Consider the following 109,019-nt stretch of genomic DNA (forward strand, 5'->3'; position numbering starts at 1 on the left):
GAGCGTCGAAAACAGTACACCCACGTACGCGAAGTAGAGCCCGAAGTTGACCAGCCCGACGGTGACCGCCGGGAGCGTCAACTCGAGGTCTAACGGCGAAACCGATCTATCGGAGGATTCGACGTGCGTTTCCGGGACGATGAAGTAGGCGATGACGCTCGCCAGTCCCGCGAACGCCGCGGCCATCACGAACGCCGTCGCGTTGCTGTACAGTTCACTGACGAGCCCGCCAAGTACCATCCCCGCCGGGAATCCGAACGTGATACCGGCCCGGACGATACCCATGCTGGTGCCGCGCGAAGCGGTTTCGCTGACGTCCGCCGTAATCGTATATGCCGTCGCGAACACGAGCGCGCTCCCGATCCCCCACATGACCCGCGCGAGAACGAACCAGAACTCGGGAACGTCGGGAACGAACGGGAGCTCCGGGGCGAGGATCGCGACGACGTATCCGAACGTGGCGACGCCTTCGACGGCCAGTCCGGCGATAAAGGGCGTTCGCGTCCCGATCCGGTCGACGAGGATGCCCGCCGGTGCGTTCGCGACCAACCGCGTCCACCGATTGGCGGAGAGAATAACGCCGACCATCACCGCCGAGATGCCGAGTACTTCGCCGAGATTCGGCAGGATAGGGAAGATCACGCCGCCCCCGAACCCGACGAAGAAGGTGCTCGCGACGACGGCGAGCACGACCGCTCGAGGGTTCGGAGTCGAATCGGACACTACCGGGCCACCACGGTATTTCGGTTCGTAACACCGGATTCGGCGGGCGGAATAATGATTATTCCGACTGCCACGTCTCCGCGATACCGCGGCTCAAAAGCGAGTTGAACGGGGAGGACTCGAGCGCTTAGAACGTCGATAGCTCGCCGTCGATGACGCTGCGGGTGATTTCGGTGACGTTGGCAAGTCGATCGTCGACGATCGCTTCGATCTCGTCTTCGACGTCCGAGAGGACGACACCGTCGGCGGTGACGACGTGGACGTCCGCGACGTGCGGTTGGTCGATCGGCCGACCGATCTGACTGAGCAGTCGCACGCGTAGGTCGCGGATCCCGTCGACGTCCTCGACGACCCGCTCTGCGATGTCCGTCGAGAGCAGGTTGTAGATCTTGCCGATATGATTGACGGGGTTCTTCCCGCTGGTCGCCTCCATCGACATCGAGCGGTTCGGCGAGATGAGGCCGTTGGCGCGGTTACCCCGGCCGACGGAGCCGTCGTCTCCCTGTTCGGCGGAGGTTCCCGTCACGGTCAGATAGATCGCACCCTCGTCGTAATCGTCGGCGGTGTTGACGTAGACGTTCACGTCGCGGTCCGTGTACTCCGTCGCGATTTCCGCGACGAACTCGCGGACTGAGTCGACGGCGTCGACGTACGCGTCCATGTTCGGAAGGTACTCGTCGATCATCGCCGCGGCGACGGTCACGTCGATCTGATCGCCCTCGCGTTTGCCCATGATCTTCACGTCGGGACCCAGATACGGGTTGTCGTCGGCGAACTCCCCGTTGAGTCGACGCTCCGCGTTGTAGACGATCTGTTCGGTCTCCGAAAGCGGCGCGTGGCCGACGCCGAAGCTGGTGTCGTTGGCCATCGGAACGGTCACCTCGTCCTCGCCGAAGACCTCCTGCAGATCACCGCTTCCCTCGCCCAGTTTCACGTCGACGACGATGTCCTCGCCGTATGTGAGCTGTGGGATTTCGGACTCTACGTACTCGCGCGCGGCCTTGAGCGCGATCGTCTCGGTCGGAATCGTCTGTCCCTCGTAGCGTTTGGTGGCTCGACCAACGATGAGCACGTAGATCGGATCGACGACTTCGCCGCCGCCGAATGCCGGCGCGGCCTCGCCGGCCACGAGTTGGGTCTCGTCGGTGTTGAAGTGCAAGACCGTTCCCACGCGCTCGAGATATTCGCGGGCCAACGCTCCGGCGACGTGTTCGGCGATGCCGTCGCAGATCGAATCGGGGTGACCGATCCCCTTTCGCTCGACGATTTCGACTTCCTGATCCTCGACTGCTCGACGGTCGATCGGTTCGACCCTGATGTTCCGCTCGCTCATTGGATGGTCTTGTCCGAGCGTGGTTCTATAACTTGCGGAAACAGTTCCAGCTAATAATATGCTTCTCGGTAATCTCCTACGGATCACCCCTTCGAGAACACTGCTCGAGCTCCCGAAACCCGTCAGTCCTCGAGGAGCAGTCCCAGATACGACGTGCGAACCGTCTCCGCCGCTTCGAGGCCGAGTCGCTCGAGCACCTCGAACGCGCCCTCGCGTGCGAACTCGAGATCGTCGTCGGTGGCGTCGGTCTCGACTTCGACGTACTCACCGACGCCGTCGACGGCGTCGCAGGTGATCGTATAGCCCTCGAAGTCGTCGAGTTCGAAGCGCTCGCGTCGCTTGCGAACGGTCGCAGCGGGATCGAACCCGAGGTTTCGAAGCACCGCGTCGAACGCCTCTCCGTCCTCGAGGCCCGTTTCTATCTCCTCGCGCGTCTTGGACTCGTCGTCCACGAGCGGGCCTTTGTACGTCACCACGGCTTCGGAATCCTGTTCGTCGACGGGGCGCTCTCGACGAATCCGGAGCGCTTCGTCGGTCTCGGGGAACGACCGGTGTGGCGCGTCGTAGTACGTGTCCGTCTGGACGACGGCCCCGAGCGGAGTCGCCTCGAGTTCGGCGAGTCGCTGGCGGACGCGCTCGAGATCGGCGGGGACTTTCACTTCGACCTCGTACATGGTCACCTCGAGGCGAAGCGGCGGTAAGTATCGGTCGTTTTGATCCACGCGTCGGTCCGCTCTCCCGAGCCAGCGCCGCCGGCGACGCGCCGGCGCGAAAACGTCGTCCTTAAATGTAGACAGGGGGACGTACAACGTATGACCGAGGATCAAGAGGCCGAGCTCGATGAGCAGGCCGATGACGTCGACGAAGAAAGCGAAGAAGAGACCGCCGAGGGACTCCAGAACGGAGACTTCGTCGAGATCGCTTACACCGCACGCACCGTCGAAGAGGGACAGCTCGTCGATACGACCGACCCGGAGGTCGCCGAGGAGGAAGGCGTCGACGACCAGGACCAGGAGTTCGAGCCGCGAACGATCGTCCTCGGTGAAGGGCACATCTTCGAAGGCGTCGAAGAAGCGATCACCGGCGGCGAAGCCGGTGACGAGGGATCCGTGACGATTTCCGCCGAAGCGGCCTTCGGCGAGTACGATCCCGACGACGTCCAGACCGTCAGCGCCGACAAGATCGACGAGGACGACCGCTATCCCGGCGCGCACGTCCACATCGACGGCGAACACGGTTACATCAGCACGATCATCGGCGGCCGCGCTCGCGTCGACTTCAACCACCCGCTGGCCGGCGAGGACGTCGAGTACGAGTACGAAATCCTCGAAGAGGTCGACGACCGCGAACAGCAGGCCCAGGGCCTCATCGAGATGTACCTCGACCAGAAACTCGAACTCTGGATCGAGACGGACGAGGTCGAAGAGGAAGTCCCCGTCGAGCCCGACGAAGATGAAGACGAGGACGCCGAACCGGAGTTCGAGACCGAGACGGTCGAGAAGGAGACGCTCTACGTCGAAGCGACGCCACAGCTGTCGATGAACCAGCAGTGGATGTTCTCGAAACAGCAGATCGCACAGGACGTCATGGACAAGATCGGCGTCGACCGCGTCATCGTCCAGGAAACCATCGACGGCATGGGCGGCATGGGCATGCCCGGCATGATGGGCGGCGGCATGGGCGGTATGGGCGGCGGCGACATCGAGGACGCGCTCGAGGACGCCGACGTGGACGCTGACGAGATCGTCGACGAACTCGAAGGCGCAGTCGACGAAGAGTAGCAACGGACTCGAGCAGCGATTTTGAACTGATTTTTCGGCACCTACCGTCCGATCCAGCAGTTCGTGCGCCTAGGCGATGTCTCTGCTAGTATCGACCGCGACCCCGTCGGCGAGCTCGAGGCTGATCGCCGTCGCCGGTTGGGGCCCGCGCCGACGCTTCGGAACCGCCAGTGTGTGGTTGGGGTCGGGACTCGAACGATCGGTGGCGAGGTCGAGAACGACGTCGGCGGCGTGTTCGGTTCGCGTGCGATTTTCCGGCTCTGCGAGCCCCTTCAAACAGTGAAGGTAGCCGACGCTTCCGGTCGTTTCCAGCCGGTCGGCGAGCTCGCCGAGGAACTCGACGTAGGCTGTCGTCTCTGCGCGCTCGAGGACGTCCATCGTGTCGACGATCAGATTCGCTCCGTTCGGGAGATCCGCCAGGAGGCGACCGGCGTCTTCGAGCGGCGTCTCGTCGCCGATCGATTTCACGGTCGGGTCGCCGACTGTCGCACACGTCGACTCGAGCGCGCGAGCGACGGCGTCGACGGATCGCTCGGTCGTGAGGTACACCGTCGGCCGGGCCGACGTGAGTTCGTACAACAGCAGTTCGGACTGGCTCGCCGCGGCGGCGCTGAACGCGACGAGCGAGCCGGGGGCGATTCCACCCTCGAGCGTTCTGTCGAGGCTTTCGATGCCGGTCGCGAGCCGACCGGTCGGCCGCTCCCGTTCCGTGGAATCCTCCGAGAGATGTCCCTCCGATACCAGCGCGTCGGCCAGCGTGTCGTAGGCGTCGCGAGCGGAACTCGAATCGAGGGGGTCGTCCACTGGTGGGACGGTCGCGAGGACCGGCACGTCGATCCGCTCGTCGTACCGATCCGGCACCGTCTCAGCTCCCGAAAGCACCGTTCCGGCGACGGGCGTCTCGAGTCGACGCGCGATGGCGATCGTCTTGGCCGCGGCGGTCAGGCTCTCGTCCGTCGGGGTAGTGACGACGACGGCGACGCGGGCTGCCCCGAGCGGATCTGCGAGGTCGGGTCCCGCGCCCGACGGACAGTCGAGGACGATATCGGCCGCTTCGGTGCTCAGTTCTCGGAGTTGTGCTTGCATCGTCGCGGAACCGGACTCGAGCGGTGCCGGGAGGACGCGCGCGTTCGAGTCCTCGGGTATGGGCTGGGCGACATCGGTGAGGGGTTCGTTTGCCCCTGACCGACCGACGGCCGGCTCCCGGTCGACGCCAGCAACGGTGTGGAGGTTCGGTAACTGCCGGTCCGTATCGACGGCGATCGTGCGAGTTCCGGCGCGCTCGAGTGCCTTTGCGAGTGCGAGTGCCGTCGTCGTCTTGCCACAGCCACCTTTCGACCCGGCGATTGCGATCATACGCGAGACTGGCCTCGGTTTAGTACTTGAACCCTCGCCGAGTGCGATCGAAGAATGGAGGGATTCAAGGTGGACGCAACTGCGTACACGAACGGATGCGACACGATCACCTCATCACGAGCAAACAACTGTCGCGGGCGGATATCGAGACCGTCCTCGATCACGCAGCCGAGATCGACGCCGACAGGTCGGCCGTCGCCGACAAATATTCCGATCGGCTCCTCGGCTTGCTCTTTTTCGAACCGAGCACGCGGACGAAACTCAGCTTCGAGACCGCCATGAAACGTCTCGGCGGGGACGTCATCGACATGGGTTCGGTCGACTCCTCGAGCGTGACCAAAGGCGAGAGCCTCGCGGACACGATCCGCGTTATCGAAGGCTACGCCGACGCGCTCGTCTTGCGCCACCCGAAACAGGGCGCGGCGACGATGGCGAGCGAGTTCGTCGACGTGCCGCTGGTAAACGCCGGGGACGGGGCGGGTCACCACCCCACCCAGACGATGCTCGATCTGTACACGATCAGGGAGAACGCGGGGCTCGACGACCTGACGATCGGCATCATGGGCGACCTGAAATACGGTCGGACCGTCCACTCGCTGGCGTACGCGCTCACGAAATTCGACGCACAGCAACACTTCATCAGTCCCGACAGCCTCGCGCTCCCGCGAGAGGTCGTCTACGACCTCCACCAGGAGGGGGCGTCGATCCGCGAGCACGACGGCCTCGAGGAGGTCCTGCCCTCGCTCGACGTCCTCTACGTGACGCGGATCCAGCGCGAACGATTCCCGGACGAAAACGAGTACCAGAAGGTCGCCGGCGAGTACCAGATCGGTCCCGACTCGCTCTCGAGCGCATCGGACGACCTGACGATTATGCATCCGCTACCTCGGGTCGACGAAATTGCACCCGAAGTCGACGATACCGAGTACGCGGCCTATTTCGAGCAAGCGCACAACGGCGTCCCCGTTCGAATGGCACTGCTCGATCTCCTGCTTGGTGATTCAGATGACTAACGACGAACGCAAAAACGGCGCCCACCACGACTCCAACGAGTCCGGTGAAACCGACGATTACGGAACCGGTCACGCACACGACCACGAACTACGAGTCAGCAAAATTCATAATGGAACCGTCATCGATCACGTTCGGAGCGGACAGGCGCTAAACGTCCTCGCCGTGCTCGGCATCGACGGGAGCGAGGGCGAGGAGATCTCAATCGGGATGAACGTCCCGTCCGACCGGTTCGCCAGAAAAGACATCATCAAGGTGGAGGATCGTGAACTGAGTCAGGACGAGGTGGACGTGCTGACGCTCATCGCGCCGGACGCGACGATTAACATCGTTCGCGAGTACGAAGTCGTCGAGAAGTCCCGCGTCGATCGGCCCGACGTGGTCGAGGGCGTACTCTCGTGTTCGAATTCGGGGTGTATCACGACAGGCGACGAACCGGTCACCTCGAAGTTCGACGTGCTCGAGGACGCCGTTCGCTGTGCGTACTGCGAGACGATTTTTCGGGAGGACATTCCGGCGTTGATCGACACCTGATCGGTCGGCCACCGCCTCGTGGCGATCCGCCCTCGTTCTCGAGCGAGTGGGCTTCCGTTCGGAGTCGAACCTCGAGGCCGTCGCCTGGAGGGGCCGTAAAACCGGTTCGGCGATGGATCAGCCCCCGTGAACTAACAGAAATCATAAATACGTTGTGGCCGTAGTATTGACTGGATATGTCGCGCACACTCAAAATCCTAGTCGCCCTGTTCGCAATCGCCGTCCTCTGGAAGGTCTTCTCCGGGAGCGGGTCTTCGGAGGTCGAGTACGATTTCGAACCGGCCGAGAAGGCCGAGCAGACGGAATAACACGCCAACCAACTCGATCGAATAGGCCGGACTGGTGGTAGTTCGGACACCGGTCGAACGGCCCGCCGCCAGCAGACGGGAAACCCGAACCGCTTACCCGTGCGGCGTCGTACGGACGACTATGTACGGCGTCGTCACGCGCAACGAAGACGAACTTGACTGGCCGGAGTTCGATCGCGCCTTTTACGAAGTCAAAGACGTGACCGGCAGGTCCGCAGCGCCCGCCGAGAACGCGGTGAACATGGTCTCGTGTTTCGGTGACAACGCGGCGGCCGACGCCGAACCGTCGCTGGTCCCGATCGATGACGAGGGAAACGCCGCCACTCGAGACCGGCCCTACTTCGACTGGGCGTACATCTGCCCGACCCGCGAGGAGTACCGCGAGGGGCTGTTCGAGATCATCGACGACTGCGTCGCGGCAAACGGGGACGTTCGACTCGACGACATCGGCTTCCCGCGGGCCGAGTACTGTCACTGTGATACCTGTACAGAGCGCTTCGCCGAGAGCGAGTACGACGACCGTCTCGAGTGGCGCGCGAGCGTCATCACGGAGTTCGTCGTCGAGGCTGCGGATCGAATCCCCGGACGCGTCTACATGACGCTGTATCCCGACCCCTACCCCGGACACCTCTACGAGCGCGCGGGGATCGATCTCGAAGCGATCGAGCCCGTCGTCGACGAGTTCGTCGTTCCGCTGTACGACATGGCCTACTCGACGACCTACTGGCTCGAGACGATCGCGAAGGGGTTCGAAAGCGCGCTCGAGACCCCCTTCAGTATCGAGTTGTACGCCATCGATATCGAGATCGACGATCTCATCGGCGCCGCGAACGTCGCCGACGCCTACGCCGAGTCGGTGCTCTTCGGGTACGAGGCGAGCAACGGTCGGGCGACGCTGCGACGCATGCGGGCTGATCAGCGATCGGGCGTCTCCCACGGGGAACCGAACGGTTAGTCGGGCCGTCTAGAGACGGTCGTCATCGTCGTCGGTACGGCTTCTGTTATCGTCCGTCCGTGTTCTGTCGTCTCGCGAATCGTCGTCCATCAGGCCGTCGTCGTCATCGTCCATCAAACCCCCATCATCATCGTCGAGGATGCCGTCGTCGTCAGTCTGCCTCGAGTCGTCTCCCGCCGTTGAACCGGCGCCCGCGGTGGTGCCGGTGCCGGCGTCGCCCGTGTCACCGAGATCGCCCTCGAGTCGTACTTCGTCGTCGGAGACGCGAGCGACGGCCTCTTCCTGGAGCGGGAACATCTCCTCGTCGGTGTCCTGCCACCCGAGTTTCGCCTTTATCGTGTCGGTGATACCCGCATCAGGTTTGACGTGTGCGGTCCCGTGTTCGACGTCAGCAACGATTCCGACCTCGTCGCCGTTCTCGTTGACGACGCTCTTTCCCACGTCGTCGTCGGTGAATTGTGCGCACATTGCACTGTCCACCACGGGAGAGATCGGTATGCCGGTAATGCTTGCAAGTGACAGTGACACGGCGACCGCTCGTCGCTTCCGACCGCTTCGATCAGACCGGCGACGTGAACCCCGCGTTTCCCCGACCAGCAGATGTCTCGAACTCGGCGGTCACGAGCGCGCGGTACGCGCGTCGAAGCCGTTCGGATAGCGCCTGATGTGATACGCCCAGCTCGTCGGATAACTCTTGCATCGTGATCTTGCGTGGGATCTCGAAATAGCCTCGCTCGACCGCCGCGAGAAGGGTGTGGTACTGCTGTGTCGTCAATCCGTACCGCGTGTGCATCTCGGTCGTCGGATCGAACAGCCGAACGATCGTCGGCTCGAGACCGGCCGAACGAAGGTGCTCGTAGAACGTTTCGATAGTCTCACGCTCGCGGAATCGAACGCTGAACCGCCACACTCCTTCAGCGGCACTCGCCGAGAGGACGGTCCCACCCTCCGCATCGACTATTTCGAAGACGTCGGCGCTTCGCGGATGGAACTCGATGTCGTACAGCCATCGATCGTCACCGCCGCCGATCTGCGTAACCGTTCGGATCGCGCTCGCATCCTCGAGCGCCGACTCGATTTCTGCGGCCGTCGATCCCGACAACCACAGCGTTCGATTGCTCGAGGCGATCACCTGCTCCATCTCACAGGAGAGCGTGGGAATCTCCTCGAAGACGTCTCCGAGGCTCGTTTCGGACGCGGCCAATTCGATGTCCGCTATTGAAGCCATACCTCCGATAGCGCTGAACGCGCAATAACCGCACTTCCAAACATATTAGCGCCGTTCGTTCGGACAGTAACTCCGACAGACTAGTCGGGCGCGCGGTCACCGATGTCGTTTCGGACGACAAAACCGTAGTCAGTCAGTCACTTCGGGTTCCGCCCGCGTTTTCTGAGTCAGAAACTTCCCTCCGCGAGTTATGTACCGTATGTGTGAATACCAGCTTACATGACTTTATGGCCATTTAACAGGCTTTCACGAGGACAGCAAGTTGCCGTGGTCGCGTTGCTCGCAATCGCCGCCGGCGCACTCGTAGCCCCGCAGGTGTACGCCTTCGGAAGTGGCGGGGAGGGGACGGTAAAGGTCGTCGAAGTAAGTGGTATGATCGACTCGGACACGTCCCAACAGTTCGAAGACGAACTCCGCGAGGCGCGGCACAACGACTCCGTCGAGGCGGTCGTTCTCGAGGTAGACAGCGGTGGCGGCCAACCCGCCTCGAGCGAGCGGATGTACACCGCAGTCGAACGGACCACCGATGAGATGCCGGTAACCGCGTACGTCGACTCGATGGGTGCTTCGGGTGCTTACTACGCGATGGTACCCGCCGACAGGATCTACGTTTCTCCCTCCTCCGCTGTGGGTAGCGTCGGCGTGACCGGACCGGCACCGACCCCGACCGGCCCGAGCGCGGGACAGAGCGGCCCCGACAAAGGATCGCTCCACCCCGAGGACGACCGCGCCGGGAGCGAATTGATCCAAGAAACGTTCATCGACAGCGTCATGGAACAACGCGGCGACAAAATCTCGCTGGATCGCGAAGAAGTCGCACACGCCCGGACCTACTACGGTGTCGAAGCGGTCGGCAACGGATACGCCGACGAGATCGGCACGCTCGACGACGCGATCCACGACGCGGCCGACTCTGCAGGACTTGACTCCTATAACCTCGAGTTTAACCGAAGCGAGTCGAGCGACGTCGGTCTTCTCGGACTCGAGACGACTGCAGGGGGCGAGGCGACCATCGAGGCGTCGGACGACTCGAGCATCAATCCCTACCAACCGCAACTGATCGCACCGGAGGTCTGGCACCACGAGGTCGCACCGCAACTGCCGGATTCCACCGTCGCTGTGGAGTCCGGAGGTGACCAGCAATGAGCGCGAGCGCTCGGACGCTTCTCGCCACGTTCGTCTTCGGATTCGTGGTGACGATCGGTCTCGTCGCCGCCGGAACGGTCGTCGTCGAGGACGGCACGCCAGACCTGCCCGATACCGAACAGGATCACTTCCAACCGGACGAAGCACTCCCCGCTGAAACGTCGGACGGTGGCGAGATCACGATGGACAGTCAAGCGCAGACGAACACTGTCGTGATTCACACCGGCGGAGCGGCCGGCGGGCAGACCTCGCTCGGACAACTGCCGATTCAGGACACCGGAGACGGTCCCGAACTCTCGACCGGGTCCCTCGGCGGTACCGAACGGGGCGTTACCCCGCTCGTCACGACCCTCATCGAGAACGGCCACGAGGTCGAATTCTACGCCGGAGCGGCGACCGACGGACAACTCTCGCAGGCGCTCAGTGACGCCGACGCGTTCATCGCGCCAGGCTCCGTCTCGTTCACCGAACAGGATCGCGAAACCATCTCGACCTTCACCGATGCCGGTGGTCGATTCGTGATGACCGCCAATCCGGGTAGCTCGGCTACCGTCGCCGAACTCGGCGCTTCGAACGGGCTGTATACCGAAGCAGGCTACCTCTACAACCTCACCGAAAACGACAATAACTACCTCAGCATCTTCGCCGAACCGACCGGCAGTTCCGACCTGACCGACGGCGTCGAGGAAGTCGTCTTCCGGAGTAGTTCCGCCGTCGGCTCGAGTGACGGCGATGCCGTCCTCGAGACGGAAGCAACGATGTCGACGACGCGTGAAGACGGCTCCTACGGCGTTGCCGCGGTCGATGGAGATGTCGCGGTGATCGGCGACTCGAGTTTCCTCGAGCCCGAAAACGCACACCGCGCGGACAACAACGTCCTCGTCGGCAACGTCGCCGACTTCCTCGTGACGGGCTCGGTCGACGAGGCGAGCCTTCCGGGTGCAGGTAACCAAACACCTGCGGGACAACCGTCGACGGGCGGCCAATCGCAGATTCCGGTGGGCGGTGCTGAAGACATTCCGGAGATGAACAACGAGTCGGCGTAACGGTAAACAGTACGCTCTCCGTCTCGAAATTTTGGCGTTTCGATACCGGTTCCTAGGAATACCTTCGAATGTGCTCCGCTAGCTCGGTGTACTCACTGTCGAGATCCTCGAGTAGCTTTCTGTCGGCGGTGTACACTTTCGTATCGAGCTTCTGAGCGAGTGCGACGTACGAAGCGTCGTAGATCGTACTGTCGAGGTCGTCTGCAATCGCTGCGACGGAGCCACTTTCTGTGAACGGCACGAGATCGATACCGTACTCGGGAAGCGATTCAGCGGCTGCTTCGAGGCGGTCGCCATCGTAGTGGCCGCTATATCTGAGCGCGTTGATCGCCTCGAACGGCATGAGTGCTGGAGCGACGAGGTCGAATTTCCCCTCGAGATACGCATCGCGTAACGCTCGAGCCTGCTCGTGGTGCTGTTCGGGAATGTACCACTTGACGACGACACTCGTGTCGACGACGATCGCGGACATCAGTTACCGTCCGCCCCGTATCGCTTCTCTCGCCACTCGCGGACGATCTCAGCCGTGTTTTCGTTTTGTACGTCGTCCTCGTCAATTTCGTTGCTTAACCGTTCGCTCGTCGCTACCGCGTGACCGGTGTTGCGCGCTTCTAACTGCTCGATCTCCTCTTCGATGTTGGACCTGATGACGGCGCTCCAGTTGATTTCGCCGTGTTCGTCCATCTCTTTCTTTAAGTCGTCCGGAACTCGAAGACTGTCATATTACCCTCGTCTCTCATCGTCTCCAAAATCATTTCGTCCGTCCGCGTCATCCAATCAGCGCGCTTTCTAGCCACGCCCACCGATTCAACTGTGGAACTCATAGCTGTGTTGGTGTAAATCAATTCTCTGTAGGTAAAACAGTACCGACAGTTACTAGCCTACTGCCAACTGTATTATCCACAGAAAGGACTATATAACCCGAGTCTCAATAGGTATAATGACCCGGTCCCTTTCGGGCTGAAAGGTCCGACGTGTCATCAGCACGTCGGGGTCGGGTCGAACCTCGTGGCGAGGTTTCCGACCATGATCAACGAGTACACCGGGGTAAAAAGAGATTGCCCCACAGAACGCAGTACTGCCGGCCATCCACATGGCCGAGATGACTCTCCAGACACCGATCATCAGTCCGAAAAACCGCCGCGCGAAGACGCGGCAGCACAGACGGGAGGTTATTCAGGCCAGCAGCCCCGTCTAGGTAACTCGCACACACGCGATGGGGATAACGCTACCCCATCGACGTACCTAGCCCGAGTTCTCGAGCGCGCCGACCGCCACGACTCAAAGTTCTTCTACGGGGTGCGCCTATGAGCGTCGTCGGAACGGTCGTCGACAGCCTGTTCGGCAGCGGCACCGACGCCGACCACACCCTCGAGACACCACTCGAGATTGACGATGTCTCGCTGATCGTCGACAACGAGCGACGACGGCTGGCCCTACACGCCCTCGAGCGGGCCGACGAGCCGATCCCACTCAGGAATCTCGCCGAGATCGTCGCGATGGGCCAGTTCGAGAAACCGCCCGCCCAGCTCACCAGCGACGAACGCAAAGCCGTCTACGTCGCCCTCTACCAGACCCACCTTCCGCGCCTCGAGGACATCGACGTCGTTACGTACGATCGGATGGCCGATGGCGTCGAGAAAGGCGCGGCGTTCGCACATGCTCACCGAATCCTCGAGGCCGTCTACGACGAGGTCGACGGCACCAAACAGATCGATAGAGGTGAGCGGTGATGGCTTCCTATAACTGCCTCTACCCCGAACCAGTCGTGATGGATGGCGACGGCCTCGAGTGGGGACCGATCCAGTGGGCCGACGCAGGCACGTTCGCGGACGCCGACTATCCAGAACCCACCGAGAACGAGCGCCGATTCTACACGATCGCCATCCGACGCGGGTGGGGAGAGAACACCAACGCCGCGTCGATCGCCGTCCTTGGCGTGACGCGCGACCTCGAGATCGGCCTCGAGACCCGTTACCGCGCAACCAGTGAGGACTGGACGCTGTGTGATCGCGACGGAGTTCCGCCATCGGTGTGCAAACGCCCACCCGCGGATTCCGCGATCCCAACGGCGCGGAAAGACAAGTTCCGACAAGTCCTCAAGCGCGCCCACAACTTCGAGGACAGCGCCGTTGACGCACGTCACGAGAGTGCAAACGAAGTCCGAGCCGATGGTGGGATTCGGGAATCCGAGCAGGTTGATCGCGCCGTTCGCGAAGCCGCGACGTTGATCGACGCCGGCGACAGTACAACCGTTGCGATCAACTACGTCGTCGACGAGTACGAACTCGAGCATCGTCGCGCCGACATCCATCAGCACGTCCGCGATCGACTCGAGCAGGCCGTGGTGACCGACGGTGGCCACAACCCCGATGATCTCGTTGTCTTAATGTGTGACCCTTGTAACTACCAGACGATCGTTGCTCGCGGGACGATGTCGATCACGAGCTGCCCCGACTGTCAGGGCGACCTCGAGATCGATCATACTCGAGTCGCTCACCAGTGCCCGGATTCGACCGTGAATCATGTTATCGTCGAGGCGAACGAACGATGCCCGTTCTGTCAGACAGTTCAGAAGGCGATCGCCGCCGACGGCGGTCGCGATGCCTTCCTCGCAGGTGACGCCCACTACTGTGACCTCTGTGAGAACACGTTTGAGACGCTCGGCGAGTTGATCCGTCACGACTGTCAGGACCAACAGGCGATCGCCGACGGTGGACGTCCACAACATCGAGCGGACTGTGAGGACTGTTCGTGGTCCTACCGCGACACCGACCTCGTGGATGTCTCCGACGAAATGGAGCGCCACGCGCGCAAGGAGATGCACGATGTCGATCTCGAGCGGGCAGTCGCGACCGATGGCGGTCAGTGTGTGGATGAAACGGAACGGTGTGAACAGTGCGGCGGTCCGCTCGGAAACAACCCACGACGCCGTGCAGGACACACACACAGCTGTTTTGCTCCGAGAAGTGCAGTACGGTTTACTGGTCAAGGGGTACGGCCACTGAACAACAGTCTGAGAACTCCACCCGAAGCAAGGGGGTGACCGTCGGTGAGCAGTGAACTCGTCCCCGACGATTTTGACCTCAAGCACGCTCGCCAGGCACCGTCGACGACGCCACACAACGAGCGTCCGCGCTGTCCGGAATGCAACCAACTCGCGGTTCGGAAGAAGACTGGGAAACCATCTAGTAATCCAGGCGGACCATCGCACTACTGTAACCGCTGTGGGGCGAAGTTCGACGAACCCGTCTACGGTGATTCCGATGAGTGATACCGCCGACGGACTTCGTCGATTCGCCGACGTCGTCGATGTCTTCCAGGACACATCGATCGACATCGACGACGCTCGGTTGCTCGAGGCCGACGACGAAACGCTCCACGGCCAACTCACCGTCACTGTTCACGACGACGATCTCGAGGGCTTCGGTGATCCAACCGAAGCCGCTGACCGACGTGACGATGAGGGCGATGCCACCGAAGCGACGCTGGATCACACTGACACCGAGGATCTCGAGCGAGCATACAACGCAGCGGACGGCAATATCAGCGCTGCCGCCGAGCGCTTCGAGGTCGGCTACAGTGCTGTCTACAACCGGATGGTCGAGAACGGAATTCACGAGAGACAAAGCGGCACCTCCACCGAGGACGACACTACCGAACCCAAGTCAGAGTTAGAGGCACCAGTTAACCTCGAGGAGGACGCCACGGACGATTCGCCGGCGGGCACCGGCGATGACGAATCCGACTCTCTCCCATCACCAGATGGTCAGGAAAACGAAACATATATCGAAGATAACACGAATGAACGAGTGTCAGAGGTACCAAATGCCGATCTCGAAGCGGACGATTCGTCGGCGGGCACCGGCGATGACGTCCAGAAGGACACCGACGAAATCACCGTCGACGCTGTCGATGGCGAGAAGGACGAACCCGATGTTGCGCTCCCCGATGGCGTAACCGAAGCCGACGTTCTTGCTATTGTTGACGAGTTCGACGCACTCGGTACCGTAGCTGATAAACTCGGTGTCACTCGAGGCCGCGCTCGGACGATCACGGTTGCACTCGGATGCTATGGAGATGTTCGGGAAGTATCGGGAGGGAACCAATGAGCCATCGCGAGTGCTCCGTCTGTGGCGAGGACCTCGCAAGCCCACTTGCCGGGCCCGCCCACGCGCGCAAACACAAGAACCGATTCGAGAAGCTGGTTGGACGTCGACCGGACGACTACAGCGAGGTCCAAGATTTATTCAACGAAGGCGAGGTTCCCGAGGACGTCGACCTCGAGACTGGGTCATGGACGACACTCGAGCAGTTTCACAGCCCCGTTTCATCAAAGCTGGTGAAATAATTCTTCTCTCGACGATAACGGCGGACGGAACTGCGAGACGAATCAGCAAGACGAAGCAGCGAGACGAACCAGCAAGACGAAGCAGCGAGACGAACCAGCAAGACGAATCAGCGACGGAGTCGCCGCTCGAGCGGATTCCCGAACTGACGGTTAGCTACCCGAACGCCGAGTCGACCGCTACTCGTCGACAACGACAGACTGGACGTGACCGACGACACCGCTTTTCAGCTTCACGCGGGGGCCGTCCGGATCGTCGCCGTAGACCGTGCCGATCTCGCCGTGGATCGGCTCTTCGTCGGTCGACTGAACGTCCGCGTCTTCCTGGACGATCTCGACTGTCATCCCCTGTCGGAGTTCCTCGGCGGTCGGTCGTTCGGTAGACATCGTGCTAGCGACTCCGCGCAAACGATCCGAAAATGTGATGCCTGCATATTCGGTGTCGTTTTTCAGAGGCGGGGACCATCGCATCGTCACTCGCCGAAGTCGTGTCGCTACTCGTCGGCAAGGTCACGCGGTTACTCGTCGTCGAACTCGAGGGCCGCGGAGTTGATACAGAAGCGCTTGCCGGTCGGTTCGGGGCCGTCCTCGAAGACGTGGCCGAGGTGGCCGCCACAGTTCCCACAGCGAACCTCCGTTCGGCGCATTCCGTGGCTGGTGTCGACGTGTGTGGTCACCCGTCCGTCGTCGACGTCGTAGAAACTCGGCCAGCCGCAGCCGGACTCGAACTTGGTGTCGGAGTCGAAAAGCGTCGCGCCACAGCCCGCACAGGCGTAGCTTCCGTCGGCTTTGTGGTCGACGTACTCGCCGCTGAACGCCGGCTCGGTTCCCGCCTCGCGGAGGATCTGATACTGCTCGTCGGTCAGTTCCTCGCGCCACTCCGCGTCGCTCTTGTCGGCCGGGTCGGCTCCGCGCTCGGTCGTCGACTCGCCGCTCGAGGGCGTGTCAGTCTCTGGGTCCATGCGTACCACTACGGGCGAGAGCCCTAAGAGTCTGTCCGGACGGCTCGATCGTCTCGGGTCGTGGACCGCCCGAAGAATTCCGAGCGAACCGATCCGACCGACGGGAGAGCGGCTACCGGCCGGTGATGACGTTCGTGCTCTCACAGTCGGGACACTGGGTCATCCGCCCGAGCTTTGGCACCTCGAGGCGTCGCCACTCCGAGGAGCCGCCTTCGGCTTCGAAACCGCAGTTCAAACACCGCGAGCGAGTGGCCGTTCCTGAGTCCGAGGACATACCTACACGTACGGTATCGTCCCCCATAGGAATTTTCACGTCATCGACTGAGAGTCACGCGCTGTTATCGGTTCCCGGGTTGGTCGTCGGTTCTCGAGGAGTGCCACGTTCGGTAGTCGTGGGAGACACCCGGCGGCTGCCGTCGCGACACGCACTTTGACGGGGGTCGACCGCGAAGGAACTCGCATGACGAATACGCGAACCGTCGAGCTCGAGGGTCACATCATCGACTCGGGAGCGATGGGGCGGTGTTTCGGCGCCGTGATGGATCTCGGCGGCGAGTTCGAGGTCGAGGAGTTCGACGTGGGTCGACACAAACACGCCGAGACGTACTGTCGCATGCGCGTCTCCGCGGCGTCCGCGGACGACCTCCGGGCGATCCTGCACGAACTGAATCAAAACGGTGCGACGGTCGCGGACCCGCGGGACGCAACGGTAGAGGCCGCGCCGGACGAGGAGGTCGTCCCCGTGGACTTCTACTCGACGACGAACCACCCGACGTTCGTCCGCGTCGACGGCTCGTGGGTCGAAGTCGAGAACCCCGAGATGGACTGCGCGCTCGTCGTCGAGCGGACCGACGACGGCCCCCTCGTCCGCACGAAGGTGCTCAACGCCGTCGAGAAAGGCGACCTCGTGGTCACCGGCGAAACCGGGATCAGGGTCGAACCGCCCGAACGACCGCGAAACGGGGGCAGTTCGTTCGGCTTCATGCAAGGCGGCGTCTCGAGCGAGCGCCCCTCCGCCTCGCTGATCGAAGAGATCGCAGACGAGATGCGCGAGGTTCGAGCCGAGGACGGCACCGTGCTCGTCGTCTGCGGCCCGGCGATTGTCCACTCCGGCGGCCGAGACGCGCTCGCGGACCTTGTTCGGGCGGGATACATCGACGCCCTGAGTGCGGGCAACGGCTTCGCCGTCCACGACTTGGAGCGCAACCGCTATGGAACCTCCCTCGGGGTCGATACGGAGTCGCTCGAGCACCCCCGAAAGGGCCACAAACACCACATCTACACGATCAGCGAGATCAGCCGTGTCGGCGGGATCGAGGCGGCCGTCGAGGCGGACCTGGTCGACGGCGGCGTGATGTACCAGTGTGTTAGAAACGATATCCCCTACGTGCTCGCCGGGTCGATCCGCGACGACGGGCCGCTCCCGGACACGATCACCGACGCGATCGAAGCCCAAGACGCGATCCGTGAGCAGGCCCGCGAGGCCGATCTCGTATTGATGCTCTCGACGTTGCTTCACTCCGTTGCGGTTGGGAACTGCCTCCCGTCGACGACCAAAACCGTCTGCGTCGACATCAACCCCGCGACGGTCACGCAACTGCTCGACCGCGGGAGCGCCCAGGCGATCGGCATGGTCACCGACATCGGGACGTTCGTTCCCATGCTCGCCGCCGAACTGCTCGAGGACTGACCCCAACGAACTGCCCGAGGACTGACCGGCCGCCCGACACGAACGGGACGGCTCGTCTCGAATAGCACGCACGAACGGAACAGCCCGTCCCGTCAGGACGGTTCTCAGTCTGTCTCGAGGAAAATTCGGCGAAACCCAACTAGTGAGGGGTGTCTATTTTATATGCACCTGTCGTACGGAAGACATCCTCCAGGGGTAGCGAGCGGAAGGCTACTGGTCAGGAACGAAAGAATGCAACGGGAACACATCCAGACGGGCAAGGCGATTCAGAAACGAACCGGAAAGACGTTTTACCTCGCGACGCGGTTCCTTCCGGAACGGGTTCGCCACGCCACACACGTCCTCTACGCGTTCTTTCGAATCGCGGACGAGGTCGTCGACGACGCGAACGGAACGCCCCCGGACGAACAGGCCGCTCGGCTCGAGTCGCTCCGAGCGCAGGCCCTCGGCGAACAACCCCCGGAAGACGACGTGCTCATGGCGTTCGATCAGCTTCGTGAGCGCTACGGCATCGCCGACCGAGAGATAGACGTCTTCATCGACGCGATGAAGACCGACATCGAAACGAACCGCTACGAGACCTACGCCGATCTCGAGGCATACATGCGCGGTTCGGCGGCCGCCGTCGGCGTGATGATGACGGCGATCATGGAAGCCGACGAAGCGGAACTCGCGCAGCCACACGCGGTGAAACTCGGCGAGGCGTTCCAGATGACGAACTTCCTGCGCGACGTTCGAGAGGACGTCGTCGACCGGGATCGGATCTACCTCCCGCTCGAGAGCCTGCGCGAACACGGCGTCGATGAGGCGGCGGTGGAGAACCTCGAGTTTTCCGACTCGTTCGCGGCGGTGATGCAGTCGGAACTCAAACGAACGGAACGTCTCTATCGCGAGGGCGTCGCGGGGATCAGGTACCTGCCGAACGACTGTCAGTTGCCGGTCTTGCTCGCGGCGGTGCTGTACGCCGAACACCACCGCGTGATCCGGTCACAGGACTACGACGTGCTGAGCGAGGAGCCGTCGCTTTCGACGACGCGAAAGCTGTGGTGTCTCGCGAAGACGCGCTGGCACTGGCACTGGAATCGCGATCCGGAAGCCGTCTTCAAACGCGTCTCGGCCGTGCCGCCGAGCGAACCTGGCCACCGCGGGCCCGGCCACGGAGAGGGTGTGCCGACGCGGTGAACCCGCTCAGAACGATTTTTCCCACCGTCGGGAAAGCGCCGACGTGATCGTCCCCAGGTCGTACCGATCCGTCCGAAACAGTCCGGCACAGAACAGGAGCGCGACGCCCGCGGCGAGCCAGTTTCCGTAGATGACGTTGATCGAACCCCACAGCACCGTGAAACTGACGAGGTCGTCGAGGACGAACTCGCAGTCGGCGACTCGAGCCCGCAGCGCCGACCGATCGAACGCGAGGTCGACGAGGACGACCGCGACGGTGCCCGAGAAGAGCCAGCCGAGGTAATTCGAGACGGGGACGCCGTAGTAAGCGCCCGCGGGATCGTAGGTCCAAAAGCCGATCGACACCGCACCGGGATCGAGCACGAGGTCGACGGCGACGACGGCGAGAACCGCGACGGGCAGGCGAATCAGCGCGACGTTCGAGGCCTTCTCGAGCACCGACAACGTCAACAGGTACGCGTTGAGCACGAGCGGCACGAAAAAAAGCGGCAGGGCCATCGGGACCTCGCCGAAGAGCATCGGGCCGAGCTGGATCGAGTACTCGAAGGCCCCGTAGGGCCAGTCGGTTCGGACGCCGACGACCTCGATGGCGTACGTGTAGAGCGTCAACGCTGCGAGCAGGGAAAGCGCCCGCCGATCGACCGCCGGGAGCAAGCCGACCACGAGCGGCGAGCGCATGACCGCCGTCCCGAAGAGCAAAAACAGCGGGTTGTACGCGAGCGGCCCCGGGAGTACGCCAGCATCGCTCGCGAGCAACGTCACCGCGCCGACGAGCGGAAAGACGACCGCGATCGTGAATCGGTGCTCCCGAACGAGCGCCTCGAGCCGTCGCTGGATGGTCGCTCGCCTTCCCCGAGCGCTCGAGGTATCGTCGGAGTGTCGCGGCTCGGATGGAGCGTCCGGGCCGTCGCTCTCACTTTCGCGCTCAGGCATACACCAGCCTCCAGAGGCCGCCCACGGTCAGGATCGCGCCGACAGCGGTGTTGATCGCGGGAAACCACCAGTACGCTCGATCGACGTCGACGCTCGCGGTCGCGACGGCCGCGAGAAACGCCGGATAAACGAGCATGAGCGCGCCGAGTCGGTACTCGAGCGCGCCGAAGGCGACAGCGGCGAGCAGCCAGCAGACGCCGCAGTACGCGTAGGTTCGTCTCTCGCCGAGCACCGTCGCGGTCGTTCGGATGCCGGTCGTTCTGTCGGGTTCGATGTCGGGAATCGCCGAAAACGTGTGCATACCCATCGCCCAGAGCCAGCCGCCGAGGACGGCGATCGCGGGAGGGTGCGCCCCGGTGACGGCCGCGTATGCCGCTCCCGCGGGGGCGATGTAGAGCCCGTTCGAGAGCGAGTCGAGAAACGGCGTGGTCTTGAACCGAAGCGGCGGCGCGCTGTAGGCGGCCCCGAGGAAGAGAAACACCGCGAGCCACGGCCACGCCGCCGACGGCACCAGCGCGACGAAAAAGAGCGGGACGAGCGCGCACGCGACGACCGCCGGCGCGACGATCCGCTGGCCCTCGTAGCGCGTTTCTCGGCCCGATTTTTTCGGGTTCGCCGCGTCGATTTCTCGGTCGTAAATGTCGTTGATCCCGTACAGAAAGACGTTCGCGGGAATCAGAAAGTACGCGAACAGCGCGAGGACCGGCAGCGAGAGGAGGCTGTCGACAGACGCTACGGCGTAGGCTGCGCCGACGAGTACCGGCCCCGCGAGATACAGCCAGAACCGCGGCCGCGAGAGCACCAGCAGGTATCGAAGCGCTCCCTCGAGCGTGCTCGCACCGTCAGCTCCCTCGGTCCGGACCGTTCCGTCGTGGTCGCTCAGTTCGTCGTCGGTCATCGGTCGAGACTCACCCGGCGTAGTCCTCGAGCACCGCGTCGGCCGTGAGTTCGCCGCTGATGAGACACATCGGGACGCCGATGCCGGGCGTGGTGTACGAGCCGGTGAAGTAGAGCCCGTCGACCGCCTTCGAGCGGTGGGGCGGTCGGAACAGCGCCGTCTGGCGAAGCGTGTGGGCCATCCCGAGTGCCGTTCCCTGGAAGCTGTTGTACCTGTCGGCGAAATCATCGACGCTGAATCGCTCCTCGAGGACGATGCGGTCGCGCAGTTCCTCGCCGGTGTTCGCGGCGATGTCCTCGAGGACGACATCTCGGTACCGATCGCGGCGCTCGGGCGTGTCCTCGAGGCCGGGTGCGATTGGAACAAGGACGAATAGGGCACTGTGGCCGTCCGGCGCGACGTCATCGTCGGTTTTCGAGGGCACGCAGCAGTAGTAGGCCGGGTTCTCGGGCCACGCTGGCTCTTCGAATATCTGCTCGAAGTGTTGCTCCCAGTTCGTCGGCAGGACGAGCGTGTGGTGGGCGAGTTCCTCGACCTCTCCCTCGACGCCGAGATAGAGCAGGAACGCGGAGGGCGCGTACGTCCGCGACTCCCAGTAGTCCGCGTCGTACCCGCGCTGGTCGGGCGCGAGCAGTTCCTGCTCGGTGTGTGCGTAATCCGCGTTGCTCACGACGATGTCGGCCTCGAACGCGCCGGGACGTGCCGACGAGTCCGCCTCACCCTGCGGATCGGTTTCGACCAGAAACGCACCCTCTCTGCCCTTGATCGCCGTGACCGGCTGATTCGTTTCGTAGGTGACCCCGAGCTCTCGACCGAGTTCGACGAACGCGTCCATAACGCCCCCGAGTCCGTCCTCGGGGTACCAGACACCGAGGTTGAAATCGACGTGGCTCATGAGGTTGTACAGCGCCGGCGTGTTGTTCGGCGACCCGCCGAGAAAGACCAGCGTGTACTGCATGATCTGCTGGAGCTTCGGGTGATCAAAGTACTTCTCGACGTGGCCCTGCATCGTCCCGAGCAAGGAGAGCCCGCGCGCCTGCCGGGCGACATCGAGGTCGAGGTAGTCCCGCAGGCGCGGTCGATCCTCGTAGACGAAGTGTTCCATGCCGACCTCGTAGTTCTCTCGAGATTTCTCGAGATACCGTTCTAGCGCCTCGCCGGCCCCGTCCTCGTAGGACTCAAAGAGGGCTTTCGTCTCCGCGAGGTCGGCGGTGATGTCAACCTCGTCGCCGTCTTTGAAGAAGATTCGATAGTGTGGATCGAGGTGGGTGAGGTCGTAGTAGTCCGTCGGCTCGCGATCAAACTCGGCGAAAAAGCGTTCGAAGACATCGGGCATCAGGTACCACGACGGTCCCATGTCGAACCGAAAGCCGTCCGCCTCGAGGACCGACGCCCGGCCGCCGAGCTGTTCGTTCTTCTCTACGACGCGAACGTCCGCCCCTGCATCCGCGAGATAGCAGGCCGTCGAGAGTCCGCCGACGCCGGCCCCGACCACGACCACCGACTCACCCGCCAACGAGTTCATTGTGTCCCGATAGTAGGGACTGGGTGATAAGCGTGGGTCACACATAGGTAGGGTTTCGTGACGGAACGGGGCGCACTGTCCGAGCTACGTCCCCGTGGAGCGACGGCGCTCGAGCGACCGGCCGTCAGAGCGAGTCGCAGTTCGTACGACTAACCATCCGAACGAGCAGTCGCTCGAGGTGATCGGCGAAGAAATCGGAAAACAGATCGCGCGAATATGAGACTCAGGTCCTCGCCGCGTCGTTCTCCCACACGAGGATGCGCGATCCGTACGGTTCGTTCGGGTGCGGTACGCGCGCACAGTCTGACACCGGACTTGCTATCGACCGGCGGTACCTGTGGCTTGTCGTCGGAGCCCGATAAAAGTATGGGAGAGTATGTCAAGCAAGGTGGGTTGAAACGACGAAGCGCCACTACCCGTCCGAACGGATCCTGTGGTGCACTCAACGCTGCCTGTTGCAGCCGGAAGTCGACTCCGCGTTTACTCGCGGCGACAAAAGTCGATCAGTCGATGTGTCCTTCGCGTCGCAGTTGGTCTGCGTCCTGCCCGGAGTAGCGCCATTCGATGGTCGCCTTCTCGTCTTGCCAGTCCCACGGCTCCGCGACGACGATATCGTCCTCGTTGATCCAGGTGCGATACTTCATGCGGCCGGGGATCCGACCGAGGCGCTCTTCACCGTCCTGACAGCGAAGCCGGACGTGGTTTCCACCGAGATGTTCGGTAACGACTGCGAACACCTCATCGTTGTTGGGCATGCGAAGGTTCCGCCGCCCTGTGTCTTCAGTCACAACGGTAATTGTATCGCCCGACGGTTAAATCATTTGAGTCGCACGGTATCGTGACACTCACCGGAGAGTCGGCGAGAGACCCCGTCCGAAACGCCATCGCGACGAGAGGCGAAACCGGATTCTCAGGGTTCACTAACCCTGAGAACGGGCTTGATCGTCCGCCCGTTCTCCGAATCTTCGACCGCCTGCTCGATCTCGTCGAAGTCGTAATAGGTGACGAGTTCGTCGAACGGGAACTTCCCCTGCCGGTGGAGTTCGACGAGAACCGGAATGAACTCCTTCGGGTTAGAATCGCCCTCGACGATCCCGGTGACCGTTCTGCCGTTCAGAATCAGATCGTTGACGTCGAAACTCGCCTCGGTGCCGAGCGCGGGCGCGCCGACGATTCCGGCAGTGCCGCGCTGGGTGAGCGAGTCGATCGATTGTTCTGCCACCTCGGGGACGCCCGTCGTCTCGAGTGCGTAGTCGACCCCGCCGTCGGTCAGGTCCCGGACGTGCTCTACGGCGTCGTCGACGGCCCCCGGATCGACGGTTTCGGTCGCGCCGAGATCCGCAGCTAACTCGCGGCGGTTGTCCTTCAACTCGACAGAGATGATGTCCGTACAGCCCTCGATGTCGGCGGCCATCACCGCCGAGAGACCGACCGATCCAGCGCCGAAGATCGCGATCGAGGAACCGGTCTTCGGGGCCAGCGAATTGATGACCGCGCCGGCGCCCGTCTGGATGCCACAGCCGAGCGGTCCGAGCAGTTCCAGCGGAACGTCGTCCTCGACGGGGACGACGTTGCGTTCGGTCGCGATGGCGTGGGTCGCGAACGACGACTGGCCGAAGAATCGGCCGCTAACCGTCTCGCCGTCTCGAGAGAGCGGTGACGTACCGTCCTCCGGACGCTCGCCGCCGAAGTTGTGTGCGAAGAAGTTCGCGCAGTAGGCCGGCTGGCCGGCGTGACAGCTCGGACACGACTCGTCGTAGTCGAAGCTCAGGACGACTCGATCACCCGGCTCGACCGACGAGACTGCGTCGCCGACCGACTCGACGACGCCCGATCCCTCGTGTCCGAGCACCGCCGGCAGCGGCGTCGGGTACAGCTGATCACGAACGATCAGATCCGTGTGACAGACGCCGGCTCCGACGATGCGTACCCGCACTTCGTTGTCCTGTGGCTCCTCGAGTTCGACGCTCTCGATCTCGAACGCTCCCCCTTCCTGTTCGACCACGGCTGCATCGATTTGCATGACAGGCCAACCCACTACGGGCGGTGACAAGTATATTGTGACCGTGTCGGCCAGCGCCGCCGGCGCCCGCCGCTCACAGGACCCGTTCGGAATCGGGATTCTCGAGGTCCCACAACAGTTCCGGGAGAAACGCACCGAGGTTCTCGATGACGCGGCGGTCGCTGACGTTCAGGCCCTCGCAGTGGTCGTGTGCCGAGTCCCGGATGTCGACGTGCAGGTCGCCGTCCTCGAGCCAGACGCCGAGCGGGAACACCGAACACCGGGTCGGTTTCCAGTCCTCCTCGAGGTGCAACGAGCAGAGGCCGTCGTCCCGCAGGAACGCGCAGGCGTTACCGTCCTCGTCGACGTGTGCCTCGCGGTCTTTGGGCTCTCGAGTGACGAACTTCTCGCCGCGAAAGTCGGTGGTCGTCTCCGCGAGGTTCGCGCGGGCGGCGAGTTCGATCAGATCCCGATCGTAGAGCAAGACGCCGTGATGGCAACACCAGGTGCAGTCGTCGACGCACTCGAACGTGAGGTCGGGATCGAACTCGACGACGACCTCACACCCCTCGTAAACCTCGATGCGGCGTGGCCCGGCTCCGCGGTCGTTCGGCGTGTCGGTGCTCACGCTCGAGCGGACGGGGTGCGTTCGGAAGTGCCTTTCTCCACGGCGTGTCGAATCCCCCCTATCACGGGGACAGATTCACTCCTCGAGAAGGAGGTAGGTGTGCGAGCCGCGGTGCTCGAGCGAGACGCGGTCCGTACCGACGTTCGTCCGGACGAACTCCTCGACGCCTTTGGCCTGCAAATCGCTGATGTCGATCCGCGGGCGATCGGCGTCGGGTTCTCGATCGGTTCGGTCGTCTTCGAGGCGCTCTACGAGTTGACTCATACCTCTCAGTTGGAGCGATAGTACGTGAAACCGATCCGTCCGCGGTGAAAGTGAAAGTGAGAGACTGAATCGGGGTCTCGCGCTCGCCTTCGTTCGGCCGTCGCAGACCGAGTGCGGGGCCAGTGCGCTCGAGCACGGTCGTCCGATAGCCCGCGACCCCCCGCTCGGAGCTGCGGCGGTCGAGATCAACCGAGGCGTTTCACGTCGACGCGGTGGCCGCTGTCGATACCGTCGACCCGTCCGAGCACCACGGTGTCGAGAATCGCGTCCGCCGCGCGCTCGCGCCAGGTCTCGAGCGCCCGCTCCCGTCGTTTCCTGATGCGGTCCGGGTCCTCGCCTGGGTCGTCCTCGGAGCGGTCGTCGAAGGAAAGGGCGTCGAAGGAGGGGTAGTCCTCGAGCACCGCCTCCGCGAGGAGGTCGTCCGGCTCGAGGTGGATCGCCCCGCTCACGCGGCCGCCCTCGTCGTGGAAGACGTGGAGCCGAGCGCGCATCCGGCCGTGAAACGGCGGCGTCACCCGGAGGACGGCGGTACCGGGATTCTCGCGGGTGTAGATCGCCGCGTCGACGACGTCCTCCGTGGCGACGGCGAGCGAGCGGATCGACGACGGGTCTGGATCAGACATGGTGGTCGAACCCTCAGTATCAACGTTCGAATTGCTCAATATCGGATCTCGAACCCGTCTTCGTCCTCGGGAGCTTCGAACTCGGCCTGTACGTCGCTGACGTCCGCGGCCGGGCTCCCCTCGTGACACCACTCGACCATCGACTCGACCGCGTCCTCGGGGCCCTCGAACACCGCCTCGACGCGCCCGTCCTCTAAGTTCTTCACCCAGCCGTCGACGCCCGCGTCGCGGGCCGTGTCCCGCGTCGTCGCCCGATAGTAGACGCCCTGTACCGTGCCGGAGACGAAGACGTGCGCTCGCGTTCGCTCGGTCATGTGAGACGGCAGGCGGGCGAAGGGTAAAAATCCGGCCCACCCGCACCGGACGAACGCGCGTCGGTAGGTGCGCGGCGCGATATCTCGAGTCGGGAGAGCCGTTTCTCGAGTCTGACGGCGACACGGACACGGCGACACGGACGATGGACTCTCGAGGAAAAGCCAGACAGACGGCGCTCGATGGACGCCGACGCGTACTCTCCGACCGCCTACTGGCCGGTACGGAGGTAATGAAAAACGTAGGTCTGTGCGTAGCCGGCGTACTCCCCGCCGAAGCGCTCGCGGATGGCTCGAGAGGTCTCGGCGTAGTTCCCCCGGTCGCAGTCGGGGTAGTAGTCGGCGATGGCGGTCTTGATCCAGGTGTCGAGCGGGACGGCCTCGTCGAAACCGAGCGCGAACAGGAGGATACAGTCTGCGACCTTGTCGCCGACGCCGACGAATCGGGTGAGATACTCGCGAGCGTCCTCGTACTCGAGGTCGCGGGCCGCCTCCGGACGGGCCTCGCCGCTCGCGACCATCTCCGCCGTTCGAACGACGTAGGGCGCGCGATAGCCGAGCCCGAGGTCCCGAAGCTCTGATTCGGTCGCCGCCGCGAGTTGGTCGGGTCGGGGAAACGCGTGGTAGGTCTCGCCGTCGAACGCGACCGCATCGCCGTAGGTCCGAGCGAGCGTCGATACCATATCGTGGATCCGACCGACGCGCATCTGGGCCGAGCAGATGAACGAGATCAGGGTTCCGAAGGGCGGGTCCTCGACCAGCCGAAGGCCGCGATAGGCGTCGTAGGCTTTCTCGAGCAGCGGGTCGTCCGGCGTCGAGTCGACGATCGCCTCGAGGTCGTCCTCGAGTCTGAGCAGGCGACGTATCGTCGCCTCGCGATCGCTCGTCGCCTCCCACTCGAGGACGCCGTCGGTCGCTCCGGCCGTGCTCGCGCGGCGGCGTCGAACGCGGATGACGTCGCCGTCGACGACGGTCGAGTACCAGCGTCCGTGATCGTCACTCGACGCGGTGTCAGTTCCGTCGCCGGCGTACATCTGGCCGTCCTCGCGCCGCCAGAGATAGCTCTGTCCGCTCTCGAGCGTCAGGTAGAGATCGAAGCCGCCCGGACAGTTCTCGATCGGGATCGTGCCCGTTTCCATTGCCCTGCAATTCGCCAGCGACGGCTTGGGGCTTTCGAAGGTGCGACGCGCAGTCGACGGGAGACCGCCGAGGGCGACTCGAGCCGGGCGGGCGGTGTCAAACCGACCACATCGCGTTTTCAGCCCACTCACGCGGGGCGAAGGTTCATACTGTTGGCTATACAATACCACGATATGAACTGCAGGGTTGTCGTCGAGGCCGCCGTGCCCGTATACGACGTCGAGACGGAGAACGAGGCAATTCGTATCGGGATCTCCAAGACCGGCGAGATGTTGAACCCTGACCTGAACTACGTCGAAATCAACATGGGGTCGCGAACCTCACCGTCCGGCGAGGAACTCGAGCCAGCCTTCATCGCCGCCGACGAGGCGCTCGTCGCCCTCGAACTCGAGATGACCGTGTTCAACGTCGAGCGCGAGGAACACGCCTCGCGAATCGCCCGCAAGGAGATCGGCCAGCGCCTCGAGAACATCCCCCTCGAGGTGCTCCGCGTCGAGGTCATCGAGGACGAAGACGACGACGCCGAAGCCGTCGAGGACGACGAAGCCGACGGAGACGTGGAATCCGACGTCGACGCGGACGAGCGCGGCGACGGCTCCGAACCGAACGAGCAGGGCACCGACGAGACCGATAGCGACGAGGGCGACGACACACCGACGAACGACTCGCGTAAATCCGGAGCAACCACGGACGACGACGTGTTACCCGAATTCGAAGAGCTACTCGAGTAGGCCGTCGGCGCGAAACGCTTCGGACGACTTCCGGCGAATTTTCTCCGTCCACAAGGTAGAGGGTCCGAAACCGCTCGAGCCATCGGCCTGTCGAGAGCGAGTTCGGTGATCGCCGCCGGTGCGACCGACAGACTCCGCCGTCGCGACAGGCCAGTCTAAACGATCGACGGAGATTGAACGGCTCGAATAACGAGCGGTTGTGAGAAGAAACGTCGGATAGCCCCGACGGCGACGGGGTGAAACGGTTCGCCGAGACGATAGTAGGGGATACCACTCTATTAGGGCGTTCGTCCGCGAAAAGCCGTTTGATCGTCGGGAAAACAGGAACTCGGGGAGACGGCGTTGTCACTTCACGGGTTACGTTCCAGAGGAGTCGACGTGTCTTCAGTCGGCGGTAGCGGCGACTGCTTCCTGTTCTTCTTCGTCACGCATGTTGTACGTGATTCCCCCGGCAATCGCAAAAACAGCGGCTTTGTGATCTGTTTTCGATTTGTGAATCGATGTCGGCCGAATGCCGAGCGACTCGTACTCTTCGAGGTTAATCTGACAGTCATCCCACGCGGCACACTGGTTCGATGATCCGATAACATCTTGTATCCGATGCTCAGACGAAATTGTTCGGATCTGACTACACACCGCGACGGAGTCCGCTTGTAATGCACATTCGTCGGCTAACACAGCAACCTCGAACGGATAGAGTTGCTCGCCGAACGATGTCGTAAATGGGACGACAATTGTCGTCGGTGCGTTTTCGTTTCCGATATCATTTTGCACGACCAGACACGGCCGCGTTCCGCGTTGTTCAGATCCTCGCGTCGGATCTAACTCGACGATGACGATGTCACCACGACGTACGTGCATCTACTCCCACTCCGGCGCATCGCCGAGATACGCGTTCGCTTCGTGTGACGTGCCTTCCATCTCGTTGGTCAACTCGCGAGCCTGTTCGGCCCGACGACGATACCCTTCGGCAAGTTCGTCCCGGGAGACTGGTTTCTCGATTACAATCTTTCCGGATTCTTCCCGGATCTCGACTTCATCGCCACCGTCGATTCCAAACGATTCTCGAAGATCCTTTGGGAGCGTAACCTGCCCTCGTTCTCCGACACGCCGCGTGTCCGTGTCACTCATACCTATTCATACCATATCCATATCTATAACTGTGTCGGGAAGGAGTTTTGTCTTCGAATTTTCACTCTGTCCCGTCTACTGCTCATTCCAATTGTTGCTCGAGCCCGGCCCAAATGGATGACTTCTAAGGTAGTTCCCACGACACTACTGGTATGGGACTGCTGGATGGACTTCGGTCCGTACTCGGACTGCGCGCCGAGTCCGACGCCAAGCGAGACGCCGACCCCGACGACCTCTTCGGGATGAGCACGGCCTACCTCACCATGGAGGCCGAACTGGGCTACGACTCGGCGGGCGTCGGCGCGCTCTGTTTTTCCGGCGTCGACTCGAGCACCTTCCGCGAGGCCGTCTCGGAGGTCGAGGCGATCCTCGAGGCGGGCCGCGAGGAGACAGGAACCGAGTTCGAGATCGCCGAAGACGACCACGGCTACAGGTGGGTGATCCTCGAGGAGGACGACCCCGAGGACCTCATCACGAGCATGCACTTCGCAGCGGACACGTTCATCGAGCACGGCTACGGGTCGCGACTGCTCGCCGCCGTCTTCGCCTACGAGGGAACCGCCGCGAGCGACGGCAACGGTCCCGTCTACTGGATCTACTCGTTCCGCCGCGGGCGATTCTACCCGTTCGCACCACGACCCGGCCGCGAACGCGACTCGAGCGCCGAGTTCAAACTCGAGTCGGTACTCGACGGGGAACTCGAGATCGAGACCGAGAAGGATCACTGGTATCCTCTCTGGCCGAGTTCGTCCGGAACGCACCCCTGGGAGTAGGCGGCTGCGGGTTGCTCGTCCGCCGAACCGATCGGTTCGCTCGAGACGTGTCGCACCTATTATGCCCCGCGAGCGGCTACGCTGGCCCAGTGAGCGATTGGAACCAGTTCAGGCACGATCACGAGAACTCGGCTCACCTGACGGACTCGATCGTCGAGGAACCCGAGCGTCCCGAGCCGATCTGGGACGTCGGGGTCGACGGGTCGATCGACGCGCCACCGGTGCTCGACCGTGACACCGTCTACGTCGGCTCGAGCGCGGGGACGGTGTACGCGTTCGACAGGTACGGCGGCCGGCGGCGCTGGCGGTTCGAAACCGAACTGACGCTCGCGTCGTCGCTCGCGGTCACCGACGACTCCCTGTTCGCCGTCGCGACCGACGGCACCGTGTTCGCACTCGAGCCCGAAACCGGCACGCTCCGGTGGCAAGGGACGGTTTCCGGTCGCGTCGAATCCGCGCCGACGCTCTCGCGCGGCGTCCTCTTCGTCGGCCACGGCGAGGGCGTTTCGGCGCTCGAGACGACAACCGGGGAACCGCTGTGGGTTCACGAAACGGAGGCCGGTGTCGTCGGCACACCCGCCACGCTGGCCGGGACCGACTTCGAGTACGTCTACGTGGGCACGTCCCAGAACCGAGTCGGCGCGCTCGAGGCGGAGACGGGCGAGGAGGTTTGGGCGACCCCGACCAAGGGTTCGGTCGTCGGCGGGCCCACGGCCGTTCCCGGCACCGAGGCCCCGAGAGACGCTGGGACGGCGGGGACCGGCAACGACCGAATCAGCGTCGCCGATCGCGATCCGTCCGCTCTCGGTTCGAACGACGACCCGAAGAGTGACGGCCCAGAGATCGATTCGCAACCCGAATCAGGCCTCGAACTCGGCGGGTCCGATATCGAACCGGACGAACGGACGGAACCGCTCGCAGTCGAGGGGGACATCGACGCGGGCGAGGGCGACCGCGTCTACGTCGCCGACGACGGCGGCCTCCTGCTGGCGTTGAACGCCCGAACCGGGCAGTCGTGGTTCACCTACCAGATCGACGATCCGTTCACGACCGCACCGACTGTCACCGACGACAGCGTCTTCGTCGGAGCCGAAGACGGCTACCTCCACGTCACCGACACGATGTTCGGCAAGCGGAAACTCAGCGGCTGGCTCTTCTCGAAGAAAGGCGTCAATCTCGACGGCATCGCCCGCGCAGAGCCGGCTCTCGTCGGCGATACGCTCTGTCTCGGCGACTCGAGCGGCTCCGTCTACGGAATCGACACCGACGAACCGGACTTCGGATGGCACTACCCGCTCGAGGGGGGCGTCTCGAGCGGGCCCGCAGTTTCGGATGGCTCGCTCTACGTCGTGACCGACGACACCCGACTCCACTGTCTCTCCTGGCGGGACGAAACGAGCGGGTGGGATTGAGACGCCGTCCGCGGCAGTCGACTCGCCCGTCGTGACTTCCTCTTTACGGATATACTCTCCGGTGCGATCATATCGGCCGCCGTTCCGTCCTGCACTTTCACTTTCACTCTCCTGTTAACGAGGGTTTATACCGGTGCCGGAGCAACGACCGTGTATGGCAGACGTAGATCTCGAAACGCTCCCCGGCGTTGGACCGGCAACCGCAGACAAACTCTACGATGCGGGCTTTGACTCCTTCCAGAGTCTGGCCGTCGCCTCTCCCTCCGAGCTCTCGAACACGGCCGACGTGGGCGAATCCACCGCGAGCGATATCGTTCGTGCGGCCCGCGACGAAGCCGACATCGGCGGCTTCGAAACCGGCTCGACCGTCCTCGAGCGCCGAAACGAGATCGGCAAGCTCAGCTGGCACATCGACGAGGTCGACGACTTGCTCGGCGGCGGAATCGAGACCCAGTCGATCACCGAAGTGTACGGCGAGTTCGGTGCCGGCAAGTCCCAGGTCACCCACCAGATGGCCGTCAACGTGCAACTGCCGAAGGAAGTCGGCGGTCTCCACGGTAGCGTCATCTTCGTGGACTCCGAAGACACGTTCCGCCCGGAACGAATCGACGACATGGTTCGTGGCCTCCCGGACGAGGCGATCGAGGCGGCCCTCGAGGACCGCGAGATCGACGGCTCGGCCGACGACGAAGCGGCGCTCGACGCTCTCGTCGAGGACGTCCTCGAGAAGATCCACGTCGCGAAGGCGTTCAACTCGAACCACCAGATGCTGCTGGCCGAGAAGGCAAAGGAACTCGCGAGCGAGCAGGAAGACTCCGAGTACCCAGTTCGACTGCTCTGTGTCGACTCACTGACCGCCCACTTCCGCGCGGAGTACGTCGGCCGTGGCAATCTCGCCGACCGACAGCAGAAACTCAACAAGCACCTCCACGACATCGATAAGGTCGGCAACCTCTACAACGCCGCCGTCATCGTCACCAACCAGGTCGCATCGAACCCCGATTCGTTCTTCGGCGATCCGACCCAGCCGATCGGGGGCAACATCCTCGGTCACAAGTCCACCTTCCGCATCTACCTCCGCAAGTCCAAGGCCGACAAGCGGATCGTCCGGTTGGTCGACGCGCCGAACCTCGCCGACGGCGAAGGCGTCATGCGCGTTCAGGACGAGGGACTGAAGCCGGAATAAGATTCAAGACTCCTCGAGCGTCTCGAGGGCCGCCCGCCGTTTTTCGACCACTGATTCGATCTGTTCTTTCTTGTCTTCGGGATCCTCGAGTCCGCGCAGCCAGTACAACGAACTGTAGAAGGCTACCAGTTTGCCGATCTCGGCTTCGGTCAGAAGGCCGAGATCACCCGCGGCGGACTCGTAGATGACGGGCGCTTCGACGCTGGTTGTCACCCGCTCGTAGCCCCCGTCACCGACGATTTCGTCGACGTGTTCGTACGCCCGAAGCTCCTCTCTGAACGCCTGCCGAAGCCGTCTCGTCGCGTCGCGCTCGCGTTTCCAGTAGAGCAGATACGAGCCGGCTGCTGTGGCTATCGCTCCGATGAGTGCGCCGAGGACGAACCCGACGGCCGTTTCGACCATAGCGGACGAACGGGCGTCTCGAGGGTAAGTGGCCGGGTTGCACCTCGAGAAAGCACCCGATCGGATTCCACATTCGGCGATCGACCCGGCGACGCGCGGGCGAGTAACGAGTCGCCGTCGCTCGAGCGCGAGTCGAACCGAGAGCCGCCAATAGAATCAGCGCCAATCCAGAGAACCGCTACGGCAAATCAGTCTTCGGTCGAGGTCTTCGATTTGTCCAGTTCGCCGCGGTGGATCTTCGCCCCGTCCTGTGCCACCTTTTCGGCGAGGACGGCACACTTGACCCGCATCGGCGAGATGTCGACGCCGAGCATGTCGATGATATCGTTGCGATCCATCTCGAGCAGTTCGTCGACCGTTTTCCCAGTGAGCTTTCCCGAGAGCATGCTCGCGGAGGCCTGACTGATCGCACAGCCGTCGCCCGAGAAGGCGACGCGCTCGATCGTCCCCTCGTCGTCGAGTTTGACGTCCATGCGAATTTCGTCGCCGCACATCGGGTTCTCCCCGACGTGCGTGAAGGTCGGATCCTCGAGTTCCCCGTAGTTTCGGGGACTCTTGTAGTGATCGAGGATCTGCTGTCGATACATATCCGAGCCCATTCCCATAATTGGATTCGAATACGGCTGTGCGCTGTAAAAGGATTCCGGGGCCGCACTCGACGCTGTCGGTTCGATTGGCTTCGATTCGACGCGTCGACGCTCTCCTCGCACACCGTTGTCCTCACGCGAACGACTGGTCTTGTGCGAACAGCTTGCCGGTCTGGCGAGACGCGGTGCGTCTCGCTGAGTGTCACTCGTTCGCTTCGCTCACTCGCGACACCGCCGTCGATCGCCGCTCTCCTCGCACGCCGCTGTTCGCTTACGCGAACAACTGGCGTGCGTCGTCGATCGCCGCGACCAACTTGTCGACTTCCTCGCGCGTGTTGTAGACGTAGAACGACGCTCGAGCCGAGGCCGCAACGCCCAGTTTGTCGTGTAACGGCTGCGTACAGTGGTCGCCGGCCCGGATCGCGACCGCGTGGTCGTTCATGATCGAGGCGAGGTCGTGGGCGTGGACCGACTCGAGGTTGAACCCGACGAGGCCGCTTCGATCCGGTCCCGGCTCTGGACCGTAGATTTCGACGTCCCCTTCGGCCTCGAGCCGTTCGTAGGCGTACTCGGCCAACTCTTCCTCGTGGGCCTGTACGCGCTCGATCCCGATCTCCTCGAGGTAGTCGATCGCGGCATCGAGGCCGACGGCCTCGGCGATCTGTGGCGTGCCGGGTTCGAACTTCCAGGGGAGGTCCGCCCACGTCGAATCCTCGAAGGTGACCTTGCGGATCATCCCACCGCCGTAGAGGTACGGGTCCATCTCCTCGAGCAGGTGCTGCTTTCCGTAGAGGACTCCGATGCCGGTGGGCCCGGCCATCTTGTGCCCGGAGAACGCGTAGAAGTCGGCGTCGATGGCTTTCACGTCGACGGGACGGTTCGGAACGGCCTGCGCGCCGTCGATAAAGGAGAGCGCGTCGTGTTCGTGGGCGAGTTCGGTCAGTTCGGTGACCGGGTTGACGGTTCCGAGCGTGTTCGAGACGTGGACCGCGCTGAGGATCGCGGTGTCGTCGGTGATGCACTCGCGCGCGTGATCCATATCGAGGCGACCGTCCTCGTCGATGCGGATGTACTTCACGTCCGCGCCCGTCCGGTTGGCGATCTGTTGCCAGGTCACCAGCGAGGCGTGGTGTTCCATCTCGGTGAGCACGACTTCGTCGCTGGGGCCGAGTTCGCTCAGGCCCCACGAGTAGGCCACGAGGTTCTCGCTTTCGGTCGTGTTTTTCGTAAAGATGACCTCCTCGCGGCCGCTCGCGCCGATGAAGTCGGCGACGCGATCGTGGGCTCGTTCGTAGGCCTCGGAGGCCTCCTGACTGAGGTGGTGGATGCCGCGATGGACGTTCGAGTTCGTGTACCGATAGTAGTCGCTCATCGCGTCGATAACCGGATCCGGCGTCTGGGTCGTCGCCGCGTTGTCGAGGTAGACCACCTGCTGGTCGTCGAACTCCCGCTCGAGGATCGGAAAGTCCGACCGAATACGCTCGATATCGAGCGTGCCGACGTTTTGTTGGCTCATTAGTGAATGGGACGGACCGAAGACAAAACACTCCTTCGGTCCCATCCGTTTCTGCAGGCACTCGTGACGGAATGGTGCGTGACCGAGCTGTGCTCGAGACGCGATTCCTGCGAACGGTTCGTCTCCGTGACCGTGCGAATCGGCCCACTGTCTCTCCAACTGAAACCCCGGCCGTCGAACTATAAAAGATACTATGGTAGACGGTCCACGATGGCTGCGATACGTACGTCCGGTTTGACGAAGCAGTATGGTGATTTGACCGCAGTCGACGACCTCGATCTCGAGGTCCGCGAGGGGGAGGTGTTCGGATTTCTGGGACCGAACGGCGCGGGCAAGTCGACGACGATCAACACCCTGTTGGATTTCACGCGACCGACTGCGGGGTCGGCGACTGTGCTCGGCTACGATTCCCACGAGGACGCCGACGAGATCAGTCCCCGCGTCGGCGTCCTTCCGGAGGGATTCGATTGCTACCCGCGACTGACCGGCAGACGGCACATAGAGTTCGCGATCGAGACGAAAGACGCCGACGACGACCCCGACGAACTCTTAGAACGCGTCGGACTGGCTCCCGACGACCGAAGTCGACGAGCGGGCGAGTATTCGACGGGAATGCGCCAGCGGCTCGCGACGGCGATGGCGCTCGTCGGCGATCCTGATCTGTTGATCATGGACGAACCCTCCTCGGGGCTCGATCCACACGGTATCCGCGAAATGCAGAACCTCGTCCGGCGTGAAGCCGATTCCGGGACGACCGTCTTCTTCTCGAGTCACATCTTGGAACACGTCGAGGCGGTCTGTGATCGAATTGGGGTGTTGAACGACGGCACCCTCGTCGCCGTCGACACGATCGAGGGACTGCGCGAGTCGATCGGCGGCGACGCGACGATGCGATTGGCGCTCGACACACCTACCGAGCGCGCACGGAAGGTCGCCGCGTCGATCGAGGGAGTGACTTCGGCGGCCGTCTCCGGGCAGACGCTCGAGTGTTCCGTCGTCGATCCGGCGGCGAAGGCGACCGTCATCGTCGAACTCGAACGAGCGGGCGCGACGATTCGCGACGTTCGGATCGAGGAAGTCTCGCTCGAGTCGCTGTTTACGACATTAACAAACGGCGAGGACGAACGAGCACACCACTCCGGACAGAACCCGGAAACCGCCGCCGATTCCGTGTTGAAGAACCCTGACAGCGAGGTGGCAGAATGACCGCTCACATCGGGACCGTCGCGCGGAAGGACTTCTCCGACGCCGGTCGGTCGAAGCTGCTCTGGGTCCTGGTCGGCCTGCTCGTCGTCATCGTCGCCGTCGGTTACGTGGCGATCTGGTCGACAATCGACGACGTTTCCGGCGCTGAAGTACTGGGATTTCTCGGCTTTCCGCTACAGGTTGTTCTTCCAGTTGCTGCGCTCATCGTCGGTTACATGGCCGTTGTCGGTGAACGACGGTCCGGAAGCATCAAGCTCCTCCTCGGCTTGCCACCGAACCGGACCGACGTCGTCTTCGGCAAGTTGCTCGGCCGAACCGCTGTCGTGGTCGTCGCGGTCGCACTCGCGTTCGTCCTCAGTCTGGTACTTTTTGGCTCGGTCCCGTTCGTCGACTGGCTCGCTTTCGGCGCACTCACGATCCTGTTCGGAGTTACCTTCGTGGGGATCGCAGTCGGCGTCTCCGCGAGCGTCTCGTCTCGAGGGCGTTCGATGGCTCTCGTCGTCGGGGTCTACATGGTGCTCGTCGCCCTCTGGGAACTCCTCACCGCGGGCTCGTACTACCTCCTCTACGACGAGGGACCGCCCCTCGAGCCGGAAACCTGGTATCTGCTCCTCGATCAGTTCAATCCGATCTTCGCGTACACGAACCTGGCGAGCTCCGTCGTCGAAGGCGACATCTTCCCCTTCCAGTTCCAGTACGGCCTCGAGTCGATCGAGGCCTACCAACTGACGCCGGCCGAACGCTACGCCGGCTCGGGCGACGCTCCGTTCTTTCTCCAGGAGTGGTTTGGGCTCGTCGTCCTCGTCGTCTGGCTCGTCGTGCCCGTCGCTATCGGGTACTATCGCTTCCAGCGGGCGGAGCTGTGACCCCGCGATACTCCTACAGACCCGGCTTACATTCGCAACAACTGCGCGTGGACCGTCTCGCCGACCTCGAGCACGTTCGCCTCGTCGACGATCCCCTCGTCGACCGCGAGGTCGACCGCCCTTTCGCCGACAATGTTGGCGACGGTCGCTCGAGCGAGGCTGTTTGTGACCTCCTGCTCGTCGGCGTCGTTACCGCCGTAAAACTCCTCGGTGACCGTCAGCGAGAATTCGCCGCTCTCAAACGTCTCCCCGAGCACTGCCCGGTCGCAGACGGCGACGAGCAACCCCTCCGGCGTTTCGCGTTCTGCGACGATCATGTCTCTCTCAGATCCCATCGGTGCTCACGCTACTCCTGTAGCTGCTGGCGCTCTTCGACGAGTCGCTCTTCGGCGTTCTCGCGCATCTCGTTTGCCTCCTCGGCGATCTTCTCGGCTTCGTCGTACTCGCCGAGTTCCTCGAGAATCCGCGCTTTCTCCTCGAGGACCTGCGCGTTTCGCAGTCCGAGTCGGATCGCGTTGTCGATGCAGTTGTGCGCCTCCTCGGCGAGGCCGCGTTCCGCGAGGAAAAAACGCCCGATTGAACCATGCCTGGGCGAATCGCTCGTCGATCTCGACGGCGCGTTCGGCGTGCTCGAGCGCCTGTGCGGTCTCGCCGAACTCCCAGAGCGCGTAGGCCAGGTTCGTCTCCGCGCTCGCGGCGTGTTCGCTCGAGTCGTCGATCCGAAGCGCCTCCTGATGTGCGCCGATCGCCTGATCGTACTCCTCGAGTTCGGCGTGGGCCACGCCCTTGTTGACCCAAGCCTCCTGCTCGACGAGGTCGTCCTCGGCGAAGTTAGCCGCCCGCTCGAACGCCTCCGTCGCCTGCTCGTGGCGGTTGATCCGCATGTAGCTCAGACCGACCTCGAGCAGTTCTTCTGCGTCGACATCGTCGCTCCCGATGTTTCGCTCGTCGAGCAGGTCCGTAACAGCCCGGGAGTCGACCGGATCGACCTTCGTCGGATCGACCCCGAGTTCCGGGGGATCGAGATCGAACTCCTCGTACGACTGATCGAGCCCCTCACCCTCGGAGAACTGGTGTTCGGGATCGCGTTCGTTCTCTCGTTCGGTCATTGGCATTTTTTGGCGGCGAGGACTGTTAAGGCCTGCGACCCGAGCCAGTCGACTGTCTACAGCCGTTCTCGAGTAGCTCGGTCGGAGTACATTCTCGAGCGTCTCAACTCCCCCGTCCGTTGAATACCGACGCGCTCGAATCACCGCCCATGCGACTGTTCGTCAGCGTCGACCTCCCCGACGAACTCGCGGAACCGATCGCAGACATCCAGACGACGCTCGAGGACGCGAGCGGACTGAACTTCGTCGACCCCGCGCAGGCCCACCTGACACTCAAATTCCTCGGCGAGGTTACCGAGGATCGAGTGCCGGCACTCGAGTCCGAACTCGAGGCTGCCGTCTCGGACACGGATCTTGACCCGTTTGCCGTTCGGTTCGGCGGCCTCGGCGTCTTTCCGGATCTCGAGTACATCAGCGTCGTCTGGCTCGGCGTCGAAACGGGCGGCGAGCAACTCCGACAGTTACACGAAGTGATCGAGGCCAGAACGACGGCGATGGGGTTCGATCCGGAGACACACGACTTCACCCCACACGTCACGCTCGCGCGGATGGAACACGCCGGTGGAAAGGACCTCGTTCAGCGCGTCGTCCGCGAGCGAGCGCAGACCGTCGGCGAGACGCGCGTCGAATCGGTTTGCTTGACCGAGAGCACGCTCGAGGCGGACGGCCCCGTGTATTCCACGGTGCGACGAATCTCGCTGCGATAATCTCCCTGCTCGCGGCCGTCTCTCATTGCTGCGACCGCTTTCGCTCCGAACGTGCGCGGTAGCGCAAGCGCGTCTTTGATTACCGTCGCCGATTTAGGTCGCGTATGGATCCGGCGGTCTTACGAGAGGACATGGTCGACGGACTCGAGTCCCCGGCCAAAGGCGTCCTCACCGACGGCGACGTCGCGATGCGTGACGTCGATCGCCACGAGTTCTTCGACGACGAGCGACTGGCCTACGCCGATCGAGACAGCGACTGCCTCGGAACGCGCGTCCTCGCGCCCAGCGTCGTCGCCCGCCTGCTGCAGTTTCTCTCGCCGAACCCCGACGACGACGTTTTGATCGTCGGTGCCGGCGTCGGCTACACGGCAGCCGTCGCCGCCGAACTCGTCGGCGAGGCGAACGTCCACGCCATCGACATTGCCAGATCGATCGTCTACGAGGCGCGAGCGAACCTCGAGAACGCCGGCTACGGCGGCATCCTCGTCGACTGCGCCGACGGCGCGGCCGGGCTTCCGGCGTACGCGCCGTTCGATCGCATCCTCCTCGAGGCGGCCGCACAGTCCCCGCCGAAGGCGCTCGTCCGCCAGCTAACCGACGACGGCCGGCTGGTGTACCCACAGGGCGCCAACCCGCAGCGACTGACGGCGGTTGCACCGGACGGCACCCCGACCGCGGTCGACCGCGCGGTCGTCTCGTTCGACCCGCTGTTGGTCGAGGGCGAGCAGTCGGGTGCCGTCGAACGGAACCGGACCGCTCGAGAGGACCGCGAGCATGCGATCCGACACGCGCAGTCGCGGCGGGGCTGGGAACAGGAGTGGATCGAGTGGGAGGGGACGATCAGTTCTCGGTCACGATGATCTCGCTGTTGGCCTGCTCGTCCACGTAATCGGTGCTCGTCGGCGGATGGACATCGATCTCGAGCGTTCCCGTTCCCTGTCCCTGTCTGATTTCGGGCTCGAGATCGACCGTGACGGTTCCGTCGCTATCTGTTTTCTCGTCGACAGTTTCGGGTATCGATGCGCTGCCGCTCGAGACGATCACGGTCGCGTCCTCGACCTCGTTTCCGTCGTCGCCGATCACAGTGATGTCGACGCCAGTTTCGGCGTCGGCGGAAACCGTTGTCGGCTCGATTTCGACGTCGACTTCGGTCTGTGAGAGGGTTCCGATGCCGCTGAGCATGTTCATCATAATCCCGAGACAGGCGACGCCGACGACGAGCGCGATGACGAGCCGGATCGGGAGCCCTTCGATCGCTCGTTCGTCCTCGTGAAAGCGTTGGTGAGATCGCATACCCGGTTTGGTCGCGTTTCTGTATATAAACTCTCGTCCGAAGTCCGTGCTCAGGGAGGTCCGTTGTTCCGACACTCGCTCAGTTGTCCCGGTTCGTTTGCGTCTCAGAATACGACTACTTGAGTGAACGATTAGCTCCCCACTTGTAATTTAGCGTCAGCAGAAAACGCCCGAGGCGGGATGCGTGTCAGTCTGTGTCCTTGGCCGCTTAATTGTTTGTGAGAAGAAATGTCCTTGGAGCGTATGGTATCTCCATAACTTACGAGTTATTTATAGAGTGGATTGGTATTTAGAACTGATCCAGTATCAAGCGATTATGGGAAACACTTATATTACCATCCCACATAGGATACTATACATTATGACTGGATATTACGACATTGTTCTGGCCCTCATCCCAGTCGCACTGCTCGGCATTACCGTCGCGCTCACCGTCGTCGGCGTTTCGATAACGGCAGCGATTCCGGTCGGATCGATGGTCGCCATGACGCTCATCGGTCACGCGATGTTCGTCAACGCTCCCATCGATTCGGGCGACGAAACTGGCACGACCCGACCACCGATCAACGCCGACTGATCTCGAGGCGCTCTCACTGTCTTTTTCTCGTTCGATCCCGATTTGCCTGATATGACCGAGACGCTGTTTCTCTCGAGCGACGCTATCGAAGACCTCGCCTCGCCAGCCGAATACGTGGAGGCGGTCCGAGAGGGGTATCGCCAGCGCGGTCACGGCGCACCCGCCGATCCGCGTTCGGCGTACTTCCGAACGGATCCCGACGGTATGTTCACCGACTACGCCGCGTTGTTGCCCGAAACGGGCGCGATGGGCGGTTACATGTACAGCGCCGGGTTCGACGCCGGCGACGCGTGGTTCGTGACGCCGCTTTTCGACGCGCAGTCGGGCGAACCGCTCGCGATTCTCGATGGCGCGAGCATGAACCCGTTCAAGACCGGCGCTGCCGGAGCCGTCGCCGTCGATTCACTCGCGCGCGAGGACGCGACGACTCTCGCCGTCATCGGAACCGGTCCGCAGGCCCGCGGACAGGTCCACACGGCTGTCACGGTCCGGGACTTCGAGGAGGTCCGCGTCTACTCGCCGACCGCGGAAAACCGGACGGCGTTCGCCGACGAGTTCGCCGCCCAGCTCGAGGCGTCCGTTCGGGCCGTCTCCTCGAGCGAGGCCGCAGTGGCGGGCGCGGACGTCGTCATCACGGCGACGACGTCGACCGAACCGGTTTTCGACGGCGAGCACTTAGAGCCCGGCGCACACGTGACGGCGATGGGGCAGTACCACCCCGACAAACGGGAACTCGACGCGACGACGATCGAACGATCGACGTACGTTCCGGACCTCCGAGAGCGGGTCTCACAGGATGCGGGGTCGTTTATCGCGGCGCTCGAGACGGGTCGCATCTCGGACGATCACGTGCACGCCGAACTCGGTGACGTGGTTGCCGGCACCGAACCGGGCCGAATCGACGCCGACGAGATAACCGTCTTCGACAGCGGCGGCACCGGAATCGAGACGGTCGCCGCGGCGTCGTTGCTCTACGAACGCGCACTCGAGAACGACCGGGGCACGCCGATTCCGTTCGCGCCGGCCAGCGAGGCGTTGACGGGCCGGCGACGCGACCGCTAGGGGCCACGGATCCGCCACGGATCCGGCGTGGTGTCGATTGACTCCATCGCGCGGACGGACGATCTGTATCCGAACCGTCTTCCGTGCTCGAGCGGAGATTGACCCGAAATATATGCTATTCATCAATAATATCTTCGTCCGAATACGGAGAATTCGACGACAGCATACCGACGTATCATCTGGTTACGGTAGTTAATACGGTATTTCCAGTCATCGCGTCCGACATCTTGGCACGACTTACAAACTGCTCGTGTCCGTAGGATTAGATATGTCTCGAGCGGAAGATCTGGGAGAAACGCTCGCGGAGATGGATTCGCTCACCATCGTCTGTCACGACAACCCGGATCCCGACTGCCTCGCCAGCGCGCTCGCGCTCGAACGGATCGCGAAACACAACGGCGTAAACGAGACCCGGACCGTCTACGGGGGGGAGATCTCACACCAGCAAAACCGGGCGTTCGTCAACATGCTCAACATCGAGATCACGCCGATCCGAAACGCGTCGATTACTGAGGACGATTCCCTCGCATTCGTCGATCACGCGGTGCCCGGCCGGAACACGCAGGTACCGTCGTCGATCGAACCGACGATCGTCGTCGACCATCATCCAGACAGCGACGTCGAGACGGCGTTCGTCGACGTTCGAACGGATTACGGCGCGACCGCGACGATCTTCGTCGAGTACCTCTTCGACCTCGAGATGGCCGTCGCGACGCGATTGGCGTCTGCCCTGCTCTTTGCGCTGCACCGGGAACGGCTCGATTTCGTCCGCGACCCGACCGAACGCGAGTACGAGGCGGCACTGGCTGTGTACCCGGAGGCGAACCTCGAGATGTTAGAGCAACTGTACGGGAGCGCGTTCTCTCCGGCCACGCTCGACGCGATCGGACACGCTATCACGTCGCGGACGCGTCGGGGTTCGTCGCTGGCCTCGAGCGTGGGCCGGACCACCGAGACCGACGCGCTCCCCCAGGCCGCGGACTATCTGCTCAACCTCGAGGGCGTCGATACGGTCCTCATCTACGGGATCGTTAACGGTTCGATCCGACTGAGTGCTCGATCGATCGACCCGCGGGTTCAGGCCGGCGAAACGTTACAAAAGGCGTTCGGCGAACTCGGAGCGGTCGGCGGCCACCACGACATGGCCGGTGGACGTATCGATCTCGGACTGTTCGCGGACGTCGCGGGGGACGAAAATCAGTTACTCGAGTTCGCCAGCACCCGCCTCGAGAAGCGGTTTTTTGATGTCTTGAACCTCAACAACGAGGACGAATAATCGGTCTGTGGTACAGTTGCTCCGGTCGATCATCCGTCTGCGGACTCACTCGATATCGATCGAGTGCGCTGCGTCGTCGTAATCACGCTTTGGCAGCCTGATCGTCACGACGCCGTTATTGAGGTGTGCTTCGACACCGTCTGCGTCGACGGGACCAGGGAGGGTTATCTGCCGGCTGAACGAGTGCGTGCGACGCTCGCGTCGAAGGTAGGTGTCGTCGGCGTCGTCGACGGTCTGTTCGCGCTCACCGTCGATCTTCAGCCGCCGGTTCGTCAACGTGAGTTCGATGTCGTCACGTTCGAATCCGGGCGCGTCGACCACGACGACGAACTCTCCGTTTGCGTCCGTTACGTCGACGCCGGTTCCGCGCGATCCGACGCTCATACCGAGGTCCTCGCCGTCAGCGTCACCGCCCTCGTCGCCGGATCGCCGCGGTGACCGCAGTTGCCGGCTCAGTCGATCGATCAGTTTCTCGAGTTCCTCGAAGGGATTCGGTCGCTGTGCCATGGACTGAGGTACGTCGCCAGCAGCGAAAAAGACCACCCTCGTCGCTCGTGACCGTCCGCTCTCGAAACAGGTCGGCGGCTGCGATTGCGGCAGAACCGAGGGGTTGGACCGGCGTTAATGTGCTAGCCCCCGAACGAACGCGCGTGACTCGAGCACTGTTCGTCGTCAGCGAGGAGGGGTATTGGGGAGAAGAATGCATCGAGCCGCTCGAGACGCTCACCGACGCCGGGGTCGACGTGACGGTCGCGACGCCGACGGGCGGACCGCCGCGAATCGACGAACGGTCGGCCGATCCCGAGCAGGTCGGCGAGGAAACGGCTGAACACGTCATGGAAGTCCATGAAACAGATGAGCGACTCAACGATCCCATCCCGCTCGCGAAGGCACAGGCCGGCGAGTACGACGCCGTCGTCTTCCCGGGCGGCCACGGCACCGAGTGGGACATTAATCAGGACAGACACGCGCGCACGATCCTCCGCGAGACGATCGAGGGCGACGGAAAGGCACTCGTCGTCTGCCACGCCATCGCTATCCTCGCGTTCACGCGTGACAGCCACGGCGCGTTCCTCGTCCACGACCGCGATGTCACCGGCTTCCCGAACGAGTGGGAGGAGGGAATCGTCGACGACGAGGACCTGATGCCCGACGGCAGAAAACTCCCCTACTGGGTCGAAGACGAAGTGATCGCCGCGGGCGGAAACTGGGACGCCGAACTCGATTCGGAGACCAGCGTTACCGTCGACGGCGACCTGATCACCGCACGCGGGCCCGGTTCCTCGAGCGCTGCGGGCCAGACGCTCCTCGAGGAACTCGGAATCGAAGCCTAACCCGGTTGCAGTCGGGCTCGAGGTCCCTGTCGACCGTCGAAATCGAATCAGTCCCTTTTTACGCAATGGCAGGGAAGAGCGACCTATGAGCTTCGAGGAAGACGACCACGTCGTGCTCCACGACAAACACAGCGAATTCGACGGCGAAGTCGGGACGGTCACCCAGACGATGGAATCTATGTTCGGCGACGTCACCTACACGATCAGTTTCGAGGACGGCCAGGAGTCGGGCGTTCCAGAAGACGCCCTCGAGGCCGCTCCCGATGACGCCGACACGGACGACGACGCCGACGAGTAACTGCCACCAGCGAACACGCCCGTTCTCTCAGGACCGATGCCACAAATCCCGCTTCACTACGTCGATCTGCGGACGTTTTGTTACGCCACCGAGGACGAAAAACGCGTCGAGGAAGCGCTGCGAACGTTCCTCCCCGAAGAGTTCGAAATAGGGCGCGTCGAGAGCGAGGGTCACTACGGTGATCGGATCCTCGTCCTCTCGGCGCGCGCCGAAAACGCAGACGACGTGCGCCACGTCCTCTCGAGACTCGCGGATCTCGAGGATTTCGACGGCCTGATCGCCGAACTCGACCAGCGGGTCACCGAGAACACCGAACTCTATCTCACGCTCGACAAACAGGCCGCGTTCAACGGCGAGAGCCGACTCGGCGACGGCATCACGTTCCGCGCGAAAGTCGAGGCCTACCCCGCGAAAAAAGAAGCCGCCGTCGAGAACGCCAGAGAGGTCCTCGAGCGCCTCGAGGACGAGGACGTCAACTGATCCGATTGGGGGTAACAAATAGCGTTGGCGGCGCTCTACTCCTCGCGTGATTCGACGTTCGTCTCGAGCGTTCGATCCTCGGTAACGACACCGGCCACGCGCACAGACTCGACCCCCCAGCCGGTGTCCTCGAGTTGGTCGATGATCTCCTCGTTCGAGAGTGTAACCGATTCTCCTAGAGCGGTAATTTCGAGCGAGTACGGCCCGTGTAGCTTGATCCACGGACCGGTAAGATGTTGTTCGTCCCTGTGTTCGTCGTCGCCTGCTGGCTCGAGTTCGGCTGTCTCCTCGTAGACTGGGTCTCCATCTTCCAGAATCGTCACCGCAATGTCAGCCGACTCGTCCGATCGATTCTTGCCGAGAAGTCGCAGGTCAAGGTGATTTCTCGTTTTGTACTGTCGTTACTCGAGGAAATCGTTCAGGGGACGGGAGAATGAGGATGCGCTGATCCTGTTGGGTACACCACTGAAACTTTTCCAACGCGTATCGAAATCCTGCAGACTAACATTCTCGAGAGCGCGCTCAATCGAGAAACTCGAGCCCGTCGCCTAGCTCGAGCGGCACCGATCCCTTCCGATAGCCCTCGACGTGGCCGTCCGGTCGGGCGCGGTAGACGACCGCGGGGCGGTGGCGAACGTCGGGTTGCTCGCCGCGAACCGCGTTCCAGCTATCGTCGCGAAAGCTCGAGCAGTCGACGAACAACACCGCGCCGCCGCCGTGTTCGGCGAGTTGGCCGCTCGTCTTGGTCTCGGCGGTATCTCGAACCGCGGCGACCGGTCCCGAGGCGGCCCTGTTTCCGGGCGGCTGGGGGCGGGTGACTTCCACGAGGACGTTCGTCGACCCGTCTTTCGCGCGGTAGTCGAGTGAGTGTCCCGTCGTCACCTCGATCTCGGGGACTACGTCGTAGTCCGCGTCGACGAGAATTTTCGCGGCGATGAACTCGCCCATCGAGGCGCTCATACGAACGCGGTCGACGTGATCGCTGGTGCCGAGTTTCCCCGCCATGACGTGTCGGTACTCGTCGAGCGTGCCGGTGGTGAAGAACTCCTCGAAAAAGCCCATCGCGTCCCGTCGGCCGGCATCGGGAAAGCCGCCAGCGTGCTCGCGGAAGAACGCCCGCGTGGACTCCCGTCCGTCCTTGGACATGAATACGGGGAGGAAAAACCACGAGAGGTGCGGGTACGCCTCGAGCCACGGGTCCGCCTCGTACAGCGTCTCGAGGAGTTCCCGCTGTGTCCACCGCGAGACGTGATGGGGGACCTCGCCCCAGCCGAACTTGTCGGTTCGCCACAGCGCCGACGGCGTCTCGGTGTTGCCCATCCAGTAGGCCTCCTCGTCGTTCCGGGCGAACAGAGCGATATCGCCGTTCGTCATCTCGAAGCGGTGGGTATCCCACCCGCCGTTGATGTCGAATTGGGGGCTGACGGCTCGAGCGCCGATGTTGTTCCGAAGCGGTTGCAAAATCTTCTGACGGACCCGTTGCTCGCTCCAGTGAGCGGGCGAATAACGGAAGCGAAGCGGCCGTGCCACGCCTCACAGTAGGTGCTGGTCTCGCATACGTCTTCCCTTCTGGCTTTCCTCCCACTTCCCGTGAAATACTGCGTTTCCGACGCGTCTCTGCCCGATTTAACCGTTACCTTGATAAGAGAGAACTACCTACATGTGTATAGTTACCATGTCAATGGGTGCCTATGACGAAGACGAGCACGAGCGACGTGAAAAACAAGCTTCCAAAGTCGATACCGACTTCGACGACGAGCGGACGATCCACCACGGAACCGTCGAGTACGATTCCGGCGATTCCGCCGAGGAACTCCTGAACAAGTTCGAGGAGATCAAGTCGGACTAGTGGCGACGAACTCCTTTTCCGCCGCACTCTACTCACGTACCGGCAGGTGTCTCGAATCGCGACGGGCAACCGATTCCGGCTACCCGAAAACGACTCCTCGGGGGAACGACTTTGCCCGTTCCGTCCTGAGTGTTCGCTATGAGCGCTGATCGCTATGGGAACTGATTCGTGTGACGGCTGCGGCCGTCCGGTCTCCGTCGCAGGCGGCGTCGCCAACATCTGGACGTTCGGCGAAAATGACGGCAGCGACGGGACGGCGATGACCCTCGAGCTCGCGGACGGCTCGAGCCACCTGCTTTGCTACCCGTGTCTCGAGGCGTTGCCTGATGAGCCGACGGTCGAGGACGTGGAGAACCTGGAGCCGAGCGATGATGGCTCTGTCGTTCGCTCAGTCCGGTCGGATCGCTGACCGTCGATTCTATCGGGTTCGTCGCCTCGAGCAGTCTCGAGGCGACGACAGCTGCGAGAACGGAAGCGATTCGTCGAGAACGGAAGGGGTGGGATTCGAACGCCACGAGGCCAGAGGGCCTCCGCGGGCCAGGGGCCCACGGGTGCTCTTCCGCTGAGCGACCCTTCCACGTTCAGGATCGATGGGACGTTTCGTATTTGTAATCGAGCGCCTACCGGGCGGTAGGCGTCGATTTCGGCAGCCGATCGAGGATCGTCGACCGTCTGTCGCCGGTCTCGAGATTCACCGACGGCGACGGTCCGGTGCTTTTAGGATCGAGCCCCGCCGTGGTTCGAACGGTGAACACCGAGCGGATCTTCGAGGAGTTTCCCGCGCCGAGCTATCGCGGCGCGCAGGAGTCGGCCCTCCGTGACGTTCGCGACGCGTTCGAGGCCGGCAACGACGTTGTACTCGTGCGCGCGCCCACGGGCAGTGGGAAGTCTCTGCTGGCTCGAGCGATCGCCGGCTGTGCCCAGACGATAGAGGAGGCGGATCCGAGCGAGCCCTCGGGGGCCTACTACACGACGCCGCAGGTGTCGCAGCTCGACGACGTCGCTGCGGACGACCTGCTTTCAGATCTGAACGTGATCCGCGGGAAGTCGAACTACAACTGTATTCTCCCCCACGAGCGCGACACGCCGGTGAATCAGGCCCCGTGCGTTCGCGAGCGCGGGTACGACTGCTCGGTCAAACATCGCTGTCCGTACTTCTCGGACCGAGCGATCGCGTCGAACCGCGAAATCGCGGCGATGACGCTCGCGTACTTCATGCAAACCGCGGGGAGCGAGGTTTTTCGGACCCGCGACGTGGTCGTCGTTGACGAAGCCCACGGACTGGCCGAGTGGGCCGAGATGTACGCGACGATCCGACTCGGCCCCCGTTCGGTCCCCATCTGGGAGGACCTTCGCGTTCCCGACATCGGCGGGGTCGACCGCGCCGCCCGCTACGCCGAAAACCTCGCTCAGACGTGCACTCGACGCAAAGACGAACTGCTCGCTCAGGAGTCGCTCACGCCCGCGGACGTTCGCGAGCGGGACCGGCTTCAGGAACTCATCGGCGAACTCGAGTGGTTCGTTTCGGACTACCGCGACCCGGAGAGTCCGACGACCTGGCTGATCGATCAGGAGCCGCCGGCCGACGCCGACCGAGCCAGCGGCGCCAATGGGAGCGACGGCGAGGACGCCGAACTCGGCGGCCCGCTGACGATCAAACCGATGAACCCCGAGCGCTACCTCAGACACACTGTCTGGGATCGGGGCAACAAGTTCGCGCTCCTCTCGGCGACGATCCTCAACAAGGACGCGTTCTGCAGGCAGGTCGGACTCCGTCCGGAGAACGTCGCCCTCGTCGACGTCGAGCACACCTTCCCGGTCGAAAACCGCCCGCTGTACGACGTGACTCAGGGGAAGATGACCTACGACCAGCGCGACGACACGCTCCCCAAGATCGCCCGAACCATCGTCCGAATCATGCAAGAACATCCGGACGAGAAGGGGCTGGTCCACGCCCACTCCTACGCGATTCAGGAGCGACTGGCCGACCTGCTTCGGGATTTCGGTGTCGGCGAGCGGATTCGAACGCACACGAGAGACGGCCGGGACGCCGACTTAGAGGAGTGGAAGGCGAGCGACGATCCGGACATGTTCCTCTCGGTCAAGATGGAGGAAGCGCTCGACCTCAAAGGCGACCTCTGTCGCTTTCAGGTCCTCTGTAAAGCGCCGTTTCTCAACACCGGCGATTCGCGCGTCGCTCACCGCCTCGAGGAGGGCCAGTGGGCCTGGTACTACCGAACCGCGCTTCGAACCATCATCCAGGGCTGTGGTCGGGTCGTCCGCGCGCCCGACGACTACGGCGCGACGTACCTGGCGGACTCGAGCCTGCTGGACCTCTTCGACCGCGCGCGAACGGACATGCCCGACTGGTTCGAAGCGCAGGTCGACCGGATGAACGCGCCCTCGCTTCCTTCCTTCGACCCGCAGGCCGCGGTCATCGGAACCGGCGGCGCGAACCGCTCGTCGTCCGGCCGTTCATCCCCCGGCCGTTCGCCGTCCACGTCGGCTTCTGGCTCGCGGACTGGTGATCGGTCTCAGTCCGGATCTGGGAGTCGCTCCTCGAGCGATCGCAACCGCTCGTCCACGCGCGAATCATCGCGCTCGAGCCCGCTGGCGGATGTCTGGGACACGGACGGCTAACGGCTCAGTTCGTATTTTTGCGAAGACGAACGAGCGTGATCGAAAAATCGTCTCGAGGGCGATAGACCGGACGAGATGGCTCGGAATGAACGTCCTGACGCGTCAGGCGACGACCGCTGTTACCCGAACAGGTACATCGCCGGCATCGCGATCATCGACGTTCCCATCAACACCGCGAACACGAGCGCGATGATCTGGTTTCTGGTCATGCTACGTCGATTCAGGCCCGATCGGCATGAATGTCACGGCTGCGTTCGGCGTTTATCGCGTGCTTTGACGGTCGAATCGGTTCGTCCCGTTCGATCGGTCACGTCGATAGAACTCTCACTCCACCACGGCATCGACGACGACGTGTTCGACGCCCGCGCTGTGGCTTTTGACTCGACGGCGCTCGAGATCACCGAGCGTCCGACCCGCCTCGCCGACGGCCGCCTCGAGTCGCCCGATCGGGCGATCCCACAGCAGCGCCTCCGGCGTCGCCTCGTGGTAGTGGACCGTCCCGCCGGGGGCAAGCGCCTCGAGCGCCGCGGGGAGGAACTCGTGGGCTTCGTCGGTTCGACCCGCTGTTTCGTCGCCGTCGTTCGACTCGGAGACGCCGTAGTACCCCATCACGACGCGGTCGACCGCGAGATCTGCCGCGAGGTCTCGACAGTCGGTCATATAGGCCTCGAGATCGTTCTGGACGTCGTTCAACATCGCGTTCTCGAGCAGGTAGCGAAACGCGGTCGGGTTAACCTCGGCAGCGGTCACGCACGCGCCGGCGCGAGCCATCGGCAGCGTGAAGTAGCCGATGCCGGCGAACATGTCGAAGACGCGCTCGTCGGGGGAGACCACCTCGCCCATTCGAACTCGCTCGGCCTGATTCCCCGGCGAGAACATCACTTCGGTCGGATCGAGCCCGTACCGCGTTCCGTTTTCGGTGTGGATCGTCTCGGTGTCCCGGTGGCCGGCCAGCAGTCGCGTCCGCGGCTCTCGATAGGTTCCCGCCGTCCCGTCGTTCGCGATGCTCTCGTCTGCGAGCACGCTGTCTGCCTCGCCGTGGATCTCGAGCAGTTCCTCCGCCAGCGCCGTCTCGTCGGGACAGTTCTCTGGAACCGTCACGAGGACCACCGAGCCGACGACGGCCCACGACCCCGGCACGCCTTCGAGGTCCGCCTCGCTCCAGCCGCGGTCGGCGAGTCGCCGCTCGAGGTCGGGACTCCGGTAGTCGGGATCGAGCTGTCGGATCACCTCGAGTACCGTCGTCTCGGTGGGCTGGGCGGAAACCGGCAGGGCGACCGTCTCGGCGTCGTACTCGCGAACCCGTCGCTCGTCGTCGTAGACGCCTTCCGCTCGCAAGGATTCGATCGCCGTCTCCGTTCGCGGCTTCTCGACGACGACCGCCAGCGGCGAGTCGGTTCCGGGCTCGAGGCTCGGACTGGTTTCGGCAGGATCCCCGTCCTCGGAACTCGAACCCGTTTCGTCTCGCCGCTCAGTCATCGCCCTCGTCCGGCAGCACGTGCAATCCGGCGCGGCTCTTCAGGACGGGAACCGTCTCGGCGTCGGGATCGAAGTAGTCCGGCCGGGCGACCGTTTTGGCCTGGTACGTTTCGGGATCGAGCACCTGCACCGCGTTCTCGTCTTCGACGGTGACGACCGTCGTCTCGACGCCATCGTCGAGTTCGCCGAGTTTTCGAGCGTCGGGGGAGTTTCCCTCCTCGTAGTCGGCTTCGTAGTGGTCGCCCGTCGTAACGCGCGTTCCCTTGAGATTCCCGCGGGCGCTGCGGACGAGGATCGGCCCGTCGTCGTCCGCGTCGTCCTCGAGTTCGATGACATCTCCCGGCCGGTACGGCGGGAGGCGGACGGCGAAGGTCACGCGGTAGACCTCGTTTCCGTCTTCGTCCTCGGTGACGAGCGTCTCGGCGTCGTTTACGGTCCCGCCGAACTCCTCGACCATCTTGTTCGAGATCTTCTTGCCGATCTTGTTGGTCGAGACCTTCATGTTCAGCCCGTCGGGCGTCTCGCTCAGTTCGGTGATGAAGGCGTTGCGATCGCCCGTCGCCTCCATCTCGGCGACGATGTCGTTCGCGATCGCCTTGGCGCGGTCGATCTCCTCGGGGACCGGCGTCCGGTCCTCGGCGCGGATCTGGACGATGCTCGCGTAGTAGTCGCCGGCGATCCGGCCACAGCGAGTACAGGTCTGTCGGGCGATCCTGACGGGGACGGTGACCTGTTCCTCGACGGGTTCGCCGCGGACGACGCCGGTGAAATAACAGTGCATCCGGATCGTGTTCTCGTCGACCTGTTCGGGTTCGACTTGCCAGGCGACGTCCGCCGCGTCGACGTGGACGCCGAGCGCGTCGCTCACCTCTTCGATCGCAACGTCGGTGTAGTCCTCCGCGCCGACGTCGACCCAGCGCTGGCCGCGGTGGACCGCTCCGCACCGGGCACAGACCCGGACGTCGACCTGCTGTGGCGCGTTGACGAACTCGAAGTCGTCGAAGTAACACGCCCGACAGAGGTCGGTATCGCCGGCGGCCGGTTCGCGAATGCCCCGCTCGTCCGCGTCCCCGCTCGAGGCCGCGGATTCGGTCGCGTCGCTCCCGGATCGATCCGCGATCGGATCCCCACAGCGGGGACAGAACGCACGCGAGTCTGCCATTGACCCCACTTTGGGGTTGAGCGAGTTAAACGGCGCGTTCTCGCAGTTCGGTCAAAAACCCATCCGTTCGATTCAGCCACTGAGAACTCCACACGAAATAAGGGGGGTCGCCAGTACGGATGTCGGTTCGTTCGTCACTCTGTTCCACACGAAACGGGGGGCTCGAGTCGCCGTCGGCCTCGAGTGACGGCCCGGCCTGCTGTCCGCTCCGTCTGAATCTGTCTGTCTTCCCTCGGTTGATTTCGATCGGTTCACGACCGTTCTCGTTCGACCGACGCCAGTACCGACGCAACCTCACCTCGATCACCGGTGGAACTCACTCCCCGTCTCGTCTGCCACGCGTCGGACGCCGGTCGATTCGCTGTGTCAGACGAACTCACATCCCCCGGTCTCGATGCGAAACGAGGGGGTTCCAGATACCCCCGCGTCTCCACCGGTTTGAGGGAACTTATCTCCCTTCAGGCCATATAGCAACGTATGGACTGGCAACCGGATTGGGGGCTTCGCGCGCGAATGGGGCTGACGATGTTCCTCCTTTTTGCGGTGTATCTGCTCTTCATCGCCGGACTCACGTTTGTGTTCGGCGGTGGAGCCTCGAGTCTCTTGCTCGTCGCACTACTGTTCGGCAGCTTCTCGCTGATCCAGTTTTTCTACAGCGACAAACTCGCGCTGTGGAGCATGGGTGCCACGGAGGTCGAGTACGAGGAGTACCCGCAGTTACACGCCGCGGTCGACCGGCTCTCCCAGCAGGCCGACCTGCCGAAACCGACGGTGGCCGTCGTCGACTCGAAGGTCCCCAACGCCTTCGCGACCGGCCGCTCGCCGAGCAATGCCGTCGTCGCGGTGACGACTGGGCTCATGAACACGCTGGATCAGGAGGAACTCGACGGCGTCCTCGCCCACGAACTCGCCCACGTCAAGAACCGTGACGTCGCCGTGATGACCATCGCCTCCTTCCTCTCGACCATCGCCTTCCTCATCGTCCGCTTCGGCGGTCAGATGATGCTCTTTACTGGCGGCGGGCGGGGCCACGGCGACGACGCACGGGGCGCGGCGGGGCTCCTCGTCGCCATCCTGATCTCGCTGCTCGTTTGGATCGTCAGCTACCTCCTCATCCGCGCGCTCTCGCGGTATCGCGAGTTCGCCGCCGACCGCGGCGCGGCCGCCATCACCGGCAACCCCGGCGCGCTCGCCTCCGCACTCATGAAGATCTCGGGCGAGGTCGACAAGGTTCCCGACGAGGACCTCCGCGAGGAAGCCGAGATGAACGCCTTCTTCATCATCCCGCTGAAATCCGGCATCGTCGGCCGGTTGTTCAGCACCCACCCCTCGACGGAACGCCGGATCGAACAGCTTCGAGATCTCGAGCGCGAGACGGCGACGGCGTGATCGGTCTCGAGCCTAAGCAATCCGTGACTATTTGCGGACTGTCACCGAGTGGGTGACCGCAATCCGAGGCTGTACTCGAGTGCGTCGTCAACCTCGTCCATCCGCTCGTCCGGGACCGATCCGATAACATCTTGTATCCGATGCTCAGACGAAATTGTTCGGATCTGACTACACACCGCGACGGAGTCCGCTTGTAATGCACATTCGTCGGCTAACACAGCAACCTCGAACGGATAGAGTTGCTCGCCGAACGCTAGTAACTGTCGGTACTGTTTTACCTACAGAGAATTGATTTACACCAACACAGCTATGAGTTCCACAGTTGAATCGGTGGGCGTGGCTAGAAAGCGCGCTGATTGGATGACGCGGACGGACGAAATGATTTTGGAGACGATGAGAGACGAGGGTAATATGACTCCAAGCGTCCTCGAGAACCGTTTCGACGTAACTGTCGCTAACTACGCGCGCGATCGTCTTTCGGAAATGGCCCGCTACGGGCTCGTCGAGAAGTTGGGCCATGGCCTCTATCGACTCACTGACGAAGGGGAGATGTTTCTCGACGAGGACCTCGATGCTGGTGAACTTGAGCCGGTCGAGGACGTCGAAGACTGACATCATTTCTCACCGAATCTCTGCTTCCACAGCTCTGAGTGCTTCGTTGATCCACTGGGGGACAGGCCGCGTTGGTGGATCGCGATCGGTACACTGGCCCCCAACGAATTCGAACGTCCACTCTTCTTGGCCGTGATTGAGATGGACTGTCCGCTCGCTGTCGTCGCCGTACTCAATCTCGAGAGCAACCACCCGTGGCACCTCCGCCGGGATCTCGGCGTCGACATCAGTGCGGAGGTCGACATCGATCGTTCGTCTTGCAGTCGACATGACAACCGCTGGTTGGCATGGTGTTTGCTTTAAACCCCCTTTCAATTCCGAATGTCTTCGGTGGTTACCGATCTACTCCTGATGATCCATGTTAGGGTGAATCCTAACACTTATTGTGTTAGGGTCCATACTAACAAACAGGGATGAGCGATGACGTCACAGTTGTCCGGGACGAAATCGAAGCCTATGCGGACGGTACTGTCGCCCGGGTTCGGGTCGGGTGCTTACGGTGCCCGAGTCAGAGAAGTTCCCTGAGGGGGTCAAATATGCATTCCACTACGGGGTGGCTGGTACCGAGGATCCGATCATCCGATTTGACAACCACCACGGCATCCACGAACTGCACCTCGGTTCGAAGCTATTCGAGGGTGAATATCCCGGGTTACAGATGTTGTACCGGACGTGGCGTGCAGCGCTCCCATTCGACAAGCGAGAAGACTGGTAACGGCCCCAGAACAAATTCAAATCCATATCCATGACCCGAACACTATACGTCCAAATTAGTTCCCAACCCGATCGTAGCGGCCTCGAAGACACGCTTGCCGCACTTGATGCTGGCGAGGATGTTGACCCGAAGCCGTCGACACTCTCTGTCGAGGGCCTCGAAACGTTTGGGCGGCTCTTCCGTCCAACGAACCTCGAGTTACTCGAGGCAATCGCAACCCACGAACCGGGTAGTATTCGTGAGCTCGCTCGGCTTGTCGACCGCCACCCGCCAGAGGTGACTGAAAACGTAACCGAACTCGCTGATTACGGCCTTGTCGACCTCGAGCAGGACGGCCGTGCCAAACGACCAGTCGTCTGGTACGATGAGATCGATGTCGACATCCCGATCGGACAGCACTCGCCCGATGTTGCACGAGCGTAATCAGTCGACGCGCCCACTAGTGTGACGAGACCGGTTCTGGCAACTCGACCTTCGGCTCCACATCCTCGTCGAGGATCCAGTAGAGCCTATCGCGCGTTGGGCCATCGTAATCGATAAGATCGTACTCCGCGAGCTTCGAGAGCTTCCCCCGACGAGCGCGTTCCCCGACTGGCTGTGGAGTCGATCCAGCATAGAGTTCTTCTGAAACAGCGTCATAGCGATCGTGCAACTCCGACGCCGAGAGCTCTTCAGTTTCGTGGACGATCGCGTATAACACCTGATGATGAAACGGCAACGAGCTCAGGCTCAACTTCCGCATTCGGTGGCGGGCATGTTCGTAGGCGTCGTCGACGTCCCGATCGCGGATCCGCCGATGCCCACGCTCTCGAGCGAGCACTGCCGCAGATCGCAATGACTGAATTCCATAGCGAGCAACACCAGCGACCTCGTTGGCGATCGCCTCGAGTTGGGCTCGAGACACGGGCTCGCCATGCAATCCCTGGCGGGAGCGCCGTTCGAGGATGTCCGCGAGTTCGTCGACGCCGTAGCGATCGAGCTCGAGATGTCCCTGGTCGAGTCGGTGGCCGTCGGTGACGTCCAGCTGGGAGAGCCAGTCGGTCCCGTTGTGGGCGATCACCACGACCGTGACGTTCGCCATCGCGAGCAGTTCACCGACCGCGTTCGTCTGGGGGAGATCGTCGCCTTCGTCTAGGACGACGATCGTCTCGCCAGTGATCGCCTCACGTATCTCCCGACAGACATCCTGCGTCGGGAGTGTTTGGGCGACATCATCAGGACCTCGAGGCAGCTGCTCGAGCGTCGCTCGAAGGACGCGGCCAGTTGTCTTCCCAAGCGAGTCGACGAATACTCGCGTGATGTCGGTCTGTGTCTCGAGGTGGTCGACCGCTGTCCGGGCGAGGACGGTTTTGCCAACCCCACTGGGTCCGGAGATAAGCACGTCCGATTCTGCCGGGTGTCGAGTGGTAAACCGACGAAGAAGCTGTTCAATCTCGTTCTCCCGGTGGAGCAAATCGGGTGGGACGAACTCATCGTCGAACACCCGTGGATCGGCGATCATATTCCCGAGAACTGTTTGGTATCCTAAACACTGGCATCGGTGAGCGGAATTCGCTCGGGTTTGGGTTCGTTAACATTACCGAGAAGATGGATCAGCAATTGAAACAAGAGGGATCAGTCGATGCTTGATCCTGACGAGTTCCACGAGGAGTATCCGCCCGAGAAATTAGAAGACGAACTTCCGGAGCAGCCGATATCGTCGCTCCGAGATATCCAGCACCTCTACGGTCGCCTTTACACACTAGCGACCGCTGGAGGCGGTGAGTACGCGGCGTACCTGACGCCTGACCAGGCCAACGATCTGATCGGTACCGAAGAGAGCCTAATTGTCGTTCGGGTGGATCTGTCGGGTGAACAGCCCTCACTCGATTCGGACAACCCAGTCTGGGTGACACAATACAGCGACGACCTCGTCCAACAGGTCGCACACTGCAAGTACAACGCTGCGCGTGGAATCGACCACAGCATCACCCACCGCTCAGGGCGTAACAGTGATCCTGAGAAACTAGCTCGCTATGCCTGCGAACGCCTTACGAAGTGGGTAACTGACGAGGATGTCCAGAATGTCGCCGAGGAACACCCTGACGGTGATGTCATTCGAGGGCTCGCAGCGGTCGGTGACGACGAGTCGAACCTCGAGCAGATCCGGTCTGCAGTTCAGGCCGAACTCGGTGGTTCGACGACGGCGCTCTTGACCGTGCAAGTTCGTCGAAAGGCGGACGCGGACTACGAGTGGCCCGGTGACGTGACAGTGTTCAACGAGGCGATGCGTGCCCGAAAGCTCTCGAAACTGGTCTCGAAGGGACAGGCAACGAACTCCGCTGGCCAAGCTACCGATCTGATCAACGGCGAGCGGACTCGGACCGTCGGCACCGCGGAGGATCCGCTCAACTACTTCCTCGGCAAGCAGATGGAGAAGTTCCCCGGGCTAGATCCAGACGAAGCCTGGCGGAGCCACCCCATCTCAGAGAATGGAGCAGTCACGCTGATGAACGCCGAGGAGTTCGTCGACGCCTGTTCCTATCGAACATTTAACGCCGACGTCTACTACCTCCCGTACTTCCTCGGTCGGCCAACACCTGAGGAGACGTACCCGCTGTACTCGGCACTCTATCAGGTCACACAGGCTGATGATATTACTCCGGTTCAGAAGTTCTACGACTGGTTCAGAAAGCATCAAGACGACTTTGAGGGACGATTGCGATTCTACGTTGCTGCGGTGATGAAACACCAGATGTCTCGCTTTGACGTATACGGAGAGACGCTGAACGGCCGACTCCACTATCCAACGGAGGTCGGCAAGCGACACGAACAGATCACCGATAGCTGGGTGTTCGACGAGGATCACGAAAGCAATGGAGACCGAACATCGCCGATGCCGTCCTACGAAGAAGTGGCGCTGACGGATCCATCCAGTCCCGAGCACAGTCTGCATGAGATGGTCGCCTCGGGGAGCTACCTCTACAGGACTTTCCCGTTCACCGACGATGACACCGATGCCGCGGTTGACGACGAGCGCATCGACGTATACGTCTCGATTCTGGCTGGCGACCCAGTGCCACGAAGTCAACTCATCAATGCCTATGTCGAGCGACTGCTTGACTGGGACGGCGAAGAAGTCCCCCAGCTCCTGATCGCCTCCCAGTTTGCACAGCTGTGTGCGCTCGAAAATGCTGATCTCGTGACGGCGGACAACAACACAGAATCGACGCTGATCGACGGTCCCAACTACGTCACTATGCAACCAGACACAGCGCGAACCGACGGCGGAACGGCTGCCCTCGATCGCACCGACAAACTCGAATCGTTTATCAACCAGACGGACGGCCTTGACAATCCCGAACGACGGGGTGCGTTCCTGCTCGGCATACTCATCGGGCAGATCGGCACCTATCAACAGGGCTACCACGATAGATCGACGACCGTGATCGATCAGTACCCGATCAAGTCGATGACCAAGACCAAGGTCAAGCGCATCACTCAGGAAGTGATCGACAAGGACATTGTCTACTCCCGTGAGAGCGCCAAGAAAGGCTCGAATATCAATTCGACGATGTACAGGGAAGTCACCGACGGGATTGTTGAGACGATGGCCGAGAAAGATCCCGAGAAGTGGGAGATTAGTACCGACGATCTCCGCTTCTACTACGCCCTGGGAGTGACCTACGGCATGAACGACCGTTCACCGAACAAGCAAGATACAGAGGACAGTGACGCAGACGCAGACAACACTACCGAAACCAATGAGTGAAAACTACCCCACCACTTCGAACCGATCAGAGATCGTCTTCGCGTACGACGCAGTCGACGCGAATCCGAACGGCAATCCACTCAGCGGCGCGAACCGGCCTCGGATCGACCCACAAACTGACCAGGCTATCGTCACCGACGTTCGGCTCAAGCGATACCTCCGCGACCAATTACAGGATGACGGCCATGGTGTCTACATCCGCAACGTCAAGGAGGAAGGTGATCAGGCGACACGCGAAGACCTCCTTGAGGACCGTCTCAAAGACATCGAACTCGACGATGTGGACGAAGATGGTATCAAAAACGCCGTCTTCCAGCAGTTCCTCGAGAACAGTGCCGACGTTCGGTACTTCGGGGCAACCATGAGCGTCGATATGGACGAAGAGAAATACGGGGACATCGCCGACGAACTCCCTGACCACTTTACCGGCCCCGTCCAGTTCTCGCCTGGAAAATCACTCCACCCTGTGACAGAGAACGAGGAATACAACAGCCTCACAAGCGTCATCGCGACCGGCAAGGGCAAAGAACAGGGCGGCTTCGACCTCGACGATCACCGCATCCAGTACGCGTTCATTGGGTTCCACGGTCTCGTCGACGAACATGGGGCCGAGGACACGCTCTTGACCGACCACGACGTTCGGCGACTCGACACACTGTGCTGGCGTGCGCTGAAGAACCAGACCATTAGTCGAAGCAAGGTTGGTCAGGAACCCCGGCTCTATCTCAGAGTGGAGTACGAAGGTGAGAGCTTCCACCTCGGTGGTCTCGATCAAGACCTCGAACTTGACGCAGAGGCGTCCAAGCCAGCGGAGGAACTCCGGACGGTCCGTGACGTATGTATCGATGTAACGAGCCTCGTTGACCGACTCGAAGGGGCTTCTGACCGAATCACCACGGTCCACGTCGTCGCCAGTGATGTCCTTGACGTGTCCGTCGACGGGGATATCGGCGGCCACGAGTTCCTCTACGATGCATTGGAGGACGCTGTGGGTACCGATTCCGTCCATATCGTCGACGTGTACGAGGACGCGTCGGCAACGATGCCGGAGGAGTGAGCCGTGACTGAGTACACCTCGAGCACACCGGGGCTCCCCGATTCCGCAGAGACGTGTCTGTCGTTCACGATCAGTGGTCCATGGGGCCATTTTCGGCGTATCGAAGGTAATATCGTGAAACAGACCTACCGGGTGATTCCGCGGACCACCGTTGCAGGACTGATCGCGGCGATGTTGGGAATCGAGCGCGACGGCTACTACGACCTCTTCGCGCCGGGGGAATCTCTCGTGGCTATCGAGCCGACCAGCAAACTCCGGACAATGAAACTCCCGATGAATACGCTCTCGACGGCCGACGAGCACTTGGCGTCGCTGAACCCCCGTGGGAAACTCTCGATCAAGCTCCCCGATCCATCAAAACCCCGCCAGCAACACAACTACGAGGTCCTCGTGGAACCGGCCTATCGGATCGACGTATGGCTCTCCGATGATGAGCGATACGAACAGTTGCGCTCGCTGCTCGAGTCTGGAGAATCATACTACGTTCCGAGTCTCGGTCTCTCCGAGTACCTCGCAACGATCGACTATCACGGGCAGTTCCCGATAGAGTCGGGACCAGACGGTGAGACAGTGACTGTCGATTCGACTGTTCCCGAAGCGGTCGATTCAATCGTTCCGGAACCCGATACACGCTACCAGGTCGAACAGACGCCAGCGTTTATGGAACGCGATAAAGGCGGCCGGACAACCAAGGCCTTCGTCTCCTACGTCTACAATCCCGACGGAGGATCACTACGGCTGGCGGATGTATCGCCTCAAACAGTCGACGACAGGTCCGTGGTGTTTACCTGATGACCAATGCACCGATCTCTCATCCACCAGAAGGCGACAACGAGGCGACACTGCTCAGCGATCACCTCGACGCGGTCGCTCGTAGAACGCGCGAGGTGATCCCGGCGGATGCCACGACGATCGGCGGCGATCCACTCAACGAGATTGCAGCGATCGTAGCCCAGTGTCACGACATCGGGAAGGCGACGACGTGGTTCCAAGCGTACGTGATCGACGAAGCGGAATCGAGCAAGCGGACGAATCACTCCCTGCTCGGCGCCTATCTTGGATACTACGTCCTCGACAGGTCAGGCTACGATAGCGAGGACTGTCTTGCAGCCTTCGTCGCCATCGCGAAACATCACGGTCGCCTTCCGAACGTCAAAAAGTACGTGGATGGCGTCGCACGGTTCGAAAACGAAAGCAAGGCGAACAACGAGCGGCAGAGAGTCGTGATCGAACAGGTCAGAAACATCGACGAACACTACCGACCGTTTGTGCAATCGTTCGTTTCTGATGTGACTAACGGTACTGGCTCGTGGAATGAGTTCACCTCAAAAATCACAGACAAGACACTCTTCAGAACCGTCTACGAGCACTTCGATCAGTTCAGTTTCGGGAACGACCGGTCCAACCCGTCCGAAGCGTTCTATCAGATCCTTCTCCAGCTCTGGAGCGGACTGATTCTCGCAGACAAGACGACTGCCGCTGGGATCGACAGCGAGAATCTCACTGCCTCTAAACCAGACTCGAGGGTCCTCTCGGGTTACATCGATGACCTTGGTGAAGACAGTGCCGAGGGCAGTCAGACCGAGGCCCTCGATCGGTTCCGTGACGAAGCACGACAAGGCGTTCTCGCTGGTGTCAAGGCGTTTCGCAATTCGGAGAGGTCGATAGCAACGCTGACTCTGCCGACCGGAATGGGAAAGACCCTAACTGGGTTGAGTGCCGCCCTCGAACTCCGTGAGGACGGCAACCGAATTGTCTATGCGCTCCCTTTTACCTCTGTTATTGACCAGGTCGCAGACGAACTCACGGAAGTGTTTAACTCAGACGGCAAGGACGACCTGCTGACGATCCATCACCACTTAGCCGAGACTGTGACGGAGCTTGACGACGATCAGGACGAAGGGACCGATAAGGATGCCAGGCTAGCCGAGATGGTTGCCGAAAGCTGGCGATCCGGGTTAACACTCACCACGTTTGTCCAACTCTTCGAGAGCCTCGTCGGTCCTGGAAATACTCAGTCGATGAAACTGCCAGCGCTGTACGACTCCGTGATCGTACTGGACGAACCCCAGGCACTACCCATGAAATGGTGGAAGCTAGTCCAGCGGATCGTGACAATCCTCACGGAGGAGTACGATGCGACGGTTGTCGCCATGACAGCGACGCAGCCGGCATTGTTCGACGACGCGTTCGAGCTGGTCGACGACGTGGATCGGTACTTTAACCGCTTCGAACGCGTCGAATACGATGTCCACGATTCTGCGCTGGCGTTCGACAATACCGATGCAACCCTCGACTACGAGACCGCCGGCAAAACGATCTTAAACGAAACTAGCGGGACCGGTTCAGCGCTCGCCATCTGCAATACGATCGATAGTGCGGCTGCGCTTACTGACACGATCGAGGAACAAGGTGCGGTCATCGACGTGGGCCACCATCTCACGGAAATACTCGAGGCTAAGTCAATCGACAGCCAGGGGGTTGACAGCGAGGAAACCGGTGACAAAGTAGCTGCTGATGATGGGATCAACGTAGACGTGCTTGTCGACCGTGTCGAGAAGGCCCTCGATCCAGACGAACGTGCGCTAGTTCATCTTTCTACTCGACTGCGTCCCCGGGACCGACTCGTGTTGATCGAAGCGACGAAGCGTCTCACCGAGCAATCGGTCCCGGTCGTGGCAGTGTCAACGCAACTTATCGAAGCCGGCGTCGATATCAGCTTCGATCGGGTGTACAGAGACATCGCACCCATCGACAGCGTTGTGCAGGCAGCGGGCCGGTGTAACCGATCGTTCGAAAGTGACCGCGGGACAGTGACTCTCTGGTGGCTCTCACCGCCGGAGGAAACGACCAAAACCCCATCACAGGCCGTCTACGACTCCCGTGGTGTGAGTACGATCTCGTTGACGTCGAAGACGCTCGACGCTATCGGGGCAGCCGATAGTACTGTCGCCGAGCGGACAATGACGCGCGATGCCGTCCAACACTACTATGGTCTCGTCGCTGACCGCAATCCGGGCGATTCGCAGTTCGTCGACTGGGTCGAGGAGGCCAAAGCTGCAGACCTCGGCGCACTCTCTCTGATCGGTAAGCGAGACAGTGTCGACGTGATCGTCTGCCGAACTGACGGTGAGAAGATATTCGTTGACAAGATGGAGGCAGCGATAAACGAGTTCGACTACGAAACATTTGACGAACTCCGTGACGAGACAAAAGGCATGACTGTCTCAGTTCCAGTTTACAGCCAGGACTCACGCGAGGCCGAAACGGTACGGAACCTCGAACCATTAGGTGAGACTGACCTCCGCGTCCTCCGGCACCCACGAAGTACCTCATACTTCGACGAGACGAAGGGGCTTGCCGTGGACGATCCGAGTGTCGACGACCGGTTCCTATGACCGAGCTGTCGGCCGACCCCGTCGACCAGTTTCTCGCCGCGGCTAGAGACGAGACCGAAGAACTACCGTTTCGCATGACCGGAGTGATGTTCCAGTACTACCTCGTCTGTGAGCGCGAATTGTGGTTTCTCAGCCGCGACGTAGAGATCGACCGCGACACGCCAGCGATCGTCCGCGGGAGTGGCGTTGACGACTCGGCGTACGCTGACAAGCGCCGGGACGTTCGTGTCGACGGGATTATCGCAATCGACGTACTGGACAGCGGAGAGATTCTGGAGGTCAAGCCCTCCTCGTCGATGACCGAGCCAGCACGGTTGCAATTGCTATTCTATCTCTGGTATCTCGACCGGGTCACCGGCGTCGAGAAGACCGGTGTCTTGGCACATCCGACAGAGAAACGACGCGAGACTATCGAACTAACCCCAGAAACCAGCACCGAAGTCGAATCGGCTATCCGCGGGATCCGCGAGGTCGTCACCGCAGACTCGCCGCCACCGGCCGAGGAGAAGCCGGTCTGTGACTCGTGTGCGTATCACGATTTCTGCTGGAGCTGTTGACCATGAACGACAACTACCACGTGTTTTCCGACGGACGAATCGAACGCCAAGACGACACGGTGCGTGTCGTCACCGACGACGGCGAGAAGAAGTACCTCCCGATCGAGAACGCCGAGGCAATCTTCCTCCATGGCCAGATCGAGTATAACACCCGTTTCGTCTCCTTCCTCAATCAGGAAGGGGTCGCAGTCCACGTCTTCGGCTGGTACGACCACTATGCTGGCTCAATCATGCCAAAACGAGGTCAGACATCTGGACAAACGATCGTCGAACAGGTCCGGGCCTACGATGAGCCGAGCCACCGCCTCAAACTGGCGAAGGCGTTCGTCGACGGCAGTATCCACAATATGCGTTCGAACGTTGCCTACTACAACGGGCGTGGACACGACTTCGAGCCTGTGCTGGAGGAACTGGAAGATGTACGGGCGTCGCTCAACGGAATGGAGACGATTGACGAGACAATGGGCGTTGAAGCACGCGCTCGGAAGGCGTACTATTCGACCTTCGACGAAATCCTTCCCGAGGGATTTGTCTTCGGCGGCAGGCAGTACAACCCGCCGAACAACGAGGTCAACAGCCTGATCTCCTTCGGCAACTCGCTGGTCTATGCGAACATCGTCTCGGCGATCCGTGCGACTGCATTAGATCCGACGGTCAGCTATCTCCATGAACCCGGCGAACGACGGTACTCGCTGGCGCTGGACATCGCTGACCTGTTCAAGCCATTGCTCACTGATCGGATTATCTTCAGACTCGTCAACCGCAGTCAGCTAACCACTGACGACTTTGAAGACGATATGAACTCCTGTATATGATCCGTTGTATCCTCTCGACCACTTCTCCAAGTACGGTCGACTTTCACAGAATAACCCGAACAACTCCAGAGAGAATCGGTTGTCGATCTCATCTTCGACACCCTCGTACAGTACTCGTGATTTTATGTAGGGTCCTCTCGTTGGGTGATCCAGACACTCCGCTTGTAGATACGCTCGCACTATGTCGTCGGTTTCCGCGATATCGAACGTCTGTAGCTGGGAAGGGACTTTGGTCATGATGATCGAGGTGTCTCTAGCGGCTACCGGGTGTGTATAGATAGCTTATTCCGGATAGACCATAATGATGTTGCTGTGGCCACATCGACTCGGGATCGATCACCCTGTCCACGTTTCAGAAACGAGGACAGTTGTAATAGGCTGCTTCCGATGATGTACCGTCTCCGGATTCCGACTCAGTAGGAATCGGTTGACCTCGCATATACTAGGACCTCATACGGTTACATGTGCTATGAATGATCGCGTTGGAGACCGTCGACCAGAGATATCACGTCGTAAGCTCTGCATCGCAGCCGGTGGCACGGGTATCTCAGCTCTCGCAGGCTGTTCGACTGGAAATACAAATTCACTCCAAGCCACGAATGCGACGACGATAACGGACCACTCATCGCCAGATCTCGAGAAGTGGGTCGATGAGGTCCCCCGACCGGGCGTCGCGAAACCGTCCGGAACGAAAGACGGGCACCCCCGCTACGAGATAGCGATGCGCGAGGTCGAGCAGAAGCTACACCGAGACCTTCCAGAGACAACCGTCTGGGGATACGACGGGCAGTTCCCAGGCCCAACAATCGAAGCCGAGCAGGGCCAACCAATTTATGTCCGCTGGATGAACGACCTTCCGGACAGGCATCTCCTTCCCGAAGACACGACTATTCACAGCGACATCATTCCGTACGATACGCCGGGCGTACGGACCGTAACGCATCTCCACGGTGGAAACGTCGAGTCCGAGAGCGACGGCCATGCGCAGGCGTGGTTCACTCGAGACTTTCAGAAGACGGGGCCCGCGTTCGAGAAGAAAGACTACTACTACGTAAACGACCAGCCGCCGGCAACGCTGTGGTATCACGACCACTCGCTCGGTATTACGCGGTTAAACGTCTATGCCGGGCTCGCGGGATTCTATCTCCTGCGGAGCGAACACGAACGGAGTCTCGATCTTCCCGAGGACGAGTACGAGATTCCGCTCGTGCTCCAGGATCGGAGTTTCGAGGAGGACGGGTCGTTTTTCTATCCGACAGCTGTCTCGGACGAGCAAGGCGGTGGAGATGATTCTCACCCCAACCTGAGTATCGTTCCGCAGTTCTACGGCGATACGTCGGTCGTCAACGGAAAGGCTTGGCCTCGGCTCTCCGTCAAACCCAGATCGTATCGCTTTCGACTTCTCAACGGCGCAAACAGCCGCTTTTATAGCCTCAAACTCCTCCAGTACGATGAGTCGTCCAATGAGATCGGTGGCGACGGGCCACCGTTTGTCCAGATCGGGAACGACGGGGGCCTCCTCTCTAGTCCGATCAAGCTCGACGACCGCCTCGAGCTCGGCTCGAGTCAGCGTTCCGATGTCATCGTTGACTTCACCAAGTATGCCGGAGAGACGCTGCTGCTCCACAACGACGCGCCTGCTCAATACCGCGGTAAGATGAGTTCCGCCGATGACGACATCGTCTCACTTCCCGAGATCATGCTTGTTGACGTGGGCGACGCGGGAGACACACGAGATGCCAATCAAGTCCCTAACAATCTAACGCAAGTCCCTGAAATACCCGTGGAGTCAGTCGACAATGAGCGGTATCTCACTCTCAACGGTGGCGCGAGTGACGACTACGGGCGACAGCTATACTTGCTCGGAACCGCTCAGAAGCCGGATGGCCTCGAACTTGACGACCCGGTAACCGAAGAACCCACGCTCGGTGATACCGAAATCTGGAGTTTTGCCAACCAGAGTGCGATGTCCCATCCGATGCATCTCCACCTCGTGCATTTCCAGGTGCTGGGGCGACAGCCGATCGGGGACTACGAACCGAACGAGGACGAGATTGACCTCGACGCACTTGAGGCACCCGAGCCGTACGAACGGGGATGGAACGATGTGGTCACGGTCGATCCTGGTGAGATAGTTCACGTGATCGTCCACTTCGGAGAGCACGACGGACTGTTCAACGACCAGACAGGCACATACATGTGGCACTGTCACATGATCGAGCATGAGGATCACGATATGATGCGCCCGTTCGAGGTTCGCCCACGCTCGGATAACATTGATACTCGTACTGAATAGGCTGTAAGGCACTGATCGCTAGCCATTGGTACGGAAGACAAGATGATCATCTACAGACGGGGCAGGCCGAGTGCCTCGGGGCTGATCTTGAGGGAGTTCACCGTGGTATCGGGAGAATCGAAACGCCTGAGCAAAGACTTGAGGACGTGAAAATACCCGTCAGTCAGCGGATAAGATACCGTGATCAAGAGTACTTTCGACTGCTCACTTCCAATTCCAGATCGTTGCGAGTTCGCCGAGGATTTCCGGATTTCGAAGGGTGTCGCTGTCCGTAAACGGTCGGTCGTTGACCACGCACTCGAGGAGCCGGTACATCGTCTTTCCGGAGTGGGTTTCGGGCAGTTCGGGTGCGAATATAACGTTCGCTGGCCGTGCGAACTCGCCGATGTGCTCGGCGACTGCATCTGTGATGGCGTTTCGGATGACGTTTCGGTCCCACTGTTCTTGCTTAAGGGTTGCGAAGACACAAAGCGTCGTCTCGCCAGCGGTACTCTCGGCGACGGCAGCGGCTTCGGTAACAGCGTCTACCGTCGTGATTACAGCCTCGATTTCGGCTGTTCCAAGACGGCGATTATCGACCGTGATAATGTGGTCATCGCGGCCGATAATGGTTACGTAACCGTCGTCGTCGACGACGGCTTGGTCACTTGTGAAATATCGCCAGTTATCGGCCCGTGGGTCCGAAAACGTTTGCCAGTACTCCGCGAGAACCCAGTACCGGTCACCATCGAGTGGAGCAAGCATAGACGGCCAGGGCCGGGTGATTGTTAGGTAGCCGGGTTCGCCAGGTGGGAGTTCGCGGCCGTCTTCATCGACAATCTGGATTTTAATTCCGGGTAACGATGGGCCGACCGAACCAGGCTTCGACTCGTCGATTCCGGGACGGGTCGAGATGAGGATGCATCCGGTTTCGGTCTGCCACCACGTATCGACGATCGGGCACCGCTCCTCACCGACGTGAGTGTAGTACCACTTCCAGGTATCCGGACTAATCGGTTCACCGACTGTACCGAGCAACTGCAGCGACGAGCGGTCGTGAGCCTCAGGAAACGACTCGCCCCATTTCATGAAAGTGCGGATCACCTCTGGCGTCGTATAGAGGATTTCGACGCCGTTCCGTTCGATTACCTTCCATGGGCGGTGGCGGTCAGGATAGCGGAGACTCCCTTCCATGAGGACAACCGTCGCACCCGAGAGCAGCGGTCCGTAGACGACGTAGGAGTGACCAGTAATCCACCCAATATCGGCCGTACACCAGATCGTGGTCCCTGGCGAGAGATCGAACACAGTCCGGGACGTCCGCGCAACGCCCGCGAGGTAGCCTCCGGTCGCATGAGTCATCTGTTGTGGATCACCGGTCGTCCCTGACGTGTGGATGTGAAAGAGTGGGTCGGTTGATTGCCGCGGCACTGGTGCTACATCTGCGCCAACGTACGTCTCAACGAGATCGTCGTAGTCATACTGGGTCTTCCCGAGTTGCGTATCGTGGCTCGTACCGAGTCGATCGACGACGATCACCGGGGGTGATTCCTTGAGAGAGGCTAGTGCTGCATCGGCTTTTCTTTTCTGGTCGATCATGGTCTCCTCGCGGAAGCTGCCGTCGCAGGTGACAAGTGCGGACGAGTCGACGCGTTGCATCCGCGAGACAAGAGCATCGGGAGCAAAACCCGCGAAGACAACGTTGTGAACTGCCCCAATGCGAGCGCAGGCGAGCATCGTGATCGGCAACTCGGGAAGTTTCGGCAAATAGATTGTGACGACATCGTCTTCTTTGACGCCTAACTCGCGGAGCGCAGCTGCGATGGCCGACACCTCACGGTAGAGATCGTAGTACGTATAGGTTCGGCGCTCACCTTGTTTCCCCTCCCACCGGAGTGCAACTTGACTTTTCCGCTCACTGAGGTGGCGATCAATGCAATTTTCCGCTGCATTCAATTTTCCACCGATGAACCATTGGTAAAACGGCGAATTTTCCTTATCGAGGATGCGGTCGTAAGGATTGATCCACTCGAGCAGCGAGGCAGCGTCTTCCCAGCACGCTGGCCACTTGCGACCGAGTGTCTCTCGGTCAGCCTCATCGATCATGCTTCTGTTGCATACAAATTCCTGTGGAGGCCGATAGTGAACCATCGGTTCAGCAAGAGGTGTATACCCCGAATTCTTTGCATTATTGATCGTACTTTCGATGCCGAACTACCTGTATATTTTGCTTATCGCTCTTACATCCTATACTTGTTTCACGCTCTCATTGGATGGTAAAATAGCAATAGGTCAACATGACGGAGTTTCCAGCGATTTAGTCAAGAACTGATTATTTTACACAAGTAAAATTAGTTATATCCTATCCGTAATATTGGCGCGTTCACGATGTTTGCCGAATACCCTACCGAAAATCCCTGGCAGATATATTCTGTTTGGCATATAGTCAGATTCCGAACTCGAGTATCGATCGATCAGAGTCGAGCACGCGAACATCGATGGAGTCCATTCGATCATAACTGATCGTGAGCTATCTGGAGCGCTCGGCCGTCGCCGAGATGGCGACGCGATCGGTCGTCCCGGTGAGCTCGTCGAGCGGCGGAATATCAGTTCCGGGAACCGAAACGACCCGCGAAGCGACCGCAACGCCGGTTCGTAACGCTTCCCGGTCTGTCGCTCCACCGTCCAGCGCAGCCAGAACGCCCGCCAGCAGCGAATCGCCGGCACCGACCGTGTCGACGACTTCGGTCTCGAGCGCTGCCGCGTGGATGCACTCTTCCGGCGTCGACATGATCGCGCCGTCTGAACCCAGGGACGCGATAACCCGGTCGTACCCCATTCGACGAAGCGTCTCGACTGCGTCGTAACAGTCCTCGAGCGAGTTCACCGAGCGGCCGGTCGCCGCCGCGAGTTCCTCGCGATTGGGTTTACACAGCGCGTACGACGCCTCGAGCGCTTCGAGTATTGATCCGCCGACGTCGACGACGGTCTCCCAGTCGCCGGCGCGGGCGATCCGATCGATCGCGTCGGGGCCGAGGCCCGGCGGGAGACTACCGCCAACGACCACGGTGTCGGGGGCGTTTCGCTCGATCGTCTCGAGGAGGTCGTCGATGGCGTCCGCCGAAACCCGCGGTCCGTCGTGGTTGATCTTGAACTCCGCGTCGTCGGTCAGGATCGTCGTATTGAGCCTGGTTCGGCCGTCGATTTCAACGAAGTCGCCCTCGATCTCTCCCGCAGACAACCGATCGCGGACGAACCGGCCGAGGAAGTCGCCGACGACGCCTGTGGCGACCGTCTCGGTCTCGAGTTCGGCGAGATATTTCGAGACGTTGATCCCCTTCCCGCCGGGATCGACGCGAGCGGCGTTCGCCCGCGCGACCCGGTCGGCCTCGGGGAAGTCGTCGACGGTCAGCGTGTGATCGACCGCCGGGTTGAGCGTCACCGTCAGAATCACTGCTCGACCTCCTCGATTACCTCTACGTCGGCGGCGTCGAACGGTTCGTGCTGTTCGTCGGACAGCTTCGTGTCGGTGATAAACACGTCGATATCCTCGACCTCGGCGAATTTCACGAAACTCTGTTTGTCGAGTTTCGACCCGTCCGAGACGAGGACGACCCGTCCCGCGTTCTCGATCATGAGCGACTTGAGCCGGGCTTCGTCCTCGTTTGGCGTCATCAATCCCTCGGGCGGTTTGATCGCGTTCGTCCCCAGGAACAACACGTCGAAATTCGTGCGTTCCATGAACCGCTCCGCACTCGGCCCGGTGAGCGCTCGCGTCTCATGGCGAAGCGATCCGCCGGTGAGTTTCACGTCGTTGGCCTGTTCGCCGAGTTCGAGGGCGAGAACGGGCGAGTTGGTGACTGCGAGGAACGACCTGTTCTCGGGGGCGTTCTTGGCCACCTGCATCGTCGTCGAGCCGGCGTCGAAGAACACGACCTGGTTCTCAGTGATTTCCGCGGCGGCTCGTTCGCCGATTCGCATCTTCCCGTCGAGGTTCTGGACCTCCTTTTGCCCGTAGGTCTGTTCGTTCCCGACGGTCGTTACCGGCACTGCGCCACCGTGTGAGCGCTCGATCAGCTTCCGGTCTTCTAAGTCGCTCAAGTCGCGGCGAATCGTCGCCTTCGAACAATCCATCTCCGCGGCGAGATCGGCGACCGAACATTCGCCCTCTTCGGACACCAACTCGACGATCTCGCGTTTTCTGACTGCGGGGAGCATAGCTGTCTGTCTGCTCTCAACTACTGCGGATGCATTCATATTTCTATCTGATTGTGTTCGTTTTTGCTCGAGTGCGTTTGACGGGCGATACGTGAGTTGTGCGTGCCGTTTGTACGGCAGATCGCTCGAGTGACTGTCACTCGGCGAGCGCCTCGTCGGCCGTGGCCTCTTCGAAGACGACCGCCTCAAGCGCGTCGAGAATCTGCTCGGGGTTCTCGCGTTGCCAGACGTTGCGACCGACCGCGAGACCGCTTGAACCGGCGTTCATCGCCGTCTCGACCAGCGAGAGGAACTCGTAGTCATCGGTCTTGGAACCCCCGCTCAACACGACGTTGACGTCGCCGGCCGCCGCGACTGCGTCGGCCATCGCCTGCCTGCTGCGCGGATACTTCACCTTCGCGATGTCAGCGCCGAGCTCGAGTGCAATACGGGTCGCATACGAGATGACCGACGGTTTGCGGTGTTCTTTGAGCGCCTGTCCGCGCGGGTACGACCACATGGCGACCGGTACGTCGTGTTCGCGGGCTTGCTCCTGAACGTCCCGAAACTCCTCGAACATCTCCGGTTCGCGGTTGGTCCCAGGATACACGGTGTAGCCGATCGCGTCGGCACCGAGCTCGAGCGCGTAGTCCACCGACCACGTCTGGGGCGAGTACGGTTCGCCCATCCAGAGACTGCTCGTCCCGTTGAGCTTCGCGAGCAAATTCACGTCGTCCTCGTAGGACGGGTAGTACGTCTCCGCCAACCCCTTCTGTACGGCGAACCCGGTTACGGCGTCGTGAGTCGCGAGTTCGAAGACCGACCGGGGATCCAGCCGTTCCGGAACCTCGTCGAACGCGGTTGGCCCGTGCTCGAGACCGTGGTCGTGGGCGAGAATGATCGATTTGCCGTTCCGTACGAGCGGTGAGTCGGTGAGCTGTCGCATTCAATCATAAACGAGTATACATGGTGGCTAAGTAGTATCGTTTACGATTGTTTTCTATTGTTATATATGCAATTAATACTGTGGCAAACAATGGCTCTCGAACGCGGGAGTCAAACTCGCGACTCGTCGTCGACTCGGAGTTCTCTCCGGGTCCTTCACCACCGACCGAAAGAACATGAAAACGGGACTCCAATCGTCCGTCTCTACTCGAGCGAAACCGAAACGGTGCGGCTCAGTCGTCGATCGGCGCTGCGGCCGAAAGCTCCTCGTCGATGTCGGCTTCGGCCATCTTCTCGACGAGCGCGTCGATCACGTCCTCGCGTTTGCCCGTGACGAACTTGATCGAGCCGACGACGAGGTGACCGCCACCGGAGACGCCCGCACCCGGCACTTCCTCCTCGAGTTCAGAGACCATCACGGGAATGTCGAGGCGAACGCCGTCACTGCGGAGGACGGCGAAGTCGGGTCCGTAGCCGACCGTGATGACGGGGTCGCCCGTCTCCTCGATCTTCCGGTCGTGAATCTCGCCCGTCGTCTTCCCGGGGGCGGGGTAGGTAAACCGGTGGGCGTAGTTCTCGACGTCGATCCGGTAGAGGTGCGCGCCGTTCGCGAGGTCCTCGTGCTCGAGGTGGGACATTGCGGCCTCGAGTTGCTCGTCGACTTCGGTGCGAGCGCGGTCGGCGAAGAACTCGACGAGTTCGCGGTGGCGTTCCTCGTCGTCGGAGTCGATCTGAAGGAGATCGGTGATCAACTGGTCGCCCGAGTTGTAGCGAAGCCAGAACGCGGCGTAGTCGAGCGCTTCGCTCAGGTCCTGCAATCGCTGCTCGTCGTAGCCTTCCTCATCTGCGAGCGCGAGGTAGTCGCCCATCGCGTCGGCTTTCGACCGATCCGAGAGGCCGGCGACGGCCGGGATGTGTCGCAGTTCGTCGGTCAGTTCGGGGAAGATCATCCGCGCGAGTTCCACGCAGAGCATACCCGTCGTAATCCGGTAATCCTCGTCGTGGAGGTACGGATTGACGTGAGCGTCGAGCAGGCCTTCGACCGCCTCGGGATCCGGATGGTGGTGATCGATCGCGACGATCGGAATGTCGTAGTGGGCGAGCGTCTCGTAGGCTGGAACGTCCTCGGCCGTCGAGCCGTTGTCGAGCATCAACAGGAGCGGCAGCTGTTGGCCGTGTTTCTCCCGATCCTCGAGCGCGAAGTTCAGGTCTCGCGTCGCGTCTTCCATCTCGTAGAACGGCGCTTTCGCCGGGAGGCGCTTGATGAGGTGCTGGGGTGCGTCGTCGTCCTCGTGAACCTCGGCGATGAAACGCTCGAGTGCGATCTGGACCGGAACGGCGGCGCACATCCCGTCGCCGTCTGCGTGGTGGCGAACGCGGATCGGGCGGCCCTCGAGAACGGTTCGACGAAGCCGCGTGGCGACTTCCTCTAAGTTCGGACGGAGTTTCTCGAACGCGGGCCAGTCGATGAGCGGTTCGACGTCGTGTGGCTGGGCGCGCTCCTCGAGGGCGGCCTCGAGTCGCTCTCGCGCTTCGGCTTCGATCTCGCCGTCGAGTTTCGTGAGGCCGTCGACTTCGATCTGGACGCTCCCCTCGTGGCGCTCCGGGCTGCCGGTGACGCGAACGACGTCGCCGACCTCGATCGACGGATAGGCCCGGACGCCCGCTTCCTCGAACGCGGCACAGGGGACGACGCCGTACTCGTCGCTCACGTGGAAAATCGTCGGGCCGCCGGTCTGTTTGACCTGCACGACCTCACCTTCGAGGTGGATCTGATCGCCGACGTTCGCCTCGAGTCGGTTGGTGCCGGTGAGCGCGTAATCGTGTTCGACCGTCTCGAGCGTGTAGCTCTCGGTGTCGGACGGTTCGAACGCGAGGTCGCCGTTGTCGCGTACGCTCTCGAGTTCGACGACGAGCTCGTCGCCGACCCCGTAGGTGCCGTCGAGGACGGACTCGTGGACGAGTCCCGAGACGGAGTCTGAGACGTCGACGAACACGCCGTACTCGACGATACCGTTGATTTCGGCGAGATACGAGCGTCCTTCTTCGAGATCATCAGCGGTGCAATCGGCAGCAAGATCATATACGACGGAATCTCCGTCGTCGTCGCCGGGGCCCCCGGCAGACTCACGTGTCATCTTGCCCCGGTATTTGAGATGGGCGCGTATAACCCTTGTCAAGACGCGAGACGAACCGCAATCCGGTCGAACGGCGACTCGAGTCGGACTCAAGTTCGACTCGAAATCATCCTGATCGAACGACCGGGGTCGAATGCAAGCGGCAGTTACCGCCGCTGTGCGTCGACGGTGGCGACGGCCGCGAGATTGACGATGTCGGTGACTTCGTCGTCGCGCTGGAGGACGTGAACCGGTTTGTCCATGCCGACGAGCATCGGCCCGATCGCTTCCGCACCGCCCAGTCGCTGGAGCAGCTTATAACAGATGTTACCCGCTTCCAGGTTCGGGAAGACCAACACGTTAGCCGGCTCCTCTAAGTCGGAGAACTCGTAGGTGTCGGTCAGCATGTCTTCGACGACCGCGGTGTCGGCCTGCATCTCGCCGTCGACGGGGAAGTCGACCGCCGGGTCCTCCGAGAGCAGTTCGGCGGCGCGACGTGGTTTGCGCGTCCCGTCGTTGTCCACGCTCCCGAAGTCGGAGTACGAGAGCAACGCCGCGCGGGGTTCGACGTTGAACCGCCGAGCGAGCGCCGCCGTGTGTTTCGTCACCTCGGCCAGCACCGCCTCGTCCGGGTTCTGGTTGACCGTCGCGTCGGCGACGAAGATCACGCGGTTCTTGAACGCCAGCAGGTAAACGCCGGCCGCGTAGTCGGCATCCTCGGCGGTGCCGATGACCTGCAGCGGCGGGCGAAGCGCCGACGGGTAGTGGTGGGTCAGTCCGGTCAACATCGCATCGGCGTCGCCGCTCTCGACCATCGCGGAGGCGAAGTAGTTGCTCTCTCGAATCATCTCCTGGGCCTCGGTGCGGGTGACGCCCTTTCGCTTTCGGTCGTCGTACAGCGTTTCGACGTAACGATCGTACGATCCACTGCTCGGATCGGCCACGTCGGGATCGAACTCGAGACCGAGTTCCTCGACGGTCGATCCGATCTCGTCCTCGTCGCCGATCAACACGGGATCGGCGATCCCGCGGTCTGCGATCTGGAAGGCCGCTCGAACGATCTTCTCGTGGTCGCCTTCAGCGAGGGCGAGCCGTTGTGGCTCGTTTTGCGCTTTGTTGAGCACGATCCGCATCATCTCGCGGGATTTCCCGAGTCGGGCCTCGAGTCGCTCGACGTACGCCTCGAGATCGATGTCGGTTCGTGCGGCGCCGGTTTCCATCGCGGCCCCGGCGACTGCGGGCGCGACCTCGAAGAGGACCCGCGGGTCGAGCGGTTTCGGGATGATGTACTCGGGACCGAACTGGAGCGGCTGGTCGCCGTAGGCCTTGCGGACGGCGTCGGGAACGTCGCGTCTCGCCAGGTCGGCGAGCGCCTCGGCGGCGGCGACTTTCATCGCTTCGTTGACCTGCCTCGCCCGCACGTCGAGTGCGCCCCGGAAGATGAACGGGAACCCGAGGACGTTGTTGACCTGATTCGGGTAGTCAGAGCGACCCGTGGCCATGATGACGGTGTCGTCTCGAGCGGCCTTCGCGTCCTCGTATCCGATTTCGGGGTCGGGGTTTGCCATCGCGAAGAGGATCGGATCGTCGGCCATCGAGCGGACCATCTCCTGGGAGACGATTCCGCCAGCGGAGAGGCCGACGAAAACGTCGGCATCGACCATCGCGTCGGCCAGTTCTTCGCCCGGGCGATCGGACGCGAACTCTCGATTGTACGGGTTTAGGTCGCCCGCTTCGGCCCGTTCGGTCGTGAGTATCCCGTCGATATCGCACATCGTGATGTTCTCGCGGTCGATCCCGAGCGAGACGAAGAACCTGGCGGTGGCCACCGCTGCCGCGCCCGCGCCCGCGAAGGTAACCTCGAGATCGGAGAGATCTTTCTCGACGAGTTCGACGGCGTTCAACAGCGCGGCCCCGCTGATGATCGCGGTCCCGTGCTGGTCGTCGTGAAACACCGGCACGTCCATCCGTTCCCGAAGCCGCTCCTCGATGCGAAAGCACTCCGGCGCGGCGATGTCCTCTAAATTGACGCCGCCGAAGGTCGGCTCCATGGCCGCGACCGCATCGACGAACGCGTCCGGGTCCTCGAGGTCGAGTTCGACGTCGAACACGTCGATATCGGCGAAGCGCTTGAAGAGCACGCCCTTTCCCTCCATGACCGGTTTCGACGCCTGCGCGCCGATGTCGCCGAGTCCGAGCACGGCGGAGCCGTTCGAGACCACGCCGACGAGGTTCTCCTTTGCGGTGTACCGGTAGGCGTCGTCTGCGTTCGTCGCGATCTCGCGACACGGTCCCGCGACGCCCGGCGAGTAGGCAAGCGAGAGATCGCGCTGGGTGTTCGTCGGTTTCGTCGTTCGAATTTCGATCTTTCCGGGCGGGTCGTCGCTGTGATAGTCGAGGGCGTCCTCTTCGAGTCCCATGGACACCCGTTCGTGCGCACGAATTTAAACTACACATATAGAATGTATGTAGAATATGTATAATCGGATGACGTATCGTGACGCCACCACCAGTGACACGTGCAATCACAGTGGCGTCGAAGAACGGTCCGTCCCATCTCGGTCACCATTCGGAACGTTTAGCAACCGCAAAGCCGGATAGGCGTGTATGGGGCTGTTCGACGCGCTGTTTCGCTCGAGCGAGGTTCTCGGAATCGCCGAGGAAACGCTCGAGTTCGCACTCGAATCCTCGGCGGAGACCCATCCCAACGAGTACATGGGCTTTCTCCGCGGGACCGAGGCGAGCACGCTCGGACTCAAGCGGGACGGGCTCGTCATCACCGACGTACTCGTCGTTCCGGGGACCGAGACAAACAGCGTCAGCGCGACCGTTCGAACGAACATGATTCCGAACGACGTCAAGGCACTCGGGAGTATCCACTCTCACCCAAACGGCGTCGTTCGACCGAGCGACGCCGACCTCGAGACGTTCGGTCGCGGCAGCGTCCACGTCATCATCGGCGCGCCGTATCGGCGCTCGGACTGGCGAGCGTTCGATTCGCAGGGGAAACCGACGCAGTTGAACGTCCTCGAGGTCGAGTTACCCGACGCCGAGGAGTTCTTCGATTTCACACAGGCTGACATCGACGAGGATCTGCAATGGGAGTGATTCGCACCGACGCACCGACGGTGGACGTATCGAAGCCGAATCGACGCCTCGAGCGATCGCATCGTCCCCGAACGGGAGCGGGAGGCGAGCTATGACGCGAAGCGACGGGGACGAGGGTGTCAGATCGGCTCCCCAGACGGTGGTCGCACAGGGAACCTTCGATATCCTCCATCCCGGACACGTCCACTACCTGGAGCAAGCGGCGGCGATGGGCGAGCAACTCGTCGTCATCGTCGCCAGAAAGAGCAACGTCGACCACAAGGAACGGCCGATCTGCAGCGCTCGCCAGCGTCGTGACGTTGTCGGTGCACTCGAGGTGGTCGACGAGGCGATTCTCGGCCACGAAGAAGACATCTTCGTCCCGATCGAGGAGCTCGAACCCGACGTGATCGCGCTCGGTCACGACCAGCACCACGACGACGAGGCGATCGAAGCCGAACTCGCGCGACGGGGAATTACCTGTGAAGTCGAGCGAGCCGATCCCCGCGAGCCGGCCCACGACGACGAACTCCTTTCGACGCGGCTGATCGTCGACCGGATTCTCGAGCGCCGTGGCTGATCGTCGACCGGGTTCGGACGGGAGAGCGAATCCGCGAGCGGACGGCGTTTCTCGCGTCCGCCGCCGTCCGATCGTCAGTTGCGCAACACGACCGGCGGCGGCAGCCGGAGCGAGTCGATCGAGTGGCCGGTTTCGACGAAGTGCTCGATCGCCTCCCTCGAGGCTTCCGCTTCAGTGTAGTCCATGGCGTCGCTGACGTGCCACTCGCACTGGAGACAGTATTTAGACATGACGTGTAGCGGAGACTCCGTTCTAGAGGCCCGAAAACCCGCTGCAAGAATTAGAAAGTCCCGTCGACCGAGGCCCACCAGCAGTGAGTCGGCGAGCCGTTCGTTCACCACTCGTCCTCGTCGAGCCACTGGTCCGGCGTCGGGACGAACTCGTCGGAATCGTCGTCAGCGTCGGGCGCGTCCGTTCCGCAGTAGGTGTAGACGCGGCCGTCTCTCTCCTCGGCGACTCGCGCCTCGAGATACGACTGGACGGCGCGTCTCGAGAGCGCACCCATCTCGATGGCGTCCGCGAGGACGGTCTTCGTGGCGCGAAACCAGATCGTAAGCGTCCGACCGTCGTCGGCAGACGGCACCTCGACGATGGCTCCCCGGCCCTGCTGGCGGCCGTCGCCCCATTCGAGCCAGCAGACGCGATAGGACCTAATCTCGAAGTCCGTCGAGACCAGGTAGAGCGCCTCGTACGTGCAGGGATCGAGATAGCCCGTGAGGACTCGCTCGAGTGCAACCGAGTCGGCGAGTAGCGCCGAATCGACGGTACCCGATCCCAGCGGCGCGTCGGCGTCGATCCGGTCGGCCACCTCGAGGTCGGCCGCGCCCCAGTGGCTGTACCGGAGGTCGTAGAGGTGGTCGGGCCGTCGGTACGCGACGAGCGCTCTATGTCCCATTCGCCTCGGGAAGCGTGTGTGGATACTCCGAATCGATGCGAACAATCGGTCGTTCGTGGGGGTCCATCACCGGGCTTGGCGCCGCCACCCTACTTGAACGTCAGGACGAGGTTAGCCGCGCAGCGATCCGCCCGGCTTCGGCCGCGGATTCGCGCCGGTTGGGTGCCGAGCGACGTTCTCGACTCGCGCTTTGAGCGCCCGGTTCATCGCCCGAAATCCGCGTTCGATTCCGTCCTGATCCAGCAGTATCGGGACGAGCGCGCCCCGAAACGTCTCGCGCTGGAGAAGTCGTGTCCGTCGCCCGCCGTCGAGCGCCTCGAGCCTGAACTCGTGGTAGCCGTCGAACACGAAGGGAACGCCCAGCTGTCCGCGCCACGCGAGCCGTCGGTTCGTCTCGACGGCGACGACCTCGGGCGTGAACGTCACCGCGCGCCCGCCGGGCGGTCGAACGGTAACCGCGAGGCGTTCGCCTTCGACCGGGAGCCCCACTACCGAGCGGACGAACGGATTCCAGGCGGGATAGCTATCGAACGCGAGGAGAGTCTCCCAGACGGCCGCTCGAGGCGCGTCGATCTCCTCGAAAGCCTCGACAGTTATCATGGTCTCTCCTACCACGTGAGAGGCAATGCACCTGTCGCCCCGGCAGACGCCGCCCCGAGTTCTTTCTCACTCGCAGTCGACGACACCGTATGACAGCTATCGCGATCACGGGCGCGTCGGGACGCGTCGGCCGGGAAGCGATCCAGGCGTTTCCCGACGACGCGCTGACGCTGTTTTCCCACAGCAAGAGCGACGACCTCGAGACGACGACGCTCGAGATCGAAGACCGGGCGGCGTTCGCGAAGGTGTTGACCGACGAGGAGGTGTTGGTCCACCTCGCCGCGAACGCGGATCCGCGGGCCGAGTGGGACGAGCTTTCGGGACCGAACGTCGAAGGCGTCTACAACGCCTTCGAGGCGGCCGCGGAGAACGGACTCGAGCGCGTGGTCTTCGCGAGTTCGAACCACGCCGTCAACATGGGAAACACCGTTTCGCCGATCCGCCCGGAGTCGACCGTTGGGAATCCGACCGCGATCCGACCGGACGACCCCACAGCGCCCGACACCTACTACGGCGTGACGAAAGTGTTCGGCGAAGCGATGGGCGAGTACTATGCCGACCGGACGGGGATAGAGGTCGTCAGCCTCCGGATCGGCTGGCTCCTCAGCCGCGAGGAGTTGCGCGCCGAGTGTGCCGACCGCGACGGTGCGGGGGAACGGTACGCGCGTGCGATGTGGCTCAGTCCCGAGGACTGCCGACGCGTCCTCCGGCGTGCAGCGACGTGCACGCTCGAGACGTCGCCGGTTGTCGCACACGGCATCTCGCGGAACGCGGATCGATTCCTCTCGCTGACCGAAACGATGCTCGCGACCGGTTACCATCCGAAAGACGACTCGAGCGACGTGATAGACGACGAACTCGACGACCGGACCGGTCTCGAAACCGGCTAAGTGAGCGATCGGTCCCGCGTCTTCGAAAAGGGGATTACCGTGGGTCCGCAAGCGACACGTATGGCCACCGACGTGTCCGAATCGACGGGTTACGGACCGAACTTCGAGATGTCGACGCTCGGCTACATCGTCGCCGTGTTGATCGCGATCCTGCTGTTGCCGTTGTTGCCCGTAGTCGTCGTCGGGTACGTCCTCTACCGGGTGTTCTCTTCGGACGACGACGAACGATCGCGACGCGGCTGGAAACGGAATTTCGGCGGCCCGGGCGATAGCTCCTGAAGCGAGGCTCCGATCGGTTTCGACGGCTCCGGTCGGTTTCGAACAGTTTTCCGTCGGTCATCGCTAGTACACCCGCGTTCTGTCCCGCTCGCCGGAGACTCTGCGGCAGTCAGTGGTGGGGATACCAACAGCTAACAGGACAGAACCCCGTAGGTACGACCGTTCATGACTGACGTAATCGTCGTCGGCGGCGGCCCCGCCGGACTGAGCGCAGCGATGTTCACACAGAAAAACGGCCTCGAGACGACGGTGTTCGACACCGACGAGACGTGGATGCACAAGGCCCACCTGTTCAACTACCTCGGGCTCGGTTCGGAGGACGGGACGGCGTTCATGGCGACGGCCCGCCGCCAGGTCGAGAGCTACGGCGTCGACCGCCGGCAGGGCGAGGAAGTGACCGACGTCTCCGAGACCGACGACGGATTCGCGGTCGAGACCGAGGACGACTCCCTCGAGTCGGACTACGTCGTCCTCGCGACGGGAGCCAACCGCGACCTCGCTTCCTCGCTCGGCGTGGCCTTCGACGGCGACGTGGTCGATGTCGACATCACGATGGAGACGAGCGTCGAAGACGCCTACGCGACGGGAGCGATGGGACGCGCCGAGGAGTGGCAGGCGGTCATCTCCGCGGGCGACGGCGCTGCGGCCGCCCTGAACATTCTCACGAAAGAGAAAGGCGAACACTACCACGACTTCGACGTGCCCGCCGACGCCGACGCAACGTTCGGCGGAATGGCTGACGACGAGTAGAACAGCCGATGACAAGTAGAAGGCCGACGGCGGGCAGGTTCCGGACGGCTACTTGATCCTGAACGGATTGTCGTCGTCGTCGCCCGCCCCGTCGGACTCCTCTTCATCGCGTTCCGCGTCGTCCTCGTAGGGCTTTCGCGCCGTGAGCGTGATCGTCGCCTCGGGATCGTTCGAATCCTCCCACGGGCTGTCGTAGGCCGACAGTTCGACGTCGGTGACGTCCCAGCCCTCCTCACGGAGCAGCGCGACCAGCCGGGCTTGATCCTCGAGCATGTCCTCGTTCATGCCAGGTCCTACAGGTCGTTCCGGGGTATGTCTTGTGTCGCGTCCGATCCTTAGTTCGTCGCGTCCGGCTCGACGCCCTCGACGGCGTCGCCGTTCTCGTCGTGACCGATCGTGACGGCTTCCTCGACGAGCGAGCGGTGCGCCCGTCGGAGCCGCTCGGAGAGCGCCTGGTGGGAGATATCGAGTTCGTCTGAGAGCGATTCCATGTCTGTGTCCCGCGGTATTTCGTAGTAGCCGCCCCCGAGCGCCGAGACGAGCGTTTCGTACTGGGCGTCTGTCAGGCCGTATCGACCCTCTCGCCCCTCCTCGAGCTGATGGATCTTCTGGATGTCGAGCGAGAATCCCTGCTCCCGTGCGAAATCGTAGGTGTTCGCCAGCGACTCCCGTTCGGGAAAGAGCACGCGAAACTGCCACCACCGGCCCTCGCTGGCGGCCTGCAGGACCGTCGCCTTCTCTTCGGTCAGGATGTGGACGATCACGGTCACGTCGTCGATCCAGCTGAGCCGGTAGAGCCGTTCCTCGTCGAGATCGGTGAGGAGATCGGCCTCGTCGACGCTCGGGTCGTCCTCGAGCACCGCATCGAGATCCGCCATCGACGATTCGTCGCCGGAGATCCAAAGGTAGGGCATGACGCTATCAGGACCGTGGGCGACGACGCGTTCGATCTCGACGGAGACATCGTCGATCGTCTCGAGGGTTTCCCGAAGCGCGAACTCGTCGGCCGGGATCGTTAGTTCCGCAATCGTACTCATACAGTGAACTACGCGGACCATACTCAAGAAAGACTCCCCTGGGTGCGGTCGCAAGCCGCCCGTCGAATGTAATCGATTTCGGTTACGGCACCCGCTATTTCCCGGCGTCTTTAAGCGGATCCGTCTGCAACGTGTGCACATGCTCACCGACGAGTTCGGACGCGACGTGACGGGGGTTCGCGTCTCGCTCACCGATCGGTGTAACTTCGACTGCGTCTACTGTCACAACGAGGGACTCGGCGACACCCGCGGACCGATGGACCCGCAGGACGACGAGATGGGGACCGACGACGTGGTCCGCTTTCTCGAGGTCGCCGCGCAGTTCGACGTAGACGCGGTGAAGTTCACCGGCGGCGAACCGATGCTCCGACAGGACCTCGAGGAAATTATCGCTCGAACGCCCGATTCGATGGAAGTCTCGCTGACGACGAACGGAACCTTCCTTCCTGGTCGCGCACCCGCCCTCGTCGAGGCGGGTCTCGAGCGGGTCAACGTCTCGCAGGACGCCCTCGATCCGGAGGACTTCGCGGCGGTCACCAAAAGCGGCGCGTACGAACGCGTACTCGAGGGCGTCGACGCCGCACTCGAGGCCGGCTTAGACCCCGTCAAACTCAACATGGTCGTCTTCGAGCACACGGCGGGCTACGTGCCCGGAATGGTCGATCACGTCGCTGCAAACGAGGGCCTCCAGCTCCAGCTCATCGAGTACATGCCGGAGTTGACCGGCAATCCGGAGTGGGCGATCGATATCGAACGAGTCCACGACTGGCTCGCAGACCGGGCCGACGAGATCGAACACCGGGAGATGCACGACCGAAAGCGCTACTGGATCACGGCCGATGGCGCGGGTGCCGAAACCGATGACGCGGGTGGCGAAACGTCGAACGCGTCGGGGAGCGGCCGCGGGATGGTCGAGATCGTCGACCCCGTCGAAAACCCGACGTTCTGTGCGAACTGCCACCGAGTTCGGGTCACCCACGACGGCTATCTCAAGGGCTGTCTCAACCGCAACGACGACCTCAAACCGATGGGAGAGATGACGAAGCCCGAGATCCGCGACGCGTTTCGCGACGTCGTCGAACAGCGGGTCCCCTTCTACGGCGAGTACATGGTCCAGGACGACGACGGCCACTGGGTGGTAAACGAGACCTACCTCGAGGACGGTCCCGACACCTCGGCGGCGAAGAACTAGCGACGCCGGGAGTTCGCGTTCCCGGTCCACCCGCCGCTATCGCGGCCCGAGCCTAGGGCGACCACGAGCGCGGCCCCCGCCAGGACGAACAACACGACTGCCGCAATCGGCTGGCCGCCGGCCGCAAAGACGTAGACGCCGTAGCCGAGCGTCGCCGCAACGAGGCCGATCAAGAGACTCGAGAGGACGTGGACGGCCTCGAGACGCGCCGTCTCGGCCTCCCTGCCGAGCTGCTCGCCGAGATCAGTCGCGTCGTGGCCGAGGTCCCACGCGAGGACCGTTCCGATCGTCGCGAGGACGGTCAACTCGACCGATTCTCCCTGCAACCCACCGGCGACGACGCCGGCGAAGATCGCCAGCGAGCCGACGTCGATAGCGTCTCGGTTGCCCCGAGCGAGTCCGAGCGCGAGCACCGCCAGGCCGACGACGCCGATTCCGAAGCCGTATATCGACCCCACAGTCGCGGCCAGTACGGCGACCATCGCACCGCCGAAGGCGACCGTCCGTGAGACCGATGTGGGGCGTCGGGTGACGTCGCTCATCGCATATCACCCGCGTCGACGCGAGCGAAGACGTCGTCGATCGATTCTCCGGCCTCCCAGTCGACGACGGGAATCCCGGCTCGTTGCAGGTCGAACTGCCGGATGCGTCTCGCGACGCCCGCCAGCTGCTGGGCGGTCGTTCGGTCCGTCGTCGGATCCGGCGAAACGACCGTCACCGGGTAGCCTCGTGCCTCCAGTTTCTGGGCGATCTCGAGACTCCCCGCGTCACACAGCGGCGAGAAAAAGAGGATCTGCGTTTCCGCGGAGAATCGCCGACGGAGCGTGCGAAGCTGACCGAACCACTGTGTCCCGCGTTTGGGCGCTACGGCGGAAAACTGTGAGTGGGTCGCGAGCAGCCGTTCGAACTCGACGCGGTGGTGTCGCCCTGCCGCCGGAGCGAGCCAACAGGGCTCCTGTTTCGAGGAGGCCCCCTCCTCGGCCGTCGACCGCCCGGGGCCTATCGCGGCGAGTCCGACGGTGTCGCCGTTCTCGAGGAGCGTCGCCGCGGTTCGTCCCGCAGCGGCGACCGACCGATCGACGGCGTGTCGGTCGTCCGGCGACGGCGCGAGATAGGCGTCGATTCTGGTATCGAGCAAGAGGACGACTCGAGCCGCCCGTTCCTCGTGAAACTCCAGGGTCGCGAGTTCGCCCGTTCGGGCGTGGCGGTTCCAGTCGATCCGGTTGAGCGGATCGTTGCGCCGGTACTCCCGAACCGAGTGGAACGCGGTACCGGTGCCCCCGTCGGTCGTCTGGAGGCGACCCGCGAACGACGCCGCGGTCGCCCGAAGTGGGACGGGCGCCGCGATCGGACGCAAGACGGGTGCGGAGACGATCGACGTATCCTCGCCGACGTAGACCTGTCGCTCACTCGAGCGCGACGGGTCGCGCGTGAGCACGAGCGCGGGATCGAACTCGTGGGTCCCGCGACGTGCGGTGACGGTGTACTCGAGCGCGACCGACTCGTTCGGTCGCAACGCGGTGCCGATTCGGGCCGTGCCGTCGGTGACGGTCAGCCCCGGCGGCACGCCGTCGACGAGTCTGAGATCGGGGAGCAACCGATCGGTCTCGTTGGTCACCGTCAGGGTCACGTCGACCTCGTCGCCAGGTTCGGGAGACTCGTTCGACACCGCTCGGTCGAGAGTGATCTTCGGAACGGGCGGGTCGAACGCGCGAGCGAAGCCAGCGTATCCGACGCCGACGACGCCCGCGAGAACGACCGCCGGAGACTCGGCGAGAGCGCCGATACCGACCGCAAAGAGTGCGACGGCTCCGACGCCGGTCCAGTACTCGGTCGCACGCTCGCGAGCGTGTTCGGTTCCGCGAAGGCGTTTGCTGGTCGTCCGCGGATCCCGATCAGTTCGCGTGGAATCTGTCTCCTCGTACTTCGGTAGTGGATTTGAATCGGAAGCGGCCGATCCGTCGCCGTACCCGATACGTGCGATGCTCGCGCCGGCCCGTCGAATCCCGTTCCGAAACGTCGTCTCCCGATTGACCGCGGCCGAGAGGCGTCGACGGAGCGAACTCGAGGGCGGGTCGACCGATTTGGAGAGGAGCGCCGCCGCCCGCCGGTCGTCGGTCCACTCGCCCGCCTCGAGTCGGCCCTGAGCCTCCTCGGCGGATCGACCTTCGAAGCGCGTGAGCACGGCAACGACGCCGGTCCGAAGCCCGTCGACGAACCGTCGACTGTGGGCGGTGTAGACCCCTTGAGTCTCCCGGAGTTGCCCGATCGCGTCCGCGAGCGACGACCCGGGTGCGGGAACGCGATAGGTGCGTTCGGGATCCGGCGTCCCGGTCTGTTCTCTGCTCCCCCGACGTCTCGAGAGCGTTGCGATGGCCCCGATCAGCAGGCCGCAGGCGACCGCGACGAGGGCACCGCGCCCGACGCCGAGGCCGACCGCCCCGCTCAGCACGGCGACGCCGCCGAAAAAACTGAGCAAGCCCAGAGCGAGCCATCCGGTGCGCACGCTCATCGGGAACTGCCTCCGGTCCGTTCATCAGTATCCCCACTGACGTGATCGGTACCGCCATCAAGGTGGTCGGAACTCCCATCCATGTGGTCGGTGTTCCCATCTCTATCGTCGGCGTACTCGGTTTCGATCTCGCGAAGGACGCCGACGGCACGTGCTTCCATGTCGGCCGTCGTCTCGACGCCACCGTAGCGGACGGCCTCGAACAGCCGCGTCAGGTCTGTGACGTGCTCGCGGGCGAGACCGGCGTCGATCGCCGCGTCGGCGAACTCGCCCGGCGTGCTGGTCTCGGGGCGATCGACCTCGAGAGGATCGGTCATCTCCTCCCAGGCCCGGTACACCTCGTTGTCGACGTCGTCGTCGGCCGCCTCGATCCGCGTCGCAGCGCGACCGGCCGCTTCGCTGACGGCCGCGTGTTCGATATCGTCCTTGGGCTCGGACTCCTCCCTCGCAGCGAGTTCGTCGCCGTCGGACCGCCGGTTGGTGAGCACGAGCGCGCCGGCGAAGATTGCAGTGATGAGCGCCAGCACACCAACCAGCGGTCCGATCGAAATCGGCGTGCGCTCTCCCTCACCGTGGCCCGGGGTTCCGCCGTCCTGACCCGACTGTGACGGAGCGCTTTGGTTCGGCGGCTCGAGGTTCGGGTCCGCGCCGAACTCCACGAACAGCCACGCCAACAGGGCGAGAACGCCAGCGACCGCGACCACCGCAGCGACCATTCCGAGGAGCTCTCGCCGGTGAAAGAGCAGGTACCAGGCGAGAGCGATCGCGACGACGATGAGGAGCGCATACACGAGGTACTCGAAAAATTCCGGAACACTACCGCCTCCGGATTCGGGTCCTGATTGCCCACCGATACTGGAACCGCCATCTTCGCCGCCGCCCATGCCGCCCGTGCCGCCAGTCTCTAGCGGTGACTGGATCGTGGCAGCGACCAGTCCGATCGAGACGATAGCGGCGAGGGCGGCACCGATTCGGAGGGCGAGATCGTTTCGGGACACCTGTTGGTGCGCGTTTTTCACGGATCACAATAAGTTCAATCGATTCACACCTGTTCGATCCGCGTTCCACACCCGCTTGATGCTTCGTCCGCGAGCTATAGGCCGAGGCTGATCGAGCCGCCGTCTCTCGAGAGGGGCGCGCAATTCCTTTCGTTGCCCTTAAGTACTCGACGGGGGTAGCTTTCGATGCGATACGTGTAGGGGACCGATCCCCGAGTCCAGACGGGCGACGATAACAGACACGGTGTCGTGGTAGCCAAGCGGCCCAAGGCGCATGGTTGCTAACCATGTGGCGTCAAGCCTCCGGGGTTCAAATCCCCGCCACGACGTCGGATTCACAGTACTGGCGCGCTTGCGTCAGCTTTCCGTGCGCGCACGAAAGACAGAGATACACGACATATGAGCGAGGAAGAACCACAAGAACAAGAAGAGGATGAAGACCTTCAGTACTTCGTCCGCATCGGTCAGACCGACCTCGACGGGACGAAATCCGTCGAACGGTCGCTGTCCGAACTGAACGGCGTCGGTCGTCGGACCGCCCGTATCATCGCGGAGGAAGCTGAAGTCGACCGCACCGCAACCTTCGGTCGACTGGACGAAGACGTCATCGACGAGGTCGTCGAAGTCGTCGAGAACTACGCCGACGAAGTCCCGGACTGGCTCGCGAATCGCCAGCACGACTTCTACACCGGCGAAACGACCCACGAGATCGGTAACGAACTCCAGTTGACCCGACAGCAAGACATCAACCGGATGAAGATGATCGACTCCTACAAGGGCGTCCGCCACAAGCGCGGCCAGAAGGTTCGCGGACAGCGAACCAAGTCCACCGGTCGTACCGAGGGGACGATCGGAGTCAACGTCGAGGAGATCCGGGAAGAGCAGGCGGAGGAAGCCGCCGCCGAGGAGGATGACGAATAATGCCACTCGGAACGGACACCAAAAACTACGAGACGCCGAACCACCCCTACCAGGGCGAGCGCATCGCCAGCGAGCACTCGCTGCTTGATCGCTACGGTCTGACGAACAAAGAAGAGCTCTGGCGTGCACAGTCTCAGCTTCGCTCCTACCGGCGCGAGGCCCGTGACCTGCTCGCACAGCCAGCGGACGAAGAAACCGTCGCCCGGCGAACCGAGGAGTTCCTCGGCCGACTCGCCCGCGTCGGCTACCTCGACGAGGCCGACGAACTCGGCGACGTTCTCTCCTTAGAGATCGAGGACGTTCTCGAGCGTCGTCTCCAGACGATCGTCTACCGGAACGGACTGGCCAACACGCCACAGCAGGCTCGCCAGTTCATCAATCACGGCCACGTCGTCGTCGGCGAACGTCGACACACGGTGCCGTCGTACGTCATCGACGTCGACGAGGAAGACGACGTCGAATTCGACGAGAACAGTCCACTCGCGGACGAGCTCCACCCGGAACGAGCGGAGGAACAATAAATGGCAGACGACGACAAATGGGGCGTTGCCCACGTACACGCATCGTTCAATAACACAATCATGACCGTGACCGACCTCACGGGCGCGGAGACGATCGCGAAGTCCTCCGGCGGGACCGCGGTCAAGCAAAACCGCGACGAAGCGTCGCCGTACGCTGCCATGCAGATGGCCGAAGCGGTGGCCGAAGAGGTCAAAGCGGCCGGCATCACTGGTCTCCACGTCCGCGTTCGCGGCCCCGGTGGCAACTTGCAGAAGTCACCCGGTCCCGGCGCGCAAGCGACGATTCGCGCGCTCGCACGCTCCGGCATCGAGATCGGTCGCATCGAGGACGTCACACCGATCCCACACGACGGATCGCGTGCCCCGAAAGGGAAGGGCGGATACTAGACCATGACCGCAGAGTACGACGTCGAGTTCGTCGAAACCGGGGATCGAAAGGCTCGATTCCTCGTCCGCGGGGTCACCCCCGCGTTCGCGAACGGCCTCCGTCGAGCGATGGTCGCCGACGTGCCGACGATGGCCATCGACGAGGTCCGCTTCATCGAGAACTCGTCGGTGATGTTCGACGAACAGCTCGCGCTTCGACTCGGGCTCGTCCCGCTTTCGACCCCACCCGAAGGCGAGTTCGTCGACGACGACACCGTCACACTCTCGATCGACGTCGAGGGACCGGGTACGGCGTACTCGGGAGATCTCGTCTCGAGTGACGGCCTCGTCCAGCCGGCCGACGAGAACGTGCCGATCATCGACCTCAAAGACGACCAGCGTCTCGAGGCAGAGGCCGATGCCGTCATCGAGCGCGGGAAAAACCACGCCAAACATCAGGGCGGCGTGGCCGTCGGCTACCGACATCTCCAGCGCGTCACCGTCGACGGCGACCTCCCCGAGTTCGAGGACGAACAATCCCGGATCGTTCGCGGCGTCATCGAAGACGACGGCGAACTGATCCCGACCAGCGAGTTCGACGACGACCTGTCGAACCGCTACCCCGGCAAGGAAGTACACGTCGAAGACGTGCCGAACGCCTTCGTCTTCCACGTCGAGACCGACGGATCGTTCACCGTCGCCGAACTCGTCACGCGAGCCGTCGACACGCTCGAGGCCCGCGCGACGGAACTCGAAGAAGCAGTACAGCTATAATCAACGGATGACACTACCCCAACTCCCCGCCACCCAGACGATGGCCGCCGTCGCCGCCGGCTACGAGAGCGGCGCGCCGACAGTCACGCGAACCGAAAGGGGTTTGAAGGGGCGAGGGGTAGTCGGAAGTGCGGGCAGGGATAGCCAAGTCAGGCCAACGGCGCAGCGTTCAGGGCGCTGTCTCGTAGGAGTCCGCAGGTTCAAATCCTGCTCCCTGCATCACTTCTCCGCGACTCTCACCTCGAGAGTCGCACCTTTGCAGCATTTGGAGGACACCAATGAGTAGTAAAACCAATCCGAGGCTCAACGATCTTATCGCCGAGCTGAAGTCCGCCTCGCGAAGCGCGGACGCAGACGTCTGGCGTGATATCGCGGACCGTCTCGAGAAACCCCGTCGGAGTCACGCGGAAGTGAACCTGGGGCGTATCGAGCGGTACGCGCGAGAAGAAGAGACTGTCGTCGTTCCCGGCAAGGTGCTGGGTTCGGGCGCACTTCAGAAGAACGTCACCGTCGCCGCCGTCGACTTCTCGTCGTCGGCAGAGACGAAAATCGACCAGGTCGGCGAGCCAGTACCGCTCGAGCAAGTGCTCGAAGAGAACCCAGAAGGAAGCGACGTCCGGGTGATCGCATGAGCTACGCAGAGTTCGATGCGGACGTCGTCGTCGACGCTCGAGACTGCATCCTCGGTCGCGTGGCCAGTCAGGTCGCACAGCGCGCACTGGACGGCGAAACGGTCGCCGTGGTCAACGCCGAGGATGCGGTCATCACCGGCGACAGAGACGACGTTATCGATACCTACCGGACGCGAACGCAGCTCAGTTCCGATCAGGGACCGGCGTACCCGCGTCGTCCCGACATGATCTTCAAGCGGTCCATTCGAGGGATGTTGCCGCACAAGAAACCGCGCGGCCGCGAGGCGTTCGAAGGCGTCCGCGTCTACGTCGGCAACCCCTACGAGAACGACGACGACCGCGAGGCCGAGATCCTCGAGGACACGTCGCTCGATCGGCTCTCGAACATTCGCTTCGTTCACCTTCAGGAAGTCGCAGAACAGTTAGGTGCTAACGTCACATGGTAACGAACACAAGTGGTAAGAAAAAGACCGCGGTCGCTCGAGCGACCGTTCAGGACGGCGAAGGTCGCGTCAGAATCAACTCCCAGCCGGTCGAGCTGGTCGAGCCGGAGATGTCCCGACTCAAGATGCTCGAGCCGTTCCGCATCGCCGGCGAGGACCTCCGGGACGGAGTCGATATCGACGTTCGCGTCGAGGGTGGCGGCATCAGCGGACAGGCAGACGCCGTCCGAACCGCCATCGCTCGCGGCATCGTCCAGCACGCAAACGACGCCGAACTCCGGGACGCCTACATGGAGTTCGATCGCTCGTTGCTCGTCAACGACGTTCGCCAGTCCGAACCCAAAAAGTGGGGCGGCCCGGGCGCTCGGGCGCGCTACCAGAAGTCCTACCGCTAAGGTGATTCAGATATGATGGTACCGGTCCGGTGTTTCACGTGTGGTAACGTCGTCGCCGAACACTGGGAAGAATTCGACGAACGAGCGAACGAGGGAGACGAGGATCCGGAAGCGGTACTCGACGAACTCGGCGTCGAGCGCTACTGCTGTCGGCGCATGCTCGTCTCGCATCGCGACCTCGTCGACGTCGTCTCACCATACCAGTAATGCAACAGCAACACCACAACCGATACGAGAAGGCACGAATCCTCGGCGCTCGAGCGCTGCAGGTGTCCTACGGTGCGCCCGTTCTGATCGACACCGACCAGACCGAGCCGATTCTCGTCGCCGCCGAAGAGTACGACGCCGACGCACTGCCCTTTACGGTCAAACGAGGGAAGCAATGACGCTCATCACCGACGTTCGCCTCCGACGGATACTCGACTCGCGGGGAAACCCGACCGTCGAGGCCGACGTACTCACCGAGAGCGGCGGGTTCGGTCGCGCCGCGGCACCGTCCGGAGCGAGCACGGGCGAGTACGAGGCGATCGAGCGTCCGGCCAGCGAGGCGATCGCTGCGGCGCGCGAACACGCCGTGCCGCGACTCGTCGGTGAGGTCTACGCGGGGAACCAGCGCGAAGTCGACGGCGCACTTCGCGCGGCCGACGGAACGGACGACTTCTCGAAGATCGGAGCCAACAGCGCCGTCGCCATCTCGATGGCCGCGGCGAAAGCGGGTGCCGACGTCCTCGGCGCGCCGCTGTTCCAGCATCTCGGCGGGACCTTTCGGGGCCGAGACTTCCCGACGCCGCTCGGGAACGTCGTCGGTGGCGGCGAACACGCCGCCGACGCGACCGACATTCAGGAGTTCCTCTCCGCACCCGTCGGCGCGCCGAGCGTCGCCGATGCCGTCTTCGCGAACGCGGCTGTCCACGCGAAAGTATCCGATCTGTTGGCAGAACGCGGCGTCGCCTGTGGCAAGGGCGACGAGGGCGCGTGGGCACCGTCGATCGACGACGACGAGGCGTTCGAACTCGTCGACGAGGCCGTCTCGGCCGTCTCCGAAGAGGTTGGCTTCGAAATCGGCTTCGGACTCGACGTCGCCGCGGCGGAGATGTACGACGACGAAGCCGGCGTCTACGAGTACAGCGATACGACCTGTACCACAGACGAGCAGATCGAGTACATTGCGACGCTCGTCGACGAATACGATCTGGTCTACGTCGAGGATCCGCTCGACGAGAACGACTACGGCGCGTTCGCCGAGTTGACCGACAGGGTCGGAGACAAGACGCTCGTCTGCGGTGACGATCTGTTCGTCACCAACACCGAGCGACTCGCCACCGGCATCGATCGCGGCGCGGCAAACAGCATCCTGATCAAGCCGAACCAGATCGGGACGCTCACCGACGCCTTCGACGCGATCGAACTCGCGACCGACAACGGCTACGATTCGGTCGTCTCCCACCGGTCGGGCGAGACCGAAGACGCGACGATCGCACACCTCGCCGTCGCGACCGACGCTCCGTTCATCAAGACGGGCGCCGTCGGCGGCGAGCGAACCGCAAAGTTAAACGAGCTTATCAGAATCGCAGACGACGCGACATGACTGACAACGACGCACAACAGGAAGGGCTCGACGCCGCCGAGGAGGAGATCGACGAGGAGCCGGCCGAAGGGGCCGGTCCCGCCGCCGATCCCGCCGACGACGTCGAGCCAGCAGACGAACAGTCCGCCGACGCCGACGAACCGGCCGAGGCCGAACCAGACGAGGACGCGGGACCGACCCTCGACGACGACGTGATGTCCGACGAGGAAGCGGACCTGCTCATCCCTGTCGAGGATTACCTCGGTGCCGGTGTCCATATCGGTACCCAGCAAAAGACCGCGGACATGGAGCGGTTCATCCACCGCGTCCGAACCGACGGGCTCTACGTCCTCGACGTATCGAAGACCGACGGCCGCATTCGAACGGCCGCGGACTTCCTCGCGAACTACGACGCCGAGCAGATCCTGGTCACCTCGAGTCGCCAGTACGGTCGGTTCCCGGCGGAGAAGTTCGCCGAGGCCGTCGGCGCTCGAGCGCGAACGGGTCGGTTCATCCCGGGGACGCTCACCAATCCGAAGTACGACGGCTACATCGAACCCGACGTGGTCGTCGTGACTGACCCGATCGGTGACGCCCAGGCCGTCAAGGAGGCCATCACCGTCGGGATCCCCGTTATCGCGATGTGTGACTCGAACAACCAGACCAGTAACGTCGACCTCGTCGTTCCGACGAACAACAAGGGTCGAAAGGCCCTGTCGGTCGTCTACTGGCTGCTCGCGAACGAAGTCCTCGACAAGCGCGGCGCCGAGCCGTCGTACTCACTCGAGGACTTCGAGAGTATGGTCTGATTCGACGCGAATTTTCTCGTTTCAGTTCTGATCCGGGGAGCGCCGCCAGCGGTCGCAACTCACGCCCGAGAGAGCGACGCCGTCGAATGCGGTTAGCTCGAGGCGATTTCGACGAGTTCCTGCAGTCGGGCAGCGGCGTCGGTCGCCGTCGCGCCGAAGACGAACGTAATTGGCTCGATGCCGAACGCGCCGCGGTGGTATGCGACGCGGGGAACGGTGCCTGCGTCGTCAAAGCGCACTTCGAGCCGATCCGCCCGCTCCTCGTAACTGGCGTCGAACTCGAGCGGATCGTATCCGAGTTCGCTCGCGGCCTCGAGTAAGCGATCGTCTGTCGCGACGTTGATCGCGCCGCGGGTTTCCGGATCGACCGTATTCGCTGCGAGCACGGCCGTCGCGACGTGACTCGAGGCGCCGAACTCGGGATTTGCTGGCACCTCCACGCGCCCGCTCATCGAGTAGATTCGGCCGGGAATCGCGGCGACGTCGGTTTCGTCGCTCGCGTCCGGAAGCGCCATTCCGACGTTGGTTCCGACGTTCGGGACGTACTCGGCCATCCCGGGGATCGCCGCGAGCGTGCGAGCGGCCGATCGGACGTCCGTGAGGACTTCGCGTTCGGCTCGAACGTCCGTGTCGAGCCCGCGAACGCAGAGATCACAGCCGAGTCCTTGCAGTTCGGGCATCTCCGCCTCGTGAAGTTCGCAGATCGGGCCTCGATCCTCGAGGCGCTGAATCAACGCGAGGAGTTCGGCGAGGGCGTCGTAGCCGTCCATCTCGCCGGTGTGAATGCCCTCGGCGAGTCGGTCGACCGTCGCCACCGTATCCGGATCGGTCCGGAACCGTTCCTCGCCGCCCGCCTCGCCAGCGATGTACTTGCTGATCGCGGCCTGGGTGACGCTCAGTTCGGTCGCAATCTCGTTCTGGGTCATCCCGCGTTCGGAGAGTCGTCTCGCGAGCATCGCCCTGACCGTCGGAAGGAATCGGTCGACGACGAGTTCGCTCGGCAGGACCAGCGACATGTTCTCGGTGGTTGTGCCGTCAGTGCCATAAATTCGACTACACCGTGCGAGCTACACGCACCGCTCGAGTCGATCGGTCCACTCGGATTGAACGTCCCGCTCGAACCGAACACATCGTCCGATCCGATATCGTCGCTCGAGACGAACACATCGTCCGGGACGACACATCGCTCGGATCGATCGAACCGGCGAACCCGCGCGAAACAACGAAAGACATACCCGTCGAGACTCGACAGTAGACGTATGAGACAGTACCTCTTCACGTTCGAAGAAGAGCACCTCCCGCCCGCGGTGATGTTGGCCGTTGGTCTCCTGTTCGCGATTTTTGCGGCCGGAATTGCCTACCAGCTGCTCGCTGCGCTCGTTCTTTAAATCGGACCCGACAGTATCGGTCCGCGTGACAGTGTTGGTCAGTTACACGGAATCTCCGGAAGACAGGTATTAAGCCGAGAGACACGAATCTGTCGATAATGGCACTCTCGAGCGCTCCCGGGAAGGTGTACCTCTTCGGGGAGCACGCGGTCGTCTACGGGGAGCCCGCGGTTCCCTGTGCGATCGAACAGCGCGCACGCGTCGGCGTCGAGCGCCGCGACGACGAGAAGATTCGAGTCAACGCGGAGGATCTCAGCCTCGACGGGTTCACCGTCGAGTACGGCGGACGGACCGAGGACGAACCCGATATCGATGTCTCCGAGTCACTGCTGGCGGCCGCGACGGGCTACGTCGACGAAGCAATTGCGCAGGTCCGGGACGTGACCGGCGAGGAGGACGTCGGCTTCGACGTCACCATCGAGAGCGATATCCCGCTCGGGGCGGGGCTCGGCTCCTCGGCCGCCGTCGCCGTCGCCGCGATCGACGCCGGAACGCGCGAACTCGGAACGACCCTCGAGGTCGAGGAGATCGCTGATCGCGCGTTCAGAACCGAGTACGAGGTCCAGGACGGGCAGGCCTCGAGGGCGGACACGTTCTGTTCGGCGACCGGCGGCGCGGTCAGGGTCGAAGGCGACGACTGTCGGACGATCGACGCGCCCGACCTGCCGATCGTGATCGGCTTCGACGGCGGCGCGGGCGACACCGGAAAGCTCGTCTCCGACGTGCGCGACCTGCGCGAGGAGTACGAGTTCGCGGCGAACACCGTCGAATCGATCGGAAACATCGTGCGAAACGGCGAGCAGGCGCTCGAGAACGGAGATGTCGAGGAACTCGGTCGGTTGATGAACTTCAACCACGGGTTGCTCTCGGCGCTCGGCGTCTCGTCTCGCTCGCTCGACGCGATGGTCTGGGCGGCACGCGACGCCGATGCCTACGGCGCGAAACTGACGGGGTCGGGCGGTGGCGGCTGTATCGTCGCGCTCGATCCGACGGAGGCGACCGAAACGGCGCTGAAGTTCACGCCCGGCTGTGAGGACGCGTTCCGGGCGGAACTCGCCGACGAAGGAGTGTGTCGGCTCGAATGAGCGCGACGATCCTGAAACTCGGCGGCAGCGTCATCACCGACAAGGAACGACCGGAGACCCTCGACGGGCCAGCCCTCGAGCGATCGGCGGCCGCGGTCGCGTCGGCGCTCGAGAGGGGGTCGCTCGTGGACGGTCTGGTCGTCGTCCACGGCGGCGGCAGCTTCGGCCACCACCACGCGAGCGAACACGGGGTCACGACGACCGAGGGAACAGACGAGATCGAGGCGGTGGTCGACATCCACGGCGCGATGGAGACGCTCAATCAATTCGTCCTCTCCCGGCTCCACGCACAGGACGTGCCTGCTGTTCCCATCCATCCGTTTTCGACTGCCTCTCGAGACGAGACGGGAACGCTCTCGCTGCCGACCGCACAGGTCGAGGCGATGCTCGAGGCGGGATTCGTCCCGGTACTCTACGGCGACGTTGTCGCGACTGCGGGGGCGGGAGCGACGATCATCAGCGGCGATGAACTGGTCACGGAACTCGCTCGAGCGCTCGACGCGGACCGCGTCGGGCTCTGTTCGACCGTTCCGGGCGTGCTCGACGACGACGACGCCGTCGTCGACCGGATCACGTCGTTCGAAGACGTCGACGCGATCCTCGGCGAGAGCGAGGCGACGGACGTGACCGGCGGTATGGCGGGGAAGGTCCAAACGTTGCTCGAACTCGAGGCTCCCGCGTCGATTTTCGGGCTCGAGTCGATCGACGCGTTTCTGGCCGGCGAATCCGTCGGCACCGCTATCGAGTGAGCGGGGTTCCAACCCACTGCGTTTTTAACACCCCGGCGTGTACAACCCCTTACCGAAACCCGCGGGCAAGTGCGTTCGCGACTCACGGCGATCGTGGGTTCGAACGGAGGAAACGACCTCCGCGAGCGCATAGCGGGATGGCCGACGTGCTGTAAGACGCCGGGGCCGAGAAAACAGCAGTCCGCGGACCGTTTCGTTGAGAGTCCACGCGGCTTTCAGTGCTACAATCATGGAAATCGAAATTGCAACTATTGGCGGTTACGAAGAAGTCGGACGGCAGATGACTGCCGTTCGCGCCGGAAACGACGTCGTCATCTTCGATATGGGTCTGAACCTCTCGAAGGTTCTCATCCACGATAACGTCGAGACCGAACGGATGCACAGCCTCGATCTGATCGACATGGGAGCGATCCCCGACGATCGGATCATGTCCGAACTCGAGGGCGATGTCCAGGCGATCGTCCCGACACACGGCCACCTCGACCACATCGGTGCCATCTCGAAGCTGGCCCACCGATACAACGCGCCGGTCGTCGCGACGCCGTTTACGATCGAACTGGTCAAACAGCAGATCGAAGGCGAGCAGAAGTTCGGTGTCGAGAACGACCTCGTCAAGATGAGCGCCGGCGAGACGATGACTATCGGCGACGAGGGCGTCGAACTCGAGTTCGTCAACGTGACCCACTCGATCATCGACGCAATTAACCCGGTCCTTCACACACCCGAGGGCGCGATCGTCTACGGCCTCGACAAGCGCATGGACCACACGCCGGTCGTGGGCGACCCGATCGACATGAAGCGGTTCCGAGAGATCGGTCGTGAAGACGAGGGCGTCCTCTGTTACATCGAGGACTGTACCAACGCGAATAAGAAGGGCCGAACGCCCTCCGAGAACGTCGCGCGCGAACACCTCCGGGACGTCCTCTACAGCATGGAGGACTACGACGGCGGGATCGTGGCGACGACGTTCTCGAGTCATATTTCGCGCGTGACCAGCCTCGTCGAGTTCGCCAAGGACATCGGCCGCCAGCCGGTCTTGCTGGGCCGGTCGATGGAGAAGTACTCGGGAACCGCAGAGCGACTCGACTTCGTCGACTTCCCGGACGATCTGGGGATGTTCGGCCACCGCAAGTCGGTCGATCGGACGTTCAAACGGATCATGAACGAAGGCAAGGAGAACTTCCTCCCCGTCGTGACCGGCCACCAGGGCGAACCGCGCGCGATGCTCACCCGCATGGCTCGGGGCGAAACGCCGTACGAATTGGACGACGGCGACAAAGTCGTCTTCTCCGCTCGCGTTATCCCGGAGCCGACGAACGAGGGCCAGCGGTATCAGGCCGAACGCCTGCTCGGTATGCAGGGCGCGCGAATCTACGACGAGATCCACGTGTCCGGCCACCTCAATCAGGAAGGACACTACACGATGCTCGACGCGCTCGAGCCACAGAACATCATCCCGGCCCACCAGGACCTCAAGGGACTGTCGGGCTACGTCAACCTCTGCCAGAGCGAAGGCTACAAGCTCGGACGTGATCTGCACGTCTCGAGCAACGGAAACCTCATCCAGCTAGTCGATTGATATGACCACTTCAGAGGCGAGAGAACAAGCCGTGCTCGAGGGCGTTCGCAAGCGCCGCGAACGGGTCAACGAGGCGATCCCCGACGAGTTGCCGATTCAGCGTCCCGAACGACTCTACGAGGCGTCGCGGTACCTGCTCGATGCCGGCGGCAAACGGCTTCGTCCCGCGGTGTTGCTGACGGCTGCGGAAGCGCTCGCGGACGTCGAGCCGCTGTCGACGCCCTACCGTGAGTTTCCGTCGCTGGCCGACGGCACCGTCGACATGATGGCCGCCGCGGTGAGTGTCGAAGTGATCCAGTCGTTCACGCTGATCCACGACGACATCATGGACGACGACGACCTCCGCCGCGGCGTCCCGGCCGTCCACAAGGAGTACGACACCGAGACGGCGATTCTCGCCGGTGACACGCTCTACTCGAAGGCGTTCGAGATCATGCTCGAGGCGGGCGCCGAACCGGACGCCATCGTCGAAGCCCTCGACATCCTCGCGACGACCTGCACGAAGATCTGCGAGGGCCAGTCGCTCGACGTCACCTTCGAACAGCGCCGAGACGTCACGCCCGAGGAGTACCTCGAGATGGTCGAACAGAAGACCGCGGTGTTGTACGCGGCATCGGCGTGCCTTCCGGCGGTGTTGATGGGTGCCGACGAAGACACCGTCGACGCGCTCTACGGCTACGGGCTCGATATCGGCCGCGCGTTCCAGATACAGGACGATGTTCTCGATCTGACGGTCCCGAGCGATAAACTCGGGAAACAGCGAGGGAGCGACCTCGTCGAGAGCAAACAAACACTAATAACCGTTCACGCACGCGAGCGCGGCGTCAACGTCGAGGAACTGCTCGAGTCGGTCACGGTCGAAACCGTCACCGAAGCCGAAATCGACGACGCGGTCGCGCAACTCGAGTCGGTCGGGTCGATCTCGTACGCCAACGAGACGGCTCGAGACCTCGTCACGCAGGGGAAGGATCGACTGGACGTTCTCGCGGACAACGAGGCGCGCCAGCAGCTGTGTGAGCTGGCGGACTACCTCATCGAACGCGGTTACTAACCGATCGAACGCGATTACTGACGAGGCGGGCGAGCGGTTCGACCGCAATCGCTTTTTCCGCACTGGGAACGTCGATACGCCTCGAGCGGCCGGACCGACACCGCGACAGTTTTGGGTCGGCGTGAACACCCTCTCCTCATGGACGACGATCTGCGCGAACGCGTCGAGCGCGAAGCCGAAAAGCACGCGCTCTTGAACGCGGTGAAACACGAGAGCGACGCGAACGTCGGGGCGGTAATGGGGCCGATGATGGGCGAGAACCCGGCGTTTCGAGAGCACGCCGACTCGATTCCCGGCGTGGTCGGCGGCGTCGTGAGCGAGGTGAACGGCCTCGGACACGACGAGCGACGAGCGCGTCTTGAGACGCTGGCACCCGAGCAGTTAGCCGAGATCGAGCCGAAGACGAAGGCGAGGACCACCCGCTCGGGGACTTGCCGAACGTCTCCGAGTACGACGAGATTCGAATGCGATGTGCGCCGAATCCGAACGGCCCGTGGCACATGGGCCACGCGCGCATGCCGGCGGTCATCGGGACCTACAAGGAGCGATACGATGGCTGGTTCTGCGTTCGCTTCGACGACACCGATCCGGAGACCAAGCGTCCGGACCTCGACGCCTACGACGCGATCCTCGAGGACACCGAGTACCTCGGTTCGAACCCGACGCGACCTTCACGGCCAGCGATCGCCTCGAGATCTACTACGATCACGCGCGGAAACTGATCGAGATGGGCGGAGCCTACACCTGTTCGTGTTCCGGCGAGGAATTTAGCGACCTCAAGAACAACGGCGAGGCCTGCCCGCACCGAGACAAGGACGCCGAGACGGTTCTCGACGAGTTCGAAGACATGATGGCGGGCGTCTACGACAGCGGCGAGATGGTCCTCCGGGTCAAGACTGACATCGAACACAAGAATCCGGCGCTCCGGGATTGGGTCGCGTTCCGGATGATCGATACGCCACATCCTCGCGAGGAGGCCGCGGAGTTTCGCTGTTGGCCGATGCTCGACTTCCAGTCGGGTATCGACGATCACATCGTCGACATCACCCACATCATCCGCGGGATCGACCTGCAGGATTCGGCCAAACGCCAGCGCTTCGTCTACGAGTACTTCGGCTGGGAGTATCCGGAAGTCATCCACTGGGGCCACGTCAACGTCGACGAGTACGATTGCAAGATGAGCACGTCGACGATCAAATCGCTGATCGAAGCGGGCGAACTCGACGGGTGGGACGATCCTCGAGCGCCGACGCTTCGAAGTCTGCGCCGGCGGGGAATCCGCGGCGAGGCGATCACCGAGGCGATGGTCCAGTTGGGAACGTCGACGAGCGACGTCGACCTCGCGATGAGTTCGGTGTACGCGGCGAACCGGGATCGGATCGACGAGGAGACCGATCGGCGCTTTCTCGTCCGGGAGGGCAATCAGGTTCCGCTCGGGGGCAGTCCGCCGGACGAGGCGACGCCACCGCTGCACCCGAACCACGAGGAACGCGGGGTTCGCGAGATTCCGGTCGGCGATAGCGTCCTGCTCGAGCCCGACGACCTCCCGGAACCCGAAGAACGAATCTGGCTGAAAGGGCTCGGCTGTTTCCAGTACACTCGAGACACGCTCCAGTACACGGGCGAGGACATCGACGTAGTGCGAGAAGGTGACGTCGACGTGATCCACTGGGTACCGGCCGCCGAGAGCGTTCCAGTCCGCATGCGGACCATCGACGGGGACGTGACCGGCCGCGCGGAACCCGCGGTCGCCGACCTCGAGCCGGACGAGGTGGTCCAGTTCGAACGGATCGGATTCGCACGGATCGACCGCCACGACGAAGAGGAAACAGTAGTCTACTACGCGCACCCCTAGTCGGGTAGATTCGACGTATCGCCGCTCGTTTTGGTCGTACCGCCGTTCGTCGGTCGTTTCGGGATTTACGTCTACCACCGGTCATTTTGATTCTACTCGAGCGTGTCGTCTACGTCGTCTGGTAACGGGTCCGGCACGATCCCCTCTTCCTGGGCGAGCACTCGAGCGTGTGGCGCGCAGACGGCCCGATTCTCGTCCCACGGGATGTGCAGGAGGACCGCGGCGATCTGATCGCACCCGTCTTCGGAACAGATCATACAATGAAGTGAAACTATCACATATTTAGTTTTTCCCCGGGTCGGTGTCGGTGCGTTCGTTCGCGTGGTCTGAGCGGATTCCAGGCGTTCAGGTCGGATTCAAAAGAGGACGACCGCGACCGCGAACCCGAACAGGACCGACGCCGTGAGCAGGACCTGCACCGCCGTCGAGGCGAGGATGCCGACGGTCGCGTACGACGCGGAGCGAACGCTTCGGTCGAACGCGCCGTCGCGGACGAACTCGAGGACAAAGACGGTACCAAAGAGGCCGGCCAGCAGCCCGATGGGGCCGGTGACGATCATCAACAGAATCCCGGCGATCGCGGCGATCGCGGTCGTCTGCCAGGACGCGCCGCCGGCTCGAGCGGCGATCGCCCCGCCGACGAGTTCCGCGACGATGGCGAGCAACGCCAACGCCGAGAGTACGAGGAGTGCCAGCACACCCGGCTCGGTAAAGCCCGAGTGCCACCAGTACAGGAAGAGGCCGGCCAGCGAGAGCGTCCCGCCCGGGAGGAGCGGGACGACCGTTCCGACGACGCCGCCGATCAGCAGCGCGACCGAAAGCAGCGAGACGACATCGACCATACAGAATGCGGGCGGGGAGTCCCCAAATCACTACCGCCTCGGACGGATTCTGTACGTCGCAGGGTTAGCTGACCGATCGCGAGGTTCGACGCGCTGAACCGCTCGTGACGGTCCGCTAACTGAATTGGTCGCGGACCTCGAGTGCGGGGTCGGTTCCGTACGCGTCGACGAGCGGGATCAGGGCGTCCCCGAGTGCCCGCCGACACTGGCTCGCAGAGTGATACTCGAGTAGTTCTGCGACCGATTCCCACTCGCGACCCTGCAAGACGCGGGCGACGAGAAGCCGCTCGTCCGCTGCAGCGAGATCCGTCGGCGTCGACCCCCCCACGAGACCGTGACAGACGAGTTCGCGAAACGGGCCGGGATCGACGTCGAATTGGCCTGGCCCGTAGGCGGCCCCGGCGACGATTCGCCACTCGTGATCGGAGAGTGCGAGCGACGGCGACGCGTCGACGGTCCGGAGGACGGCGCGGATCACGTCCGGGTCGAGGTCGGCGAGCGAATCCGAGACGAACGCCGGCAGGCGACGGACGAACCGGGCCGCGTGTCTGTCGGCGAGTTCGCGCCCTCGCTCGCTCGTCGGGACGAGCATGAACGCCGAGTGCTCGCCGCTGGCGGCGTTTTTCGTCGTCGAAACGTGGACCGCGCCGAACCCGTTGTCACCCCAGAACTCGAGCAGACCCGGCGTCGCACCGAAGGCGGTTCCGAGCCAGTCGACTTCCCCGCCGAACTCCCCTCGAATCCGCTCGAGGAGCGCCGAGCCGAGTCCGCGCGAGCGCGCGGCGTGGTGGGTCGCGATGCGAATCACCCGGAGTCCGGACGGTTCGCCGGCGTCCTCGTCGCGGAGTTGGCTGGCGAGAACGTCCGGGAGGAGGTTCCCGCGAACGCGGCCGCCCTCGTACATCTCCGTTCGCGTCTCGCGTCCGAGTCCGCCCTCGCTTGCGAGCAGGGCGACGCTGACGACGTGGCCCTCGACGGTCAACGCCCGCGCCGCGAGGTTCGGCGCGTCGAGCAGGCGGGCCAGATCGTTCGGCTCCGTGCGATAGTGAGCCTGCACGAGGAGTCCGAACGCCTCCCGGAGCAGGGATTCGTCGGCCAACAGGGCCGACGGCTCGAGCGCCCGGTATCGCGCCCGATCCGGCGTCGCGTCGTCGACGAGCTGTGCGACCGGCGGTCGTGCGTCGAGGCCGAGCGCGCGAAACGACCAGACCTCGAGCGGGTCGCCGGCGGCGTAGCGGATCGGATCGGTCATCGACAGGTCGACCACCTCGTGGCTGGCCTCCTCGAGTCGGTCCCGGAAGCGAACCGAAAAGCCCCGGCCCGCGCCTTCGTAGCCGTGGATCGTGGTCGCGAAGGCGACTCGGTCGGCCTCGAGGAACCCCTCGAGGGTCGACACCGGCAGCGCCGCTGCTTCGTCGACGACGACGATGTCAGGGTCGAACGCCGCCGCTCGATCCGGACATTCACCGCCCCTACGGATCGTCCGGACGGCGGCGTCCGGACCGCGAAACTTCACTCGGCCCCCTGCGGCCGTTCGGACGTCGAGACCGTCTCGAGTCGCGTCGACTGCCGGTTCGGAGTTGGGCCGCTCACGCTCGAGCGAGTCGATGATCTCCCGCGTGCGAGCGAACAGTTCCGTCGCGTTCCTGGCCGCCGGTGCGGTAACGAGCACGTCGGAGCCCTCGAACGCGAAACACCCGGCGGCGATCCCCGCAGCGCTGGATTTTCCTCGGCCGCGGTTCGCCTCGAGAACGACGGCCCGACCGGGTTCGAACAGTGACTCCATGGCGGCGACGGCATCGGCCTGATCGTCGGTGAGACAGGCCTCGTAGGCGGCGGTCGGAAAGCACATTGGCGACTCCGCGCGTGCTCGGCGCTCGAGCGGCGTGGCTGGCTCCGAGGCCCGTGGCTGGGGCGGTGCCGGCTCGACGAGACCGTCGTCGACGATCGTCTCGCTGTTTGCATCGACGATCGCGATACCTCGGTGGGCCCGAAGCGTCTCGACCACCCGGCCGACGAACCGGCCGGTCACGTCCGCGAGCGAGGCGGGCGGCACGGCCATCGACTCCGAAAACCGGCCCCGCCGATCCGGCCACTCCTCGAGCGGCGGGGTGAGCAGGATCAACAGCCCACCCCCGTCTACCGCACCCACGACCATTCCGAGCGCGTTCGGCTGGAGGTCTGCGTGCGCATCGAGGACGAGTAGCTCGCGGGTCGTTCCGAGGAGTTCGTCCGCGCCCGTCTGTGCGACCTGTTCGCACCGAAGCCGGTCGTCGGGACCGACGAGGGTCGTCTCGGTGATCCCCACCGACAGCGCGTCGAGCACTGACTCGAGCAGGTCGTAGCCTCGCTCGCGCTCGCCGGCGATGACGAGCGCTCGCCGCTCGTTCGTCGTGGCGGCCTCGCGACGGAGGGCGAGAGCGAGGGAGACGGTATCCATACCTCTCGAGTGGTCGCCGCGAGTGTAAAAGGTCTCGACCGCAGATTGGTAGCGTCGGCCGGCAATCGCTTGCGAGTGGCTGGCACAGCGTCGCTCGTTTGGACACGCTTTTAAGGGGGGCTACGCTACTGGTGCGTACACCCTACGCGGGGTTGATGATGCTCCTAGCCCCACAGGACTTTTGCCGGATCGGCCGGCCCGGGTTGTGGGGATCGGAATAGGTCCGACACTCCAACAGCGACCCAGCGCCCGGATGGCAGGGGAGCGAGAGCCCGCGCGTAGGAGAGGTGAACAACCAATGGCAGTTTACGTAACAACAGAAATCCCAGCCGACCTCGCAGACGACGCCCTCGAGGCGCTCGAGGTCGCACGAGACACAGGCCGTGTAAAGAAAGGAACGAACGAAACCACCAAAGCGATCGAGCGCGGTAACGCCGACCTCGTTTACGTCGCGGAGGACGTCAGTCCCGAAGAAATCGTGATGCATCTCCCGGAACTCGCAGAGGAGAAAGGCATTCCCGTCGTCTTCGTCGAGACGCAGGACGATGTCGGACACGCCGCCGGCCTCGAGGTCGGCTCGGCCGCTGCGGCAATCGTCGACGCCGGCGAGGCCGGAGACGACGTCGAGGACATCGCTGGGAAGATCGAGGATCTCGACTGAGGTGACTCAAGATGAGTGCTGAAGAGGGAGAAAGCGGCTCGACGCCCGCCGAAGTTATCGAAGTCGTCGGCAAGACCGGAATGCATGGCGAGGCCATGCAGGTCAAGTGCCGAATCAAGGAGGGCGAGAATCAAGGTCGCATCATCACCCGAAACTGCCTCGGACCGGTCCGCGAAGGGGACGTACTCCAACTCCGCGAGACCGCCCGCGAGGCCGACTCGATTGGAGGACAGTAACAATGGTCGAGAAACGAACCTGCGATTACACCGGCGAAGAGATCGAGCCCGGAACGGGCATCATGTACGTTCGCAACGACGGCAGCGTACTCCACTTCGTCGACTCGAAAGCGGAGAAAAACTACAAGCTCGGTCGCGAACCGCGCGACCTCGAGTGGACGGAAGAAGGCCGGAGTGGGAAGGGGCCTTCCCAACCCGAGACGACCGCCGAGTCCGACGAGGACTCCGAGACGACTTCGGACGACGAAGCGGCCTTCGACGACGAATTCGAGGAAGCCGAGGTCGTCGACGAGGACGATACCGAATCGAGCGATTCGGATACGGATTCCGACGAAGAGTCCCTCGAAGACGACGAAGACGCTGAAGACGACGAGGACGACCAATGAGCGACCACGAACGCACCTTCGTGATGGTCAAACCGGACGCGTTCGCTCGAGGACTCGTCGGGAACGTCATCTCCCGACTCGAGGACCGCGGTCTCAAACTCGTCGGGATCAAGGTCATCAACATGCCCGAAGAGCGCGCCGAAGAACACTACGCCGAGCACACGGACAAGCCGTTCTTCGACGATCTCATCGAGTTCATCACGGCCGGCCCGGTCGTCCCGATGGTCTGGGAAGGTCAAGACGCGACACGGCAGGTCCGCCAGATGATCGGTGAGACGGATCCTCTCGAGGCTGACCCGGGAACCATTCGCGGCGACTTCGCACTCGATCTCGGCCGGAACGTCGTTCACGCGGCCGACCACGAGGACGAGGGCGCGAACGAACGCGAGATCGCGATCCACTTCGACGACGAAGAGCTGATCGATTACGATCAGCACGACGCGAACTGGCTCTACGAGTAACGCGGCGGTCGAACGACTCGATTTTTGAACGTCGTTCAAAGAATTACAACTGCTGACAACTCAATTTAAGTTTACGGGCTGTCAGGTGCAACACTGGTGGAAAGTTATACTGCCTGTACCGGACTCACAGGTAGCATCTGGCGGCGAATATATTTGAAAGAAGGTCTTTGGCCATAGTTTGGGAAGGCCACTGGCGACTTATAAATCTATGTGAGATTCTTTTATTCGATTTCGTTCGGGAAGAATTCCGTTTCCTTCGTCGAGGCCGGCGTTACTTTCGGCTGAAGAGCGATTGGACTCGTCGTGCGCTCGACCGCAACGATGTTGCGACGGTCTCGAGGGCACCGTCCGAGCCGTCCGCCGCCAACTCCTCGGCCCGTTTCTGCTCTCTGAGTTCCTTGAGCTTCGCCGTCTGATCCTCTACGGACGAACTCGAGGTCGTCGTCTTCGTCTCGCCGCCTTTGAGCCCCTTGAGGCCGGCCACCTGCGAGTCGACGCCGGACGACCGGGTCGTTTTCGCCGTGTCGCCAATCTCGACGTTGTCGAACTCGTTGCCGCTGAAGCTCAGTTGCGTGTTGTCGTCTTTTTCGACGCCGCCCCACGAGAGTTCGACGTCTTCCATCGCGTCGTCGATGTCCTGTTGAATCTCCTCGTCTGTGTAGGACTCGGAGTCCTCCCGTTCGTCCGCTCGAGCCCCGGCGACGCCGGCCGACTGGGCCAACTCGAGGTAGTGGACGATCAGCGCACCGCCCGTGGATGCAATGAGTCCCGCGATACCGACCGCGTAGATCGCGACGACTTCGACGGTGTAATTCTGGCCGAAGCCATTCCAGTCCCCGGGATACGCATAGAAGAATCCCAAGACGGCCACCAGCGTGATTGTTGCCCCCACCAGCGACGTATAGAGCATCCGTCGATTCGAGGGTAACAACACGACGATTCCCAGCATCATCGCCGGAAGCGCCAGCATTCCGAACCCATAGGCCGGTTCGGTCCACGTCACGTACGCCGTCGACTGGGGCTCATGCGTGCTCCCCCAGACGAAAAGTACCAGCGCCGTCACTGCGAGTCCGATCCCGCCGAAGAACAGCCCGAATCCAACGTAGACGTCGTTTCGACCCGACGGTTCGCCGATGTACTGGCGATAGAGGTCGAAGAGGTATCCGTCCGAATCGCCTCGTGCTACCATTGGCCCCTCATTTAGACTGCAGTACCATGACTTTTCGGACCGGCTGAACGTCCGACTGTTCGAACCGAACGTGAGGGGAGATCGTCTCGAGGGGGCCAAAGCGCCGCCGTTTTACGTGCGCCGACGAATGAAAGTGTAATGAGCCAGCAGTCGGAGTACAGCGAGGGAGACCTCCGAAACACCGGAATGAGCCTCAAACACGATCGGGAGTGGGACTACGAACTCGAGCGGATCGTCGACGAAATCGACGACCGCGACGCCACGAAGGTCGGCCTCCAGTTTCCCGAGGGTCTCAAACGCCGCGGGCCGAAGGTCGCAGACGACCTGCGAGAGCGTGTGGGCGACGACGTGACGATCATGCTCTCGGGACAGCCCTGTTACGGCGCCTGCGACCTCGATACGTACCTGATGAAACGAACCGACGTCTTCGTCCACTTCGGCCACTCGCCGATGAAGGACACGGACAAGGTGATCTACGTCCCGCTGTTCTCGAACGTCGACGTGACACCGATTATGCAAGAGGCCCTCGAGACGCTCGAAGACCCCGACGACGAACAAGAGGTCGGTCTCGTGACGACAGCCCAGCACATGAATCTCTACGAGGAGATGCGCGAGTTCCTCGAGGAGCGGGGCTACGACGTCGACAGCCGTCGCGGCGACGAACGCCTGACCCACGAAGGGCAGGTTCTGGGCTGTAATTACGCCAGCGCGGACGTGCCCGCGAACCAGATCCTCTACGTCGGCGGCGGCAAGTTCCACCCGCTCGGTTTGGCGATGGAACACCCCGACAAACACGTCGTCATCGCCGACCCGGTCAACAACGTGGTCACGGTCGCGGACACCGAGAAGTTCATGAAACAGCGCTACGGAGCGATCCACCGTGCAATGGACGCTCAGAAGTGGGGCGTCATCTTCTGTACCAAGATCGGACAGGGCCGCTGGGATCAGGCACAGGATATTCTCGACGAAAACGACGACGCCTACCTCATCACGATGGACGAGGTCACGCCCGATCGCC

Annotated in this window: 121 protein-coding genes, 3 tRNA genes and 6 pseudogenes (2 of these 130 only partly in view); 72 read left to right on the forward strand and 58 right to left on the reverse strand. The window is 62.6% G+C overall.

Annotation, left to right across the window (positions count from 1 at the left end):
- From EL22_RS05860 to cyaB, 3 genes are all read right to left on the reverse strand, one after another.
- A protein-coding gene (locus EL22_RS05860; protein WP_050050610.1) for an MFS transporter crosses the window boundary here: on the reverse strand, positions 1–723 show its 5' portion. The gene continues 552 nt to the left of window position 1, outside the view; only the first 723 of its 1,275 coding nucleotides appear in the window; the start codon lies at positions 721–723; its stop codon lies off the left edge, out of view.
- 127 nt (positions 724–850) lie between these two features.
- Positions 851–2,056, reverse strand: a complete 1,206-nt coding sequence (locus EL22_RS05865; RefSeq protein ID WP_050050611.1) for a methionine adenosyltransferase — start codon at positions 2,054–2,056, stop codon at positions 851–853.
- Positions 2,057–2,178: 122 nt separating this feature from the next.
- Positions 2,179–2,730, reverse strand: a complete 552-nt coding sequence (gene cyaB, locus EL22_RS05870) for a class IV adenylate cyclase (RefSeq protein WP_050050790.1) — start codon at positions 2,728–2,730, stop codon at positions 2,179–2,181.
- 138 nt (positions 2,731–2,868) lie between these two features.
- Here cyaB and EL22_RS05875 point away from each other — a divergent pair, with 138 nt between their 5' ends.
- A complete protein-coding gene (locus tag EL22_RS05875; protein WP_050050612.1) occupies positions 2,869–3,837 on the forward strand; it encodes a peptidylprolyl isomerase in 969 nt (322 codons plus the stop codon).
- Positions 3,838–3,906: 69 nt separating this feature from the next.
- Here EL22_RS05875 and EL22_RS05880 read toward each other — a convergent pair whose 3' ends face one another.
- Positions 3,907–5,193, reverse strand: coding sequence for a P-loop NTPase (locus tag EL22_RS05880; RefSeq protein ID WP_050050613.1), 1,287 nt, complete (start codon positions 5,191–5,193; stop codon positions 3,907–3,909).
- A gap of 95 nt (positions 5,194–5,288) precedes the next feature.
- On the opposite strand from EL22_RS05880, the gene pyrB reads away from it, so the two are divergent.
- From pyrB to EL22_RS05895, 4 genes are all read left to right on the forward strand, one after another.
- On the forward strand, positions 5,289–6,206 hold the full coding sequence (gene pyrB / locus EL22_RS05885; RefSeq protein ID WP_050050614.1) for an aspartate carbamoyltransferase: 918 nt from the start codon (positions 5,289–5,291) through the stop codon (positions 6,204–6,206).
- Complete coding sequence (gene pyrI / locus EL22_RS05890; protein ID WP_082146688.1) at positions 6,199–6,738, forward strand: aspartate carbamoyltransferase regulatory subunit; 540 nt, start codon at positions 6,199–6,201, stop codon at positions 6,736–6,738. The genes pyrB and pyrI overlap by 8 nt, the downstream gene beginning before the upstream one ends.
- 176 nt (positions 6,739–6,914) lie before the next feature.
- Positions 6,915–7,046, forward strand: coding sequence for a hypothetical protein (locus tag EL22_RS18965; protein WP_255349662.1), 132 nt, complete (start codon positions 6,915–6,917; stop codon positions 7,044–7,046).
- Positions 7,047–7,167: 121 nt separating this feature from the next.
- Positions 7,168–8,001 (forward strand): hypothetical protein, encoded by an 834-nt coding sequence (locus EL22_RS05895; protein ID WP_050050615.1) that lies wholly within the window; start codon positions 7,168–7,170, stop codon positions 7,999–8,001.
- A 9-nt stretch (positions 8,002–8,010) separates the two neighbouring features.
- Here EL22_RS05895 and EL22_RS05900 read toward each other — a convergent pair whose 3' ends face one another.
- Positions 8,011–8,469, reverse strand: coding sequence for a hypothetical protein (locus EL22_RS05900; RefSeq protein WP_050050616.1), 459 nt, complete (start codon positions 8,467–8,469; stop codon positions 8,011–8,013).
- Between the two features lie 91 nt (positions 8,470–8,560).
- Entirely contained in the window at positions 8,561–9,229 is a 669-nt protein-coding gene (locus tag EL22_RS05905; protein WP_050050617.1) for a helix-turn-helix domain-containing protein, read from the reverse strand.
- Positions 9,230–9,448: 219 nt separating this feature from the next.
- Here EL22_RS05905 and EL22_RS05910 point away from each other — a divergent pair, with 219 nt between their 5' ends.
- Positions 9,449–10,375, forward strand: coding sequence for a S49 family peptidase (locus EL22_RS05910; RefSeq protein ID WP_050050618.1), 927 nt, complete (start codon positions 9,449–9,451; stop codon positions 10,373–10,375).
- Positions 10,372–11,421 (forward strand): hypothetical protein, encoded by a 1,050-nt coding sequence (locus tag EL22_RS05915; RefSeq protein WP_050050619.1) that lies wholly within the window; start codon positions 10,372–10,374, stop codon positions 11,419–11,421. Before EL22_RS05910 ends, EL22_RS05915 begins: the two co-directional genes overlap by 4 nt.
- Before the next feature lie 52 nt (positions 11,422–11,473).
- Here the strand turns inward: EL22_RS05915 and EL22_RS05920 are convergent, their stop codons facing one another.
- Both EL22_RS05920 and EL22_RS05925 read right to left on the reverse strand, forming a co-directional pair.
- Positions 11,474–11,893: a type II toxin-antitoxin system VapC family toxin gene (locus EL22_RS05920; RefSeq protein WP_050050620.1), complete on the reverse strand. Its 420-nt coding sequence runs from the start codon at positions 11,891–11,893 to the stop codon at positions 11,474–11,476.
- A complete protein-coding gene (locus tag EL22_RS05925) occupies positions 11,893–12,105 on the reverse strand; it encodes a hypothetical protein (RefSeq protein ID WP_050050621.1) in 213 nt (70 codons plus the stop codon). Before EL22_RS05925 ends, EL22_RS05920 begins: the two co-directional genes overlap by 1 nt.
- Before the next feature lie 623 nt (positions 12,106–12,728).
- Between EL22_RS05925 and EL22_RS05930 the strand changes: the two genes are divergently transcribed.
- Genes EL22_RS05930 through EL22_RS05945 form a run of 5 tightly spaced genes read left to right on the forward strand, consistent with a single transcriptional unit; the run spans position 12,729 to position 15,772 of the window.
- Positions 12,729–13,154: a hypothetical protein gene (locus tag EL22_RS05930; protein WP_050050622.1), complete on the forward strand. Its 426-nt coding sequence runs from the start codon at positions 12,729–12,731 to the stop codon at positions 13,152–13,154.
- On the forward strand, positions 13,154–14,467 hold the full coding sequence (locus EL22_RS17905; RefSeq protein ID WP_050050623.1) for a hypothetical protein: 1,314 nt from the start codon (positions 13,154–13,156) through the stop codon (positions 14,465–14,467). The genes EL22_RS05930 and EL22_RS17905 overlap by 1 nt, the downstream gene beginning before the upstream one ends.
- A gap of 6 nt (positions 14,468–14,473) precedes the next feature.
- Positions 14,474–14,695: a hypothetical protein gene (locus tag EL22_RS17080; protein ID WP_156184066.1), complete on the forward strand. Its 222-nt coding sequence runs from the start codon at positions 14,474–14,476 to the stop codon at positions 14,693–14,695.
- Entirely contained in the window at positions 14,688–15,533 is an 846-nt protein-coding gene (locus EL22_RS05940; RefSeq protein ID WP_050050624.1) for a hypothetical protein, read from the forward strand. Before EL22_RS17080 ends, EL22_RS05940 begins: the two co-directional genes overlap by 8 nt.
- Positions 15,530–15,772 carry a hypothetical protein gene (locus EL22_RS05945; RefSeq protein WP_050050625.1) on the forward strand — a complete coding sequence of 81 codons (243 nt, stop codon included), beginning with the start codon at positions 15,530–15,532 and terminating at the stop codon, positions 15,770–15,772. The genes EL22_RS05940 and EL22_RS05945 overlap by 4 nt, the downstream gene beginning before the upstream one ends.
- 177 nt (positions 15,773–15,949) lie before the next feature.
- Here EL22_RS05945 and EL22_RS05950 read toward each other — a convergent pair whose 3' ends face one another.
- From EL22_RS05950 to EL22_RS17910, 3 genes are all read right to left on the reverse strand, one after another.
- The gene (locus EL22_RS05950; protein WP_050050626.1) at positions 15,950–16,156 is read right to left on the reverse strand and encodes a DUF2196 domain-containing protein; all 207 of its coding nucleotides are present in this window, start codon (positions 16,154–16,156) and stop codon (positions 15,950–15,952) included.
- A 131-nt stretch (positions 16,157–16,287) separates the two neighbouring features.
- Positions 16,288–16,731, reverse strand: coding sequence for a peptide-methionine (R)-S-oxide reductase MsrB (msrB, locus tag EL22_RS05955; protein WP_050050627.1), 444 nt, complete (start codon positions 16,729–16,731; stop codon positions 16,288–16,290).
- Positions 16,732–16,843: 112 nt separating this feature from the next.
- Positions 16,844–17,005 (reverse strand): hypothetical protein, encoded by a 162-nt coding sequence (locus EL22_RS17910; protein WP_197075857.1) that lies wholly within the window; start codon positions 17,003–17,005, stop codon positions 16,844–16,846.
- A gap of 186 nt (positions 17,006–17,191) precedes the next feature.
- On the opposite strand from EL22_RS17910, the gene EL22_RS05960 reads away from it, so the two are divergent.
- On the forward strand, positions 17,192–18,421 hold the full coding sequence (locus tag EL22_RS05960; RefSeq protein WP_050050628.1) for a TIGR00300 family protein: 1,230 nt from the start codon (positions 17,192–17,194) through the stop codon (positions 18,419–18,421).
- A gap of 231 nt (positions 18,422–18,652) precedes the next feature.
- Entirely contained in the window at positions 18,653–19,603 is a 951-nt protein-coding gene (locus tag EL22_RS05965; protein ID WP_050050629.1) for a phytoene/squalene synthase family protein, read from the forward strand.
- A 6-nt stretch (positions 19,604–19,609) separates the two neighbouring features.
- Here EL22_RS05965 and cruF read toward each other — a convergent pair whose 3' ends face one another.
- The 10 genes from cruF to EL22_RS06015 all read right to left on the reverse strand — a co-directional run bounded on the left by cruF (position 19,610) and on the right by EL22_RS06015 (position 27,926).
- On the reverse strand, positions 19,610–20,536 hold the full coding sequence (cruF, locus tag EL22_RS05970) for a bisanhydrobacterioruberin hydratase (protein WP_082146689.1): 927 nt from the start codon (positions 20,534–20,536) through the stop codon (positions 19,610–19,612).
- Positions 20,529–21,434, reverse strand: coding sequence for a prenyltransferase (locus tag EL22_RS05975; RefSeq protein ID WP_082146690.1), 906 nt, complete (start codon positions 21,432–21,434; stop codon positions 20,529–20,531). The genes cruF and EL22_RS05975 overlap by 8 nt, the downstream gene beginning before the upstream one ends.
- A 10-nt stretch (positions 21,435–21,444) precedes the next feature.
- Positions 21,445–22,959, reverse strand: coding sequence for an NAD(P)/FAD-dependent oxidoreductase (locus EL22_RS05980; RefSeq protein WP_050050630.1), 1,515 nt, complete (start codon positions 22,957–22,959; stop codon positions 21,445–21,447).
- A 503-nt stretch (positions 22,960–23,462) separates the two neighbouring features.
- A complete protein-coding gene (locus tag EL22_RS05985; protein WP_082146691.1) occupies positions 23,463–23,747 on the reverse strand; it encodes a translation initiation factor eIF-1A in 285 nt (94 codons plus the stop codon).
- Positions 23,748–23,869: 122 nt separating this feature from the next.
- A complete protein-coding gene (locus EL22_RS05990; protein ID WP_050050631.1) occupies positions 23,870–24,982 on the reverse strand; it encodes an NAD(P)-dependent alcohol dehydrogenase in 1,113 nt (370 codons plus the stop codon).
- Positions 24,983–25,055: 73 nt separating this feature from the next.
- The gene (locus EL22_RS05995; protein ID WP_050050632.1) at positions 25,056–25,589 is read right to left on the reverse strand and encodes a YkgJ family cysteine cluster protein; all 534 of its coding nucleotides are present in this window, start codon (positions 25,587–25,589) and stop codon (positions 25,056–25,058) included.
- A gap of 75 nt (positions 25,590–25,664) precedes the next feature.
- Entirely contained in the window at positions 25,665–25,853 is a 189-nt protein-coding gene (locus EL22_RS06000) for a hypothetical protein (RefSeq protein WP_050050633.1), read from the reverse strand.
- A 185-nt stretch (positions 25,854–26,038) separates the two neighbouring features.
- The gene (locus EL22_RS06005) at positions 26,039–26,476 is read right to left on the reverse strand and encodes a hypothetical protein (RefSeq protein ID WP_050050634.1); all 438 of its coding nucleotides are present in this window, start codon (positions 26,474–26,476) and stop codon (positions 26,039–26,041) included.
- Positions 26,477–26,511: 35 nt separating this feature from the next.
- Positions 26,512–26,790, reverse strand: coding sequence for an acylphosphatase (locus EL22_RS06010; RefSeq protein ID WP_050050635.1), 279 nt, complete (start codon positions 26,788–26,790; stop codon positions 26,512–26,514).
- 209 nt (positions 26,791–26,999) lie between these two features.
- The gene (locus EL22_RS06015) at positions 27,000–27,926 is read right to left on the reverse strand and encodes a DNA-3-methyladenine glycosylase (protein ID WP_050050636.1); all 927 of its coding nucleotides are present in this window, start codon (positions 27,924–27,926) and stop codon (positions 27,000–27,002) included.
- 174 nt (positions 27,927–28,100) lie between these two features.
- Here EL22_RS06015 and EL22_RS06020 point away from each other — a divergent pair, with 174 nt between their 5' ends.
- The gene (locus EL22_RS06020; RefSeq protein WP_050050637.1) at positions 28,101–28,658 is read left to right on the forward strand and encodes a DUF555 domain-containing protein; all 558 of its coding nucleotides are present in this window, start codon (positions 28,101–28,103) and stop codon (positions 28,656–28,658) included.
- A gap of 384 nt (positions 28,659–29,042) precedes the next feature.
- Here the strand turns inward: EL22_RS06020 and EL22_RS18410 are convergent, their stop codons facing one another.
- The 3 genes and pseudogenes from EL22_RS18410 to EL22_RS06030 form a co-directional block, all read right to left on the reverse strand.
- On the reverse strand, positions 29,043–29,255 hold the full coding sequence (locus EL22_RS18410) for a UPF0058 family protein (RefSeq protein ID WP_343123185.1): 213 nt from the start codon (positions 29,253–29,255) through the stop codon (positions 29,043–29,045).
- A pseudogene (locus EL22_RS17915) lies at positions 29,247–29,519 on the reverse strand (type II toxin-antitoxin system PemK/MazF family toxin); the annotation flags it as partial. The pseudogene EL22_RS17915 and the gene EL22_RS18410, both read right to left, overlap by 9 nt.
- Complete coding sequence (locus EL22_RS06030; protein WP_050050638.1) at positions 29,520–29,789, reverse strand: AbrB/MazE/SpoVT family DNA-binding domain-containing protein; 270 nt, start codon at positions 29,787–29,789, stop codon at positions 29,520–29,522.
- 152 nt (positions 29,790–29,941) lie between these two features.
- Here EL22_RS06030 and EL22_RS06035 point away from each other — a divergent pair, with 152 nt between their 5' ends.
- From EL22_RS06035 to radA, 3 genes are all read left to right on the forward strand, one after another.
- On the forward strand, positions 29,942–30,562 hold the full coding sequence (locus EL22_RS06035; RefSeq protein WP_050050639.1) for a hypothetical protein: 621 nt from the start codon (positions 29,942–29,944) through the stop codon (positions 30,560–30,562).
- An 89-nt stretch (positions 30,563–30,651) separates the two neighbouring features.
- A complete protein-coding gene (locus EL22_RS06040; protein WP_050050640.1) occupies positions 30,652–31,974 on the forward strand; it encodes a PQQ-binding-like beta-propeller repeat protein in 1,323 nt (440 codons plus the stop codon).
- Between the two features lie 154 nt (positions 31,975–32,128).
- Positions 32,129–33,160, forward strand: coding sequence for a DNA repair and recombination protein RadA (gene radA, locus EL22_RS06045; RefSeq protein WP_050050641.1), 1,032 nt, complete (start codon positions 32,129–32,131; stop codon positions 33,158–33,160).
- A gap of 3 nt (positions 33,161–33,163) precedes the next feature.
- Here radA and EL22_RS06050 read toward each other — a convergent pair whose 3' ends face one another.
- The 3 genes from EL22_RS06050 to EL22_RS06060 all read right to left on the reverse strand — a co-directional run bounded on the left by EL22_RS06050 (position 33,164) and on the right by EL22_RS06060 (position 35,665).
- Positions 33,164–33,562, reverse strand: a complete 399-nt coding sequence (locus EL22_RS06050; protein WP_050050642.1) for a hypothetical protein — start codon at positions 33,560–33,562, stop codon at positions 33,164–33,166.
- 188 nt (positions 33,563–33,750) lie between these two features.
- Complete coding sequence (sufU, locus tag EL22_RS06055; protein WP_050050643.1) at positions 33,751–34,167, reverse strand: Fe-S cluster assembly sulfur transfer protein SufU; 417 nt, start codon at positions 34,165–34,167, stop codon at positions 33,751–33,753.
- Between the two features lie 253 nt (positions 34,168–34,420).
- Entirely contained in the window at positions 34,421–35,665 is a 1,245-nt protein-coding gene (locus tag EL22_RS06060; RefSeq protein ID WP_050050644.1) for an aminotransferase class V-fold PLP-dependent enzyme, read from the reverse strand.
- Between the two features lie 210 nt (positions 35,666–35,875).
- Here EL22_RS06060 and EL22_RS06065 point away from each other — a divergent pair, with 210 nt between their 5' ends.
- The gene (locus tag EL22_RS06065; RefSeq protein WP_050050645.1) at positions 35,876–36,871 is read left to right on the forward strand and encodes an ABC transporter ATP-binding protein; all 996 of its coding nucleotides are present in this window, start codon (positions 35,876–35,878) and stop codon (positions 36,869–36,871) included.
- Positions 36,868–37,737, forward strand: a complete 870-nt coding sequence (locus EL22_RS06070; RefSeq protein WP_050050646.1) for an ABC transporter permease — start codon at positions 36,868–36,870, stop codon at positions 37,735–37,737. Before EL22_RS06065 ends, EL22_RS06070 begins: the two co-directional genes overlap by 4 nt.
- A gap of 26 nt (positions 37,738–37,763) precedes the next feature.
- Here EL22_RS06070 and EL22_RS06075 read toward each other — a convergent pair whose 3' ends face one another.
- Complete coding sequence (locus EL22_RS06075) at positions 37,764–38,054, reverse strand: DUF424 domain-containing protein (RefSeq protein ID WP_050050647.1); 291 nt, start codon at positions 38,052–38,054, stop codon at positions 37,764–37,766.
- Between the two features lie 41 nt (positions 38,055–38,095).
- A pseudogene (locus tag EL22_RS06080) lies at positions 38,096–38,846 on the reverse strand (tetratricopeptide repeat protein); the annotation flags it as partial.
- 149 nt (positions 38,847–38,995) lie between these two features.
- On the opposite strand from EL22_RS06080, the gene thpR reads away from it, so the two are divergent.
- Together thpR and EL22_RS06090 are read left to right on the forward strand one after the other, a co-directional pair.
- Complete coding sequence (thpR, locus tag EL22_RS06085; protein ID WP_050050648.1) at positions 38,996–39,553, forward strand: RNA 2',3'-cyclic phosphodiesterase; 558 nt, start codon at positions 38,996–38,998, stop codon at positions 39,551–39,553.
- Between the two features lie 104 nt (positions 39,554–39,657).
- The gene (locus tag EL22_RS06090; RefSeq protein ID WP_050050649.1) at positions 39,658–40,413 is read left to right on the forward strand and encodes a protein-L-isoaspartate O-methyltransferase; all 756 of its coding nucleotides are present in this window, start codon (positions 39,658–39,660) and stop codon (positions 40,411–40,413) included.
- Here EL22_RS06090 and EL22_RS06095 read toward each other — a convergent pair.
- Positions 40,394–40,846, reverse strand: a complete 453-nt coding sequence (locus tag EL22_RS06095) for a hypothetical protein (protein ID WP_050050794.1) — start codon at positions 40,844–40,846, stop codon at positions 40,394–40,396. The genes EL22_RS06090 and EL22_RS06095 overlap by 20 nt on opposite strands.
- Before the next feature lie 361 nt (positions 40,847–41,207).
- Between EL22_RS06095 and EL22_RS06100 the strand changes: the two genes are divergently transcribed.
- The 3 genes from EL22_RS06100 to EL22_RS06110 all read left to right on the forward strand — a co-directional run bounded on the left by EL22_RS06100 (position 41,208) and on the right by EL22_RS06110 (position 43,761).
- Complete coding sequence (locus EL22_RS06100; RefSeq protein ID WP_050050650.1) at positions 41,208–41,423, forward strand: hypothetical protein; 216 nt, start codon at positions 41,208–41,210, stop codon at positions 41,421–41,423.
- Between the two features lie 51 nt (positions 41,424–41,474).
- On the forward strand, positions 41,475–42,485 hold the full coding sequence (locus EL22_RS06105; protein ID WP_050050651.1) for an ornithine cyclodeaminase family protein: 1,011 nt from the start codon (positions 41,475–41,477) through the stop codon (positions 42,483–42,485).
- Between the two features lie 268 nt (positions 42,486–42,753).
- Positions 42,754–43,761, forward strand: a complete 1,008-nt coding sequence (locus EL22_RS06110; protein ID WP_050050652.1) for a bifunctional oligoribonuclease/PAP phosphatase NrnA — start codon at positions 42,754–42,756, stop codon at positions 43,759–43,761.
- Positions 43,762–43,806: 45 nt separating this feature from the next.
- Here the strand turns inward: EL22_RS06110 and EL22_RS06115 are convergent, their stop codons facing one another.
- Positions 43,807–44,268, reverse strand: a complete 462-nt coding sequence (locus tag EL22_RS06115; protein ID WP_050050653.1) for an Hsp20/alpha crystallin family protein — start codon at positions 44,266–44,268, stop codon at positions 43,807–43,809.
- Positions 44,269–44,411: 143 nt separating this feature from the next.
- Here EL22_RS06115 and EL22_RS06120 point away from each other — a divergent pair, with 143 nt between their 5' ends.
- From EL22_RS06120 to EL22_RS06130, 3 genes are all read left to right on the forward strand, one after another.
- Positions 44,412–45,095, forward strand: coding sequence for a type 1 glutamine amidotransferase domain-containing protein (locus EL22_RS06120; protein ID WP_050050654.1), 684 nt, complete (start codon positions 44,412–44,414; stop codon positions 45,093–45,095).
- An 85-nt stretch (positions 45,096–45,180) separates the two neighbouring features.
- Positions 45,181–45,393: a hypothetical protein gene (locus EL22_RS06125; protein WP_050050655.1), complete on the forward strand. Its 213-nt coding sequence runs from the start codon at positions 45,181–45,183 to the stop codon at positions 45,391–45,393.
- 36 nt (positions 45,394–45,429) lie between these two features.
- Complete coding sequence (locus EL22_RS06130; RefSeq protein ID WP_050050656.1) at positions 45,430–45,873, forward strand: RNA-binding protein; 444 nt, start codon at positions 45,430–45,432, stop codon at positions 45,871–45,873.
- A gap of 35 nt (positions 45,874–45,908) precedes the next feature.
- Here the strand turns inward: EL22_RS06130 and EL22_RS06135 are convergent, their stop codons facing one another.
- Together EL22_RS06135 and EL22_RS06140 are read right to left on the reverse strand one after the other, a co-directional pair.
- The gene (locus EL22_RS06135) at positions 45,909–46,196 is read right to left on the reverse strand and encodes a hypothetical protein (protein WP_050050657.1); all 288 of its coding nucleotides are present in this window, start codon (positions 46,194–46,196) and stop codon (positions 45,909–45,911) included.
- A gap of 199 nt (positions 46,197–46,395) precedes the next feature.
- The gene (locus EL22_RS06140) at positions 46,396–47,403 is read right to left on the reverse strand and encodes a DUF5784 family protein (protein ID WP_050050658.1); all 1,008 of its coding nucleotides are present in this window, start codon (positions 47,401–47,403) and stop codon (positions 46,396–46,398) included.
- Positions 47,404–47,548: 145 nt separating this feature from the next.
- Between EL22_RS06140 and EL22_RS17920 the strand changes: the two genes are divergently transcribed.
- Both EL22_RS17920 and EL22_RS06145 read left to right on the forward strand, forming a co-directional pair.
- Positions 47,549–47,722, forward strand: coding sequence for a DUF5786 family protein (locus EL22_RS17920; RefSeq protein ID WP_231587893.1), 174 nt, complete (start codon positions 47,549–47,551; stop codon positions 47,720–47,722).
- A 154-nt stretch (positions 47,723–47,876) separates the two neighbouring features.
- The gene (locus EL22_RS06145) at positions 47,877–48,131 is read left to right on the forward strand and encodes a hypothetical protein (protein WP_050050659.1); all 255 of its coding nucleotides are present in this window, start codon (positions 47,877–47,879) and stop codon (positions 48,129–48,131) included.
- Positions 48,132–48,211: 80 nt separating this feature from the next.
- Here EL22_RS06145 and EL22_RS06150 read toward each other — a convergent pair.
- A tRNA-OTHER gene (locus EL22_RS06150) sits at positions 48,212–48,299 on the reverse strand.
- 170 nt (positions 48,300–48,469) lie between these two features.
- On the opposite strand from EL22_RS06150, the gene EL22_RS06155 reads away from it, so the two are divergent.
- Positions 48,470–50,362, forward strand: a complete 1,893-nt coding sequence (locus EL22_RS06155; RefSeq protein WP_050050795.1) for a helicase C-terminal domain-containing protein — start codon at positions 48,470–48,472, stop codon at positions 50,360–50,362.
- Between the two features lie 324 nt (positions 50,363–50,686).
- Here the strand turns inward: EL22_RS06155 and EL22_RS06160 are convergent, their stop codons facing one another.
- Positions 50,687–51,841, reverse strand: coding sequence for a class I SAM-dependent methyltransferase family protein (locus EL22_RS06160; protein ID WP_050050660.1), 1,155 nt, complete (start codon positions 51,839–51,841; stop codon positions 50,687–50,689).
- A complete protein-coding gene (locus tag EL22_RS06165; RefSeq protein ID WP_050050661.1) occupies positions 51,834–53,003 on the reverse strand; it encodes a 60S ribosomal export protein NMD3 in 1,170 nt (389 codons plus the stop codon). The genes EL22_RS06160 and EL22_RS06165 overlap by 8 nt, the downstream gene beginning before the upstream one ends.
- A gap of 477 nt (positions 53,004–53,480) precedes the next feature.
- On the opposite strand from EL22_RS06165, the gene htpX reads away from it, so the two are divergent.
- Positions 53,481–54,392, forward strand: coding sequence for a zinc metalloprotease HtpX (htpX, locus tag EL22_RS06175; protein WP_050050663.1), 912 nt, complete (start codon positions 53,481–53,483; stop codon positions 54,390–54,392).
- Positions 54,393–54,433: 41 nt separating this feature from the next.
- Here the strand turns inward: htpX and EL22_RS18415 are convergent.
- A pseudogene (locus tag EL22_RS18415) lies at positions 54,434–54,646 on the reverse strand (type II toxin-antitoxin system PemK/MazF family toxin); the annotation flags it as partial.
- Between the two features lie 106 nt (positions 54,647–54,752).
- Here EL22_RS18415 and EL22_RS18420 point away from each other — a divergent pair.
- On the forward strand, positions 54,753–55,004 hold the full coding sequence (locus EL22_RS18420) for a type IV toxin-antitoxin system AbiEi family antitoxin domain-containing protein (RefSeq protein ID WP_050050664.1): 252 nt from the start codon (positions 54,753–54,755) through the stop codon (positions 55,002–55,004).
- Positions 55,005–55,013: 9 nt separating this feature from the next.
- On the opposite strand, the gene EL22_RS06185 is transcribed toward EL22_RS18420, so the two are convergent.
- Positions 55,014–55,274 carry a hypothetical protein gene (locus tag EL22_RS06185; protein WP_050050665.1) on the reverse strand — a complete coding sequence of 87 codons (261 nt, stop codon included), beginning with the start codon at positions 55,272–55,274 and terminating at the stop codon, positions 55,014–55,016.
- A gap of 143 nt (positions 55,275–55,417) precedes the next feature.
- Here EL22_RS06185 and EL22_RS06190 point away from each other — a divergent pair.
- A pseudogene (locus EL22_RS06190) lies at positions 55,418–55,719 on the forward strand (DUF6516 family protein).
- 30 nt (positions 55,720–55,749) lie between these two features.
- Entirely contained in the window at positions 55,750–56,142 is a 393-nt protein-coding gene (locus tag EL22_RS06195; RefSeq protein ID WP_050050666.1) for a helix-turn-helix domain-containing protein, read from the forward strand.
- Between the two features lie 16 nt (positions 56,143–56,158).
- Here the strand turns inward: EL22_RS06195 and EL22_RS06200 are convergent, their stop codons facing one another.
- Positions 56,159–57,220 carry a Cdc6/Cdc18 family protein gene (locus EL22_RS06200; protein WP_050050667.1) on the reverse strand — a complete coding sequence of 354 codons (1,062 nt, stop codon included), beginning with the start codon at positions 57,218–57,220 and terminating at the stop codon, positions 56,159–56,161.
- Positions 57,221–57,340: 120 nt separating this feature from the next.
- On the opposite strand from EL22_RS06200, the gene cas8b reads away from it, so the two are divergent.
- The 7 genes and pseudogenes from cas8b to EL22_RS06235 all read left to right on the forward strand — a co-directional run bounded on the left by cas8b (position 57,341) and on the right by EL22_RS06235 (position 67,593).
- Positions 57,341–59,470, forward strand: coding sequence for a type I-B CRISPR-associated protein Cas8b/Csh1 (gene cas8b, locus EL22_RS06205; protein WP_050050668.1), 2,130 nt, complete (start codon positions 57,341–57,343; stop codon positions 59,468–59,470).
- Positions 59,463–60,527, forward strand: a complete 1,065-nt coding sequence (gene cas7b / locus EL22_RS06210) for a type I-B CRISPR-associated protein Cas7/Csh2 (RefSeq protein ID WP_050050669.1) — start codon at positions 59,463–59,465, stop codon at positions 60,525–60,527. Before cas8b ends, cas7b begins: the two co-directional genes overlap by 8 nt.
- A gap of 3 nt (positions 60,528–60,530) precedes the next feature.
- Positions 60,531–61,319 carry a type I-B CRISPR-associated protein Cas5b gene (gene cas5b / locus EL22_RS06215; protein ID WP_050050670.1) on the forward strand — a complete coding sequence of 263 codons (789 nt, stop codon included), beginning with the start codon at positions 60,531–60,533 and terminating at the stop codon, positions 61,317–61,319.
- Positions 61,319–63,925, forward strand: coding sequence for a CRISPR-associated endonuclease Cas3'' (locus tag EL22_RS06220; RefSeq protein WP_050050671.1), 2,607 nt, complete (start codon positions 61,319–61,321; stop codon positions 63,923–63,925). The genes cas5b and EL22_RS06220 overlap by 1 nt, the downstream gene beginning before the upstream one ends.
- Positions 63,922–64,482 carry a CRISPR-associated protein Cas4 gene (gene cas4 / locus EL22_RS06225; protein ID WP_050050672.1) on the forward strand — a complete coding sequence of 187 codons (561 nt, stop codon included), beginning with the start codon at positions 63,922–63,924 and terminating at the stop codon, positions 64,480–64,482. Before EL22_RS06220 ends, cas4 begins: the two co-directional genes overlap by 4 nt.
- A 2-nt stretch (positions 64,483–64,484) precedes the next feature.
- Positions 64,485–65,294 (forward strand): annotated as a pseudogene (gene cas1b / locus EL22_RS06230) (type I-B CRISPR-associated endonuclease Cas1b); the annotation flags it as partial.
- Positions 65,295–65,766: 472 nt separating this feature from the next.
- Positions 65,767–67,593, forward strand: coding sequence for a multicopper oxidase family protein (locus EL22_RS06235; protein WP_082146694.1), 1,827 nt, complete (start codon positions 65,767–65,769; stop codon positions 67,591–67,593).
- A 204-nt stretch (positions 67,594–67,797) separates the two neighbouring features.
- Here EL22_RS06235 and EL22_RS06240 read toward each other — a convergent pair whose 3' ends face one another.
- The 6 genes from EL22_RS06240 to EL22_RS06265 form a co-directional block, all read right to left on the reverse strand.
- Positions 67,798–69,678, reverse strand: a complete 1,881-nt coding sequence (locus tag EL22_RS06240; protein ID WP_231587897.1) for an acetate--CoA ligase — start codon at positions 69,676–69,678, stop codon at positions 67,798–67,800.
- 424 nt (positions 69,679–70,102) lie between these two features.
- Entirely contained in the window at positions 70,103–71,026 is a 924-nt protein-coding gene (gene pfkB / locus EL22_RS06245; RefSeq protein WP_050050674.1) for a 1-phosphofructokinase, read from the reverse strand.
- Positions 71,023–71,790 (reverse strand): HTH-type transcriptional regulator GlpR, encoded by a 768-nt coding sequence (gene glpR / locus EL22_RS06250; RefSeq protein ID WP_050050675.1) that lies wholly within the window; start codon positions 71,788–71,790, stop codon positions 71,023–71,025. Before glpR ends, pfkB begins: the two co-directional genes overlap by 4 nt.
- A 136-nt stretch (positions 71,791–71,926) precedes the next feature.
- Complete coding sequence (locus EL22_RS06255) at positions 71,927–72,715, reverse strand: class I fructose-bisphosphate aldolase (protein WP_050050676.1); 789 nt, start codon at positions 72,713–72,715, stop codon at positions 71,927–71,929.
- Between the two features lie 232 nt (positions 72,716–72,947).
- Entirely contained in the window at positions 72,948–74,852 is a 1,905-nt protein-coding gene (locus EL22_RS06260; RefSeq protein ID WP_050050677.1) for a DHH family phosphoesterase, read from the reverse strand.
- 146 nt (positions 74,853–74,998) lie between these two features.
- Complete coding sequence (locus EL22_RS06265; RefSeq protein WP_050050678.1) at positions 74,999–77,251, reverse strand: NADP-dependent malic enzyme; 2,253 nt, start codon at positions 77,249–77,251, stop codon at positions 74,999–75,001.
- A gap of 187 nt (positions 77,252–77,438) precedes the next feature.
- On the opposite strand from EL22_RS06265, the gene EL22_RS06270 reads away from it, so the two are divergent.
- Positions 77,439–77,939 carry a Mov34/MPN/PAD-1 family protein gene (locus EL22_RS06270; protein WP_050050679.1) on the forward strand — a complete coding sequence of 167 codons (501 nt, stop codon included), beginning with the start codon at positions 77,439–77,441 and terminating at the stop codon, positions 77,937–77,939.
- A 91-nt stretch (positions 77,940–78,030) separates the two neighbouring features.
- Positions 78,031–78,498, forward strand: coding sequence for an adenylyltransferase/cytidyltransferase family protein (locus EL22_RS06275; RefSeq protein WP_050050680.1), 468 nt, complete (start codon positions 78,031–78,033; stop codon positions 78,496–78,498).
- Between the two features lie 74 nt (positions 78,499–78,572).
- Here the strand turns inward: EL22_RS06275 and EL22_RS17925 are convergent, their stop codons facing one another.
- The 3 genes from EL22_RS17925 to EL22_RS06290 all read right to left on the reverse strand — a co-directional run bounded on the left by EL22_RS17925 (position 78,573) and on the right by EL22_RS06290 (position 79,993).
- Positions 78,573–78,728, reverse strand: a complete 156-nt coding sequence (locus tag EL22_RS17925) for a hypothetical protein (protein ID WP_197075858.1) — start codon at positions 78,726–78,728, stop codon at positions 78,573–78,575.
- Between the two features lie 104 nt (positions 78,729–78,832).
- Positions 78,833–79,393, reverse strand: a complete 561-nt coding sequence (locus EL22_RS06285; RefSeq protein ID WP_050050682.1) for a DUF6735 family protein — start codon at positions 79,391–79,393, stop codon at positions 78,833–78,835.
- A 111-nt stretch (positions 79,394–79,504) separates the two neighbouring features.
- Positions 79,505–79,993 (reverse strand): SRPBCC domain-containing protein, encoded by a 489-nt coding sequence (locus EL22_RS06290; RefSeq protein WP_050050683.1) that lies wholly within the window; start codon positions 79,991–79,993, stop codon positions 79,505–79,507.
- A gap of 89 nt (positions 79,994–80,082) precedes the next feature.
- Here EL22_RS06290 and EL22_RS06295 point away from each other — a divergent pair, with 89 nt between their 5' ends.
- From EL22_RS06295 to EL22_RS06305, 3 genes are all read left to right on the forward strand, one after another.
- A complete protein-coding gene (locus tag EL22_RS06295; protein ID WP_050050684.1) occupies positions 80,083–80,883 on the forward strand; it encodes an NAD(P)-dependent oxidoreductase in 801 nt (266 codons plus the stop codon).
- Between the two features lie 60 nt (positions 80,884–80,943).
- Positions 80,944–81,162 (forward strand): hypothetical protein, encoded by a 219-nt coding sequence (locus EL22_RS06300; RefSeq protein WP_050050685.1) that lies wholly within the window; start codon positions 80,944–80,946, stop codon positions 81,160–81,162.
- A 165-nt stretch (positions 81,163–81,327) separates the two neighbouring features.
- Positions 81,328–81,912 carry an NAD(P)/FAD-dependent oxidoreductase gene (locus EL22_RS06305; protein WP_050050686.1) on the forward strand — a complete coding sequence of 195 codons (585 nt, stop codon included), beginning with the start codon at positions 81,328–81,330 and terminating at the stop codon, positions 81,910–81,912.
- Positions 81,913–81,960: 48 nt separating this feature from the next.
- Here the strand turns inward: EL22_RS06305 and EL22_RS06310 are convergent, their stop codons facing one another.
- Positions 81,961–82,197, reverse strand: a complete 237-nt coding sequence (locus tag EL22_RS06310) for a hypothetical protein (protein ID WP_050050687.1) — start codon at positions 82,195–82,197, stop codon at positions 81,961–81,963.
- A 50-nt stretch (positions 82,198–82,247) separates the two neighbouring features.
- A complete protein-coding gene (locus tag EL22_RS06315; protein ID WP_050050688.1) occupies positions 82,248–82,949 on the reverse strand; it encodes a helix-turn-helix domain-containing protein in 702 nt (233 codons plus the stop codon).
- A gap of 139 nt (positions 82,950–83,088) precedes the next feature.
- Between EL22_RS06315 and moaA the strand changes: the two genes are divergently transcribed.
- Positions 83,089–84,141: a GTP 3',8-cyclase MoaA gene (gene moaA / locus EL22_RS06320; RefSeq protein WP_050050689.1), complete on the forward strand. Its 1,053-nt coding sequence runs from the start codon at positions 83,089–83,091 to the stop codon at positions 84,139–84,141.
- Here moaA and EL22_RS06325 read toward each other — a convergent pair.
- Genes EL22_RS06325 through EL22_RS06335 form a run of 3 tightly spaced genes read right to left on the reverse strand, consistent with a single transcriptional unit; the run spans position 84,138 to position 87,651 of the window.
- The gene (locus tag EL22_RS06325) at positions 84,138–84,683 is read right to left on the reverse strand and encodes a hypothetical protein (protein WP_050050690.1); all 546 of its coding nucleotides are present in this window, start codon (positions 84,681–84,683) and stop codon (positions 84,138–84,140) included. The genes moaA and EL22_RS06325 overlap by 4 nt on opposite strands.
- Positions 84,680–86,653 carry a DUF58 domain-containing protein gene (locus EL22_RS06330; protein ID WP_050050691.1) on the reverse strand — a complete coding sequence of 658 codons (1,974 nt, stop codon included), beginning with the start codon at positions 86,651–86,653 and terminating at the stop codon, positions 84,680–84,682. The genes EL22_RS06325 and EL22_RS06330 overlap by 4 nt, the downstream gene beginning before the upstream one ends.
- A complete protein-coding gene (locus EL22_RS06335) occupies positions 86,650–87,651 on the reverse strand; it encodes a DUF4129 domain-containing protein (protein ID WP_050050797.1) in 1,002 nt (333 codons plus the stop codon). Before EL22_RS06335 ends, EL22_RS06330 begins: the two co-directional genes overlap by 4 nt.
- A gap of 246 nt (positions 87,652–87,897) precedes the next feature.
- On the opposite strand from EL22_RS06335, the gene EL22_RS06340 reads away from it, so the two are divergent.
- The 13 genes from EL22_RS06340 to rpsB all read left to right on the forward strand — a co-directional run bounded on the left by EL22_RS06340 (position 87,898) and on the right by rpsB (position 94,079).
- Positions 87,898–87,980 (forward strand) — tRNA-Ser (locus EL22_RS06340).
- 70 nt (positions 87,981–88,050) lie between these two features.
- On the forward strand, positions 88,051–88,572 hold the full coding sequence (locus tag EL22_RS06345) for a 30S ribosomal protein S13 (RefSeq protein ID WP_050050692.1): 522 nt from the start codon (positions 88,051–88,053) through the stop codon (positions 88,570–88,572).
- Positions 88,572–89,093, forward strand: a complete 522-nt coding sequence (locus EL22_RS06350) for a 30S ribosomal protein S4 (RefSeq protein ID WP_050050693.1) — start codon at positions 88,572–88,574, stop codon at positions 89,091–89,093. The genes EL22_RS06345 and EL22_RS06350 overlap by 1 nt, the downstream gene beginning before the upstream one ends.
- Positions 89,094–89,480 carry a 30S ribosomal protein S11 gene (locus EL22_RS06355; RefSeq protein WP_049952951.1) on the forward strand — a complete coding sequence of 129 codons (387 nt, stop codon included), beginning with the start codon at positions 89,094–89,096 and terminating at the stop codon, positions 89,478–89,480.
- A gap of 3 nt (positions 89,481–89,483) precedes the next feature.
- Entirely contained in the window at positions 89,484–90,233 is a 750-nt protein-coding gene (locus tag EL22_RS06360) for a DNA-directed RNA polymerase subunit D (protein WP_050050694.1), read from the forward strand.
- 134 nt (positions 90,234–90,367) lie between these two features.
- Positions 90,368–90,452: transfer RNA gene (locus tag EL22_RS06365), tRNA-Leu, on the forward strand.
- 59 nt (positions 90,453–90,511) lie between these two features.
- Positions 90,512–90,865, forward strand: a complete 354-nt coding sequence (locus EL22_RS06370; RefSeq protein ID WP_050050695.1) for a 50S ribosomal protein L18e — start codon at positions 90,512–90,514, stop codon at positions 90,863–90,865.
- On the forward strand, positions 90,862–91,311 hold the full coding sequence (locus EL22_RS06375) for a 50S ribosomal protein L13 (RefSeq protein ID WP_050050696.1): 450 nt from the start codon (positions 90,862–90,864) through the stop codon (positions 91,309–91,311). Before EL22_RS06370 ends, EL22_RS06375 begins: the two co-directional genes overlap by 4 nt.
- Positions 91,305–91,703 (forward strand): 30S ribosomal protein S9, encoded by a 399-nt coding sequence (locus tag EL22_RS06380; protein ID WP_050050697.1) that lies wholly within the window; start codon positions 91,305–91,307, stop codon positions 91,701–91,703. The genes EL22_RS06375 and EL22_RS06380 overlap by 7 nt, the downstream gene beginning before the upstream one ends.
- A gap of 12 nt (positions 91,704–91,715) precedes the next feature.
- On the forward strand, positions 91,716–91,910 hold the full coding sequence (locus EL22_RS06385; RefSeq protein WP_049952956.1) for a DNA-directed RNA polymerase subunit N: 195 nt from the start codon (positions 91,716–91,718) through the stop codon (positions 91,908–91,910).
- Positions 91,910–92,089 (forward strand): DNA-directed RNA polymerase subunit K, encoded by a 180-nt coding sequence (locus EL22_RS06390; protein ID WP_050050698.1) that lies wholly within the window; start codon positions 91,910–91,912, stop codon positions 92,087–92,089. The genes EL22_RS06385 and EL22_RS06390 overlap by 1 nt, the downstream gene beginning before the upstream one ends.
- Positions 92,086–93,291 (forward strand): phosphopyruvate hydratase, encoded by a 1,206-nt coding sequence (gene eno / locus EL22_RS06395; protein WP_050050699.1) that lies wholly within the window; start codon positions 92,086–92,088, stop codon positions 93,289–93,291. The genes EL22_RS06390 and eno overlap by 4 nt, the downstream gene beginning before the upstream one ends.
- On the forward strand, positions 93,288–94,079 hold the full coding sequence (gene rpsB / locus EL22_RS06400) for a 30S ribosomal protein S2 (RefSeq protein WP_050050700.1): 792 nt from the start codon (positions 93,288–93,290) through the stop codon (positions 94,077–94,079). Before eno ends, rpsB begins: the two co-directional genes overlap by 4 nt.
- 92 nt (positions 94,080–94,171) lie before the next feature.
- Here the strand turns inward: rpsB and EL22_RS06405 are convergent, their stop codons facing one another.
- Positions 94,172–95,095 (reverse strand): thiamine-phosphate synthase family protein, encoded by a 924-nt coding sequence (locus EL22_RS06405; RefSeq protein ID WP_050050701.1) that lies wholly within the window; start codon positions 95,093–95,095, stop codon positions 94,172–94,174.
- A gap of 243 nt (positions 95,096–95,338) precedes the next feature.
- On the opposite strand from EL22_RS06405, the gene EL22_RS18970 reads away from it, so the two are divergent.
- From EL22_RS18970 to EL22_RS06435, 6 genes and pseudogenes are all read left to right on the forward strand, one after another.
- Complete coding sequence (locus EL22_RS18970; protein WP_255349663.1) at positions 95,339–95,467, forward strand: hypothetical protein; 129 nt, start codon at positions 95,339–95,341, stop codon at positions 95,465–95,467.
- Between the two features lie 98 nt (positions 95,468–95,565).
- Positions 95,566–96,552 carry a mevalonate kinase gene (gene mvk / locus EL22_RS06415; protein ID WP_050050703.1) on the forward strand — a complete coding sequence of 329 codons (987 nt, stop codon included), beginning with the start codon at positions 95,566–95,568 and terminating at the stop codon, positions 96,550–96,552.
- Positions 96,549–97,301, forward strand: coding sequence for an isopentenyl phosphate kinase (locus EL22_RS06420; protein WP_050050704.1), 753 nt, complete (start codon positions 96,549–96,551; stop codon positions 97,299–97,301). Before mvk ends, EL22_RS06420 begins: the two co-directional genes overlap by 4 nt.
- Before the next feature lie 229 nt (positions 97,302–97,530).
- Positions 97,531–98,880: a ribonuclease J gene (locus tag EL22_RS06425; RefSeq protein ID WP_050050705.1), complete on the forward strand. Its 1,350-nt coding sequence runs from the start codon at positions 97,531–97,533 to the stop codon at positions 98,878–98,880.
- Between the two features lies 1 nt (position 98,881).
- On the forward strand, positions 98,882–99,931 hold the full coding sequence (gene idsA3 / locus EL22_RS06430) for a geranylfarnesyl diphosphate synthase (protein WP_050050706.1): 1,050 nt from the start codon (positions 98,882–98,884) through the stop codon (positions 99,929–99,931).
- Between the two features lie 138 nt (positions 99,932–100,069).
- A pseudogene (locus tag EL22_RS06435) lies at positions 100,070–101,786 on the forward strand (glutamate--tRNA ligase).
- 92 nt (positions 101,787–101,878) lie between these two features.
- Here EL22_RS06435 and EL22_RS17930 read toward each other — a convergent pair.
- The 3 genes from EL22_RS17930 to tmcA all read right to left on the reverse strand — a co-directional run bounded on the left by EL22_RS17930 (position 101,879) and on the right by tmcA (position 105,068).
- On the reverse strand, positions 101,879–102,043 hold the full coding sequence (locus EL22_RS17930; protein ID WP_197075859.1) for a hypothetical protein: 165 nt from the start codon (positions 102,041–102,043) through the stop codon (positions 101,879–101,881).
- Positions 102,044–102,142: 99 nt separating this feature from the next.
- Positions 102,143–102,628 (reverse strand): DUF456 domain-containing protein, encoded by a 486-nt coding sequence (locus EL22_RS06440; protein ID WP_050050707.1) that lies wholly within the window; start codon positions 102,626–102,628, stop codon positions 102,143–102,145.
- A gap of 115 nt (positions 102,629–102,743) precedes the next feature.
- Positions 102,744–105,068, reverse strand: a complete 2,325-nt coding sequence (tmcA, locus tag EL22_RS06445; protein WP_050050708.1) for a tRNA(Met) cytidine acetyltransferase TmcA — start codon at positions 105,066–105,068, stop codon at positions 102,744–102,746.
- Between the two features lie 298 nt (positions 105,069–105,366).
- Here tmcA and rpl7ae point away from each other — a divergent pair, with 298 nt between their 5' ends.
- The 4 genes from rpl7ae to ndk are packed head-to-tail and all read left to right on the forward strand — an operon-like array spanning position 105,367 to position 106,812.
- The gene (rpl7ae, locus tag EL22_RS06450; protein ID WP_050050709.1) at positions 105,367–105,729 is read left to right on the forward strand and encodes a 50S ribosomal protein L7Ae; all 363 of its coding nucleotides are present in this window, start codon (positions 105,367–105,369) and stop codon (positions 105,727–105,729) included.
- Between the two features lie 11 nt (positions 105,730–105,740).
- Positions 105,741–105,965: a 30S ribosomal protein S28e gene (locus EL22_RS06455; RefSeq protein ID WP_050050710.1), complete on the forward strand. Its 225-nt coding sequence runs from the start codon at positions 105,741–105,743 to the stop codon at positions 105,963–105,965.
- Positions 105,966–105,967: 2 nt separating this feature from the next.
- A complete protein-coding gene (locus EL22_RS06460) occupies positions 105,968–106,351 on the forward strand; it encodes a 50S ribosomal protein L24e (protein ID WP_050050711.1) in 384 nt (127 codons plus the stop codon).
- Positions 106,348–106,812 carry a nucleoside-diphosphate kinase gene (gene ndk / locus EL22_RS06465; protein WP_050050712.1) on the forward strand — a complete coding sequence of 155 codons (465 nt, stop codon included), beginning with the start codon at positions 106,348–106,350 and terminating at the stop codon, positions 106,810–106,812. Before EL22_RS06460 ends, ndk begins: the two co-directional genes overlap by 4 nt.
- 271 nt (positions 106,813–107,083) lie before the next feature.
- Here the strand turns inward: ndk and EL22_RS06470 are convergent, their stop codons facing one another.
- Positions 107,084–108,001: a hypothetical protein gene (locus EL22_RS06470; RefSeq protein ID WP_050050713.1), complete on the reverse strand. Its 918-nt coding sequence runs from the start codon at positions 107,999–108,001 to the stop codon at positions 107,084–107,086.
- Between the two features lie 138 nt (positions 108,002–108,139).
- Between EL22_RS06470 and dph2 the strand changes: the two genes are divergently transcribed.
- On the forward strand, positions 108,140–109,019 hold the 5' portion of the coding sequence (dph2, locus tag EL22_RS06475) for a diphthamide biosynthesis enzyme Dph2 (RefSeq protein WP_050050714.1). The gene runs 170 nt beyond the window's last position; the window shows 880 of its 1,050 coding nt (coding positions 1–880); it begins with the start codon at positions 108,140–108,142; its stop codon lies beyond the right edge, outside the window.

This window comes from Halostagnicola sp. A56 (assembly GCF_000691505.1).
GTDB lineage: Archaea > Halobacteriota > Halobacteria > Halobacteriales > Natrialbaceae > Halostagnicola.

Excerpts from the sequence above, each read along its gene's own strand:
- EL22_RS05865 (WP_050050611.1), bottom strand. The coding sequence starts at position 2,056 with ATGAGCGAGCGGAACATCAGGGTCGAACCGATCGACCGTCGAGCAGTC.
- cyaB (WP_050050790.1), bottom strand. The coding sequence starts at position 2,730 with ATGTACGAGGTCGAAGTGAAAGTCCCCGCCGATCTCGAGCGCGTCCGC.
- EL22_RS05875 (WP_050050612.1), top strand. The coding sequence starts at position 2,869 with ATGACCGAGGATCAAGAGGCCGAGCTCGATGAGCAGGCCGATGACGTC.
- EL22_RS05880 (WP_050050613.1), bottom strand. The coding sequence starts at position 5,193 with ATGATCGCAATCGCCGGGTCGAAAGGTGGCTGTGGCAAGACGACGACG.
- pyrB (WP_050050614.1), top strand. The coding sequence starts at position 5,289 with ATGCGACACGATCACCTCATCACGAGCAAACAACTGTCGCGGGCGGAT.
- pyrI (WP_082146688.1), top strand. The coding sequence starts at position 6,199 with ATGACTAACGACGAACGCAAAAACGGCGCCCACCACGACTCCAACGAG.
- EL22_RS18965 (WP_255349662.1), top strand. The coding sequence starts at position 6,915 with ATGTCGCGCACACTCAAAATCCTAGTCGCCCTGTTCGCAATCGCCGTC.
- EL22_RS05895 (WP_050050615.1), top strand. The coding sequence starts at position 7,168 with ATGTACGGCGTCGTCACGCGCAACGAAGACGAACTTGACTGGCCGGAG.
- EL22_RS05900 (WP_050050616.1), bottom strand. The coding sequence starts at position 8,469 with ATGTGCGCACAATTCACCGACGACGACGTGGGAAAGAGCGTCGTCAAC.
- EL22_RS05905 (WP_050050617.1), bottom strand. The coding sequence starts at position 9,229 with ATGGCTTCAATAGCGGACATCGAATTGGCCGCGTCCGAAACGAGCCTC.
- EL22_RS05910 (WP_050050618.1), top strand. The coding sequence starts at position 9,449 with ATGACTTTATGGCCATTTAACAGGCTTTCACGAGGACAGCAAGTTGCC.
- EL22_RS05915 (WP_050050619.1), top strand. The coding sequence starts at position 10,372 with ATGAGCGCGAGCGCTCGGACGCTTCTCGCCACGTTCGTCTTCGGATTC.
- EL22_RS05920 (WP_050050620.1), bottom strand. The coding sequence starts at position 11,893 with ATGTCCGCGATCGTCGTCGACACGAGTGTCGTCGTCAAGTGGTACATT.
- EL22_RS05925 (WP_050050621.1), bottom strand. The coding sequence starts at position 12,105 with ATGGACGAACACGGCGAAATCAACTGGAGCGCCGTCATCAGGTCCAAC.
- EL22_RS05930 (WP_050050622.1), top strand. The coding sequence starts at position 12,729 with ATGAGCGTCGTCGGAACGGTCGTCGACAGCCTGTTCGGCAGCGGCACC.
- EL22_RS17905 (WP_050050623.1), top strand. The coding sequence starts at position 13,154 with ATGGCTTCCTATAACTGCCTCTACCCCGAACCAGTCGTGATGGATGGC.
- EL22_RS05940 (WP_050050624.1), top strand. The coding sequence starts at position 14,688 with ATGAGTGATACCGCCGACGGACTTCGTCGATTCGCCGACGTCGTCGAT.
- EL22_RS05945 (WP_050050625.1), top strand. The coding sequence starts at position 15,530 with ATGAGCCATCGCGAGTGCTCCGTCTGTGGCGAGGACCTCGCAAGCCCA.
- EL22_RS05950 (WP_050050626.1), bottom strand. The coding sequence starts at position 16,156 with ATGTCTACCGAACGACCGACCGCCGAGGAACTCCGACAGGGGATGACA.
- msrB (WP_050050627.1), bottom strand. The coding sequence starts at position 16,731 with ATGGACCCAGAGACTGACACGCCCTCGAGCGGCGAGTCGACGACCGAG.
- EL22_RS17910 (WP_197075857.1), bottom strand. The coding sequence starts at position 17,005 with ATGTCCTCGGACTCAGGAACGGCCACTCGCTCGCGGTGTTTGAACTGC.
- EL22_RS05960 (WP_050050628.1), top strand. The coding sequence starts at position 17,192 with ATGACGAATACGCGAACCGTCGAGCTCGAGGGTCACATCATCGACTCG.
- EL22_RS05965 (WP_050050629.1), top strand. The coding sequence starts at position 18,653 with ATGCAACGGGAACACATCCAGACGGGCAAGGCGATTCAGAAACGAACC.
- cruF (WP_082146689.1), bottom strand. The coding sequence starts at position 20,536 with ATGCCTGAGCGCGAAAGTGAGAGCGACGGCCCGGACGCTCCATCCGAG.
- EL22_RS05975 (WP_082146690.1), bottom strand. The coding sequence starts at position 21,434 with ATGACCGACGACGAACTGAGCGACCACGACGGAACGGTCCGGACCGAG.
- EL22_RS05980 (WP_050050630.1), bottom strand. The coding sequence starts at position 22,959 with ATGAACTCGTTGGCGGGTGAGTCGGTGGTCGTGGTCGGGGCCGGCGTC.
- EL22_RS05990 (WP_050050631.1), bottom strand. The coding sequence starts at position 24,982 with ATGCAAATCGATGCAGCCGTGGTCGAACAGGAAGGGGGAGCGTTCGAG.
- EL22_RS06000 (WP_050050633.1), bottom strand. The coding sequence starts at position 25,853 with ATGAGTCAACTCGTAGAGCGCCTCGAAGACGACCGAACCGATCGAGAA.
- EL22_RS06005 (WP_050050634.1), bottom strand. The coding sequence starts at position 26,476 with ATGTCTGATCCAGACCCGTCGTCGATCCGCTCGCTCGCCGTCGCCACG.
- EL22_RS06010 (WP_050050635.1), bottom strand. The coding sequence starts at position 26,790 with ATGACCGAGCGAACGCGAGCGCACGTCTTCGTCTCCGGCACGGTACAG.
- EL22_RS06015 (WP_050050636.1), bottom strand. The coding sequence starts at position 27,926 with ATGGAAACGGGCACGATCCCGATCGAGAACTGTCCGGGCGGCTTCGAT.
- EL22_RS06020 (WP_050050637.1), top strand. The coding sequence starts at position 28,101 with ATGAACTGCAGGGTTGTCGTCGAGGCCGCCGTGCCCGTATACGACGTC.
- EL22_RS06030 (WP_050050638.1), bottom strand. The coding sequence starts at position 29,789 with ATGAGTGACACGGACACGCGGCGTGTCGGAGAACGAGGGCAGGTTACG.
- EL22_RS06035 (WP_050050639.1), top strand. The coding sequence starts at position 29,942 with ATGGGACTGCTGGATGGACTTCGGTCCGTACTCGGACTGCGCGCCGAG.
- radA (WP_050050641.1), top strand. The coding sequence starts at position 32,129 with ATGGCAGACGTAGATCTCGAAACGCTCCCCGGCGTTGGACCGGCAACC.
- EL22_RS06050 (WP_050050642.1), bottom strand. The coding sequence starts at position 33,562 with ATGGTCGAAACGGCCGTCGGGTTCGTCCTCGGCGCACTCATCGGAGCG.
- sufU (WP_050050643.1), bottom strand. The coding sequence starts at position 34,167 with ATGGGAATGGGCTCGGATATGTATCGACAGCAGATCCTCGATCACTAC.
- EL22_RS06060 (WP_050050644.1), bottom strand. The coding sequence starts at position 35,665 with ATGAGCCAACAAAACGTCGGCACGCTCGATATCGAGCGTATTCGGTCG.
- EL22_RS06065 (WP_050050645.1), top strand. The coding sequence starts at position 35,876 with ATGGCTGCGATACGTACGTCCGGTTTGACGAAGCAGTATGGTGATTTG.
- EL22_RS06070 (WP_050050646.1), top strand. The coding sequence starts at position 36,868 with ATGACCGCTCACATCGGGACCGTCGCGCGGAAGGACTTCTCCGACGCC.
- EL22_RS06075 (WP_050050647.1), bottom strand. The coding sequence starts at position 38,054 with ATGATCGTCGCAGAACGCGAAACGCCGGAGGGGTTGCTCGTCGCCGTC.
- thpR (WP_050050648.1), top strand. The coding sequence starts at position 38,996 with ATGCGACTGTTCGTCAGCGTCGACCTCCCCGACGAACTCGCGGAACCG.
- EL22_RS06090 (WP_050050649.1), top strand. The coding sequence starts at position 39,658 with ATGGATCCGGCGGTCTTACGAGAGGACATGGTCGACGGACTCGAGTCC.
- EL22_RS06095 (WP_050050794.1), bottom strand. The coding sequence starts at position 40,846 with ATGCGATCTCACCAACGCTTTCACGAGGACGAACGAGCGATCGAAGGG.
- EL22_RS06100 (WP_050050650.1), top strand. The coding sequence starts at position 41,208 with ATGACTGGATATTACGACATTGTTCTGGCCCTCATCCCAGTCGCACTG.
- EL22_RS06105 (WP_050050651.1), top strand. The coding sequence starts at position 41,475 with ATGACCGAGACGCTGTTTCTCTCGAGCGACGCTATCGAAGACCTCGCC.
- EL22_RS06110 (WP_050050652.1), top strand. The coding sequence starts at position 42,754 with ATGTCTCGAGCGGAAGATCTGGGAGAAACGCTCGCGGAGATGGATTCG.
- EL22_RS06115 (WP_050050653.1), bottom strand. The coding sequence starts at position 44,268 with ATGGCACAGCGACCGAATCCCTTCGAGGAACTCGAGAAACTGATCGAT.
- EL22_RS06125 (WP_050050655.1), top strand. The coding sequence starts at position 45,181 with ATGAGCTTCGAGGAAGACGACCACGTCGTGCTCCACGACAAACACAGC.
- EL22_RS06130 (WP_050050656.1), top strand. The coding sequence starts at position 45,430 with ATGCCACAAATCCCGCTTCACTACGTCGATCTGCGGACGTTTTGTTAC.
- EL22_RS17920 (WP_231587893.1), top strand. The coding sequence starts at position 47,549 with ATGTCAATGGGTGCCTATGACGAAGACGAGCACGAGCGACGTGAAAAA.
- EL22_RS06145 (WP_050050659.1), top strand. The coding sequence starts at position 47,877 with ATGGGAACTGATTCGTGTGACGGCTGCGGCCGTCCGGTCTCCGTCGCA.
- EL22_RS06160 (WP_050050660.1), bottom strand. The coding sequence starts at position 51,841 with ATGACTGAGCGGCGAGACGAAACGGGTTCGAGTTCCGAGGACGGGGAT.
- EL22_RS06165 (WP_050050661.1), bottom strand. The coding sequence starts at position 53,003 with ATGGCAGACTCGCGTGCGTTCTGTCCCCGCTGTGGGGATCCGATCGCG.
- htpX (WP_050050663.1), top strand. The coding sequence starts at position 53,481 with ATGGACTGGCAACCGGATTGGGGGCTTCGCGCGCGAATGGGGCTGACG.
- EL22_RS18420 (WP_050050664.1), top strand. The coding sequence starts at position 54,753 with ATGACGCGGACGGACGAAATGATTTTGGAGACGATGAGAGACGAGGGT.
- EL22_RS06185 (WP_050050665.1), bottom strand. The coding sequence starts at position 55,274 with ATGTCGACTGCAAGACGAACGATCGATGTCGACCTCCGCACTGATGTC.
- EL22_RS06195 (WP_050050666.1), top strand. The coding sequence starts at position 55,750 with ATGACCCGAACACTATACGTCCAAATTAGTTCCCAACCCGATCGTAGC.
- EL22_RS06200 (WP_050050667.1), bottom strand. The coding sequence starts at position 57,220 with ATGATCGCCGATCCACGGGTGTTCGACGATGAGTTCGTCCCACCCGAT.
- cas8b (WP_050050668.1), top strand. The coding sequence starts at position 57,341 with ATGCTTGATCCTGACGAGTTCCACGAGGAGTATCCGCCCGAGAAATTA.
- cas7b (WP_050050669.1), top strand. The coding sequence starts at position 59,463 with ATGAGTGAAAACTACCCCACCACTTCGAACCGATCAGAGATCGTCTTC.
- EL22_RS06220 (WP_050050671.1), top strand. The coding sequence starts at position 61,319 with ATGACCAATGCACCGATCTCTCATCCACCAGAAGGCGACAACGAGGCG.
- cas4 (WP_050050672.1), top strand. The coding sequence starts at position 63,922 with ATGACCGAGCTGTCGGCCGACCCCGTCGACCAGTTTCTCGCCGCGGCT.
- EL22_RS06235 (WP_082146694.1), top strand. The coding sequence starts at position 65,767 with ATGAATGATCGCGTTGGAGACCGTCGACCAGAGATATCACGTCGTAAG.
- EL22_RS06240 (WP_231587897.1), bottom strand. The coding sequence starts at position 69,678 with ATGATCGATGAGGCTGACCGAGAGACACTCGGTCGCAAGTGGCCAGCG.
- glpR (WP_050050675.1), bottom strand. The coding sequence starts at position 71,790 with ATGCTCCCCGCAGTCAGAAAACGCGAGATCGTCGAGTTGGTGTCCGAA.
- EL22_RS06255 (WP_050050676.1), bottom strand. The coding sequence starts at position 72,715 with ATGCGACAGCTCACCGACTCACCGCTCGTACGGAACGGCAAATCGATC.
- EL22_RS06260 (WP_050050677.1), bottom strand. The coding sequence starts at position 74,852 with ATGACACGTGAGTCTGCCGGGGGCCCCGGCGACGACGACGGAGATTCC.
- EL22_RS06265 (WP_050050678.1), bottom strand. The coding sequence starts at position 77,251 with ATGGGACTCGAAGAGGACGCCCTCGACTATCACAGCGACGACCCGCCC.
- EL22_RS06270 (WP_050050679.1), top strand. The coding sequence starts at position 77,439 with ATGGGGCTGTTCGACGCGCTGTTTCGCTCGAGCGAGGTTCTCGGAATC.
- EL22_RS06275 (WP_050050680.1), top strand. The coding sequence starts at position 78,031 with ATGACGCGAAGCGACGGGGACGAGGGTGTCAGATCGGCTCCCCAGACG.
- EL22_RS17925 (WP_197075858.1), bottom strand. The coding sequence starts at position 78,728 with ATGTCTAAATACTGTCTCCAGTGCGAGTGGCACGTCAGCGACGCCATG.
- EL22_RS06285 (WP_050050682.1), bottom strand. The coding sequence starts at position 79,393 with ATGGGACATAGAGCGCTCGTCGCGTACCGACGGCCCGACCACCTCTAC.
- EL22_RS06290 (WP_050050683.1), bottom strand. The coding sequence starts at position 79,993 with ATGATAACTGTCGAGGCTTTCGAGGAGATCGACGCGCCTCGAGCGGCC.
- EL22_RS06295 (WP_050050684.1), top strand. The coding sequence starts at position 80,083 with ATGACAGCTATCGCGATCACGGGCGCGTCGGGACGCGTCGGCCGGGAA.
- EL22_RS06300 (WP_050050685.1), top strand. The coding sequence starts at position 80,944 with ATGGCCACCGACGTGTCCGAATCGACGGGTTACGGACCGAACTTCGAG.
- EL22_RS06305 (WP_050050686.1), top strand. The coding sequence starts at position 81,328 with ATGACTGACGTAATCGTCGTCGGCGGCGGCCCCGCCGGACTGAGCGCA.
- EL22_RS06310 (WP_050050687.1), bottom strand. The coding sequence starts at position 82,197 with ATGAACGAGGACATGCTCGAGGATCAAGCCCGGCTGGTCGCGCTGCTC.
- EL22_RS06315 (WP_050050688.1), bottom strand. The coding sequence starts at position 82,949 with ATGAGTACGATTGCGGAACTAACGATCCCGGCCGACGAGTTCGCGCTT.
- moaA (WP_050050689.1), top strand. The coding sequence starts at position 83,089 with ATGCTCACCGACGAGTTCGGACGCGACGTGACGGGGGTTCGCGTCTCG.
- EL22_RS06325 (WP_050050690.1), bottom strand. The coding sequence starts at position 84,683 with ATGAGCGACGTCACCCGACGCCCCACATCGGTCTCACGGACGGTCGCC.
- EL22_RS06330 (WP_050050691.1), bottom strand. The coding sequence starts at position 86,653 with ATGAGCGTGCGCACCGGATGGCTCGCTCTGGGCTTGCTCAGTTTTTTC.
- EL22_RS06345 (WP_050050692.1), top strand. The coding sequence starts at position 88,051 with ATGAGCGAGGAAGAACCACAAGAACAAGAAGAGGATGAAGACCTTCAG.
- EL22_RS06350 (WP_050050693.1), top strand. The coding sequence starts at position 88,572 with ATGCCACTCGGAACGGACACCAAAAACTACGAGACGCCGAACCACCCC.
- EL22_RS06355 (WP_049952951.1), top strand. The coding sequence starts at position 89,094 with ATGGCAGACGACGACAAATGGGGCGTTGCCCACGTACACGCATCGTTC.
- EL22_RS06360 (WP_050050694.1), top strand. The coding sequence starts at position 89,484 with ATGACCGCAGAGTACGACGTCGAGTTCGTCGAAACCGGGGATCGAAAG.
- EL22_RS06370 (WP_050050695.1), top strand. The coding sequence starts at position 90,512 with ATGAGTAGTAAAACCAATCCGAGGCTCAACGATCTTATCGCCGAGCTG.
- EL22_RS06375 (WP_050050696.1), top strand. The coding sequence starts at position 90,862 with ATGAGCTACGCAGAGTTCGATGCGGACGTCGTCGTCGACGCTCGAGAC.
- EL22_RS06380 (WP_050050697.1), top strand. The coding sequence starts at position 91,305 with ATGGTAACGAACACAAGTGGTAAGAAAAAGACCGCGGTCGCTCGAGCG.
- EL22_RS06385 (WP_049952956.1), top strand. The coding sequence starts at position 91,716 with ATGATGGTACCGGTCCGGTGTTTCACGTGTGGTAACGTCGTCGCCGAA.
- EL22_RS06390 (WP_050050698.1), top strand. The coding sequence starts at position 91,910 with ATGCAACAGCAACACCACAACCGATACGAGAAGGCACGAATCCTCGGC.
- eno (WP_050050699.1), top strand. The coding sequence starts at position 92,086 with ATGACGCTCATCACCGACGTTCGCCTCCGACGGATACTCGACTCGCGG.
- rpsB (WP_050050700.1), top strand. The coding sequence starts at position 93,288 with ATGACTGACAACGACGCACAACAGGAAGGGCTCGACGCCGCCGAGGAG.
- EL22_RS06405 (WP_050050701.1), bottom strand. The coding sequence starts at position 95,095 with ATGTCGCTGGTCCTGCCGAGCGAACTCGTCGTCGACCGATTCCTTCCG.
- EL22_RS18970 (WP_255349663.1), top strand. The coding sequence starts at position 95,339 with ATGAGACAGTACCTCTTCACGTTCGAAGAAGAGCACCTCCCGCCCGCG.
- mvk (WP_050050703.1), top strand. The coding sequence starts at position 95,566 with ATGGCACTCTCGAGCGCTCCCGGGAAGGTGTACCTCTTCGGGGAGCAC.
- EL22_RS06420 (WP_050050704.1), top strand. The coding sequence starts at position 96,549 with ATGAGCGCGACGATCCTGAAACTCGGCGGCAGCGTCATCACCGACAAG.
- EL22_RS06425 (WP_050050705.1), top strand. The coding sequence starts at position 97,531 with ATGGAAATCGAAATTGCAACTATTGGCGGTTACGAAGAAGTCGGACGG.
- idsA3 (WP_050050706.1), top strand. The coding sequence starts at position 98,882 with ATGACCACTTCAGAGGCGAGAGAACAAGCCGTGCTCGAGGGCGTTCGC.
- EL22_RS17930 (WP_197075859.1), bottom strand. The coding sequence starts at position 102,043 with ATGATCTGTTCCGAAGACGGGTGCGATCAGATCGCCGCGGTCCTCCTG.
- EL22_RS06440 (WP_050050707.1), bottom strand. The coding sequence starts at position 102,628 with ATGGTCGATGTCGTCTCGCTGCTTTCGGTCGCGCTGCTGATCGGCGGC.
- tmcA (WP_050050708.1), bottom strand. The coding sequence starts at position 105,068 with ATGGATACCGTCTCCCTCGCTCTCGCCCTCCGTCGCGAGGCCGCCACG.
- rpl7ae (WP_050050709.1), top strand. The coding sequence starts at position 105,367 with ATGGCAGTTTACGTAACAACAGAAATCCCAGCCGACCTCGCAGACGAC.
- EL22_RS06455 (WP_050050710.1), top strand. The coding sequence starts at position 105,741 with ATGAGTGCTGAAGAGGGAGAAAGCGGCTCGACGCCCGCCGAAGTTATC.
- EL22_RS06460 (WP_050050711.1), top strand. The coding sequence starts at position 105,968 with ATGGTCGAGAAACGAACCTGCGATTACACCGGCGAAGAGATCGAGCCC.
- ndk (WP_050050712.1), top strand. The coding sequence starts at position 106,348 with ATGAGCGACCACGAACGCACCTTCGTGATGGTCAAACCGGACGCGTTC.
- EL22_RS06470 (WP_050050713.1), bottom strand. The coding sequence starts at position 108,001 with ATGGTAGCACGAGGCGATTCGGACGGATACCTCTTCGACCTCTATCGC.